Origin of the sequence: Oculatella sp. FACHB-28, assembly GCF_014696015.1 — a bacterium.
Classification (GTDB): Bacteria; Cyanobacteriota; Cyanobacteriia; order Elainellales; family Elainellaceae; genus JAAUTN01.
Window position 1 is genome coordinate 1 of the sequence record NZ_JACJPJ010000035.1, and the last position, 114,676, is coordinate 114,676.

Genomic DNA, 114,676 nt, shown 5'->3' on the forward strand with positions numbered 1-114,676 from the left:
TCATCGACATGACAGAACAGGGATTCTAGACTAAGCATGGGGCGGTTAGATGAGTTAAAAATTAGGTACTTTCAACTCTATCTATTTCGCCCCTCCTTATCCCGAACTCACGTTAAGTAGGATTTTCACGCTCTATCAAATCAAGCTTCTGAAAACCTAACGCCTTCATATCACCAAGAAGAATTGGCTCCGTTGAACTTACTTCAGGGGGCAAACCTTTACGAGCTTTTTTCCAAGGAAGTTCCTCATGAGCCATGTCACTTAGCAGCGCCAAATAAATTTTTTATGTTAACAGAGTTGTGGCGATCGACCTTAGAACCCAAACAGTTCCAACATCTCGCTCTCGCAGTTCCATCCCTCAAAATTGCCTCCTACCATTAAAATATTCTTGAGTGAAGCAAAAAAAGGTCGCAATTCCTATTCAGAGGAATTGCGACCTAAGAGTATTCTTAGATTTTGCTTTTAGATTTTGGCTTCTTCGCGCACGAGTTTATCCCAGCCTAAGTCTTTGAGGTTAGTGTTGCGGCGGAGGGGGCGGGTGACGAGTTCTAGTGCATCACGAGCATTAGTGAAGCCGTGAATTTGGGCGAAGGTGAACTCAACTGACCATTTGGTGTTGATACCGCGTGCTTCCAGTGGGTTGGCGTGAGCCATGCCAGTGATCACCAGGTCGGGTTGGATCGCCTGGATACGCTGAAGCTGGTTGTAGTTGTCCGGCTTTTCAATGATTGTGGGAGTGGGAACGCCCATTTCGTGACAGGTCTTTTCTAGCAAGCTTAGTTCTGCTGCTTGGTAGCGCTTGTCCATGTAGGGAATGCCGATTTCGGGGACGGTCATGCCGCAGCGTACCAAGAATCTTGCCAGCGAGATTTCTAGCAGGTTATCGCCCATGAAGAAGACGGACTTGCCGCGAATCAGCTTCAGGTAGTCCTCCAGGCTTTCCCAGATTTGGGCTTCGCGTTCGTCTAAACCTTTTGGTTCAATGCCGAAGACGGAGCAAATTTTCTCAATCCAAGCGCGAGTGCCATCGGGACCAATGGGGAAGGGTGCGCCAATCAGTTTGCATTTACGGCGGCGCATTAGGGTAGTGGCGGTGCGCGAGAGGAAGGGGTTTACGCCGCTGACATAATAGCCTTCTTCAAGGACGGGTAGCTCGGTGTAGCGTTTGGAGGGGAGCCAGCCGGAGACTTTGATGCCCTGTCGCTTGAGTTCTAAGGTGAGTTGAGTAACAACGGGGTCGGGCAGAGAGCCAAACAGGACGAGGGGTGGATGATCGACATACTCAGATTCTTCGGCGGCAACGTCTTCTTTTTTGCGCCCAAAGTTGAGCAGTTTGGCGATCGCATTCCGCTCTTCCTTCTCAGACTCTAGCTTCGGAGCCTTCTCAGGACAGCGATGTGCCATTGCTGCCAAGACGGTATCTTCGCCCTGAGTGAAGGCATAGTCTAAGCCATTTGCACGGGCGGTCACAATGGGAATGCCGATCTCAGCTTCGAGCTTGGGGGCCAATCCTTCCAAGTCCATCTTGATGATTTCGGTGGTGCAGGTGCCGATCCAGACAATCACACTGGGGTTGCGATCGCGCTTAATCTGCAAGCACAACCGCTTTAGCTCCTCGTAGTCATTCAGCTGGGCTGAGATGTCGCCTTCCTCCAGTTCAGCCATAGCGTAGCGCGGCTCAGCAAAGATCATCACGCCCATCGCGTTTTGGAGGAAATAGCCGCAGGTCTTGGTGCCAATTACCAGGAAAAAGCTGTCTTCAATTTTTTGGTAGAGCCACGCGACGCAGCTGATTGGACAAAAGGTATGATAATTTCCGGTTTCGCACTCAAAATTGAGAGTTTGAGGCTCAGAGTTTGCCAGGGTCATAGTATAGGTTCCTCTTAAAGATCGGGGGCTAGGGGCTGGGGATTAGGGGGATTATTCGCGGAGGGGTTCAGTGGGGGCGGAGCGGCGGATACCTCGGCAGTCTTCATCGATCATGGCGGAGCGGCGACTGGGAGAAGGGGCGATCGCCGGATTAACAGCATCGGTTGCGCCACTGGGCAACATTCGTAGCGGTTCATCGGCTGGATCATCCTCTGCTTGATTTAACGCTTCTAGCTCGGATAGCTCAGAATCGGGGTTAAAGTTCAGCCCTAAAGCTGCCACAATGCGATCGGGGTTGGTGCTGAGATCTACGACCAGCGGCATCATTTGGGTTAAATGGGGTTCCAGAATGGATAGGGTTGCCAAAATGAAACTGGATGAGGGACGGCGCTGCCCCTCACAGTTCACCCAAACGCCTAAACGAATCAGCCATGAGCGGTTTTCGCGATAGTAGCCCAACCACTTAGCCTTAACAGACTGACGTAATTGCTCAACGTTCACAGTCAACCTCAAAACAATGTAGAGCGTCCCAACTTAGCTCACCCCCATACCAACGGGAACTATGCCAACGGGTCATATTGCTCTTGCTCCTGAGAGTCGGGCAGCAACCGAGACAGGTCATTCTCTGGATTGCTAGACCGCACATTAACTGTTGTGCCGCTTTCCTTGGAAAGTTCCATATCCGGATCAAAATTTAAGCCCAACACTTCAACTAGGGCATCTTCGTTGGCATTAAGTCGATAGAAAGGCACCATCAGGTTGCCTAACTTTGGCTCTATTGCGTTGACGACACCCAAAATCAGATAAGAAGACGGTCTACGACCTCCATCTGGCGTACGGACAGAATGGTTTTCCATTTGCAGGCTTAACCAGCCCCGATTAGTTTGGAAATAATCCAGCCACTTCTGCTTAATGGAAGTCGTAAAGTTCTCAAAAAATGCCATGTTCTTGATGCTCTTAAGCTTGCTGAAGGTATAAGTTTGAATGCCTTAAGACCAGTAGTCAAGACCCGTCAGTCTGTACAGCATCATACTGTGGAATCTACCCATGCAATCAGCAACGCTAACAGGTTTAATGCGAAAGAGTAAAGTTTTAAATTCTGAATTTTACACTTGTAGTTTGTATCAAAAATTCAAAATCTAAAACTTTAAAGCTTTCTACTTAAACCATCATCAGGTCTAGCTCTCCCTCTGCTCTCCCTTGGGGTTCTGCGGGGTTGAGATAGAAATCAGACAGCAACGAGAACAGTTCGCGATCAGGTGAATCGTTGGGAACAACACCTTCGGGCTGAGCCAAAATTTGGTCAGCAATGTTGAGATAGTAGTCGCAGACATAGCTAAGTGAAGGATCGGTTTCTGCCATCTCAAATAGCGTTTTGCCTTTGACACGAGAGACGCGAATGTCTTCGATTAGCGGCAAGATTTCTAGCACGGGCATAGGTACGGAATCAATGTATTTGTCGATTAGGTCACGCTTAGAGGTGCGGTTGCCAATCAGTCCAGCTAGACGCAACGGGTGAGTCCGGGCCTTCTCACGCACTGAAGCGGCAATCCGGTTAGCGGCAAATAGGGCATCGAAGCCGTTGTCAGTGACGATCATGCAGTAGTCGGCGTAGTTCAAAGGAGCCGCAAAGCCACCGCAAACCACGTCACCCAGCACATCAAACAGAATTACATCGTATTCGTCAAAGGCGTTGAGTTCTTTGAGGAGTTTGACAGTTTCTCCGACGACGTAGCCGCCGCAGCCTGCGCCTGCTGGAGGACCACCTGCCTCGACGCAATCAACGCCGCCATAGCCCTTGTAAATTACGTCTTCGGGCCAGACATCCTCGTAGTGATAGTCCTTTTCCTGGAGCGTGTCGATGATGGTAGGAATCAAAAAGCCAGTCAAGGTGAAAGTGCTGTCGTGTTTGGGGTCACACCCAATTTGCAGCACTTTCTTCCCGCGACGGGCAAGGGCAACAGAGATGTTACAGCTTGTTGTGGATTTGCCGATTCCACCTTTTCCATAAACTGCTAATTTCACGCTGGTAATCTCCTGGTGATCTTGTTAAACGGGCTGGGATGTGACTTGTTTAGCGCTAACGTCTTGCGCCTCAGCCTCAAACTTATCTTGGGGTTGATTGCATTATGTCGAAGCCACTTAGCAAAAGAAAGGGCCCCTGAGAATGGAACGGGGTGCTAAACAGGGCCAAGCTAAGCAAAGAATAATAAGCTCTATGAGGATTACCCTAGTCCACTCTGGAAGCTTTTGAAACCCATTTGAGAGAATTTGTAACTTTGTTTTCATAGAAATTGGAACAAAAGACAAATTTTTGTTTTTCTTTAGGATTCATACAAGCACAAGATAAATTTAGGTAATTCTTACATCGCCAATGGTCTACGCTAAATGGCACTGATTGAAGAGTGTTGCGTAGTACCCAATCTGCGGCTTAGCGGGACTTCTGGCGATCGCCAAGAGTCAGGGCAGATTTTGCCGAGTCAGGTTGAATTTTGCCGTTAAACCTTTGTTTGGTAAGGGTTTTGCCTACTAAGCTAACCCCTGTCGCATTGTGGCTATCTAAGGGATTTTCCCTGGCTTCAACCCTATAGTTGTTTCGTTCACGCTGCTAATTGTCCAGGGTAAAGCTGAGCGATCGCCTCAAAAACTACCCTGTTTTCCCCAAATTCCAATCTTGTTAAAAATAATAAATTTTGCAATTTTCTGCTAACTCTTGAGCCGTCAGGGCAATAGATCAATCCTTCCAACAGAAGTATTTCCAGGATCAACAGTGGCAGACTAGAATCTCAACTAAATTAGTTGTGGATTCGGTTAATCCTACAAGTTCTACGACCGACTCATCTCATAGCTGATTTTGAACTGTTATAGAGATATAAAAAATTAGCGATCGCCCCCGTTCAACATGGTTTACGCAATCGATTTTGGCACCAGCAACACCGTCACTGCTCGTTGGAATGCAGCTACTCAGCAACCAGAAACTTTAGCTTTAGCAGATTTATCCTTTCGACTGGGACAAAACCCGCCCCTGATTCCCAGCTTGGTATACGTTGAGGATGCTGCTAGCGGCAAGGTGTTGGCGGGTCAAACAGTGCGCGATCGCGGACTGGATCTGAGCAGCGATTCTCGCTTTTTTCGCAACTTTAAACGGGGAATTGGGGCTGAGGTTCAGGGGTTTCTGCCAGAGTTAGATGGGCAAACGGTGACGCTGGAGCAAACCGGACAGTGGTTTTTAACCCAGGTGATTCAACAGCTTCAGAGTCTTGACCCGGACTTTGACTCCCTGGTCTTTACGGTTCCAGTAGACAGCTTTGAGGCATATCGCAACTGGCTGTCAGGCGTTTGTCAATCGCTGCAAGTTGAACAGGTGCGAATGCTGGATGAGCCAACTGCTGCTGCTCTGGGCTATGGCTTGACCGCAGGGGAAACGCTGCTGGTGATTGACTTTGGTGGTGGCACTCTAGATCTGTCGCTGGTGCAGCTTCAAGGCGATCGCCAATCCCAATCAAAACCAATGGGTTTCATCCTTAAATGGGGACAAAAAACGCTGACAGAATCCGGTCAGCGTCCCAAAACTGCCCGTGTTCTCGCCAAAGCCGGACAAAATTTGGGCGGCTCGGACATTGATAACTGGCTAGTCGATCACTTTGCAACCACTCAAGGCTTAGCCGTCACACCCCTGACCCTGCGACTGGCAGAACGGCTCAAAGTGCAGTTATCAGAGCAAACTACAGCAACCGAAGCCTACTTTAATGACGAAACCTTTGAAAGCTACGAGTTGCAGCTAGACCGCGATCGCTTCACCGCTATTCTTCAAGAACACCAGTTTTTTGAACGATTAGACGAGTCGATGACGCAAGTGCTGCGGCAGGCAAGACGACAGGGGCTAGAAGTGGCTGATATTAATGCCGTTTTGCTAGTCGGGGGTACTGCCCAAATTCCTGCTGTGCAGGACTGGGTGAAACAGTATTTTGAGCCAGAAAAAATCCGCTCAGAACGTCCATTTGAAGCGATCGCCCAAGGCGCTCTGCAAATTCATCAGGGAATTGACCTGAAAGATTTTCTTTATCACAGCTACGGCATCCGCTATTGGGATCGGCGCAACAATCGCCACAGTTGGCATCCCCTAATTAAAGAAGGACAGCCTTACCCCATGCCTGATCCGGTTGAACTGGTGTTGGGTGCATCCACTGAAAACCAGCCCAGCATCGAACTCATAATTGGTGAATTGGGGACTGAATCGGGCGGCACTGAGGTCTTTTTTGAGGGCGATCGCCTCGTCACCCGCAGCCTCGGCAGCGGCAAAACCCAGGTGCAACCGCTCAACGATCAGGCAAGCACGATTGCAAAACTCACCCCTCCCGGGTTTCCAGGTAGCGATCGGATCAAAGTGCTGTTTTGGGTAGATGGCGATCGCTTCCTCAGAATCACCGTTGAAGACTTATTTTCTGCTGAAACGCTGTTAGAAAATCGAGCAGTAGTGCAGTTGAGTTAGAGAATCGAGACTTACCTATCCCAGGGATGTATGAATAACTGTTCATAGGCTGGCATTATGGGGAAGTCAATTAAAGTCAATTCTGGTAAAAAGCTATGGCAACTGTGACTCAAATGAAATGTGCTTGTGATGCTTGCGTCTGTGTAGTGGCAATTGAAGACGCGATCAAAAAAGACGGAAAGAATTATTGCAGCGAGGCTTGTGCCAATGGGCATCCCAGTGGTGAGAGCTGTGAGCATCAAGGTTGTGATTGTTAGATGAGGGCGATCGCTAAACAGCTTGATAGAGCTAAGCAGGACGGGAAATGTGAAAGGCAGAAACATAAGCCAGTTGAACCGTATCACCGTTCTGCTCTAACACTTGCCGTAATTCTGCAAACAAGGACTGCTTCTGCTGAGCTTCTAGCTTCAAGTAGGGCGAATAGGTATTTAACAGCAGCAAGTACTGATCAACGGTGTAAGTAACTTCTACTTCTATGTGCCCAGCTACCAGATCTTGGAAATAGCCGGATGCGATGGCCATTTGTCCCATTTCATTCAAAATTGCCATCTGGGTAGCACTATCTTCATAGGAGCGGTTGAGGGTCGGCTCATGGGTTTGATAAATCTCAGATAGCTGCTGATAAACCTCATATTGAGGCTGGAGTTCTTTATTCCACAGCAAAATCAGATGTCCTTCTGGGCGCAATGCTGCCGCCGCTTTCGGATAACCAATCTCTGGTGGAATCCAGTGAAATGAACTCGCTGCCAATACTGCATCAAATGATTGGGGTGCTAACTCCCATTCTTCAAATGAGCAATTTTGCAGTTCTACTTGGGAATAAGCTGTACAAGTTTGTTGCGCTAGGTGATAGAAATCCGAATTAGGTTCTACACAGACCATGTGACAACCTAGAGCCGCAAATGCAGGAGTGGCGATCGCGGGCCCACATCCAATTTCCAGCAGCGATGAGTTAGCGGAGAGTTGGGCAATATCTACAACGCGATCGATCAGCGCTTGAGGATAGCGGGGTCTGACCTGTTGATATGCCTCAGCAGCAGGCGAATACCAGTGCTTGCGTTGTTCTAAATCTCTGCCATAACACTCATTTTGAAGAGTCTGCTTCAAATCTTTCATCACATCGTAAATTATTCAGACTTAATAATAGATCTCCTGCCTGAGTTGGGTGCGGCGAAGCCGCGCTCCCATTCACGCTTCAAAGATGATTCATGCAGAGAGCTTATGTTCAGGTTAGCCCGAAGTTTGCCATAAAAAAACTTTGGATGCACCAAACATTGTTTAGTACATCCAAAGTTTTTACAGAAAAGGAATTGTTTCCTTAACGAGGCAAATAGGCCATCGGGTTGACCGTTCCCTGGTTAGGTAGGTGAACCTCAAAGTGGAGGTGTGGACCCGTGCTGTAGCCCGTGCTGCCAACCTCAGCGATTTGCTGTCCCTGTTCGACTTCCTGTCCAGCGCGAACTAGGTTGCGGCTGTGGTGAGCGTAGCGGGTCAAGCTGCCATCAGCATGGCGAATTTCAACCATGTTGCCGTAGCCACCAGAGTTCCAGCCAGAGGACTCAACCACACCAGGTGCTGCTGCCACAACAGGCGTACCTGTTGGTGCACCAATGTCAATTCCCCGGTGCATTCTACCCCAGCGCCAGCCATAGCCAGAGGTCAATGTGCCTCTTGCAGGCCAGAGATAGCCGTTGAAGGAAGCCGCTCCATCAGGTAGGTAAGCTTCTGCTCCCGGCAGGGGTGGCAGGTCAGGAGAAACCATCCGTCCCGTAATAGGTTGGGTAAGCGGCTGGTAGTTCTGAGAACCCAAGGGTGCAACAGCAACGAGTTCCTCTTCTGTTTGCGGCTCTGTTTCAGAGGAGGGCAGAGTCGCTACTTCAGTAGGCTGAGTACTAACTGAATTGCTTACCGGAACCTGAGCAACTTGATTGCGTCTTTCTTCCTGTAACCTGCGAATTTCTGCTTGGAACGCTTCTGTATATCGATCTGGGCTAAATTCTGGATTGATATCACTAGAAGGGTTAGGCAGTTCGGTCAGTGAATCTGGAGCGCCGGTTGGGGCGGTAGCAACCAGTGTAGATTGTTCAACTTCAACTTCAGCCGTTTCAGTTTGATAGCGATCGCGCAAGTCTCTGATTTCGGTCATCAGGTTTTGCACGTAGGGACTTGCTCCCGACGGAGCGCTAGCTACTTCGGTTCCGACTGCTGCTTCAGCGGGTGCAGCATCAGTAGGTACAGCTGCAACTTGTTCAGATTGTTCAAGCTGCTTATCGGCTGAATCATCCGAAGGTAGGCTTCCTCCGACCGCAGGCAATGCAGTAGGTTCAGAAGAGGCAATCAAAACGGGGGTTGGTACCGTTGGAACGGAAACAATAGATGCAGAGGTTGACTCTGGAGCAAATTGCTCAGGTAGTACATTCGTAGGAGCGGTTACCGTAGGCACTGAAACTGTTGCACCAGGTACAGCAATCTCCTCGGCGTTAGCTTCCACCCCTGAGTTTGTGGGGATATTAAGTTCTTGACCCACAAAAATCAGGTTTGGATCGCTCAAATGGTTAGCACTAACTAGCTCTGATCTGGAGATGCCATAGGTGCGGGCAATCTCACTTAAAGTTTCACCTGAACCTACCTGGTGAACCGTCAGCGCAGTTTCTAGCGGAGCTTCCGGCTTGATCTGTACCTCGGGTTGAACTGTTGTCGATTCGGGTTGAGCTAATGTTGCGGACAAGTCAGATGCACCTGAGTTCACCGTTGGGATAGAACTCGGAACCGGACTTGCTAATGCGATCGGCTCGGATTGAGGAATCGCCAGGGACTGATTGACTCGCAGCCAGTTAGGGTCAACCAGTTGATTAACTTCTGCTAGCTCTTGCCGAGTAATGCCATGAGCGTTGGCAATCCTGTCAAGCGTATCCCCAGGCTTAACCTGATAGGTTGACAACCCAGTCGGAAGAAGAGGCTCAGCCTGTGTCAACTCGGTGGGGTCCATCAAAGGCAACTCAGCAGGTTCGACAGCAACCGAAGAGGGATTTGAAACCGCAGTTTCTGCCGCCGATGGTTGAATGGAAGACTCAACCTCTACCTCTGAAGCAACTGAATTCTGTAACTCCTCAGACCTCAACTCCGCCAGACTGTTACGCAATCTTTCTCGCTGCTGATGTAATCGCTCAAGTGCAATATCCTGCTCAGCCTTGAGTGAATCGTCGAGCGCTGCATCGGGAGTTTCTACCTGACGCAGCTGACTAAAATCGGGCGAAGAAGCGGACCGAAGCGCAGTAATTGCTTCTGGCGCAACGGGCTCAGGCACAATCGCTTCAGAAACATCACCACTATTGTTTCTGATACCGGAACCAGGAACCCAAAGCGTTTGACCTACTCGCAGGGTAGAATCGGTAGTAATACCGTTGGAAGCGGCGATCGCTTCAGCGCTAACCCCATATCTCTGAGCAATTTGCCAGAGAGTTTGCCCTTGCTGTACTACATGCTCCACTGAAGTAGCAACTACAGCAGATTCTGTTGTTCTGGGCTCTGCTGCTGCCGCTCCATCATCTTGACGGGGCAGTAGCAAGCTGGATGCGCCCATCGAAAGGGCGAGTCCAATCATTGCAGCAGAGGTACGGGCTCTGCGATTGACTCCTGGAAGAGTCCGTCTAGCTTGACCCACCACGGCCTCTATTACGAATGGGTGGCAGGAAGCAGACCTAACCTTCTGCGGAAATGCTCGTTTCAAAGAACGACCTCCTAATGACCAGCGTTATAACTGTCCTCAAGTCACTCAACCTTTTTCACCAGTCAATGACGTAAATCACAACGGGAAGAGAGCAAGATCACCGACAACGTCCGTATGCATAGGCAAGATTACCTTGCTTTTTTGGTTTAGACAAGCTTACACCAGCCGACAAAAAATTCAATACCGAGCCTCTAAGTAGAACTAATCTGTCGCAAAGTTTTTGCTCATCTGAGGCTACATTGGCGTAGCGAGTGAGATTGATGACAGTCAAGGGGTTAGTGTACACCACTCTTGCTTGAAAGCCATCAGGTAACAGCAACCAGATTATTTTTTTGTCAAAAGAAAAGTTGGCTATAAGCGAATTTATGTCTTCCGACCTTGATCTTGCGATCGCCAAAATACTTCTCCTGAGAGGATTCTACGGATTGAAGAGCTTTCTTGATTACGACTTGGTGAAGTACAAAAGATCTGCTCTATTGGGCTTCGTGATGCTTGAGGGTAAGACTTGAATTGGAGACTCAATTCAACACTCTGAAGGACAATAACACCCTTAACTGCTGTCTAAAAGCTTGTCATCAGGACTGATAAGAATACTTCGCTGATTTTCTTGTCTCTACTAAACTCAAAACCCAATTTTTCTATATGAATTTCTTATCGAACAGAATTGGGTTTAGTAGTGTAGAAGACTGAACAACTAGAAGTTTTTTCCGGATAGATAGCTGTGCCTAATCTCTTAATCGCTAGATAGCTTTTAAGAGAATCATTCATCTTTCAGCCTGACCAGCAAGGTTGAAACACCCAAATGAACCTTATGCACGTTGTTGTGAGCAGTAATCAGATTGTTGCTCACGCCGACTCCCCCCTCTGGTTTGGCAGGAAGCTAAGCGTACTTAAAGAAACAGGTAGATGAATGTAGATGTATCCATATAGATGCAGTTTCACATTGGTCAGGAAAACCAATGAACAGCTTTACTGAGCCTTGAAAATGGCTTGAGGTCAGGGGTTGGAGCCTATTCAAGATAACCAAGCTGCCGACGCGCCTCAAACAAACCGATTGCAGCGCTCACCGAAAGATTTAAGCTGCGAACCTGGGATTGTGCCATGGGAATATAGACCGTTTGCTGACAGGCAGACAAAACTTCTCGAGGCAATCCTGCTGTCTCGCACCCAAACAACAGCCAGTCATCAGGCTCAAACCTAAACTTAATATAACTACACACCCCTGAAGTGCTGAAGCCAATCCATCGCCCACGGCGCTGCTGGTGGTAGATCTGAAAGGCTTCAAAAGAAGCGTGGTAGTGCAAGTCAACCCATTGCCAGTAGTCCAATCCGGCGCGCTTTAGATAGCGATCGCTAATTTCAAATCCCAACGGACCAACGAGATGCAATTCTGTCCCGGTAGCGGCACAGGTTCGAGCAATGTTGCCCGTATTTGGAGGAATTTGAGGATTTACGAGAACAACTTGAGGCATGGAGCCTTTTCCTGACCCTGAATAAGCTGCTTACCAGCAAAAGGCTTAGAGGTTAAAGCTTTTGGCAACCTCATCCTATTCTTGCAAGGTATCTATATCCTGATCCGGGTAGAACCTAGATGAAAGTGGCACATCTACCCACAGAGAGACGAAGAATATAGATTTTTTTAATAAGCAGCAACAACAAATGACCAATTAGAAATTGTAAAGCTTTTGAGCGCTACTGATAGCCTAAATTAAGCAACTGATTAGGCAACTAAGGGCTGACACAGTTCTTGTTCGAGCGCTTGCTCTTGTTGAGCAGCTGTCTGAATCGCCTGCTGAATCACGCTGCGGCTGTTTTGAGTTTGCTGATATAGCTCTAGCCAGCGCTGCGCTTCGTTGCCTTCTCGCAAAATTTTCTTGAGCGGCAGCAGAAAACAGCTAAAGCCCTGTTTTCTGGCGATCGCCCATACTTCCTGGTACAGTTCCGCAATCCAATCTCGCGCTAGCAGAACCCTGCCATCTTGCCAGTGCCTTAGCTCTGCGTCCAGGCTGTTTGCTGCCGCTGCCGCTTCGTTTGCGTCCGTAAGTGCAACCAGGTCTTCTGCCCGATTTGCTGCTGGAAGTGTACTACTTTCCAATGGATCAAGCGATGGGTCAAGAATAAGCTGTTGCAGTCGGGCTTCTAACAGGGCCGTGATGGCGAGTAAGGCAATCGGGTCAATTACCAGGTCGCAAATTCGGAGTTCCAATCGATTCAGGTTGTAGGGGCGGCGATCGCCATTTGGTCGCACTGATGACCAAAGATGCCTGACGTTTTGCATTGTGCCTGCGACGAGCTGCTCCTCGGTCCAGCGGACGAAGTGAGCGTGGCTTTCAAATAGCGGCACATGAGCCGGAGTTTTTGGAAAAACGCCCCAACGGGTAGAATGGTAGCCCGTCGCTTCACCATCCAAAAATGGAGAAGACGCACTTAACGCCAAATACAGAGGCGCTTCTAGCCGAACTAGGCGGCAAGCCCGCATTAGTACTTCGGGGTCGCTGATGCCGACGTTAATGTGAATGCTGGCGGTGACAACTTTGGTGCCGTAAGTATTCTCGATGTAAGCGTGATAGAGATTGGCAGGGTCAGAGCGGTAGAAGCGATCGCTCTCTCCCAACGCTAATGTGCTGCCGGGAATCAGTGTATAGTCGCCCAACTGCTTCAGGTAAGCTCTGAGCTGTCGGCGGGGACGCACCAAGTCACACAGCAGTCGTTCATAGCGGCAAAGCGGAGCCGTTGTATACTCCACATTGCGGCTATCCGGTTCGCGCACAAATCCATCCAGTGCCGCTACAATCCGGTCAGACAGCCCGACGATTTTTCCGTCTGGCGTACCTGTGTACATTTCCACTTCAAACCCTTTGGTTAGCAGCACTGTCGTTTTCTCGCTTACAACACCTTCTCTTTAAGTATCAGGGAAAACAGGTGACTGCATCCGTCGATTGGTTTAGCTCAATTGCTCATTGTTTAGAACCGATGACTCAACTTACCGCCGCTGAAGCCCATCAGATTTTGAAACCGTTTGACTGTCTCAGGCGAGATGATGCTCTCTCTCGTGCTAACAAACCTCGCATTCGTGAGGCCCTGCTGACGGTCGTGCAGCTTTCGGATTATCAAATTCTGGGCATCTGTGCAGACAATTTAACTGAAGGACAGCAAGCTCTCAAAGCTTACTCGGCCGCTTTGGGATACGCGCCTGAGTTGAAGGGAGGGGCGATCGCAGACGCGGTCTACATCAAATTCAACCCTAAATCTGGCTTGTGCTACGCCGAGGCTTACACAGGTGAGCATCGTGGTGTTTTGGTCTCCTGCCAATCTGCCTATGAGTCAGGCGTTAATGAGATGTATGGGCACCTACCGCTTGATCTGTTTGAAAACTAGATGATTCCTTAGACCTTCTGCATGAATGGGGCGCAGCGAAGCCACGCCTCCATATCACGCTTCAAAAAATGGTTCGTGCAAGGCATCTATTTTCTTGAAGCTAGAAATAGCCCTACCAGACAAAGCAGAATGCCGACTAGGTTAACCCTAGAAACATTCTCTTTGAGGAAAAATATCCCAATGGGAACCAGGAAAATGGTTGCAGCGACCGTTGCAAATACCCCTGCGATGCTGGTGTCCCATCCGGCTCGGTAGACCAGTAGAAAACCCAGTTCAACAACAACAATCACGACCCCAAAGCAGGATGCTGATAGCAGGGAATCTTTGATTGCAGTCGTGCCAAATGGTGTCACCAAATAAATCACAGTGCTTAGCAGAGCAGCTACGCAGTAAGCCATTGCCAGAATTAGGAATGGGCTAACGGAGTGTGGTTGCAACTTGACCGCCAGATGGTAAAGCACCACGCCCACGATTGCTAAGCTCATTGAGCCGATAAATCCAAGCAATTTTTGTCTCCTGCTCTTTGAACTGGCCTGAGCATAGGGTGAGAGCGATCGCCCTGTCTTCCCAATTCCTCCCAGAAATGTCGAAATTCTCCGATTTGCTTAAAGAGAATTTCTGTAAGCTTTGGGTGTTACCTTCACATATTTACGGAAGACGCTAGTGAAATGGCTTTGGTTTTGGAAGCCGACTTGTTGAGAGATGTCGGCGATCGCCAATTCTCGCTGAGCTAACAAATGCTTTGCCCTCTCGATTCGGCAACTCAGTACGTATTGGTGGGGAGTTTGTCCGGTGGATTGCTTGAATAAGCTGGCAAAGTAGTGGGGACTCATCTGAACGACGGCAGCAATCTCAGAGAGGCTCAAGTTTTGGTCAAGATGAGCTTGAATGTGGGCGATTGTCACCTTTAACTTGAATAAAGATAATCCGCCTGCATAGGACTGAATTGCTGCCTTTTGGGTTGTGTAATGCTTGAGCAAATGAACAACTAACGCATTAACCATTGTCTCTACATAAAGACGGTTTGCCTCAAGCAAGGCACCCCCTCCCCCAACAGCAATCGATGATTCTAAGGATGTTCTCAGCGCTAATCCAATGTGCTGAATCAAGGGGTCTTGAGCAGTGCGGTAAGGCAGGATTTCAAGGCGATCGGGGTTAATCGATTCATAAACAGCCTGACTGAACAAAGTAGGGTCAAGATTCAGCTCAAGAAACTCAAAATCTTTCCTCCAGCGCTGTTTCTGAGGGCAGCCCGCAGGATAAATACAGATATCGCCGTAGACAAAATGCTCTTGCCGAAAACGTCCTTCCCACCACTGCTCTTCTATCCCTGACGAGCCAAGGTGAATACTGATGGTATGTTGAGCGGGACAATATTCCGGCGTTTCATGAGCAGGCTGCTGATAATGCCCCAAGTGAATTCTTTCCCAAGCTGCTTGTCGGCTGGAAAGAATAGGCAGGCGAGAAAAGACCTGTAGAATACCGTCGTCCTGCGTGAAATCAATTTTTAAGGACTGCGTTGGAGAGGGCTGCATCGCGATTGAGTCCCAATTAAGGATGTTTGAAGCTTAGCGAATGTCCTCTGTAAAGGTGCAGCATTATTCGTTGACCTGGTTCTCATACTGCAACAGCAAAGGAACTACTGATAGCCTCAGTAGCGCAACGGGAACATTTAAAGCGTCACCTAATACTTAAGGAGCTTGAAAATGCTAAAGAGACTTACCGTAGTTGGAATAACTGTCGTAGCTTCAGCTTTGACGATTCCAGCCCCCGCACAGGCTGAGGTGAATCTTGCTTATGTAGATACCAATGAAGATGGAATTAACTACTACATTGATCTCGATAGCATTACTCGAAGTGGTGACTATGTAGAGTACATTCAGTCCGCTAACGATCAAACTCAATCTTGGTTTACAGTTGATGTGATGCGAGGAAACTGTGCTACTGGGGCAATGCAATTTCAACTTGGTAGAGAATACAACGCAGATGGAACTCAAACTAGTGCTTATGATACCCCTGGAGAGATCACGATTGTCCCTTTAGGTTCAGTCGGTGAGACAATGTTAAACACGGCTTGCAACAACTAAAAATGATGCTCATGTTAATAGAAACCCCTTGCCTAACAGGCAAGGGGTTTCTTGTCTTTGGGCTCGTCATGTACTAAAAACAAAAAGTGGGGTAGGACAACGCCCACCCCGCTTTTTCACTCTAGTCGAGCTAATTAGTACTAACCTAGTGCGTTCGCGCCGCCGACAACTTCCAGAATTTCCTGGGTAATTGCGGCTTGACGAGCTTTGTTGTAGGACAGAGACAAACCTTTGATTAGCTCTTTAGCGTTGTCACTGGCGTTGTTCATTGCTGTCATTCGGGCAGCTAGTTCACTCGCTGCAGATTCTTGCAGGGCCCGCAACAACTGGTTGTTAAGATACAGCGGCAACAGTGCATCCAAAATTTGGATAGGATCTTGCTCAAAAATCATGTCTTGAGGCAAGGGTGCTTGAGCTGCGGCTTCGACTCGTTGTCGCTCAACCTGGAATTCACCGCCCCGACTGGTCAACCTGAAAATTTCGTCATCCTGTGGCTCTAACCCTTGTGGGTCGAGTGGCAACAGCGTCTGAACGACGGGACGAGAGCTAACCAGCGAGACAAACTTGGTGTAAATCAGTTCAACTCGATCTACTTCTTCTGCTAAAAACAGAGACAGCAGTTCGTCAGCGATTTGAGAAGCTTCAGATGAGGTAGGAATCTGTTCTAGTCCAGAGAAGGAAGCGCTGATAGGACGCTCCCGACGCTGAAAGTACTGGTTGGCTTTGCGACCAACGAGAACCAGCTTGTAGTTAACGCCTTCAGCCTGTAGCTCTTTGATGCGTGCTTCGGCTCTTTTGATCACGTTGCTGTTGTAGCCACCGCAGAGTCCGCGATCGCCCGATACAACTAGCAGACCAACGGTTTGCACATCCCGCTTCCGCAACAGCGGCAGGTCAGCATCTTCAAACCGAAGGCGCATTTGCAAGCCATAAAGTACCTGAGCCAAGCGATCGGCAAAAGGACGGGTTGCAATCACCTGCTCCTGGGCACGACGCACCTTAGCCGCCGCCACCAGTCGCATCGCTTCTGTAATTTTTTGAGTATTCTTGACCGACTTGATGCGATCGCGAATTGCTTTGAGGTTTGCCATAGGTAGGAAAGGGGGGGTAGGGGCTAGGGGCTAGAAGCTAGGGGCTAGCCCCTAGCTCCTCTCCTCTACGCCGTTGCCAGGAAAGTTTTCTTTTGTTCAGCGATCGCCTCTTTCAGCAAGGTTTCGGCTTCGTCGCTCAGCTTCTTCTCGGAGCGGACGATTTCGCCAAAACGGGGCTTACTGTTTCTCAAGTACTCACGCAGAGAAGCGGTGAAGCCTGTCACCTTATCAACGGGTAGGTCATCCAGGTAGCCGTTGATACCTGCGTAGATGATGGCGATTTGCTCAGCTACGGGCAGCGGTGAGTTTTGTGGCTGCTTTAGAATTTCGCGCAAACGCTGACCGCGTGCAAGCTGGTTCTGAGTAGACTTGTCCAGGTCAGAAGCAAACTGTGAGAAAGCTTCCAGTTCAGCAAACTGAGCCAATTCCAGCTTCACCTTGCCGGCAACCTGCTTCATCGCCTTGATCTGAGCCGCGGAACCTACACGGGATACGGAGATACCCGCGTTTACCGCTGGACGTAGACCAGAGTTAAACAGGTCAGAAGACAAGAAGATCTGACCATCCGTAATCGAAATTACATTGGTAGGAATGTAGGCAGATACGTCACCCGCTTGGGTCTCTACGATGGGCAGAGCAGTCATGCTGCCTTCACCCAATTCAGGGCTGAGCTTCGCCGCGCGCTCCAGCAAACGAGAGTGGAGGTAGAAAACGTCGCCGGGGTAAGCTTCACGTCCGGGTGGACGACGTAGCAGCAGTGACATCTGGCGGTAAGCCTGTGCCTGCTTTGACAAGTCATCGTAAACCACCAATGTCGCTTTGCCCTTGTACATGAAGTACTCAGCCAAGGTTGCGCCGGTGTAGGGAGCCAGGTATTGCAGGGTAGCTGGGTCGTTGGCGTTTGCAGCGACGACAATGGTGTAGTCCATTGCACCGCGCTCTGCCAAGGTGTCTACCACCTGAGCAACAGTGGATGCCTTTTGCCCGATCGCCACGTAGACGCAGATTACATCTTCACCCTTCTGGTTGAGGATGGTGTCTACAGCAACGGCAGTTTTTCCGGTCTGGCGGTCACCAATGATTAATTCGCGCTGTCCCCGACCGATGGGAATCATTGCGTCGATTGCGGTGATTCCTGTTTGCAGAGGCTCATACACTGACTTCCGGGCAATGATGCCGGGAGCGGGAGACTCAATCAAGCGGGTTTCACCTGTATTGATGTCGCCTTTGCCATCAAGAGGACGCGCCAATGCATCGACCACACGGCCAATCATCGCATCGCCCACTGGAACTTCGGCAATTCTACCGGTTGAGTTGACAGAGCTGCCTTCCTGGATGCCGCGACCGTCACCCATCAAAACCGCGCCAACGTTGTCTTCTTCCAGGTTGAGGGCGATACCAACGGTGCCGTCTTCAAACTCCAGCAGTTCTCCCGCCATTGCCTGATCTAGACCATAGATCCGGGCAATGCCGTCGCCTACTTGCAGGACGGTTCCTACATTGGAAACCTTGACATCCTGGTCATACTGTTCAATCTGCTGCCGAATAATGCTGCTAATTTCGTCTGGTCTAATCGCTACCATGATTGCTTCTCTCTAACAAGATGATAAACACAAGATGATGAAAGGAGTCGATTTGCGCGCTTACGTTGCGCTACTCAAGCGAAGCCCAATTCTTCTTAATTGCCCGCGCAGGCTAGCATCAATCACCTGGGAGCCAACTTTAATGATGACACCGCCAATTAGATCAGGGTCGATATTTTTTTCTAGCTCAACCTGCTGTGCGCCGACCAAGGTCAAAACTTTTTGACGAACGGACTCTTCCTGAGCTTCTGATAAATCTACCGCCGAGATGACTTCTGCCAAAACGGTTTGCTTCAGTTCGCGCAGGAGTACCTGGTATTGCTTACAGATTCCCTCCAGGAAAAGAACACGACCGCGATCGACCAGAATTCTGAGGAAGTTCAGCATAAAAGGATGAACCTGCTCTCCAGCAAGCTGTTCTAGTACCCCTTTTTTGGCTTCTGGCTTGGTTAGTGGGCTAGACAAAAACTGGCGTAACTCTTCTGATTCGTTTAGCAGACTGAGCAAGTAGGCAACGTCTTCACCAAAGCGGTCGGTTAAGTCATTTGATTGAGCTACCGCCATGAGTGCTTTGGCATACGGCTCCAGGATTCCTCCCATCACTAGCGTATCTTTCACGACTCTCCTCCTAGCATAGCGATGCTGCGGTCAATCAACTGCTGCTGCGTATTTTCATTCAAGTCAGACTTGAGACGAGATTCAGTCTGCGTTAAGGCCAGTGCTACGACCCGTTGACGCAGTTCAGCGATGATCCGCTCTTGCTGCGAGTTGAGGTCTTGCGCGGCAGCGGCTTTGATACGCTGAATGTCTTGCTCAGTCTGGACTAAGACCGCTTCTTTTGCCTTCTTGGCGCTTTCTTCAGCAGCAGCACGAATGCGGGTGGCTTCAGTCTGCGCTTGAGCTAGCTTTTGCTGCTGATCTGCTAGGGCTGAGGCTGCATCTTTCTTCCGCTTTTCTGCATCTCGAATGGCAGTCTCAATTTTTTCGCGGCGTTCTGACAGGATCTTTCCTATAAATCCGCGACCAAAGTAAAACAACACTCCCAGGATAATCGCCAGGTTAATTAGGTTGGTATCCAGAATGTTGAAATTTAACCCGAATCCACCTTCTTCGGCCGCTTCCGAGAAATCGTTGGCGATCGCCCCAGCCTCGGCTGCTAAAAATAACAAAGTCCCCATGATTCCTTCTCTAATCTGCTCGACCTTACACCGAACCTAGCCCACTGCCGATGAGCCTAAAAGCTTTTCTAAAATTTGGCGGCTAAGTGCATCTACCTGCTGTTCAAGCGATTGCATCGCCGCTTGCTTTTGCTGGTCTAGCTCCTGCTGCACCTGTTCACGCTGTGCCTGAGCTTCCTGCTGGGCTTCGGCGATCTTGGTAGCAGCAATCTTTTGAGCATCCGCTTGAGCCGCTGCGATTACCGCTTGAGACTGTCTGCGGGTTTCTGCCAACTCCTGCTCATATTGCTTCGCTAAATGCTCTGCCTTTGCCAACCGCTCACGAGCATCGGTCAAGTTAGTACGGATGTAGCTGTCACGTCCATCAATGGCCTGCCCAAGCGGCTTATAAAAAATGGCATTGAGAATGGCAACCAGAATGAGGAACTGTACCGCCATCAGCGGCAAGGTTGCATCTATGTCAAACAGTCCGCCTCCTCCCTCTTCAGCGGCAGCCTCGACAGCAAGCAGAATCGTCCAATAACTCATATTCAGTGCCCCAGTTTCCTAAAACTCCAAGTGGGGGTCAGACAACAAATTGGCTGTCATGTCTACCAATTACTTTTGAGAAAAGCTTCTCTAAGCAAAGCGAATGGGTAGAGACGTGTGCCTCTACCCAGAGCCCCAAGCTTAGGAGAAGGGGTTAGCAAACAACAGCACGAGAGCAACGACTAGACCGTAAATCGTCAACGCTTCCATGAACGCCAAACTGAGCAGCAGCGTACCGCGAATTTTGCCCTCTGCTTCGGGCTGACGAGCAATACCTTCTACAGCTTGACCGGCTGCATTACCTTGACCAATACCAGGACCGATCGCAGCCAGACCAACAGCCAGAGCAGCAGCTATAACAGAAGCAGCGGCAATTAATGGATCCATGATGTTTTCCTTACCTTGAGTACAAATTAAACAGATGTGCGTCAACGAACGAGCAGCGCATTTCACGCTGGATGCAGGTTGCTAAGCGTTGGGTTACCCAACTGCTACAGCAGAGCCTTACAAGCAACTGAGGAGACTAGTGTTCCTCATGACCCTCACCATGATGATCCTCCATCGCTTCTCCGATGTAGGCTGCCGCCAGGGTCGCAAAGATGAGTGCCTGAATTGCACTGGTAAAGAGACCCAAGGCCATTACTGGCAGCGGTACAAACAAAGGCACGAGGAGAACCAGCACTCCAACCACTAGTTCATCTGCCAGGATGTTGCCAAACAGACGGAAACTAAGGGAAAGAGGCTTGGTAAAATCTTCAATGATTTTAAAGGGCAGCATGAAAGGTACAGGCTGCACGTAGTTACCGAAATAGCCCAACCCTTTCTTACTGAACCCAGCATAGAAATAAGCCAGGGAAGTTAGCAGCGCAAAGGCGATCGTCGTATTGATGTCGCTTGTCGGCGCAGCCAGTTCACCTTCGGGTAGCTCAATCAATTTCCAGGGCACCAGAGCGCCTGACCAGTTTGAGACGAAGATAAACAAAAACAGCGTGCCAACAAAGGGAACCCAAGGGCGATACTCCTTTTCACCAATCTGATCTTTTGCCAGCCCTCGAATAAATTCCAACGCATATTCCATCAAGTTCTGGGTTCCTGATGGAACTCGTTGAAGATTTCGCGTTGCGAGGAGTGAAACAATGACCAGAACGCCAATCACAAACCAGGAGGTAAGAAATACCTGCCCGTGTACTTTGAGATTGCCGATATGCCAGTAAAGATGCTGACCAACTTCTAGCTCAGCCAGGGGAAAAGAGGTGAAGGCACTTAGAGAATTCAGCATTTCCATTCGCAAGGTTTCCCCAGAGAATTGTGGAGTACCAGACTCGCCTGACCTAGTTTGGATCAGGCACAACCGATGTTCGCAGAACGTAAATGATGAGCCCAGCTTTATAAGTCAGAAATCCTAAAAAAATAGGCATGATTTGAAGCTGATCCCAGCGCGATGCCACTAGAATCAGCAGAATCAGAAGGGCAAGCCGGGTGTTACTCAGGCGCTGCTTCTCTCTGCCAAGCTGCTCAACGTTTTTAGCCAACATCCTCAAGTAAACCACACCCGTACACGCTCCGATCAGATAATTCAGAGCAATGTTTAGGGAATAGAAAATCCATACAGAGATAAAAATTATCCCAGTGAGAACGAGGATCACTTTCAACAAATCTTGTTGAAGCTTGATGTATTCCTGCATTGAGGAATTTGGATCTGGCGGCAAACCACCAGATGGGGTGTCTCCTTGATCAGGAGCGGTTTCTAGGGATCTTTCTGGCGAGTTCACAGGTTAGAACTTAGCTCAGAGAACTGGCTTTACGAGTGCGGAACACGATCGATCATATCACTCGCTGGTAACAATACTTAAGGAATTATTTAGGGGATTGAGAATTGGGGATCGGGGGTTGGGTGATGGGGCGATCGCTCCACAACCTCTCCACCATCTGGCCCTACTGAGCTCCGCCTAGGCTTGCTGTTCTGCGATTTCCAGCTATATTTGGGCAAGCTGTTGCTCAATTGTCTTGGTTAACGGAGTTTCGATATCTCCCGTGTGCTGAGTTGTTACGGTTTCAATTAGGACAATCCAGCATTCGTCCTCAGCGACCGGATTGTGCATCATCCCTTTGGGAACCACACAGAAATCGCCTTCTTCAAGTTCGACTACACCATCTTCAAACTGAATCACTAAATGCCCTTTGACCACGTGGAACATTTCGTCCTCGTGGTCATGCTTGTGCCAAGCCAGTTCACCTTTAAGCTTCGCGACCTTAATGTACTGGTCGTTAACCTGACCAACAATTTTAGGTGACCAAAATTCAGTAATACTCTGAAGTTCCTTCTCAAAATTTTTGCTGAGCTGCATTTTGGTTTCCTTGGGACTTTCGTTCAACTCGGAATTTTCACTCAAATTGACTGGACAACCAGTTGAGAATCTAAGAGTTCAAATAGGGCTTCAAACTAAAACTGAATTAAGCGTTGCTGCTAAAGGTGCGGCGGTAACAGGTAAAAGCACCTGTGATGGGTGGTTGCTGCCACTATATATAGATAGCGTGATGATTTGAGCGTCTATGAGCTGGCTGTCACCGGGTGGCGTGCCTGTACCGGGATTGACAGCGTAAGCAGGAAAGCAGGCGGCACTGAAGCTGAGTCGTAGAGCGTTTCCTTTAGCAATTTGAGCGCAGATAGGTTGCAAGATGATCTGGAATGGCCTGGTGAAATTTGGAGTGGCATCATCTGGGCTTGAGTCGATTCGCAGGTAGCCTTGAGCCAGGTTGAAGGCGCTACCGTTGGGATGAACTTCGGATAGGACGGCACAGAGGTCGAAGCTGGGAGCATCAGCAGTGCAGTAGAGTTGGGCGATCGCCTCCCCCATTAAATACAAATCCTCATCCAAAGGCTTCGTTGTATAGGTCACAACATCAGTCCGGCAATCGACTGCTGAGCGATCGAATGAGCCTGCTGGAAATGCAGCGTGTCCCCCGACAGACGGTACGGGTCGCCAGGGGTCATGAACAAAGACATCCTGTGAATCGGCTGTAGGGGGTGCTTTGTCCAGACTGCCTTCCTGGTCGCTCATGCTGGCAAGTCCGGTGCTGTGGAGGAAGTAGGGCTGTTGGCTAGCAGCGGAAAATTTTGGGAGCGCTCGCCACTGATGACTCCCCAGTTCAAACAGGTGAACAGGTTTCTCGTTTAACAGCCCCGTATCGATGCTTTTGAGAAACTGGTCAAACCAGCGAATTTGTAGGCGATCGATTGGATTCGCTGCCTCTGCGCCATAGTCAACTGCTCCGACTTTTCGACCCCAGGGGAGGTGTGCCCAAGGACCAACCCAAAGATGCTGCGGAAACTGACTGCGAGCAGCCATTTCCCGGTAAAACCTGAGCGTTCCGCGCATGTAGGTGTCAAACCAGCCACCGATGTGCAGCATTGGCATGTCTACATCACTCAAATAACGTCCAGGTGAAAGGTTTTCCCAATATTCATCTCGCTGGGGATGATCTAGCCAGGTGTGGTAATAGGAATCTGGAGCAAGTTGCTTGAGCAATTCAGAGCGAACGTCAACCGGATCGGGTAATGGAGGATTTCGGGCGGCTCCGTAAAGGGTCAGGTACGCTTCCTCATTGCCCTTGAGTCGAGCAGTTTCAGCCGCAAGCTGAATTGCCCAGCCTAAATTTGTTTGGAGGCAAAAGGCTCCTCCTTCATAAGCCCAATCTGTGTAGAGGTCGTAGCCAATCATCGCAGGGCAGATGGTTTTTAGGGCGGGGGGACAACTACCAGCCGCATAAAGCTGAGTCATTCCCTGATAGGAAAAGCCGTACATTCCCACTTGCCCGGTGCTGCCTGGGAGTGTCGCTGCCCAGTTGACCGTGTCGCCTCCGTCCTCGACCTCGCAGGCAAATAGGTCAAACACTCCTTCTGAAGTGCCTCGTCCCCGCACATCCTGAATCACAACGATGTAGCCGTGAGCGGCATACCAGGTGGGATGAGCATAGACCACTGTGGAGGCGATCGCCCGTCCATAGGGCTGTCGCATTAGCAGCACGGGAAACTCCCCCTCAGCATCGGGGTAGTAAACATCTGCATCTAGCTGCACGCCATCGCGGGTCAGCATGGATGCAGTTTGTTTTTGTCGAACTAGGAGCATGAATTCAATAGGGTACAGCACTTAGGCTAGGGGCTTGGCACTGCCAAGCCCGTACAGCAGGCTAATTGATTTACGTTTTTTAGCGCGGCACCAATGCATCAGAGCGACTTAAAACTGCCATGTCTTCTGCGTCTAGCTCAACTGGAGTGCCGCTGCGAATCAGTTCAGCAAAGTCTTCATTCGGCACCATAATGCATAGAGTGTACAAGCGATCGGAACCTGTGTTTTCCAGCACATGGGTTCCGGTAGGCGGCACTAAGACGCTGTCTCCTGCTCGAATCGATACTGTTTTGCCATCACAGGTTGCGAGCCCTTCGCCCTTGAGGACAAAGAACATTTCAACTGCAAGCTGATGTCGGTTGGGAGGTGTTTTGCCGCCTACGTCAAAGATTTCTACGCAATAGGTTAAAGACATGTTGGCGATCGTGGGGTCAAATACGATCGCCAATCGATTGCTGTCGTGAGGGCTGATCCGAAAGGCCTGGTAGTCTTTGGGAGATTTATAAACCGGAATAACACAAGCAGAATCCATGAGATTCCTCCGGGAGTAGTGAGTGTTTCTAACCGATCGCTTTTAGTAAAGTTTCAGAATCGCTGACGAATCCAAAGCACTGATTGACGTTATAAATGGTCGCTTTGAAACAGTAGTCGGGAGAGGTGGTGGCGGTGCAATCGCGTAGCAAAATGCAGTCATAGCCGAGGAAATTGGCATCCTGTAAGGTTGCCATGACGCACTGGTCAGCATTGACTCCGGCAAAGAAAATTGTGGTTCGACCCAGGTTTCGCAGAATGCTATCTAGCGGCGTGTCCCAAAAGCCGCTCATACGGTACTTATCGACGTACACATCGGTAGGCTTTTGCTCTAGCTCGTCTACCACAGCCGCTGCCCAACTGTCTTTCATTAGAACAGGTGCCGAATTTGTGGGAAGCGGGTCGCCTAGACCAACACCTTCTCCCGTTGGGTTGTAAACGTGACGCAGTCCGGCACTGATATTGAGCAAATCAGGGCGGTTGCCCCAGTTAATCCAGAGAATTGGTACACTAACCTGCCGAAGTTCTGGCACCAGAGTTTTGAGCGGAACGATCGGGTCACGCGCGGGAGCGACATCGACACCAATATGCGCTAGCCAACCGTCAGGGTGACAGAAGTCGTTTTGCATATCGATGATAGCGATTGCCGCCTTTGCTAAATCTAGCCGCAGGGTCTTCGTATCAGTCGCCAATGTGATCGGTCTAGGTGGCAGGGGCGGACGGGTAATGTCTGCGGTTGCAGCATCCACCGACCAAGCATTAGGCGCGACACCCAGAGTCCGGAGTTGAGTCATAGGTCGTTCGAGTCAAGAGCTATGAAGATTGCAAAATGGGCAAAATTAAGAGTGAAATCTGTAAGCCGTTGAGAATCAGAACTGAGCCTTTGAACCTTCTGTGGTAAACCAAAACCGGGCTGGCTTCAGTATTGAGGGGCACTTCTTGACCTACCTCTGCCTAAAGAGTTAAACCGTGAATTCTTGAGCGAGGTCACGAGGTTTGGGACAATCTCCACCAGTAGCCAAGCCTGCTACATCGAAATCAGGTTTACGAATGTACAATCTATCCTGAAATAGGGAGTTAGCAACGCATTGTTATTGCTCCTTAAGATTGTTCCTCCCTGAAAGAATTTCCCCCTGAAACTCTTTTCAAAATTTGCTGCAAAGGATAGAAATCGTGAGTTTTACAATTCAAAATGTTCTGATTCCAACTGAGCAGGGTTATGAAACGGTTGACGTGCAGATTAAGGGCGATCGCATCACTCAAATTGGCCCGAACCTGGAACCAACTGGAACCCTGATCGACGGACGCAACAAACTGCTGCTTCCTGGATTTGTCAACGCTCACACCCACTCCTCAGAAATGTGGCAGCGGGGCATCATTCCACCCCGACCGCTAGAACTTTGGATTGCCGAACTCTACGACTTCACGCCGCTAAACCCCGAACAAATTTACCTTAGCGCCCTCGGCACAGCAGTTGAAACGCTGCTCTCTGGCGGCACCAGCGTCGTCGATCATCTGGTGCTAATTCCTGGACAGGAGGCGGAAACAATTGCCGCTGCGGTACGAGCTTACCGAGAAGTCGGCATTCGAGCCTTTGTTGGTCCGCTGATTCAGGATGAATCGTTGGGGGCAAGCGTTCCCACGGGTGGCGAAGAAGTCAAACATGAACCCTACCTTCGCACCACCCAAGCCACGCTCGATCTAGTTCAAGATGCGGTGGAGAAATTTCACCGTCCCGCTGAAGGCATCAGCATTATGGTTGCGCCAACGGGAATTCAACTCTGCTCAGATGCGCTGTTTGAAGGCTGTGCTGAGTTGAGCGATCGCCACGACCTTTGCCGCCACGCCCACCTACTTGAGACAAAAGCCCAGCAAATTCTGGCGCAAGAAAAATATGGTTGCACTGCTGTCGAACACCTGAAGCACATTGGCTACCTCAGCCCTCGCACCTCTTTAGCACACTGCGTTTGGCTCGATGACAGAGATATCAGCATCCTGGCAGAGACTCAATCCACCGTCGTCCACAACCCTCTCAGCAACTTGCGTCTGGGCAGCGGCATTGCTCCCATTCCCAAATATCGGCAGGCAGATGTGAATGTCGCCTTTGGCTGTGATGGTTCAGCCAGCAACGACTCGCAAGATTTGCTCGAAGCCATCAAAATCGGCTCCATCCTGCACAACATCACCGACATGGACTACCGCCACTGGATTTCACCCCGCGAGTCGGTCGAAATTGCCTCCCTCGGTGGCGCAACCGGACTCAATATGGGCGACCAACTAGGAACGCTCACGGTCGGCAAAAAAGCAGACCTGGTGCTGTACGACCTGACCAATCTTTCCCTACTGCCCCGCACCGACCCAATTGGACTGCTGGTTTTGGGGCGTCCCGTGCAAGCAGTCAGTAGCGCTTGGGTAGATGGCAAACAGATTATCGCTGACGGTAAAGTTACGACTATCGATGTCAATCAGCTTAGACAAGCTCTCTTTGACCACAGTGAATGGCGCACTAACCGCAAATCTAAAACAATGGAAGAGATGGAGATTCGCTATCGTGCCGTGATGGGACTGCCGGAAGGAGTGGCTAGGGGCTATAGCTAAGGTTTCTCGTTTCAAACTCAGCCTGCTAACTGGTCGAGATGGTTACTCCCATTCCTAGCCTTTGTTGTTCTCTAGCCCCTATTATTTCTCCTTCAGAGAATTTTCTGATCCCATCCTATTTGACTGATTAAGGATATCAGGGGGTGCCTTTGACCCCGCGAATTTGCTGCACAGGTTCCCTATCGGCTTGGGCAGGTTGTTTACCGCGATCGCACCTCATGAAAAATCCAAGATTCAGCGCATGATTCGGATCTTGCTAGTCGATGACCAAACTATCATCTGCCAGGCGTTGAAAGCTTTACTTGACCGTCAACAAGACTTTCAGGTCGTTGGCATTGCCGCAGATGGGTACACCGCAATCGAGCAAGTTGCAGCTCTGCGACCCGATGTGGTGTTGATTGACATTCAAATGCCAGGACTGGACGGCGTTGCCGCAACGCGATTGATCAGCCAGAGATTTTCGGGCGTTAAGGTTTTGGTGCTAAGTGGCCATGACGATGGCGCATATCTCAAAGCGGCTCTCAGTGCAGGTGCACAGGGCTACTTGCTTAAAGATACGGGCGCAGAAGACTTAGCGGCTGCGATTCGATCTGCTCATCGGGGCTATGGTCAGATGAGTCCGGGGCTGTTTGAGAAGATGATGTCCCGGAAGGAAGAGGAAGACGTTGCCATTCCCCCTCCTGCACCTGAGTCAACTCAAGCTGTCTTATCAGAGACGGAGTTGCTGCTGCTGCTGCAAAGTTTTGACCCGCCTGCACTGTCAGATGTGGTCGAGCGGACAAAGGAGCAGGGGGCAGCCACCGAACTGCTCAACACCCTAAGCCATCACTTGAGAAGTTCCCCAACTAACTTGGCGACGCTTTACCTATCTGGAGCGTTAGCCGGAAGTCGGGCGGCTCAAGACCCAGAACAGCGGTCTTCTGCAATGCAGTATCTGCGGTTTGGCTTTAAAGAAGGAATTCGCCAAGGGCTACCTGCTGAACATTTGCTGCTGTTTTACCGGGAGGGGGCAAAACTGGAGTCCGAGGAGGCATTTGGCTGGCTATCGCAAGCCGGAAGTCCCTGGAACAACGAGGCAGGGATGGTATTTCTCAGCCAAGAAGCTGCCCAAACCTTTGGTCAAGACTCCGTTCAGTATCGAACCCTATCGGCGCTAAGGCAGATCAGGAGCCTAAGAACCTTAAGCGAAACCTGTAGATCACTCACTCCCAAGCTGCAAGTTCTACGCCAGGGACTCACCAAGCTTGAGCCAATGGTTCCCGCGATCGCCCATGCAGGTGGTCGCACCCAGCAAAACGGCAGAAGATAGCCCCGTTGGTGCTGCTACCCGCAGTGTCCGATTCGCAAGTGCCCCCTTGCCAGTAAGCCTGTTCCTAACCTGCCATTCCCCTACCCACCCACCCGTCAACCTACAAGGCGCTGATCTGCGAGGAATTTAATATGATTATGGCAAATCAAAAAAACGAGCTAGAGCAAGTCGAGTTAGAGCTTTCAGAACTGCGAAGCCATCTCGAGCAATCCTTTGGCGTACTGGACGGGCTAGCCCAAGTACAGGCACGATTTGAAGAACTGGCACGCACCTATCAAGATTTCAAAGCGCGGGTGGGTGAAGCCGGGGCCGTGTTGGGTACTGTCACTCAGCAACAGCAAAAACTAGAACAGCGCTTTTCTAGCCTGGAGCAGGAGATTGGGTCAGGCTGGAGCGAAATTCGCAAAGAACTGTCTCAGATTAGGGGTGAAGTAGGAGAGGGCGATCGCCAGCTCAACCAATCCATCACAGAGCAGGTGATCCATCTTCAGCGGTTAGAAGAACGGTTTGGTGACGTTTCACGCAACTTGACCAATCAGCGAGACGAAATCTCTACAGAACTGTCTCGTGCCCATGAAGCACTCAGAAACCAGGTCGAAGAAGCCAAAGCCAACCTGGAAGCCTTCGTTCAAACTCAGGGCGGTTCTGACCAACGAGTGGCAGAGCTAGAGAAACTCATCGAAGCAAGCTGGAAACAAGCCCGTAACGAGCTATTGCAGGCCCAGGAAGAACTCAGCACCGCCGATCGCACCCTGGGCTCTGAAGTGTCTAAGCAGATTAACGGGCTAAAGCGAGAAGTTGAAGGGCGGCTAGGCACCATCCTGCAAGAATGGATGAACCAGCGGGAAGCGATGCGCGCCCCGATGGAAGAATTTGAGGCGCGGCTCAGAACCGAACTGCGGGCCAACCTTACTCGCTTGCGCGAAGCAGGGCTAAATCCAGCCAGCTTTGAGAAACTCGACAAACTCGAAACCCAACTGCGCGGCGTTCAGTCCTCTTCTCAGGAGACAAACAAACAGCTTCGCCAGATGAGCAAGCGGTTGACCCTCACCACCGTGATTGCTTGCGTTGCTCTCGCCCTGCCCGTTGCCCTCGTTGCACTCAACCCAGATTTGCTTCCCTTGGGCAACGCGCCCGCCCAACCGGACGCTCAACCAGGCGCTCAACCGGACAATTAGGGAAGTCCAAACAATCAAGATCAAGGATGAGGGATAGGAAATGAAGTCAGGTGGACAAGGTTCACCTGATACCAATTTGATTTGAAGATGTTGCAGATGTGGGTAGGGGCGCACCGCAGTGCGCCCTTACAGAAATTGACGTGTCGCTTCCTCAATACCCCTCAGGCATGAAACTTAACAGGAGCATGGGCTGTGTTGGGTTTCGCTTTGCTCCACCCAACCTACAAGTTAGGGTGCTGTGGTTGTTTAGAGGTACCGCTTCATCCGTCATTCTTCCTCTACGGCAGCCAGGGATATTGGCGAAAGTCGGGCTTGCGTTTTTCCAGAAATGCCTGCTTCCCTTCTGCTCCCTCTTCAGTCATGTAGTAAAGTAGCGTGGCGTTGCCTGCTAGCTCTTGTAGCCCTGCCTGCCCGTCACAATCGGCGTTAAAAGCAGCTTTGAGACAGCGGATGGCGATCGGGCTTTTTTCCAGAATTTCTTCTGCCCATTGAATGCCCTCTGCTTCCAGTTGCTCAATTGGAACGACGCAATTCACCAGTCCCATTTCCACAGCTTGAGGGGCGCTGTATTGGCGACAGAGATACCAGATTTCCCTGGCTCTTTTCTGACCAACGATGCGGGCCAGATAGCTTGCCCCAAAGCCACCGTCAAAGCTGCCGACTTTTGGTCCAGTTTGACCAAAAATGGCGTTATCAGCAGCGATCGTCAGGTCACAGAGCAGATGCAGCACGTGTCCGCCACCGATCGCATATCCCGCGACGAGAGCAATCACGACTTTGGGCATCGAGCGAATCAACCGCTGCAAATCCAGCACGTTGAGACGTGGAACGCCTGTCTCATCCAGGTAGCCCCCCTCACCCCGGACGCTCTGGTCGCCGCCAGAGCAGAAGGCGTATTTGCCATCGGTATGGGGCCCTGCGCCCGTAAACAGGACAACCCCAATGCGGCTGTCTTCGCGGGCGTTGCTAAACGCGTCGTAGAGTTCAAATACCGTTTTGGGGCGAAAGGCGTTACGTTTATGGGGACGGTTGATGGTGATTTTGGCGATGCCGTCAGTTTTGTGATAAAGGATGTCTTCGTAGGTCTTGGCGACCTGCCATTCAACTTGCATTAATTGCGTTTGCCAAAAAGTTTACGTATCCATTGTGCTGGGAAGGGTGGGCAACGCAGCAAGTAGATTGTTGGCAACTTGCGATAAGCCCAATTCCACAGTTTTAAAGAAACTGGGATTGAGCAAGGCTCTGATTTGGATCAGGGCTTCAGGGTCAGAAATTTCCTGGTGGCTAAATCCGTTTTCTAATGCGCTGATGTGGCGGACATGGACATCAAGACGATGGGCGATCGCTCTCAGATACATTGTCTCTCGTGCATCCACTTCACCATCAGAAGCAGCCATTTCATAGCCCAGTGCGATCAGCAGCAACCGTTCTGGTTCTGAAAGGGGGGTTGCCAGGTTCAAGACCTGCTGAGGGTTGAGATAAACTTGCTGCCGCTCAATCCCGTGGATCATCTCCTGAATGAGCGGATAAAGGCTGTGGTCTGGCGTAACAAAAGACTCCAGCAACACTTGCAGCCGCTGCTGTTCGGCGCTGTCTATTTTGCGATCGATGACAATCACGCCTAACATCACCGTGACCAGTGCTGCCAAAAACAGCAGTGTGGGGCTGAGATCTTGTGGTTTGAGATCACGCCCGGTCACTTGTGAGAGTAGCGTTATCGCCTCCGGATTAACCAGGGATACATCCATACGCCAATATTGTGGGTTTCATAGTCTACTCTTAGCCCAGAACTCTACTGTAAGGCAGAAATTTTAGGCAAAGTCATAATCTTTCAGGCTTAACCCCTTACCTTAGTAGGTGACTATATTCTCGTTGTGCCGAAGGTTGAACTGTGAACGCGACTTTAGAACAAGCTCAGACTTTAAAGCAAGCGTTGGTGGATTTTGTGCTGGATGCCGAAGGCGATCTGGCGGAAGCGCTAGAAACCTATGCGGCAGAACAGGCACGGCGAAAAGGCGTTTCGCAAGATCTGATTATCGATATGTTTTTGACCGAGGGCAGAGTTGGCGACAAAACGCCGATCGCCCTCTTTATCGAAGATCAGCCTGACTTAGGTGAAGCCGATCGCCAGCTTGTACTGGGCTGGGAAAAAACATTCACTGGCTTATTTGCCGTCGAACAGGTGATGCCAGATGGCTTTGAGCTAGTGAACTGGCTAACTGAAAAGCATTATCCGGTTAAACCAACGGGCGATCGCCCTACCACTGAACTAGCCCGTCTCAAGCCTGGGGAAATTGTGCTGACCCGGATTTCGCCCCTAAATGAAACAGACTGGATTTTCTCCGGGCCGTTGTCACTTCTGGGAAAGCTAGGCAAACCCAAACTGGCAGTGGCGATCGGCAACTTCAAAGACAACCACAAACAGTCCCTCTATGGCGATGCGCCAGACTTGCTAGAAGAAGCATGGCAGTCAGTCGAAAAATATCACCTGGCATTCCTGGACTTTTTTGGCAGCGAGGAAATTACCCTACCTGGCTATCAGCTCAACAAGCAAATGGGCGAATTTCGGGAAGTCCTTTCCAAGCGCTTCCTGGCAGATGCTGGTATTGACGACTCAAAATCGTTAGCCGAACTCGCTGCCGAAGCCGGAATTGACGAAGAGGAAATGGCTGCTGTCGCCGAGGAATCCGGAGCCGATGCAGAAACAATTTCCAAAGTGCTAGCCAGCAAAGGCGGCAAAATGGCAGCACCCCAGGTGCAACTACCCGACGAATTGAAAAAAGCAGAACAGGTCACGGTACTAGCCCATCCTAAATGGGGACAAATGTTCCTACCGCATCACACTCAATTCAAAGCCATTCTGGAATCGGAGGACTGGCAAACGAACGAACGAACTGGCAAGCTGGTTCGCCAATACTTACAGGCTCCCGAAGCAAACTTTTTTGTCTGGCAGCAATTGGCAGAACAGTATCCCCAGCGGCTTGAGGAAGTTTTGCAAACCGTACTAGCCCGTCCTGACTTTCAGTTAAAGGATTTAGCAGCCCTGCTAAGAGAAAACGGTAAGCCTACCGAACCAGAACTTCCCGAAATCGCCAGCGTCCCAATTCACCTGCACAACCTATTTGAAGCTGCGATGATCGAGGTGAATAAGTCCAGTAAATCGAAGGGCAAAAAGGCGAAAAAGAGTGGATTTGGGAAAGGGTAATGAGTAGGACTTAAACCCCTACCTCAAAGTCGCTCGACTGCGACCTCGGCGGTTTTTGCTGGTGACAGGGGGACGAATCAAGGCTTTGGTGTCGGGTGCGACTTCAGAATTATCTTTAGCGATCGGGATGGTGAAATGAAACTGACTGCCCTGATCTCGTCCTGCTGACTCTGCCCAGATTTTCCCGCCTAATCCCAAAATAATTTGGCGACAGATAGCAAGTCCTAACCCGGTGCCACCAGCGGTGCGGCGTAAAGCTCCTTCTTCCTGATAGAAGCGATCGAAGACGACTTCCAAGCGATTGGGTTCGATGCCGCGTCCGGTGTCGGTGATGGTGACTTCTAACATGTCACCGCCATTCGGCTTTGCTTGAATTAACACCTGTCCTTCTGGCTCAGTGAACTTGCAGGCATTGTCAAGCAGTTTCGAGAGGACTTCTACCAGCCATTCGCCATCTGCTCGAACGAGCGGCAGTTCTACAGGCACTTGAGCTTCGATGTCGGGCAGATGTTCTTTAGTTTTGCGGGTGCGAATGCTGCTTAACGCTAAGTCCACACATTCGTCCAGGGCAAGGGGTTCCAAGTGCCATTCCACCCGACCGCTCTCTAGGCGAGATAGGGTGAGGAAGTCTTGCACCAGCTTTCGCATCCGTTCTGCGTCGGTGAGGGCGGAGCTAAGCATGACCTGCCGCAACTCCAAGGGCATGTCGGGTTCGCTAGCGAGGCTTTCGAGGCAAACCTGAATGGTTGAAAGAGGCGTTCGCAGTTCGTGTCCGGTGATGGCGATCAGGTTGCTGCGGGTGCGTTCTAGTGCTTCTAGCTGTTGGTTGAGGTCTTCCAGGTTGGCGTAAGATTCAGCTTGAATCAGGGCAACTCCAAGCTGGGTGGCGATCGCCTCCACCATGGCAATGTCGTCTTCTTCCCAGAGATGCGGCTCCGGCGCACAACCCTGTAGCTCGACCATGCCCATCAATCGCCCCTGATAGACAATGGGCACCATCACCCACGAGCGAATTTGCCAGCGATCGATCCAGTCTTTGAGCGGCGTCAGGTCGTAGTTTGTTTCTTGTTGAGTGTCGGTAATGGACACCGGTTCTCGCTTTTGAGCTACTACTTGAAACAGCGGATTGTTTTGCAAGGACAGCGTTTGATTGGACAGAGATCTAAGGGTCGGAGCCGCCAAAAATTCATGCTGCACGATAACGGACGTATCTGCTGGCTTACAGCGGTAGAGAATGCAGCGGCACACGTCCATTGCCTGCCCCAGTTCTTGGACGGCGACGGTAAAAATCTCTTCAGGGTCAAGCGATCGCCGAATCGCCGCAGTGATTGAGTTGACCAATCGCTCTTTGCGTTCCTGTGCTGAAATCGAACGGTAGGCCTTGAGCAGCTTGTATTGCCCCGCCTGCAAATACGTGACTAATCGTTGCACAAAGGGATCGGGGTCAACGCCCTGCAAACCCGATGAAACCTCTTCGGTCAGATATTCTTGTTTTGCCTGTTGAACTTTGGCTGCTAACTCAGGCCGATATTCTAAAACTCGGTCAAGCAAGAGGCTTGCTGCGGTACAGCTTACCTGTCGGTCAAATGTCCAAATTCCTTCAAACCGGCGAGTTTGATCCATCGGCATTGGCTCAGCCGACTCAGCGTCTACGACGGCTACCTTACGCTCGCGGCAGATCAGGCAGGTTGCATACTGTTGTCCAATTACGACCAGGTGCCACTCTTGACTAAGCTGATCGTCTGGCTCGAAGGCGATCGTTTCATATCCTTTCGAGGCATTGGTAAAACTGGTTTCAGGAGCCGCTAATACATAAACTTGCGGTGTGAGTTCGGCAATTCGCAGGTAGCGGTGAGACTCCTGACGATAAAATCGCTCGCGCTGAAAACTAGCAATGACCAAGGGCCGATTTAACCCAGCCAACACTTGATCTTCCATTGCGTGCGAGAGCGCCGTTAGGGATGACTTAAAGTAAAGCTGCGATCGCAAACGCGGAATTCTTTGCAGTAATTCTTCCAGCACAGAAATAGCGATGCTCATTGATGGTCTTCTCTATCAATCCAAACTCTGGGCAAAATCCAAGTCATAGGGTGCTAGGCGGCTTGCTGCATAACGGCTTCTCTGCCTTGCTGCACTTAAGCGGGGTCTGGTATTGTCAATCAATTGAAGCCGCACCGAGTGTTAGCTGGAAGATGATCACTGGGGAGAGGCATTGAGAGATAGTTCCTCCTACGTCCAATATACGACTCTAACCCCCAGTCTTGGCAGCTAAAATCTGTCGTAAAGGTTCATTAAGGTCTACAACCTAATCAAATATCCTCTTGGTTTAAGCAATACCGCTTTGCGGTAAAGTTGACAGTATGTATGACGACGATGAGCTAGCCGTGTTTGACACTGAGATCGAGCTAGAAAGCCCATTAGACAAAATGGGTTCGGTCGATGATCAAACAGAGGCAGAAAAACCCAACCCAGAAGCGATGTTAGCGCTGCTAGAGGCTCCGCAAAATCAGCAGCGAATGTTGGCTGCGCGAGCTTTTTGTGAACTGGAAGATGCGCGGGCAATTCCGCTGTTGGTGAAGCTGTTGACAGATGCGTGTCCGCTAATTCGAGTCAGTGCAGCCTATGGCTTGGGAAGAAACCCCAGTCCGGATGCGGTTGAGCCGTTGATTACTCAACTTCAGCAAGATTGGAATGGTTACGTCAGAAAGGGAATCGTTTGGGCACTCGGAAACTGTCGCGATCGCCGTTCTCTAGAACCTTTAATTGACGCACTCAAGACCGATATTTCGGCAGTAAGGCTCTGGGCTGCAAGCTCTCTGGCGCAAATGGCAAATGTTAGCTATGAGGCGATGATCACGTCCATTCCGCCGCTGATTGAAGCCCTGCGGCGTGATCCCGTAGCTGCCGTGCGGAGCAATTGTGCCTGGTCAGTCGGTCAGCTTTGCCGGGAATTGCCCTCCAACGTGGTTTACGCGACGGCAATCGATGCGCTGCTTGAAGCATTTGCCGAAGACGAGGAACTGGGTGTGCAGGAAGATGCCAAACTTGCGCTGTTGAAAGTGGGCGACCCTCGCGGCTTGCAGGTGATTGAAGAAATCGAGCAAGACGGCTTGCTATAAGATTCCTAGTTCCCAATCTGGAAGGGGTCTGGCATTGCCAAGCCCGTACAGGAATTGCTGCGTCTTCAATTCAAACTGGTATTACATTAGCCAATCCCGAAGTAGCCAGAGAATCAACAAATGTAGCGGATAAAAGCTGTAGAACCACTTTGCCTTAGCTCCCTGCTCGTAGTTCGCGAGTTGAAAAATCATTGGAGTGGCAACCGCCGGAAACTGAAAAACGCCAAAGTTAAAGTCCGCGATTAGCAAAATCAAATGCGGCAGCAGCCACAGACCCCACCAAGCGAGATAAGGAATGGTAGGAGACTGAGGTTTGGGTCTGAACGGAGACTGAAATTGGGCAATGATCCAGGTAATCGCAATGCCATATATGCCGTAGTTGAAGTGAGCAAACTCGGCGATCGCCCCACCCGTCATCCAAATCGGGAAAGCTAAATCAGGCGCAAGCTTTGCACCTCTAAGGCAAGCTAAACCAACCAACAGGGTCAGCAAAATATTGATATCCGGGCTGTTGTCCTGCTGGTTAAATACCAGCCAGTACAGCGGTTGAGAAATGATTCCCGCAATGAGCAGTCTGACTCCGTAGCGCCAGATATTGCGGGTGTACTGCTCACCCTGCACCAGCAGCCAGACAAACAGCGGAAAGCTGAGGCGACCCACCATCCGAAAGAGTGGCTCTTCTGGAAAGAAAACGTACCCCACATGGTCAATCACCATGAAAATGGCTGCCAGGAGCTTAATTTGATAGTTTGTTAGCCCCATTTCAGCCTTCCAATCCGGCAACAAGCCAACTATAGCGAAACGACCTAGACCTCAGCAGATATGTCCGCTCAGATCTGCGACTTCTCTAAGAAGTCGCACTGAATCTCTGAATTGAGACAGGGATTACTTCAAGCCCATTTGTACCCGCCAAAGGCTTGCGTAGATGCCCTGCCGCTCTAGCAGTTCCTCGTGCCGCCCTTGCTCAATTAAGCGCCCGTATTCCATCACATAAATGCAGTCGGCATTGCGAATGGTGGAGAGGCGATGGGCGATCGCAATCGTTGTGCGGTTTTGAGTGATGCGCTCTAGCGATCGCTGAATTGCGGCTTCCGTCTCGTTATCGACTGCAGAGGTAGCTTCGTCCAGGATCAAGATTGGCGGATTTTTGAGAACGGCACGGGCGATCGCCAATCGTTGCCGCTGCCCACCGGATAGTTTTTGTCCCCGTTCGCCCACGACCGTATCGTATCCCTGCGGCAGCCGTTGAATGAAGTCGTGCGCCTCAGCAATTTCCGCCGCTGCAATTACATCGGTATGGCTAGCATTAGGTGTGCCGTAGGTGATGTTCTCCCAGACGGTGCCGTGAAACAAAAACACATCCTGGCTGACTAGCCCAATCGCCTGTCGCAAATCGCGCAGTTGCAGCTCGCGTAACTCAATGCTATCTAGGGTAATTGAGCCAGACTGAATTTCGTAAAGCCTGAGCAAGAGTTTTACTAGGGTGCTTTTGCCCGACCCCGTCGAGCCCACAATGGCGATCGTTTTGCCTGCCGGAATGTGCAGCGATAGATGTTTGATGACGGGAACCTGATCGCTGTAAGCAAAGCTCACATCCTGCAAAATCAACTCACCTTTAACAGAATCAGTCGGTAGAGCAATGTGTCCAGGTGGCGCGGCAATTTTTGTGTCGAGCAAATTCATTACCCGCGCGGTGGAAGCCATTGCTCGCTGGTATTGATCCAAAGTTTCGCCCAGACGGGTCAACGGCCACAGCAAGCGTTGGGTGAGGAAGACTAAAACACTATAGGTACCCACGGAAATTACGCCTCTGGAGGCTTCTAAACCACCGTAGAGCAACGTTGCTGTGAATCCGACCAGAATGATGATCCGAATTAGCGGTACAAAGGCCGCGCTAAGGGCGATCGCCCGTCGGTTGCTCTGCCGATACGACTCACTTTCGAGGGACAAGCGTTGAATCTCAAATTCTTCCGTCGTAAAACTCTTGATCGTCGTGATGCCGCTGAGGTTGTTAGAAAGCCGACCGTTAAGCAGACTCACCTTCTCCCGCACATCGGCATATCGGGGTGCGAGGAGACGCTGAAACGCAACCGACCCCCACAAAATGAACGGCATTGGCAGCATCGACATCCATGCCACACTGGGCGCGAGGATAAAGAAGGCGGCTCCAATAATCACTACCGTTGTCGTGACCTGAAGAATTTCGTTTGCCCCAAAGTCTAGAAATCGCTCCAGCTGGTTAACGTCATCATTCAGAATCGACATCAAGCCGCCCGTACTGCGCGACTCAAAATAGGAAAGCTCCAAGTTTTGCACATGGCGATAAGCATCAAGCCGCAGGTCGTGCTGAATCGTCTGGGCTAGATTACGCCAGAGTCGAGCGTAAGCATACTCAAAGATCGACTCTAGCCCCCAGATCACCATGCTCAACAGCGTCAGTGCCAAAAGCTGACTAAATACAGACTCCAGCCCCAATCGAGCAAGCATAGAGTCCTGTTGTTCAACCACAACATCCACCGCTATCCCGATCAGAGCAGGAGGAGCCAGGTCAAACAACTTGTTGAGTACAGAGCAAATCGAAGCCTGCCAGATCTGCCGTCGGTAGGCGTGCCCATAGTGAATCAGGCGCTTTAGAGGAGAAGTTGAGGCGACCTGCGCCTGATTTAAAGGCTGGAAGTGTGGCTCTTTCCGAGGTTTGCCTGCTGCTGTTAAGTCTTTCCAATACTTAGTTTTAGCCAATCTCAACCCTCCGCAAATAACGCACCCTAACTATTTTCGCTATTTCTAAAATTTTTTACCGATGTTGTGACAGCTGCATTCGAGTGTTCCTGGAGAGGCGATCGCATCAACAATGACCCGCTGACGTACTTCAATAAGCATCTCACGAGCATGAGAAGGAATGTCTTTAGCTGGAAACCGTTGATTCAATAAAGAAGGCGGTTCTCTTGGATTGATTCGGTAATCACTTTCCTACTGCCATCTGACTCAAATCTGTAAACCTTGCCCCGCTCGGTGTCAAGAAAAACCGAATTTCTTAAGCAGTTGTTGTCAGGATTTCTGGCAATTTTAACAATTGACGAATTTAACTAGTAATTGGGTGAAGCAACTGCTCCTGGTTAAGTGTTTCTCGTATCATTTTAATTCTCTTAAAGCGACTTAATCAGCTAATCAGGGAATGCTAATTGACTCACTACAACTTATTTTTCCTGGCATGAAGGAAACAACTTAAGTTTGAACGTAATAATTGACGTGGGCTGAGAAATATCACATAGCTTTGACGTATCATTCGGCACTCCACCCACATGGGTTTTCCTTTTCTACAAACCTTGCTTATTTAGAGCAGAGGGATACGTGCTTCAAAATCCTTTGGTCTTCTCTAACCCACTTTGAAGAGAAACCCAAACCGCTCAAAAACTCCCGCTGGAAGGGCAACTAGAGCGAGCTTTGAGGATGTTTGCTCCGATTGGAGCACCTAAAATGCGCCTAAGTCTCGTGTGGGCGTAAAGATGCTCGGCTTCACCTTCTGTTTAGATAAGTCCTGTCTCTACTAGATGCCTACTCAGTAGGAGAAAATGGACATACCCAACTTTACTTCTAAGCAGCTTCTATCAAGATATAGAGGCGTTTCTAGAGATCAGCATCTATGGTGACTTCTAAAGGGATAGAAATTAACGAAAACCTGAGTTTAATTTTGTCTAGTTACTTAAGTGGCTCATAGAAGCACCAGGAGTTAATCAAATATGTCAAACGATCCAAGCCTTGAAGAACAGGCAGTTTCACAACTAGTAGAGAGAGGTCTGTCAAGTCAGCTTAATGCAGCAGAAACTTTAGATGTAAACATTCAAACTAGCATTCTCCAAATCCTTCAAGGCAAAGTAGATTCCGTCTCAATTGAAGGACGGGGTTTGGTGTTGCAAGAAGGGATCCGTGTGCAAAAGTTGGAACTGCAAACAGACAATGTTGCAGTCGATTTACTCGATGCGCTGTTGGGGCAAGTCAAGCTGAACCAACCGGTCAACACGACGGTTCAGCTAGAGTTAAATGAGGCAGATATTAATCAGGCTATCAACTCAGATTTTGTGCAACGCCAATTTCCCCGAATAGAGCTAAAGCTGCCCGACCGGCTCGTGATCTTGGAGATCAAGTTACCGATGCAAATTCATCTTTTAGAAGGGGGGAAGCTAGGAATAGACGGGAATATGCAAATCAACGATAAAAATACTAGTCATCAGATTGGCTTTTGCTCGATTGCTAGCCCTCGTACAGATGAGCAGCCTATTCGGTTAGATGAGTTTCGCTGTACTGCTGGAGAAGGGATTGCTTTAGATGTAACGATCGCCATGATGCAAAAAATGCAGGAGTGGGCAAGCTTGCCGTATTTCGACTTGGAGGGAACTGCCCTCCGCTTGGCTGAGATGAATGTGCAAAAAGGCAGACTAACGCTCAAGGTTGAGGCACAGGTGCGGCAGGTTCCTGCATAAAAATTGGCTCGGACATGCTCGGTTTAGGGCGTGCTTAATGCCATTTCAAAAGCTAATTTCTTTCCTTTATCGCAAAAGCCCACCTTTCGAAATGGAGCCTAATACCCATTGGGAACATCCATGCTTTCGTTGAGTCACGGAGTGCAATTCAACTTTTCTGGGTCGTTATACCAATGTTGCCCTCTATGTGCCTCACTTCCCATCCCGTGTTTTTGCAATGCCTAGTTGGTTTCGTCGCATTGGGTGCGATCGCTCATCCTGCTATTGCCCAAACTTTAGCCCAACCCATCTCTGATGAACTGGGGATCACTTTGCAGTCTGATGTGCAGCAGATTGACCCTGACACTGGTACTTTAACTGCCACTGGCAATGTGCGCCTAAGCTATCCCGAACGGCAATTAGAAGGATTTGCAGAACAGGTTCAATATCTCGAAAGCCAAGGGCTGCTGATTCTATTAGGTGAGGCTCGTCTCATACAGCAGGGCGACGTGCTAGAGGGAGAGCAAATCACCTGTCGAACCGATGTTTGGCAATGTACGACTGATTCATCTACCCTCAGTGCTGCTGACTCAGCCTTGTCTATTAGTCTCTCTTTGCTGGATGAGGCTTGGGTCAGAGTAACGGTAGACGGCGTGATCGAGCATGAAGGTGTGATGCAAGCGGGCGATCGCCACTTTTGGCAGGCAACTGAGCAAATCACGATTCGGACAGGGGATGCGGGTGCCGTCTTGGTGTCTCGGAATGGAGAACAACCTCAACCTATGGGCGACCCCGGAGAGGTTGAAGAAATCACCTTCTCCACCCCTGAATTGCCCTGAAAAAATCCATCAAATAAATCACAAAAGGGAAGAGGGAGGCAGCGTTGGCGTTACCTCCCTCTTCCCTTTTGTGATTTCTGATGCACGCGCTGCCCAGTTCTAAACGGGGATCGCTTCTGGGGCTGCAAGAGCCAAGATGTGGTAACAAGACGGAGTGTCTGCCCCTAACACTTCATTAATTCGATGTCTAATCAGCACATGTAGGGTTTGAATGGAATCACTAAAGTCATGCTTGACATTTAGGACGGCCGTTTGCTTATGAAAGTCCTTACCGTAGTGAGCAACAAAGTAAGTGTAGCGGTTTTCGTTTGGGGCATCGAGGACGAAATCTTTCATGTGACTCTCCTAGAGATGGAGGCTAATCAGTGGATATGTTTGTAGCGTAGAGCGAGAAATTGGGGGGAACGTTCAAAGCGGTAGAAAAACCTGGCAGAAGTGAGTTAGATGGATTACTTATCTCAAACCAGCTCTTGCCAACCCGTTTAATCTCTTAACTATCTTGAGATTAAAGCCATTAACTGTGGTTCTCCACAGTGTTTCTACTTGACTAAACGACAAACAGAAATTTCCCTTCTAGGGAACTCAGTGATCTTACGTCCCTTAGGGCGCTTTGAAAAGCGAAAGGAGTAAATTGCCTTTGCTTTCAGGCTTACTAATTCTAGGTTCTCTAATTTGGGCTCCTATTGCCATCCTGCTATGGAATGGCCTTGCTGAGTGAAAGAGGTGTGCCACAACAGTAAACGACACATCGTGATGAAATCATGGCGCAAATCTCCCATCGGTTGTTCCCATTAAACACTTGTTATGAAAACTCCTTCCATTCTTGTTGACTGCCAATGTGAAAATGCTGAAGGTCCGCTTTGGCACCCGATCGAGCAGTGCCTTTATTGGACAGATATTCCTGCGGGTCACCTGTATCGCTATGATCCCATAACTAACACCAGTGAACAGATTTATGAGGGTGAGCCTGTTGGTGGTCTCACCATCCAAGTGGATGGTTCGCTGTTGTTGTTTAAGGCACGGGGGGCGATCGCCCGCTGGCACAACGGTAAAATCACAACGATAATCGAGCAGCTAGAGGAAGAACGAGAAACCCGCTTCAACGACGTGATTGCTGACCCGGCCGGGCGCGTCTTTTGTGGAACAATGCCAACGCCCGATCGCTTAGGACGGCTTTATCGGCTCGATCCAGATGGTTCTTTAACAAAACTGTTAGAGGGTATCGGCGTTTCTAACGGAATGGGCTTTACCCTAGACCGAAAACAGCTTTATTACACCGACTCACCCACCCGAAAAATCTATCTGTTTGACTACGACCAGGCGACTGGTGCAATCAGCAACCAGCGAGTTCACATTGAAACACCAGAATCAGAAGGGGTTCCCGACGGAATGACTATAGATGCGGCAGGCTATTTGTGGTCAGCGCGCTGGGATGGTGGACATTTATTTCGCTATGCACCTGATGGCACCGAAGTTCTCCGAATTCCGTTTCCCGCCAAAAAGATCACGAGCGTCACGTTTGGTGGCACTGACTACATCACCATTTATGTCACAACTGCAGGAGGTGACAACCGCGCCGAGGAGGGATCAGGTGCTGGAGCTGTGTTTCATTTCAACTCTGGCATCCAGGGTGTACCCGAATTTTTCTCTAACATTGCTGTTCCTGCTGGAGCTTAGTTATGTAGCAGCCCTAAACCATTTGCGCCTTTAAAATTGGGTTGGAGAGGAACTGAGGGCGGAAAGTGGAGTGAGATAATTGAAGTTGTTTAGCATCTCCAGCAAAAGCTTTTTAGAACGCAAAACTTGCTTCAAATGATCACAGGTACAATATTTACCCTAATTCTTTTAGGTGGTCTATACTACTTCGTCTTCTACCCTAATCAGAAGCTAAAGCGAATTAGGAGTAGTCCTATTTTAGAAGTAGATGGAGCAAGTACTCGCTACCCCAACTTACCGTTAGGTGATTTAGGTGTCTTTTTTGAGTCCAATGCAAATCGCAGAATTCGAGTTGTTTTTCCGAAACTGACACCCGATGGTGATGTGCAGTACATTTACTCCTGGCATGATCTACGATTCATTCGTATTCCTACTTCACGGGGGGCAGGGCAGGGCAGAATAAATCTCAAAATAGCTCAAGAACTTGCTTTCTTGATGAAGGAGCATATTCAATTTGTTGAGCCAGAAATTCTGAATTTAAGAAGACAATGGCACAAGATTAACGAACTGCTTGAGCTAGTAGCTACGTCAGATTTTTATGCTAGTCAGCAGGAAATTTATGAAAGAGCTCTGCTTCAGGTAGAAAATTTGCTAGATAAGGCAGAAGAACTACAGCAGGTTTATGTTCGTTTTATTCGAGAAGTTCTGATTGGTAGGCAAGTTGCTGGCTATGACCCAACTCTGCTTTTGAGTGACAGTGTGACCATTGATCACCAATACAAGAGAATTCGGGAAGAGTATCAGGATATGAAGGAGACAGCAACAGCCTATGCTGAGCTGCTACGCACACGTCAGTTTTAGTTAGGACAGCCATCAGTTTTGAGATGATAGGCGCTGTTAATTTGTGCTAGTTGATATCAATAAAAATGCCCAGTCGTAGACTGGGCAATGTATTAGACAGCAACTCTAGTGCGCTAACGAAGCTGTAGAGTTATCAGCATTGGAAGTTGATGAGTTAACTATCTGTCCAAGTTTTCGCGGCGGGCTTCATCGAAGCGATCGGTAAGGCTAACTTCGGTAGAAACGCCTTTGTCTAGATTTTCGCGGCGAGCTTCATCGAAGCGATCGGTAAGGCTGACTTCGGTAGAAATGCCTTTGTCCAGATTTTCACGGCGGGCTTCGTCAAAGCGATCGGTAAGGCTGACTTCGTTGGAAATGCCTTTGTCCAGATTTTCACGGCGGGCTTCGTCGAAGCGATCGGTGAGGCTGACTTCAGCAGAAATGCCTTTGTCTAGGTTTTCGCGGCGGGCTTCATCAAAGCGATCGCTTAAAGCAAAACCAGGAGTAGCATAGGCAGAGAGAGCCAAAACAGAAAGGCTGGTGAGGATGTAGCGTTTCATGGTGTTGTCTCCTAAATAATCGATAAGACTGGCTGTCTCTAAATCTGATTGGCTGTCGCAAAGGTAAGTACAGCAGCAAGTAGATTTTCGAGAGTTGAACGGCTCACAGAAGCTTCTAGTTGTTATTGTTTGGGCTAGAACTATCTGTTACCTATTATGTTTGCATAGTTTTTGTTTTAATGCAAATAGTTTTCGTAAAGACATTCTCTGGAAATACTATCCAGTCATGACAAAGCGCAGGAGAGCTTAGCTCTCCTGCGCTTTGTCGCAGCTCTTATGGTGTCTATAAGCCACAGAACCAGAGGCTGGATTGCAAGGCACTGGCTCTCGAAATCACCCGAACTCTCTAGATGCTGTATCCTCTGGCGAGCAAGCAACCCTTTGCAGATCAAACATTAGATGTCTGAAGCTCTGTAGTGTAGCCAACTTCTTGTAGCTTAGCCAGAACCTGGGCGACACATTCTTCTAGGCTATGTAGATGAGTTTGGCACTCTACCTCGGCATTGAGCGGCGGTTCGTAGGGATCGTCAATTCCGGTGAAATGTTTGATCTGACCAGCACGGGCCTTTTCGTAGAGTCCTTTTACATCCCTCTGCTCACAAACCTCTAGTGGCGCATTGACGTAAACTTCAATGAAATCGCTAATTTTATGTCTCACTTCGTCTCTGATATCGCGGTAGGGCGAGATGGCGGAAACGAGGACAATAACACCATTTCGAGTCAGCAAGTGAGAGACAAAGCCGATGCGACGGATGTTTTCGTCCCGATCAGCTTTGCTAAAGCCTAAGCCTTTGGTCAGATTTTGCCGGACGATGTCGCCGTCTAGCACCTCGACTTTACAACCTTGCGATCGCAGTTCTTTCTCGACTGCCATCCGAATCGTTGTCTTGCCTGCACCGCTTAACCCAGTAAACCAAACTGTTACCCCACGATGGCTCGCGCCCATGCCTTACTCCTATCCCCTAACTTCGCTACTGAAACTTTAGTTAATCTTTATCAACCTATCATGGAGTTGGCTCCAGGCTTACACTTGAACATTCAATCAAGCCGTGTATAATGATGCTACTTGAAGGGGAGTAGCTGCTGGTACGAGTTGCCAGCCCATCTGAGTCAACATGCTGGCGATGAGCCTGGTTCAGATGACGATTTAGCGATTTACAGCTTTTCGCAAGCGAGACCTTCACTGAGTTCACATCTGAGGTGAACTTGGTGAAGCATTATGCCCATCAGGTTCCTTCAGACTGCTACACCTATCTGAGGGAATACAGGAGCATGTTAGCTGCTTTTACAGCCGGTCTTTTACTGATTACAGTTCAGGAGTTGGGCGATAAGACTTTCTTTATCGCTGTAATTTTGGCAATGCGCCATTCGCGGCGATTTGTCTTTGTGGGAGCTATCACCGCTCTAGCCGTCATGACGGTTTTATCAGTGCTGGTTGGACAAGCAGTTTCCTTTTTGCCTGCGATTTATGTCAGGTATGCTGAAATTCTTTTATTCATCGGGTTTGGCTTAAAGCTACTGTACGACGCGAGCCAGATGACCACAGCGTGTAGCTTGGCTGAACAGCAGGAAGCGGTGGAAGTGGTAAACCAGGCGGAGTCTAAATTGCCCAAACACTATACTGACCTGGCTATTGTGCTAGAGGCATTTACGCTAACTTTTTTAGCAGAATGGGGCGATCGCACTCAGATTGCGACGATTGCATTAGCGGCGGCTAAACCTCCCGTTGGGGTAGCACTTGGGGCGATATTGGGGCACGCCATTTGCGCGGCGATCGCCGTCCTGGGCGGCAAATTTATTGCCAATCGCATCTCAGAACGAACGATTACGAGTTTAGGAGGGCTGTTATTTTTGGTTTTTGCTGCCCTATCAACTGCTGATTTGCTCTGGGGCAAAGCCGGGTAAAGACGTAGTAGTATCTCTGCCACTGTAATAATTGTCACACAATATCCTCACTTCACCAGGAAGCTAGCTAGGATCTAACTAGTAGTCTTCTATACAGTTCCGCAGAATCCAGATTCTTATTGTTTGCCAATCTCATTGCTTGTCAAATTGCTTATCAAACAGACGGTGGTAGATGGGGGGGTAAACCGGTTTCCCCCTACTTGCCACCTGCCATCTATTTCCTACTCTTCATCCTTCATCCTTTCGAGGTGGAGGTGCATCATGCAAACAGCAAAATTCAAACCGGGCGATCGCGTCAGAATTCAAGTCAACCGACTTATGCCGCCTTATCATCTCAACGGCAGAACAGGAACCATTGTCAGCGAACCGAAGATGACTTCCCTTTGGGGGGTTGCTTACACGGTTGAGCTAGACGGTGATGAGCTGCATCCTAAAATTCATGAGATTGATTTGATGCCTCTCAGGCTGCGATAGGCTTGGTCCTCTTAGTTTTCTAGGATGCCTGACGTGGCACGTAGCCCGACAGCTCAGGGACATAAGTGCCAAATAGGGAACCGTCAGCATTGTAAAGTTCGAGTGGCACTTGTGTACTCTCGCTAATATCTGCCAACGCTCGCAGTAGTGCATTGCTATGGGCTGCTGCTTCTGCCTGAACGTTGGGGTTGCCTGCCGCTTGTCCGTTGGCGATCGCCTGTTCGATGGCCTGATCGTAGTCGGGTGTAATGTTTACCTGAATTTCTTTGCCCGTCAGCGTAAAGGTGCAAACTCGGACTGCTCCAGCGCAGGTTTGCTCTAGTTGAGCTTGAGCATTTCCCCGGGCGACAGCAGACCTGAGCGTTTCCTGCGCCTGCGATAGGGAAGTTGTGTATGAGTTGACCAGAGGCTGTACCTGACCGTGATAGCTCGTTCCCGTTGGGATCTGTTCAGCGTTGGCAAGGGCGCTGCGCCATTGGCTGACTGCCTGTGACCACTGGTTTTGCTGTTCTAGCTGACGGGCTGCTTCTGCCATAGATAGCGCCTGGTTGTAGGCTTTGGCTGAGATTTCTTCTTGCAGTCGGCGATCGCCTGCCTCGTCCAGTCTGGGTTGATAGATTGCTAAAAGCTGTTCAGCTTCGGCGTGAGCCATCGTGCCACTGGGAATCTGCTGCAATAGGTTGACGACGACCTGCCAGGTGACATGAGCTAACTGCCAGCTTTCAGGGGAGTCAGCTACACCTTCCCGCGCTTCAGCCAGACGAGCGGTATCTCTAGCAAGCTTGATTTTGTCTTGTGCTTGCTGTTCGATCACAATCCGCTGATTAATCATGCTCAGGCTAGCCTGATATTCTGTCAGCTTTTGCTGGGCTAATGGGTAAATGGGATGGTTTGGCGAAACCTGCTCGAGGGGGGCGATCGCCCCTTCCCACATTCCCCGAATTTCCTCCCACCTGCTTAACGGATGAGGTGGATTTTGACTCGCATGGGCCGCTTCATTCGCAGTTTGCAGCGCTGTGACGACCTGCCCCAATGCCTCAGATTGCCTTCCATAAACTTGTAGCAAAGCTTGTGCTTCGGCATATTCCCCTGACCATTGCGGAATTGTGCCTAGTAGATAGCTCCCTTCTGCCAGCTTTTGATAAGCCTCACTCACATCCATTGCTGACGAGTTAGCCTGCGCCAATTGAGCCGCTTCCTGACTGAGCCGTTGAGCCGTTTGCAGTGGCACACACGCGCCAATGACACAAGGACGAGTCAGCATGTACAAGCTGCCAGCCAAGGCAAATAGTCCTGCCGCAGCTCCCAATCCCACCATTGACACGGGCAAGCGAGAGAGGAAAGTTGACCTGGAATGAGCCGTAGGTACAGCTACATCAGTACTTAGCTCAGAATCAGATTCGGAGTTTGACTCAGCCTCATACAGCACCGCAAGCTCGGTAGCATCTGAACTGCTCGTTTCTAAATGGCTGCTTGTCTCTAGATGATTAGCTTCTAAAGGCTCTGCCTTTAGAGAGTCAGCTTCTACAGGGTCAGCCTTCAGGGAGTCAGCTTCTAAATTGGCAGCTAAATTGGCAGCTTCAGTTGCTTCACCTGGAACCTCATTCTCTTGGGTTGCTGCAATTGCATCAATTGCAGCAATCTCATCAACCGCCAATTCTTCCTCTGCTGCCGCAGTGCTCCCATCGGACAAATCTAAATCGTCTGCTTGAGTGCTAACTGCTTTGCTGCTAACTGCTTTTGCGTCAGTTGCTTGCACGCTAGTTGCTGGAACAGCAGGTAAGCTCAGTATGACAGCATTCTGATGTTGAGGACTGCCAGCAATTCCTGCTTGCTGCACACCATCCAGCGCTCTATCCGCTGGGAATGGATCTAGCTCAAATCCATCTGCCGCATAGGGTTCGTGTTCCCCCGCAATGCGGAGATAAAATCGGACTACTAGAGTTCCAGGAGAGGCGATCGCCGATCGAATAAGATCAGGATAAGCTTGCCGGACAGTCTGCTCAAAAACCTCAAACGTTCTCCAGGGATTGGGCGAAACCTCATAAGCGTGTTGAGCCAAAATAATCAGCGTTTGCTGCTTGATCGCGCATTTCACCTGAAGCGGAATCCTTAGGGGAAACTGCATTTGCACTTCTGCTTGCAGTCGATGTCCCAAAACTTCCATCTCATCCCGGCGTATTGCTGTTTTCATGCCACACCCAAGTGTTGGATTTTGTTTGAGTTCAATAGTCTATGCCAGTAGTCTGTACCAGTGGATAATCAGGACTCATAGCCACACTCCAGACCAATTTACACAATCTGGTTTAATCTGTCCTACGGTTGAGCAATTTTTCTAGAAAATTACGCTATCTAGCATGGATATTCTCATTGTTGAAGACGAAGCTGAGATCGCTCAGCTCATCCAACTTTATCTAGAGAAGGAAGGATTTTCCTGCCGCACCTGTCGAGATGGCATTACGGCGATCGAGATTTTTCAGGAGCAAAAACCCGACCTGATCATCCTCGACCTGATGATTCCTGGGCTGGATGGCTTAGAAGTGTGCGCCCGGATTCGCCAAAAGCCAGGGAGCAAAGACCCCTACATTCTGATGCTGACTGCCAAGGGCGAAGAACTTGACCGCATCATTGGTCTTTCTACTGGGGCAGATGACTACATGGTGAAGCCCTTTAGCCCTAGAGAACTGGTTGCCCGTGTGCGGGCATTGCTGCGGCGCACCTTGCGCCAGGGTGGGCAGAGCCAAACTTACCACACCCAGCACTTTTCCATCGATATGGATCAGCGGCTCGCGCATCGTCAACTTGACAACCAGGAATTAGAACCACTCGACCTGACTGCGCTGGAGTTTGAGTTGCTAACTACGTTCATGAGCTACCCTGGTCGTGTCTGGAACCGGACTCAGCTGATCGAAAAACTGTGGGGCAGCGACTTTTTTGGGGATGAGCGGGTTGTGGATACTCATGTTGCCCGCCTGCGCAAAAAAATTGAACCTGACCCTGCCAATCCTACGTTCGTCAAAACGGTCATCGGAGTAGGCTACAAATTTGAAGACACACCAGCAGGCTAAGCTGGTAGCTGGTCACTGCTCCAACCCCGTTCCTACATTCTTCACCTGCATCCATGCCCTCCACCCCCGCCCCCACCAATGGCAAAGCTTGGACTGCGATCGCGCCTATTTCTTTCCCACGTCATTGTGATGATTGTGGGACTGTTGACGCTGACTACCATCGGCAAATTCTCCTCACCCCGGTTCTTTGTGGTCTACCTGGAGCGCATCGAAGGAGAAGGCTATAGCGTTCGGCAGGTGCGAACTCAACTGATTCAAGGGTTTGAGTCAGCTTGGAGCCGTGGCGCAGTCTGGTCAGTCGTGTTGGGAGCGACTGCGGCGGGTGGCTTGAGCTATTTGGTATCTAAGCGAATTGTGCAACCGTTGATTCAAATGGAGGAGATTACTAAGAAGTTTTCTACCGGAAATTTAGAAGAACGGGTTCCCGCTTACGAAATTCCAGAGCTAAACCAACTAGCCTCCAGCTTTAACCGGATGGCGGCTGAGCTAGAAGGCGTGGAGCAGCGACGACGAGAATTGGTTAGCGACCTGACCCACGAACTGCGAACGCCGCTGACCGTCCTGGAAGGCTACCTGGAAGGGTTGGCGGACGGCACAATTGACCCAACCGAAGATGTTTATCACCTGCTGGCAAGGGAAACCAGCCGAATGCGGCGGCTAGTCAACGACCTACAAGAGCTTTCCAAGATGGAAGCAGGTTACTTGCCCATTGACGTGCAGCCCGTCGATTTAAAGCCGATGCTGACTTCGCTAGTGCAGAAGTTTTCCGACCAGCTTTTGGAAGAAAATAGCCCCAAAATTCAGTTGTACTACCCGCCCGATACGCCTCTGGTGCTAGCAGATCCAGGGCGCGTCGAGCAGGTTTTAGTCAATTTGCTCAGTAATGCTTTGCGCTATACGCCATCAGGTGCAATTCAAATTCAGGTCTACCAGGGCACAAATAAGCTCTGGATTGCCATCGTGGACACAGGTTTGGGCATTGCTCCTGAGGATTTGCCACATGTGTTTGAGCGATTTTGGCGGGCAGACCGATCGCGCGATCGCCACTCTGGCGGCACAGGCATTGGTCTAGCTATCTCTCGCCGACTGGTTGAGCTTCAGGGCGGCACCATCGAAGTCGAAAGCGAACTAAACAAAGGCAGCACCTTCCGCTTCTCGTTACCCCTTGCACCTGTGAAAGCTTTGAGATAACTTACTCAGGCTGTAGAGGTCTATATGCTGTAAATTGTCTATCTAATGCTGGCTGTTAGACATGAGGCAGCTTGAGCAACCGCAGTAGGCATAGGCATAGGTTGAAGCCGCTGCGGGCACACCCGCGACAATGTCCAAGCTAGAGCGCTGGCTGGCAACACGTCGGGGGGCAGGGTTTCTAAACGTAGCGTTGTAGTTAATCTGATAGCCAATGTCATCCAGGATAGCGGCATCCAGAGCAGTTGGGCGCGATCGCACTCCCTGACCGAACCTGGCTTCCATCAAGGTTTTGCCTGAACCGCCATGCTGATAGCCCTCTTTGACGTGGCTACTTCCAAAAAACTCTAGAGGAATTGGTCTACCACCATTTCTAGCTCTGGCGTTACGGCCAATGAAGTTCTCTTCATCTGTTAAGTTGAAAAATGCATTGATGCCACCTGCGCCATTGGAGAAGCCCAAGACATGACCCAATTCGTGTGCTGCGACGGAGATGAAGTCGTAGCGATCGCCAGGAATATCAGTGTCAGTGTTGGGGGTGCGGTCAAAAAAAGTTGGTTGTAGAGTCAAACGTCATTGAACCTATCCAGGGCTGAAAATCGCCTCCTGTGTTAGGTCTGGAAGTTACGTTAATGGGGTGGCTCAACTTAGCGTTGCTTCAGTTAGTCTAGACATTAACAAAGATCCCTGTTTGATTTCTTCCTAGTGCGGGAAAGATCCCTGTCTAGAGTAAAGTACAGACCAAATAGGGTTGAATAGTGATTAGTTTTTTTGATTAATGAGTAGACTTCTTGCACGAATCAGCAAGCGAGAGCCAACTCAAAGTTGAGGATGCCTGCGAGCAAATGCACTCTGCGCGTGAAGTGCCGTCGCCGATTGCGATAGCGCCCCGATAAGATGCGGAAACGCTTCAGCCGACGAATGCTATGCTCCACCTTGACCCGCAGCCGGGCTAAAGCCCGATTCGCCTGTTTGTTCGCATCACTCAAGCGTTGTTTCCGAGGCTTTTTCTGCGGCGTAATACTGTTAGGGTGGAGTTTAGCAATGCCTTGGTAACCCTTGTCCGCTAAACACAGCACCTCCTTGCTCAAGTGCACGTCACTGTGCTCGAACAAGCGCAAGTCGTGGGTACGTCCTTTGCCCGTGGCAACGGCGAGAAACTGCCCCCGCTCCAGGTCAATCACGACTTGGGCTTTCAGCGTGTGCCGTTTGTGCTTGCTGCTGTAGTAGGCACGCTGTTTTTTTGGGGACGCTCAATTGCCACCTCTGTGACATCTACGACGACCGCCTCCCACTCGCTCTCGCCTTGGCGCAGTTGCCGTTTGCCAGGCAGCCGAAATTGCCCTGACTTCACCAACAATGCTTCTACTTTATCGATGGTGCGGCACACCGTCGCTTCCGACACCCCAAACTCTAAGCCAATGTCAAACTGGGTGCGGTAGTGTCGCCAGTAATACAACGTTATCAGCAACTGGTCTTCCACCCTCAGGCGATTTTGTCCGCCGCGCTTTCCCTGTCGGTTTAACTCCGGGCTGAGCACAGCACTCATCGCTTGGAACGTTTCTCGCTTCACTCCACATGCCCGGCGAAAAACAACTGGGTTCAGGGTTTGGATTTGCTGGTAGAGCATGAGTCATTCATTTCAGTAGGGCTAATCTACTTTCAGCTCTTCTCTTGATTCATGCAAGAGGTCTAGTTAATTAGCGATCGCAAATGACTCGATCAAACACAATCGCTTCACTCCAGTCAGATTCTGTTAACCCAGTGCCTCTTAAATCTGCTCCGTTCAAATAAGTTCCAGCAAAATTTACTCCTGCTAGCTTCGCACCGATGAGTTGTGCTTTGGTCAGGTCAGCATTCGATAGGTTTACTTCACCCAAGTCTGCGGCATTCAAGTTCGCGCCTCTTAACTTTGCCTCACTCAGATTAGCTCCCCATAGGTTCGCGCCACTTAGGTCAGCTTCCGTCAAGATTGCTTGGCTCAGATCTGTTCCTGATAAAATTGCCCAACTCAGGTTGGCACTCGTTAGGTTGGCACTCGTTAGGTCACTTCCCAAAATCGCTCGATACAGGTTAGCTCCCTTGAAATTGACTCGCTTCAATTTAGTGCTGTGAAGGTTCAGCCCACTCAAGTTTGCGCCCCACAGGTTTGCGCCGGTCAAGTCAGCATTTGTTAAATCAGCGTCAATCAGGATGACCTGATTCAAGATGGCATCCTGCAAATTAGCACCTGTCAAATTCGCGCCGCTCAAGCTGGAGCCTCGAAGGTTTGCGCCTGCCAGGTCTGCCTCAGATAAGTCTGCTCCAGACAAGTCTACGCCGCTTAAGCTAATCCCCCTTAACACCGCTCGATGGAGGTCAATTTTGGCAAAATTGCGCTCTTTCATCTCGTAGCGCGCTAACAGTTCTTTAACGTCCATCGGGTTAAATCTCTTCTTTAAATTGGTAGTGCCAGAGAGTGGGTGCGGTTGGGAATCGCTTTATTTCTCAAAATCAGTTTGGAAAAAATCAGATGATCTTCAGCAAGGTTGGCATTAATGCGGCAAAATGATCCTACGATTTGCCAAATTCGGGAAGACTTTATGACCATTCATCCCTCTCTTCAGAGTTCCCTCAGTCGAGGCAATGCCCTCAAAGTCATTAGTGGTTTAACCAATTTCAACTCCGACCGAGTTGCAGCGATTGTCAAGGCAGCAGATTGCGGTGGTGCAACGTTCGTTGACTTGGCCGCTGACCCAGATCTGGTACGGCTGGCAAAACAGCTTACTGGACTACCGATTTGCGTTTCAGCAGTCGAGCCAGAGCAATTTGTGACTGCTGTAGAAGCGGGAGCCGATTTGATTGAAATCGGGAATTTTGATGCGTTTTATGCTCAGGGGCGGCGATTTGAAGCAGCAGAAGTGCTGGAACTCACTCATCGGACGCGATCGCTCCTCCCTCACATCACCCTCTCAGTCACCGTGCCCCATATCCTGGAGCTAGACCAGCAGGTACAGCTTGCCGAGGAATTGGTTAACGCCGGAGCCGACATTATTCAAACAGAAGGTGGCACCAGCAGCAGCCCCAACCACTCTGGCACACTGGGATTGATCGAAAAAGCAGCGCCTACTTTAGCGGCGGCTTATGAAATCTCCCGTGCGGTTTCTGTGCCCGTGCTGTGCGCTTCTGGTTTGTCAAACGTGACAGTGCCAATGGCGATCGCCGCTGGTGCATCGGGTGTAGGCGTAGGCTCTGCAATTAATCAACTGAACAGCGAAGTGGCAATGATTGCTGCTGTTCGCAGCTTGGTTGAAGCGCTAGCAACGGTGCAGCGGAGCCGAGTAACGGTTTAACAGAGTAACGGTTTAATTCAGTAGTGAAAAAGTGCCCAGCGCAATGCTGGGCACTTTTACTTTTCTCATTATTTCCTTGTTGCCAACCTAGAGCTTGCAAACTAGATACGCTTCTAATACGGAATTCGTTTCGTAAAGAAGCATATTGGGTGTACGACGAAGCATTCGGCAAAAGAATTGTGCTTCAGTTGCAAGGATTGTGACCGAATGGTTCACCCCTACCGATACCGCTACTCTACGGACGGATTTGGTATAAAGCAGCAGTTTGTAGGAGAGTTAACGATCAGACAAAACTACAGAGGCAACTTGTGTAGAGTTAACGATTGCTTGAGATTCGCTCACGGTATTTCGCATAATGACAGCCGCAATTCCACTTGAAATTAGCAGTCCCAAAAATATTCCTAAAGCCATCGGATAAGCCTGTTGCATAGTTAATCTCGCAGATACTAGTAAAACTTCTTGGTTACAAATTTAACTAGCAATCGCCAGGGCAACTAGCGAACGATCACGGAGACTTAGCCCGGTGTTTATCCGCAGTCGAGTACAAATACTTAAAACTGCTGAGCCTGATCCTGTACACAGCGAAACCCCGCCAGAATTTGGCGTACACCGGGGTGATACCAGTTCCGAAAGGTGGAGCGGAGTGCCCAGGGACGGGTTGCCCAACTGCCGCCCCGCAAAACTTTGTGCTGTCCGTCAAAGTAAATCTGCGAGTAGCCTGAATACAGGAAAGGCTTAAAACCGGAATAACCTGTAAACCAATCCGCTGTCCATTCCCACACGTTGCCCAGCATATCTTCACAGCCGTAAGCGCTTCGTCCCGCAGGATAGGCATCGACGGGTGTGGTGTGTCCGATCCAGTGATCGTGGTTGCAGTGTCGGGAGGTTGGTAAAGCTTCACCCCAGGCATAGGTACATCGCTGTTCTAGCTCTGGATTCCAACTGGCAGCCTTTTCCCATTCGGCTTCTGTGGGCAATCGCTTGCCGACAGAGTTGGCGTAGGCTTCTGCTTCATACCAACTTACGCCACACACGGGATGGTCTTCCCACTCCGGATTGTCTGACCAGTAAAGCGGCTTGCTGACTGGATGCTGCTGCAACCATTGCCAACCTGCTTCTGACCACCATTTTGATTCTTCATAGCCGCCTGCCTGGATGAACTGGCGATATTGTCCGCAGGTGACAGGATACCGATCGATCCAGTAGTCATCCAGGTAAACGGGATGCACCATGCGTTCGTTGTCCAGGGCATTGAGGGAGTTGCTGCCTTGCTCGAAGTGTCCGGCGGGGATGAGGATGGGGGGGTAGGAGTTGGGAGTTGGGGGTTGGGAGTCGAGGGCTGAGGGTTGGGGGCGATCGCCAATTCCTGATACTTTTGCTTGCTGAAGTTGAAGTACCAAGGTAATGGTCTCGTTGTGCTGGCTTTCGTGCTGGAGGAGCCAGCGCCAGAGGCGTTCTTGCTGATCGACGGGAGCAGTTTTAAGGTAAGTCAGGACTTGGACCCGAATGGCATCCAGGTAAGTGCAAAGCTCGGGCAGAGTGGGCAGGTTAGCTCGCTCTGCTTTGGGTAAGCCGTCTGCGGCAAATAGCCGATGGTATTGCGGAAACTGAGGCGGCTGTCCGGCGCACTTTTCTAGAATCCAGAAAGCTTCGGTATAGGCGATGTGTCCCAAATGCCACCCAATCGGGCTGAAGTCGGGGTGCGCCTGACGGGAAAGACTACTGTAGTCTACGCCTTCAAAAAGTCCCAATGTTGCTTCGCGACACGCCTGAAGCTGCTGCCGAAGCTGTGCTCGGCGATCGCCCAGATCTCCTCTTGTAGAGACGCGATTGCTTGAATCTTGACCCAGAAATCGGGTAGACACCTGCTTGCTCCTGCTTTCGTTTAGGAAATTGGAAACGCGATCGGACGCATTCCCATCAAACTTTGATTCAGAACTGTTGGATTTGAACATCAAGATCTTCTCCCACACTGAGAATGCTGCGTTCTGGGCAAGCAACCCAATTACCAGCAAATAACGGCTCGGAAGCAATCACAACTGCCTCAGGGAAGAAGGCATCGTCCCTGAGCCAGTAGAGGGAAGGGGCGGGCGATCGGTTAGAAAACCGAGAAGCGACCAGACGGTGCCCATCCGCCAGAATCAAATTAGCGCCTGCTGAAACCTGATAAAGCTGGGCCAGGTCAAAGACGGTTACCAGCGTGTTGTGTAGTGCTGCTTCCAGGCTAATTCCGGGGGAATTGTGCCATTCGTTGAGCAGCAGGGCAAACAAATGCTCGGAGTCCGTCATTCCTTGGATCGACTCATACAGCGCATCACTCAGGCGATCGCGCATGGGTCGATATAGCGTTTGTCGAAAGTTTTCGATGTAGCCATTATGAATCGCCAAGATAGGATCTTGCTGAAAAGGCTGACAATTGCTCAAGTCAACTGCCAGTCCTGGCGTTGCACTGCGGACGCTAGCCAAAACACAGCCTGATTCTACATAGCGACTTAATGGAGGTAGGTTTACGTCATTCCAAATTGGCAGCACACTGCGATATCGAAAAGGTGGCACCTGCTGATTGGTGTGATACCAACCCACGCCAAAGCCATCTGCATTGAGCAGCCCTGCCGTCATCTCACGCGGCTGATAGCTCTGCACGATTAAGGAATGTTCTGGTTTGTAGAGCAGTCGATCTAGAGGAATAGGCGGCCCTAAATATCCGAGTAGACGGCACATGTTTTGATTACGACAGTTCAGTTAGGATTGTAGCCCCCCTGTCTGCAAAATCCTTTTGGAGAGAAGGGAGTAACCCTCACTCTGGTTGTCCTATGAAACCGGGCGCTCAAAGGACAAAATGCAGCACTTTAAGTTAAGTCCTTGCCCTGAAGGAACCCGAACACCAGGAGCAAGGGAATAGAGGACTGCTTTGCCCTCTCGCTGCGATTTGACGAGCTCGTGTTGCCGCAAAATCCTCAGGTGGTGAGAGAGCAAACTCTGTTCCAGAGCCAGTTCTGCATTTAACTCCCAAACGTGTTTAGGGCCGTCGAGCAGAATCTTGAGAATAGCGAAGCGATTTGGATCAGCAAGAATTTTGAGCTGCTGGGCGCAGAACGAGGGTGAGTATTGCTTGTCCGACGTAGGGCTGGCTTCAACAGCTTTATTATTAAAATCGCTATTCATATGAAAAATAATTCATGCCACGAGGAAACGGTTTATCATTGAGCCTGTTGCTCGAATTCACCGTCCGATGTTCACTAGACCTCTTGATTTGAAGGTTTTGAAGCAACAATTAGAGGCGCATCTAAACCGATCGCACGGTCACTTAGAGTTAGAGTTTCTGGCCCACGGAGAAGCCAATGTCATTTTTAGATTAAACCAGACCGATTTAGTTCGGGTGGCAGTTAATACACCAAATCAGCGGTTTGAAGGAGATGTGAGGCGCGTTACCCAGTTTGAGCGTGTCATCTTAGATTATCTCCAGCAAACCGACATTGGGCATCAGCTACAGACAGCCAAACTAGACTCAACTAACGACTTTCCCTACACATTTTTAATTACAAATTATCTAGAAGGCGGTTCACTCGATTACTGCCGCACTCATTTACAAAAATGCGCCGAAACTCTAGCGCGGCTTCACCGTTTACCGACGATCGCAGGCTATGAGGTCGATCGCCTTTTGCCAACGGTGCCAGTGGTCGAGCAGCCCTTAACGCTGTTTTACCACGAAGCAAAAAGCTATGCTCAGCCTTACCTGGACTCACCGAATGCAGAACCAGAAATTGTCGAAATGCTGCACGCAGTGTTAGATAAGGCGCGATCGCGATTGTCAGCAGAGCGACTGTTAGAAGCCTATCCCTATCGCTGCTTAGTCCACAGTGACCACACTTATGAGAACTGGGTCATCAACGATCGCCAAGCTTATTTAATTGATTGGGAATGGGCTGAAATTGGTTCGCCTGCTGGAGATTTGGGGCATTTCCTTTCCCCTGTAACCGTTCGGCGACGGCAAGACTATCGCTTACCGGCTGAGGATCGTGCCTTCTTTTTGCAGTGTTATTACAATGCGTTGGGAGAGCCGTTAGCTACTCGAATTGAGCGTCATTTTGCTGCATTTGGGGTTTACCCAGCGGTGCGATCGCTCTGTTGGACGGCTGGATATTGGATCACCGCTAACCGCTGGTACGCAGATGCAGAAGATAGCCCCAATGCGACTGAGCGAATGGCGCGATGGCAGCGAAGCCGTCAGCAATTTTCAGAACTGTGGCAGGAGGTTATGTCCTGGTTAGATGAGGAAATTTAGAAGCTAATCTAACTCTCAGGGAGAATCCAGCCAACTTTTATATGAATTACTTTTCATATCATCCTGTGCTGTATTGGTGAGTGTTCCGTGTCCCCTAATTCATCCAGAACTCAGTCATGACTCTTAAGCTCCAATCTCCTCGACATCAGACCTCTCCGAATCTGGCACAGCCTTTTCCCTGGCAGGCTTATCTGCTGATGCTTCCGGCAGTGGGAATCGTTGGATTGCTGTTTGGTGGTGGGTTGGTGTTGGCATTGCTTCAAAGTATTGGGGCGATCGGGCTGTTGGGAAGTCAGATTTCGTTAACGGCATATCAAGCAGCGTTGACGAATCCAGAATTTTTGCGATCGCTGACACTTAGCCTTTACATCGCAGTAGTTGCCACAGGACTATCAACCGTTTTGAGTGTTGGCTTAGCCCTGCTCCTAAGAACCGCCGGACGCTGGGCTAGTTTTGCTTGTCAAATCACGCTGCCCATTCCACATTTAGTCGGAATTGCGGGCGTTTTGCTGTTGCTATCACCGAGTGGATTTATCTCGCGATCGCTCTATGTGCTGGGCTGGATTCAATCCGATCAGGACTTTCCACTGTTGGTCAACGATGCTGGCAATATTGGCGTGTTATTACATTTTCTTTGGAAAGAGATTCCTTTTATCACATTAATCTTGCTGGCAGTCCTGCGGAGTATTAATCCTGCCTACGAAATGCAGGCACAGATACTTGGTGCAACTCCCTGGCAGCGTTTTTGGAATGTGACTCTGCCCATGATGAGAACCGGAATTTTGTCATCCAGTTTGATTGTGTTTGGCTATATTTTTGCTTCGTTTGAAGTTCCCTTTTTGCTAGGGTCAACTCGCCCACGCACATTGCCAGTATTGGTTTATCGCGCTTTTACGGATAGTGATATTGCTCGTCGTGCAGAGGCGATCGCTCTGGGAATTATCCTGTCGATTCTCTCGCTGTTGATCATTGTGGCGTACTCGTGGCTGGTGTCGCGCGGTCGTCAGAACCGTCAGCCTATAAAAGGAGCGTAGGGAATCAGGATGTTGCGAAAGGGACTCATTGTTCTCGTTATTGTGGTGTTGTTTCTACCGTTTTTGCCGTTGGTGATCTGGTCCTTTGCACAAGGATGGTTTTTTCCGCAACTCATTCCTGACCAGTGGACACTTCAGCACTGGTCGCAGCTTGTATCACCCGCTTCTAGAGTGATCGAAGGGCTATTGCAGAGTTTGGCGATCGCCTTGATCACCACAATTCTCTCACTGTTGGTTGGGCTTCCCGCAGGACGGGCGATCGGAGTGATGGAGTTTCCAGGAAAGGAGGCTCTAAAGTTATTTCTGTTAACCCCTATCATTGTTTCACCATTAGCAACCCTCATGGGTATTCAGTTTGTGCTGATTCGGCTAGGGCTAAACGGTACGCTTCTGGGTGTGATTTTGGTACATCTGATGCCGACCATTCCCTACATGACGCTGGTGTTAACCAGTGTGTTTGCCAACTTTGACACCAGGTATGAAACGCAGGCGCGATCGCTCGGTGCTTCTCCAGTTCAGGTGCTTTCACAAGTCACTTTGCCGCTAATTGCTCCTGGCATTGTGGTGGGTGCATTATTTGCCTTCCTCATTTCCTGGAATGAGTTTCTCCTGACGTTCTTTGTGGGTGCAGGACGGGTATTTACTTTGCCAATGGTGCTGTTTACCTTACTGCAAGGAGGAAACAATGGACTGGTTGCGGCGGTGGCAATTACATCCGTTGTACCGGGATTGTTGTTTTTACTGTTGGCAAGCAAGGCATTGGAAAATGATACGGCGTTAGGAGGGTTGGGAAATGTATAAGACCGTCCCTCATTCCCAATCTCTTATGCCTCATCTTCACCTCCAAGATCTCACCAAACATTTTCCAGGAGTCACTGCCGTCCAAAGTCTGTGGCTTGAGGTGCAGGCAGGTGAGATTCTAGCGCTATTGGGCCCGTCGGGTTGCGGCAAGTCTACAACGCTTCAGATGATCGCGGGGGTAGTGCAACCTGACAGCGGCACGATTACCTTGGATGGTCAAATTCTCAACCGAGTCCCACCTGAGCGACGAGATATTGCACTGGTGCTACAGCGTGGGTTGCTGTTCCCACACTTAACAGTGGGTGAGAATGTCGCGTTTGGGCTGAAGATGCGCGGAGTCGGTCGGGCTGAGCGAGAAGAAAAGGCGATCGCCATGCTGCTTCAGGTTCAGCTAGAAGGGTTTGCCCAACGTAAGCCATCAGAGCTTTCAGGCGGACAGGCACAGCGGGTGGCATTGGCGCGATCGCTGATCATTCACCCCAAACTGCTGCTGTTAGATGAGCCTCTGTCTGCTCTAGATGCCAATTTGCGAGAAGAAATGCAGGACTTAATCTTACGGTTACAGGCTCAAACGGGAGTGACGATGTTAATTGTGACTCACGACCAGGCAGAGGCAGTGGTGATGTCTCAACGAATTGCCCTGATGTTTGACGGGTGTTTGCGTCAGGTTGACACACCCGAACAAATCTATCAACAGCCCTGTGATGAAACTGTTGCTCGATTTATGGGAGGGGTCAACTTCTTTGCTGCTGAGGCTCACGGTCGGCAATGGACGTTATCCACTGATTTAACGTTGCTCAGTGAGTATGACCATCATGGTTCAATTCAAGTCACCATTCGTCCTGAGCAAATCCAGGTGTTTACAGAAGGGCGATCGCAAGCAAACACCCTACCTGCCACTGTAATTGCCAATCGATTCACCGGAACGCAACGACGCTTAACCCTGGCGATCGCCCCGGAGCTAACCCTACAAGCTTGGGTTACGCCTACTCAAGATTTTCAAATTGGACAATCCGTTTGGGCCTATCTCCCACCTACAGCCCTTTGGTACTTCCCACACAGCATCGTGCCCCATCCCGTCCAAGTTTCCTAACTTCCGTTCAACTATCATTCAAAACTCATCTTCTGCAAACCACTTCAACTCTAAAAAACTAATCCATGAACCTAACCCCCAATCCCCACTTCCCCCTAAACCGTCGGCGTTTCCTCTGGCTATCTACCGGTGCTTGCTTAGCCACATTGGCAAGCAACTGTACCCAACAAAATTCTTCCTCTGAAACAGCTAGCTTTGATCCCACAGCCGCCTCTTGGGATGAGATTGTAGCGGCGGCTGAAGGGACAACTGTAAATTGGGCGATGTGGGGCGGCAGCGATAAAACGAATGCCTATGCTGATCAGTGGGTTGCCGATCGCCTTCAAAGCCAGTACAACGTCACGCTTAATCGAGTTCCCCTTAACGACACGGTAGAAGCGGTCAATAAGGTGTTGGGAGAAGTGCAGGCAGGGCAGACCTCAGGCGGCAGCATTGATCTGATTTGGATCAATGGTGAGAACTTTCGCACGATGAAGCAGGGGGATCTGTTGTTTGGTCCCTTTCGTGACAAGCTGCCCAGCAACCAGTACTACGATGCGGATGATCCGGCGGTGAACTCTGACTTTGGCTTGCCCATCGAAGGATATTCTGCGCCCTACACGGGCAGCTATTACGTCATGGCGACAGACAGCGCGAGAGTTCAGCAGTTTCCCACAACCTTTGAAGAACTGCTGGACTGGACCAGGGCAAACCCCGGACGTTTTGCCTACGTTGCACCTCCTCAATTTGACGGTAGCCGTTTTCTGCTAACAGCCCTGTATGGCGTGACGGGAGGCTATGAGCAATATGCTGGAGCCGAATTTGATGAGAACCTGTGGAACGAAAAGTCGCCTCAAGTGTTTGAATATTTGCAGGAACTGGAACCTTACCTCTGGCGGAGCGGTGAAACTTATCCACCTACGCAAAACCGTCTGCAAGAACTCTTTGCCAATGGTGAGATTTGGATGATGCCTGTATTTATCTCCGAGGTGGCAGAAGGAATCGCGAGTGGAAGGCTTCCCGACACGACGCGAGCCTTTACAATGCCGGGAATTTCATTGAATGATCCCTCTTTCACCGCCATTCCTATTAATTCTGCTAACCCCGCAGGCGCAATGGTGTTGGCAGATATTCTCTCTAGCCCGGAGGGCCAACTGGAAAAATTTAAACCGGACGTTTGGGGTGACCCACCCTTGCTGAGTCCTCAAAAGGTTCCAGCCGAACTGCAGTCCGAATTTACTAAGGTAGAGGGGGAATATGGCATTCCTTTGGATGAACTGACTTCCACTACTGTTCCTGTCGTTAATGCTGAATACACTACGCGACTAGAACAAACCTGGGAAGAGCAAATTGCTTTGTAGAAATGCTTTGTAGAGTAGGGAAGTATGGTTTTTAAAGAGCGACAACCCCGCGATAAAGGTGTGATCACCGACGATCGCCTGATGGAACTTCACCTCTATCCGGGTAATCAGTGCAATCGAGATTGCTCATTCTGTACGGTGTTTGGTAGCCCCAAAGGTTGGTACAGCGAATACACCGTCGAACATCTAGATACAGCCTTGCGGACAGTGATGCTGAATGAGCAAGGCACAATCAAATTCTATGGGGGTGAGCCGACGCTTGATTCTGAGAATGTTATCTGGGCGATCGCCTACCTACGGCAACAGGGCTATCAGGGAGCGATCGTAATTTATTCCAACGGCATTCAGGCGGAGCGGTTGCTGCATATTCTAGAATCTGACCCGCTGGGTCAGACTACCGCATCCTTGAACTATTCCATCGCGACGGGTGATGGTGCGCCCCAAATGCCGAAAAAGGCGCTGGAGCAATTGGAAGGATATGAGACGGAACATGCAGGAGCGATCGCCATTGGTCATCCGGATGTGGTTGACTCAGGGCGAGGCGTAGACCCTTTTACTGGAGAAGCAACCCGTCCTAAAGCCAATTCTCGCTGCCCCCATTGCTATCCGGTTTTGACGACAGAAGGAAAGTTTCACGCTTGCCCCTTTGCCATCGAAAATCGATCGCCCCATTTTCAGCTTGGAGACATTCACAGCGATCCGTCGGAAATTGCCCAAAACTTTCGAGAATTCTTTCACTGGCTAGACACGGTACACGAACCCTATGCGATCGCCCATAACTTGCCCGCCTGTACCGTTTGCTGGAAACATTTAGATCAGCTTCCAGTTCCTCAAGGATTTGCAGAAGCGCGAGCGCAGCAGGATGGCTAAGGCTCCAGTTTCTAAAATGGATCGGATCTATGCCTGAATTCTGAAAAGTCTTTATGCTGGGATTTGGTAGTGTTTGTCACTGATTCCATGATTTCAATGAGTCGGTCAGTCTCTTTATCAGATTTTTGTCGAAGCAATCGTGCCGCTCGGAGCCGAGTCATCTTGTGGAATCGAGCTATCTTTGCGGTGCTAGCAGCGATTTTGCTGTTTTTAGGAACGCCTCAAGCCGCTTTAGCCCAAACCGCTGCTCAGGCTGAGCCAGAAACCGCTGACCTCAGCACCTACATTGATGACGTAATTGATCGCGTTACTGAGTTTACGCTCGACAACGGCATGAAATTTATCGTGCTAGAGCGGCATGTGGCTCCAGTAGTTTCCTTCATGACCTATGTAGATGTGGGTGCTGCCTATGAGGAAGATGGCAAAACGGGAGCAGCCCACTATCTAGAACATCTTGCATTCAAGGGCACCAAGCAGATTGGCACGACTAACTACGAAGCCGAAGCCCCTGTGTTAGAGCGGCTAGATGAACTGTTTGAGCAACTTCAGGCGGCGCGTGAGGCTGGAGATGAGGCGGCGATCGCCCGAATTCAGTCTGAGTTTGAAGCCGCTAAAGCCGAAGCCGCAAGCTATGTTCAACAAAACCTGATGGGTCAAATCGTCGAGCAGGCGGGTGGAGTTGGCTTAAACGCAACTACCTCTGCTGATGCTACGCGTTACTTTTACAGCTTTCCAGCAAACAAGCTAGAACTGTGGATGTCTCTGGAGTCAGAGCGGTTTTTAGACCCCGTCTTTCGTGAGTTTTACGAAGAGAAGGACGTGATCTTAGAAGAGCGGCGGATGCGAACCGATAACTCACCTATTGGTCGAATGATTGAGGTATTCCTAGAAACCGCTTTTCCTGGACATCCCTACGGTCGTCCGATCATTGGTTATGAGGAAGATATTCGCAATCTAACCCGCGAGGATATTCAAAAATTCTTTGAAACTCATTACACGCCTAATCAAATCGTCGCTGCTGTAGTTGGGGATGTTGATCCTGACGAGGTGCGGCAAATGGCAGAAACTTACTTTGGGCGCTACCAGACTAGAGACAGTTCACCTGAAGTCACCGCCGTTGCACCAGCTCAAACTGAAGTTCGAGAAGTAACCCTGGAACTCCCTACAGAACCCTGGTATCTGGAAGGCTATCAGCGTCCTGCAATTAGTGATCCTGATAACGTGACGTACCAAATCATTGATGCGATTCTCACGTCTGGACGCACTGCTCGACTTTATAAGTCCCTGGTCGAAGAACAGCAGCTTGCCCTGAGTGTCCAAAGTGCGAATGGCTTTCCGGGCGATCGCTACCCCACGCTGATGATGATCTACGCCCTGACTGCTCCCGGACATACCGTAGATGAAGTCGCTGCTGCGATGGATGCCGAGCTAGAACGCCTCAAGGCTGAACCTGTATCCGCAGAAGAACTCGATCGCGTCAAAACTCAGGCGAGAGCAGGACTTTTGCGAGTATTGGCTTCCAACCAGGGTATGGCTAGCTTGCTGCCAGAGTATCAGGCAAAAACAGGCGACTGGCGCAATTTGTTTAACGAACTAGAGGCGATCGCTGCCGTCACTGCCGAAGACGTACAGCGTGTGGCTCAGGAAACCTTCCAGCCTCAAAACCTCACCATCGGCAAACTCCTCACCCAATCTGAACCCTAGAATTTTCCAGGTAATTTTGTGTACTGAACTCACAAAATTATCCTCTCTTAATCCCAATTCCCAAAAGGAGTCCCATCGATCATGCAGTGGTTCCAATTCCAGCGCAGCCAGCGCAAAAAGCTAATTCGCTACAGCTTCATTGCGCTGGTCACCATAGCAATGATTTTGCTCGGGCTGGGTCGAGTACCTGCGCTGGCGCAAACAGCCCGTCACTACACCGAGTTAGAATTTGAGCCGCTTCCTGAAATTCAACTGCCTGACTATTCCCGCTTTGAGCTAGACAACGGCATCATCGTGTATCTGATGGAAGATCACGAACTGCCTCTAGTCGGTGGCACTGCCATGTTTCACACGGGTGAACGGCTTGAACCAGGCGATAAAGTGGGGCTAGCCAGCATTACAGGTTCGGTGATGCGGAGTGGTGGCACCGTGCAGCACCCGCCCGATGAACTCAACCTGTTGCTAGAGCAGCGTGCCGCCTCTGTCGAAACTGGAATTGACGAAACCACGGGCAGTGCTAGCTTCAGCGCTCTGACGGAAGACTTATCAGAGGTGTTTGGGCTGTTTGCCGAGGTCATTCGACAGCCAGCCTTTCCTCAAGACCGGATCGATCTGCTGAAGAACCAGATCCGAGGTGGAATTGCCCGTCGTAATGATGATCCCGATGAAGTGGTTGGGCGCGAATTCCAAAAGCTGGTCTACGGCGCACAAAGCCCTTACGCCCGCACTGTAGAGTACTCCACGCTGAATAATATTTCCCGCGACGATATTATTGGCTTTTATGAACAGTATTTCCACCCCAACAACATGATCTTGGGGATCGTGGGCGATTTCGAGAGTGAGGAAATGCGATCGCTGATCGAAGCAGAGTTTGGCGACTGGCAGCCCAACCCCAACCTCGAAGCTCAGTTGGATTTACCCGAAGTCGCTCAGGCACAGACCGGTGTGTTTCTGGTCGATCAGCCCCAGCTAACTCAGAGCTATGTTCAGGTCGGGCATCTGGGTGGACAGTTAGATAACCCTGACCACGCTGCTCTCACGGTCGTGAATGAAGTGCTGAATGGATTTGGCGGCAGGCTGACGAATGAGGTGCGATCGCGCCAGGGGCTAGCTTATGTCGTCTATGCCTACTGGAATCCTCGGTTTGACTTCCCTGGCACCTTTATTGGCGGTGGGCAAACTCGTTCTGACGCAACTGTGCCCTTTATTCGCTCGGTGCTATCAGAAATTGAGCGCATCCGCACGGCTCCGATCACTGAGGAAGAACTGGCACGCGCCAAAGACTCGGTACTCAATGCTTTTATCTTTAACTTTCAAGATCCGGGGCAGACCTTATCGCGACTGATGCGCTACGAGTATTACGGCTACCCTGCCGATTTTATCTTTCAATATCAGCGTGCTGTTCAGGAAACCACAATTGAGGACGTTCAGCGGGCTGCTCAAGAATACCTGAAGCCAGAAAATATTGTCACGCTGGTAGTTGGCAATGCAGCTGCCATTCAGCCCCCGCTTAGCAGTTTGGGTTCTAATATCGAAGTGACTCAGATTGACATCACCATTCCAGAACCGCAGGGTTAGGAGTCGTTTTAGAAGTAGAAACCTCGTAGGGACGGTTCGCGAACTGTCCCTACGCTCACCTCAATTGTTTCGCAGGTTTTGGTGGCGATAAAAGGTAAAAGTATCAAACAAAATACCAACTAGGCTGCAAACCAGCCCAATGACCAGCAACCCGTTGACGGAACTACCGCTACCAAACACAGACAGAAATTGGGTGATTTGTTCTAGCCCAGCCTGACTGATGGAGCTAAATAGCGGAACGTAGCCCACCACAGAGAGGCATAGCAAAACTCCTATGATGAATAGGGTAGGAGTCATGAAGCTAAAGATTCCTGTAATCAGAATTGAACGCAGAAAGCTTGGCAAAGTACTCATAGAGAGGCTTATGCTCTAAGGGTTGAAGATCCTAACAGGCTGAAGGTATGGCTATACCTGCCAGTTCCTACGATAGGGGCGATCGCCTCCATCCAGTCCAGATGTCAGAAATCTTAAATCTCTATTAAAAAGCTTGTTGAAGATCTATGAATCCAACTCATAATCCAAACAGCACTTTCACCGCAAAGGACACGTCAAACTAGCCCCAAGAGCCGCGAAAAGTGGAGATAGACCGCAGTGCATCCCCGGTCAGAACCCCAGGGCAACAATCCGCTATTGTTTACATTGAGGTTCATTTTAGGTAGGCAAACTGCTTATCTGCGTTAACCACGTTTACTTAAACCTTCATCAAAGTTTAGGGGTACAGCACCATTGAGTGAAACCGCTCAGACTTCTGGATTAGGGCTATGGAGTCAGCGATTACTTGCCGCCATGCTATTAGGCGGACAGGTGATCGTTCATCTGATTGCGGGTAAAGTTCATCGCCGCAACACCCTCGATCAAATGGCTGCCGTCGGGCCAGAGTCGCTGTTGATTGCTTTGGTTACAGCCGCTTTTGTGGGCATGGTGTTTACCATTCAGGTCGCCAGAGAATTTATTAACCTGGGCGCGGGTACAGCCGTTGGTGGTGTTTTGGCCCTTTCTCTAGCCCGAGAACTCGCCCCTGTCCTGACTGCGGTGATTTTGGCAGGACGGGTCGGCTCCGCCTTTGCCGCTGAGATTGGCACGATGCAGGTGACTGAGCAAATCGACGCACTGCAAATGCTCAAAACCGACCCGATTGATTACCTGGTCATTCCCAGAGTGGTTGCTTGCTGCTTGATGTTGCCAATTCTCACTATCCTGGCATTTATCACAGGGATGACGGGTGGACTGTTGATTGCCGAAGGGCTTTACGGCATTTCCTCGACCGTATTTCTCAACTCAGCCCGAAACTTCCTCAGCGTTTGGGATCTGGTTAGCGCCCTGGTTAAAGCTTTTGTGTTTGGTGGGTTGATTGCGGTAATCGGCTCAAGCTGGGGTTTGACTACCACCGGAGGAGCAAAAGGAGTGGGGCAATCTACGACTACGGCAGTTGTGACCGCACTTTTGGCAATCTTTATTGTCAATTTCTTTCTCTCCTGGATCATGTTCCAGGGGACAGGCAGTGCTGTTCTGGGTGGCTTCTAGCAGGTCTTGTTCTGCCTGGGTTGAAGCACCAGGAGCATCACCCTTTAGAATGGAGATGGCTGAACTAAGCTGTAACTGAAGGGATTCGCGCTTGTGACTGTCACGCCCTCTCCAACTTCCACTGAAACGACTGTGCTGGCTCCCAGCTATGCGTTGCCGATCGCCCTGATTGCGATCGCATTGCTTTTAACTGCGCTACCCATAGGGCTGGGGCAACCCTGGGTGAATGGAGCGATCGCCCTCTTAGGGCTATTTCTGCTGTTTCAAGCGGCTACCCTGCGGCTTCAGTTTACCTCCACTGCGCTAGACATCACCCGTGGAGACACGCTGATTCGCCGCTTTCCCTACACCGACTGGCAAAACTGGCGTATCTTTTGGACTGGCATCCCGATTTTGTTCTACTTCAAAGAAGTCAAAAGCATTCACTTTTTGCCGATTCTCTTTGACCCTAAAATGCTGAGGCAATGCCTGGAGCAACACTGCCCCATCTCCGACGCTTAAGAGCAACGGCTACTTGACTGTGGAAACCCTTGCTAGTTCACTCTCAATTCAAAACTTAAAACTTACCGTCCCACTTGCCCATGAACTCCAACGACTCGCCAAGCCGTGAATTTATCGCCAAACCCCTAAATGATATCGTTGCCAAAGAACAAGCTATCGAAGACGCTGCTGGTGGTGATGAGATCCTTGCCGAAGAAATGTCCCATGAGGCGTTGGGTGATGAGATAACAGTCCTGACCCAGCGAGTTGCAGATCTGCGGCGGCAAGAAAAAGCCTTACAAAAAGAAATTGCTGCCCTACAAGCCTCCTACGACAGGATGTTGCGAGGGCAGATGGCAGATGTACAGACAACAATTGGGCGCATGGTCAAAGAAGGGCTGAGTGAACTGGAGCAGCGCAAGAAAACTCTGCAAATCTCAGTTGAGCAGCTAGAGCGCCGACAAGAGCGCATTCGCACAGAAATGCGAACCACTTTTGCGGGAGCGTCTCAAGATTTGGCAATTCGAGTTCAGGGCTTTAAAGATTATCTAGTGGGCAGCTTGCAAGACTTGGCGACAGCAGCCGAGCAGTTAGAGCTCGTTGCCCCTGCCAGAGAGCCGGAAGTGCGAGAAGCCCCTCGTGATCTACGAGGCTCCCGGGACTTTCGAGACGCTGATGAATTTGAAGATGATCAGGTTCTCACCCCTCGATTTGCCGAGCAAAATTTTGAAGACCAGGCAAGACAAATTCGCAAGATTTTAGACCAATATCGGACCATGCCCGACTACTACGGACCACCCTGGCAGCTGCGCCGTACCTTTGAGCCAATTCACGCAGAACGGGTATCAAACTGGTTCTTTGCTCAGGGTGGACGGGGTGCGCTGCGGACGATGGGGTCACGCTTGCAAAATATTCTGATTGTCTCGGCAACGATCTCGGTTCTGCGGAATTTGTATGGTGATCGCGTCCGTACTCTCATTCTCGCCAACTCTCCCGAACGCTTAGGTGAATGGCGCAGAGGCTTACAGGATTGCCTTGGTATTTCACGGGGTGACTTTGGTGCAGAGCAAGGCATCGTCCTATTTGAAGCACCAGAACCGCTAGCTCAACGGGCCGATCGCCTGGTACGCCAAAAACAACTGCCGCTGATCATCATTGACGAATCCGAGGACATGGTGAACCTGTCGCTGCTGCAATTCCCGCTGTGGCTGGCGTTTGCCTCAGATCCGATGAATCCGACCGTAATTTAGTAGCACGGCAAGTCTAAAGCGTTGGGTTCCGCTCTGCTCCACCCAACCTACGATAGTAGAACCGTAGGTTGGGTAGGTTGGGTGAGGCGCAGCGGAACCCAACATTCTAAGCTTGACGCGCTAATAGTATGGCAAGTTTTTCAAATCTCCTGGTGGAATGGCGCGATCGCCCTCACTCAATCACAGAGGCTCATCAAATTGCAGAGCTTATAGACAATTCTGGCTCCCACATTGCCGTCCCACTCGGCATTGCCAACCTCAACCACATCAAAGCCAATAATTTGCCGTCCGCTGTGAACGACCTCTCGGAACAAGCAAAACGTTTGTTCCAGTTCTAGCCCACCGGGGACAGGAGTTCCTGTGTTGGGGCAGAGTTTTGGATCTAAGCCATCCACATCAAAGCTGATGTAAACCTGCTGGGGAAGCTCTGCCACGATCTGTTTGCAAAGCTCTAACCAGGAAATGCCGCCATACAGCTTTTGCTTTAGCATCGGATCGTAGTAAGCGGACACTCGCCCGTTTGACTGTTGGATTAACTTCACTTCATCGTGAGATAGATCGCGAATACCAACCTGCACCAGTTTGGAAAGTTGTGGCAGCTTCAGTGCATTAAACATGATTGAAGCGTGGGAAAACTCAAACCCCTCATACGCTTCGCGTAGGTCAGCATGAGCATCAATGTGCAAGATGCCGAAATTGGAGTGGTGTTGGGCGATCGCCCTCAAATTTCCCAACGGCACACTGTGATCGCCACCAATCACCGCAACTCGTTTGCCTTGGCTCATGGCCGTTTGTGACTGTTCAAACAACCATTGGTTAACAGCTTCGCTCTCCTGGTTAATGGTTTTCAGCAGTTCAACTAGTTCTGGACTGTCCTCAACCTGCTCGCCCTGCTCCATGTGCTGAATAATCCGGGTTGCATCCTGCCGCAATACATCACTTTTTTGCTGAATTGACTGAGGAATTTCAGCCATAAAGATGCCTTGCTTCCAGCCATCCGGACTGTCAAAGTCAAACAAATCCAGTTGCCGAGATGCATCCAAGACAGCCTGCGGCCCAGCGGCCGTGCCTGCGCCATAAGAAACAGTCACTTCCCAGGGAACGCCAAACACGATGATGCTGGCAGAGTCGTAATCGAAGGGTAATCCCAACAAATTACCGTTATCAACGCCGATGCCACTGGGATCGTAGCTTTGTAGGATTTCTTCTTTAGTAGTCATGGGCAGGTTGGAGTTTTTAATGAGCTAAATCTAAGAACTTATTCCATTCTCTCTAATACTTCTGATTTAGGACGGTAAACGTGATGTACGATCGCCGTTCCCTTTATCAGCCCAAATTACTCACTTTTGCGATCGCCCATTCTTCTGGAGTATTACAGTTAAACAACATTTGCACATTATCCAAAGTGAGTTCTTGGACGGGTTGGAGAGTTAACCACTTTTGGAACGATCGCCCCCCACTTTCTACAAAGTTTGTCAATTCGAATAAACAATTGCTGCGATAAAAGCCGCAGAGGGGTTCCCACCAGCCTTGTGGATTTTTGGGGAGAAGGGCGATCGCTTCCACAGATGCATTCTCCAATTCCGCTACCCAATTCTGTAGAATTTCAAGTTTTAGATAGGGTAAATCGCAAGCTAGTAGCAGAACCCACTCGGTTTGTATATACGTCAAGGCTTGAGCAAAACCGACTAACGGCCCGTGTGGTTTGGCTTCTTCTGGTTTCCAGGTTTCTTGAATAAACTGACAGTTTGCTGGAAGAACGTCACGATATCGTTCTATCCAGGGAGTTACAACATAAACAGGGTTAGCACACTGTTGAGCAATTTGATACGTTCTTTGAATCAGCGGAATGCCGTCCAGTTCAAGCAGTGCTTTGTCTTGACCCATGCGAGAACTTTGTCCACCTGCCAGGGCGATCGCCGCTAAACTAACCATCGTTTATATTCATCCTGGAGTTGGGTTTGACTTTGACTCGCAGCGTTTCCATGTTGGAATACACTCAGGTTTGAGCGGAGCATATTCACATTATTTCAGTCTGCCTAACAGACCGATAACTTTTCCAAAAGGAATCGGGCTGCTTGATCCCAAAACTTAAGAGAAGATAGAGGGGTAGGTATTTTTTCGCATCGCGGGGAGGAAACCGCTCATGGTCGTACTAACCGATCGCACGCAGCGTAGGCTAACGATGCAAACGGCTGAAATTGCGCCAGAAACATTGACAATGCGATCGCTTGACTGGGATCGCGATCGCTTTGACATCGAGTTTGGCTTAAAAAACGGCACGACCTACAACTCGTTCTTGATTCGGGGTGAGCAAATTGCCCTGGTAGACACCTCCCACGCCAAGTTTCGGCAGCTTTACCTGGATTTGCTGAAAGAAACAATTAATCCAGCCGAAATTAATTACCTGATCATTAGCCACACGGAACCTGACCACAGCGGCTTGGTGCCTGACATTCTTGCGCTTGCGCCCGACGTAACGGTGGTTGGCTCAAAGGTGGCGATTCAGTTTCTCGAAAACCTGGTGCATCAGCCCTTCAAGCAGCGGATTGTGAAAAATGGCGATCGCCTCGACCTGGGCAACGGGCATGAACTAGAGTTTGTGATTGCGCCCAACCTGCACTGGCCTGATACCATTTTCACCTACGACCACAAAACGCAAGTTCTCTTCACCTGCGATGCGTTTGGAATGCACTACTGCGACGATCGCACCTTTGATGAGGAACTATCGGAAATTGAAGACGACTTTCGCTATTACTATGACTGCCTCATGGGTCCTAATGCCCGCTCGGTGCTGTCGGCGCTAAAGCGGATGGATCAGCTTGAAGCCGTTAACATCATTGCCACAGGACACGGGCCACTACTGCAACACAACGTGGCGGAATGGACGGGGCGCTACCGCCAGTGGAGCAAAGAGCAGGCGAAGTCTGACAAAACGGTGGCGGTGTTTTACGTGTCCGATTATGGGTACAGCGATCGCCTCTCGCAGTCGATTGCTAAGGGCATTACCAAAGCCGGAGTTGCGGTCGAAATGATGGATCTGAAGTCCGCCGATCCGCAAGAGCTACAGGAAATGGTTAGCCACGCCGCTGGGCTGGTGATTAGTATGCCGCCTGCCTCCGGTGAAATTGCGACTTCAATCCAAGCTGCGCTCAGCACCGTTCTGGCTGCCGCTAAAGCAAAGCAGGCAGTCGGGCTATTTGAATCTTACGGAGGCGATGATGAGCCGGTTGACCCATTGCTCAACCGCTTTCGGAACTTGGGTTTGGTTGAGGCATTTCCAGCAATTCGGGTAAAAGATGTTCCAGGTGAGTCACTTTATCAGCTTTGCGAAGAGGCGGGAGTTGACCTGGGGCAAGCGCTGACTCGCGATCGCACCGTTCAACAAATCAAATCGATTGACGCAGATCTAGAAAAAGCACTGGGACGAATCAGCAGCGGACTTTACATCATTACTGCTCAAAAAGGCGATCTGACAGGTGCAATGCTAGCGTCCTGGGTAATGCAAGCTAGCTTTAAGCCACTGGGCTTCACCATTGCTGTTGCTAAAGACCGAGCAATCGAATCTTTGATGCAGGTGGGCGATCGCTTCGTTCTCAACGTTTTAGAAGAAGGCAACCACGCTGGCTTGATGAAACACTTCCTCAAGCGATTTGCTCCTGGAGCCGATCGCTTTGCTGGAGTCAAAACCTATTCCGCCGAAAACGGCTCTCCTATCCTGGCAGATGCCCTCGCCTATCTGGAATGTGAAGTCACCAGCCGCATGGATCAGAGTGACCACTGGGTTGTTTACAGCACAGCTAACGTCGGACGAGTTTCTAAAGCCGATGCCTTGACTGCGGTTCACCATCGCAAGCTTGGGAACTACTACTAAGGTGCTTTGGGCGGTTTTCAAGGAATTTCGTCGTGGTACATCAAGCTGGAGGCGTTGGGTTCCGCTGTGCTTCACCCAACCTACTAAATTACGGATGGTAGAACTGTAGAACCGTAGGTTGGGTGGAGCAGCGTGGAACCCAACGCTTTAAATTTGCTGCGCGACTACAACTTCAGAAGCGATTTATGTGCAAGGTTTAGGCTTTTGCCGCTTTAAGATATCGAGAAAGGCAAAGACGGCCGGGGTGTGTAGCTCATTGGATAAGACGGCTACACCAATGATTCGCATCAGGGGAACGGGTAAGCTGTAAACCTGAATTCCGGTTGGGATGGGTTCTGCTGCTAAGCGGGGCAAAACGGTTGCTCCTAATCCTTGAGCGACCAGGTTGACGATGGTGGCGTCGGTTTCTACTTCGTAGGTGACTTTTAAGAAACAGTCAAACTGTTTAGCGTGGGCATATACCATCTGCATCATCACGTTATCCACGGGGGGCATGATCAGCGGAAATGTGGACAACTCTGCCCAGCTTAGCTGCTCTGCCTGAGCTTGAAAGGTAGGAGGAAACAGGGCCACAAATTCGTCGCGTAAGACTTCGCAGGTTTCCATGTCTTCGCTAGCGGGTAAAAAGGTAAAGCCGATGTCGGCTCTTCCTTCGCGCAGGGCTTGCTCGACGCGGGGGTAATCGTCGTGTTCGGTGAGGCTGACGGCGATCGCCGGAAAGCGTTGGTGAAATTGGGTAATCACCAGCGGCAAGATATGAGTGGCAACGCTGCGAAAGGAAGCAATTCTCACTTGCCCGCCTTCTAGCCCTTTTGCCAGTTCTGCTTCTTTAGTAATTTCCTCGGACCGATGCACGATTTCACGGGCGTGTTCGGCAATTCGCTGTCCGACGGAAGTGAGGCGAGCCCCGTGCCGCCCGCGCAAAAATAGCACCACGCCTAAGTGTTCTTCTAGGGTGGCGATCGCGTGACTCACTGCGGACTGAGACATTTCCAGTTGCAGGGCCGCTTCGCTAAAGTTTTCGCGATCGGCAACGGCAACTAAGATCCTGAGCTGAGACAGCTTCATCTGTCTGTGATGACTCTCTTTCATGATGCAACCTCAGCCCCTGCTTACTAAGCCTAAGCGAGATCTATCATTTGTTCTCAAAAGCTGAAGCTGCCAAATTGACATTACTCAAGGTAGATTTCCAGGATGCAAATCCTACTCAAGAAATCTTCCCTCAGAATTATGGCACTCCTCCCAAGACGCTGACACACTGATCAAGGTCAGCAGTTAAAGAAACTTAATCACTTTAATTGCTAGTAATTATATTTTGGCAAGCTTATATGGTTCAGACTTGGCTTTGGATAGGCGTAACGGGCATGGCAGTCGGAGCCGTTTTCTTTGGCTTTGGAGCGCATAACGCCCGAACAGAACGTTGGAAAATTCTATACACGCTCAATTTTTTCATTTGTCTCATCGCCAGTGTGCTTTATCTAACGTGAGTTCGGGTTAAGCTAAACGCTGCAAGGTTTGGTATAAAAGGCTTTAGGCAAAGGGTATTGCTGTAGGCTCTTCTCAATAAGGTTGTTTATTGAGAAAAATTGCATCTGTGGACCTTGCTGACAATAGCTTGATTCACTGCAACGAAATGAGGTACGAAAAATCAGGGGTTCTGACGATTTCTTATCCCGAACTCACGTTATCTAGCAATGGCATTGGGGCAAGGGTTTAACGTGATACAGGGTCGTCCTACTTTTTGGGTTCGCTATGTCACCTGGTTCCTATCAACGCCACTTTTGTTGCTTGATCTCACATTTTTAGGTCGAACCAGTTTACCGATTGCCGGAAGTTTGTTGGGAGCCAATGCACTCATGATTGCAACCGGATTGGTTGCTGCCCTCTCACCCGATCCGATCAATTACATCTGGTATTTAGTGAGTTGTGGTGCCTTTGTAGCTGTTTTTTATCTACTGGTGTCACCCTATCGCTTAGAAGCGGAGCAACAGCATCCTAGAAGCAAAAAAGCATTCCGCAAACTGCTCACGGTTCATCTGGTGTTGTGGACTGGATACCCAATTGTGTGGTTGCTTGCAGCAAGTGGTTTTGATGTTTTGACTCAAGGGTTAGAAACCATGTCCTATACCCTACTAGATTTGGTGGCAAAGGTTGGTTTTGGTATCCTTTCACTCAATACATTAGGACAATTAGAACGGGCGGGTGAAGTTGAAAAGGTGTTACAGACAGAGCTGTCTGCTCGATAGAAGCGATCGCCCTTTCCACCTAATTCACAGCACTTTCGGATAGGGAAACTTCTAGTAGATAAAACACTCATAGAACCAGGTTTAGCCACAACGTCATCAGACAAACGCAAAGACGCTGACAAAAACTGCCTATTGCCTGTGGTAGGGGCACGGCATTGCCGTGCCCCCTCGAAAATCATTCGTCAAATGTGTAAAGCCTGCAACGGCGAAGGGATCTTATAGGGGCGATCGCTCCGCTCAATTATCCAAATTAAGACACTGTCATCTCGGAAAAGTACTTTGAGCTCCCGGAAAAGGGTTCTGGGATCTCAGAACAGTGTCTTGGGATCTCGGAAAGAGATTCTGGGATCTCGGAAAGAGGTTCTGCCGTCCTGGAAAAGGGTTTTGTCGTGCCGGAAAGAGGTTTTGCCACGCCGAAATCCCTTTTCAACGTGCTGGGAAGAGGTTTCGTCTCATTTAGTGCAAAAGTGCCTCAAAAATGGGAACTATTAGCTCTTAACGATCAATAGCTGATCGCTTGCGGAAACTTTTTGCCTAGGGCCGTCAAGACTGGACAGGGCGTTTTATCTTCCAGGTTGTCGGGTTTGCTCCAGGTGAAGGGAGCTTTTTGAGCGGCGGACATCCACAGCAGGCGTTTGGCTCTAGTCATCGCTACATAGAGCAGGCGAAATTCTTCGGCGACTTTCAGGTATTCGGCGCGTTCCCAAGCGGCGGCGAGTCCGGGCATTGGATATTCTTCATGCACACGGGCGCGAATTTGCGCTCTGGCGACCTCTGGCAAACTAAAGTCGCCAATAAACTGTGCCTGGGGCGGAACTCTCAGGCTGCCAGGGATCAACTGCTCATGCAGGAAGGGGATAAACACAAAGTCCCAGTCCAATCCTTTGGCTTTGTGCATGGTGATGATGGTGAGTTGACCTTTGCGAGTGTAGCGCTCTTCACTATCGCCAATTTCAACGGGTTCAAATCGCTCGGAGTTAACGATTTCAATCAATACATCAATAGGGGAAAGTCCAGGATTGGTAGCTATGCGTTGGGAAATCTGCTCGCTCAGTTTGTCGGCGGTCGCCAGTTCGGTTTGCTCGTACTTCAACGTGAGCGCCAGGAAGGGAATTAGTTGATATTGGGGCAACTCTAGCCGCGCCCGTAGCAGTCCGGTGCAGTAGCGCTGTGCCTGAAGGACGGGGTCGGGCTGAAGCGGGTCGAGCGGTCCGGGGTAAAGGAACTGTTCGGGCAGACTGGTCAACAGGTTGAGATCCTGAGTAGGAATCAGCTTGCGATCGACCAAAACTTTGAGGGCAGCTTTGAGGTTGTCGGGCGAATGGGGGCGATCGAGAAACTGCATCAGTGCCAGGATCTCAGCGGGAATGTGAGACTGGCGATCGCGCTGTCCCACGTCGTAAACTTCAATTCCCAGTTCCTTCAGATTCACCTTTAGCCCGTGCTGTTCTGGGTTTTGCAGCAGATCCGCGACAAATCGCCCCTGCCGATTTTCCCGCACCAAAACTGCCATGCGTCCATCGGGATGCTGAGCAAAAAGTTCTGCGACTCGTTGCCCAATTTGATCGACCGTCTCAAATACATCTTCCGGGATGACGATTTCTAGCCCCCGTCCAACGGGAGCGGGGTTTGCGTCCACCTGAGGATCATCTGCCCCAACAGGATGAATTGCCTGAGAGCGGAATGGATTCTTGAAAGAGGCGATCGCCCCCTCTCCATCTGAGTCGCCGCTACTCCCTCTGCCATATCGACGATTGACCCAATCGAGCATGAAGTTTGCCGCATCCATAATGATGGCGGCGCTGCGTCCTGCCTGATCCATCTCTGCCAATCTGTCCTGAGCTTCGCAGGTTTCGCAAAACTGCCGGAAGAACACAGGGTCAGCCGGAGTAAAGGTAGAGTTAATCGCCTGGTTCGGGTCACCCACGCGCACCAAATTGGCTGGTCGATTGCCATCAGGGTCAGACGCAAGGATTTCTAGAAGACGAGTTTGCAGCGGAGACGAGTCTTGCGCTTCGTCTTCGAATACAGCAAACACCTGCTGTTGCCAAAGCTGACGGGCATTGTCGTCTTCTAGCACTCGCAGCGCTGCCAAAATCATGTCGTCGTAGTCAATCAGTCCGCGATTTTTGAGAAGTAACTGATAGCGTTCATAAAGTCCAGCAGCGATCGCCAGCACATCATAGTTAACCTCACCTACATCCTGGTGCATCACTTCCTGACTTAACTGCCGCAAATCGGCGGGCAACAGTCCCGAACTCTTTGCCTCATGAATGACGGTAAGTGCAAGCTCAGGCAACACTTCTGTTCGCAATACCGACTGTCGCCTGAGCCGTTCGGTTTCTTCGCCGTCAAACTGCCGCCCCTCTAGCAACCGCTGATAAAGCTGAGGGTTAGAGCTAATCCACTGCTCGACACAGGTGCGAACCAGGCGATTGCTCTGGTTGGGCAACACTAATGTCACGCGGTCAAGGCTCAACCCAGACAGATCGGGATAACGGGTGGCGATGTTTAGCGCCAGTCCATGCAGGGTATAGACAACGAATCCGCTTGGCGTGAGCGAAAGCTCTCGCAAATATTGACGAATTTTGGCTTTAAGATTGGCGACCGCAGAGCGAGTAAAGGTCACAACAACCAGTTGTCCGCTATTGGAATTGCCATCTGGTGCAGTCGGTTGCATTCCCCGATAGCGTTTGGCGAGAAGAATGGCGGAGGCGATCGCCATCCCAGTTGATTTGCCCGAACCTGGCACGGCTGACACCGCTAGCGCCCCGCTCTGCCAATCTGCCATTCGCTGTTGCCCTGGACGCAGGCGCGATCGAAGCTGTTGCAGCGTTTCTTCCCAGGTAGGAGTGGGGTTTTGCGGATTTGCTGAAGTCACCATGCTGCTGTTATGCCGTTAGTGCGTCTGATCTTCATCATATTCGGGGGATTGAGGGTTGAGGTTGAGGGCACATCTTTCTAAGCGATCCACAGCACTGCTACTGTGTGTCGGCGATCGCTTGCTCTAAGCAGAGGCATGAGGGCTTAAGTTCTAACGTCAAAATTTAAGCGAACATTCCGCAAATTTGTGAAGCGCAATACTGAGCTTCAGTAACGGATCGAAGACACTCTTTAGCAGATGGAAGCAGACGTATTTGATTCGAGCTTGGGTACTCATAAACTAAGTGGCAAACTTGATAGTCTTCAGTCTTGTTCTTGCGGCTATGACTGTCGTATCGTTTTCTCAATTGAGCAAAATATTGAATCCGAACCGGGCGTGGCATTCGGTCAGAAATCAACGGTGAATGGCGCAATGAATTTGCCGAATGCCGCGCCCCTACCCCATGCGTTGTCTGCTGCTGCCCGTCATGCCAACGCAAATAGGCTGATACACGTATGATTAAACTGGCGTAATGTTTTGATGTCCTGGCATGAAGGGATTGCGGTTTCAGATTCAGCAGTTAAGCCAGCGCTGCAACTGGCATTACGTCGGACTGGCAGCAGTGCTGCTGCTGGGAGCGGTTTTACGATTTTGGCAGCTTGACGCGAAACCACTGTGGCTGGATGAAATCATCACGGCAATCTTTAGCCTCGGTCACAAGCAAGCCGATTTGCCGCTGGGTGTGGCATTTTCAGTGACTCAGCTCAAGCAAATTTTTACGCTCAATCCAGGGGTGAGCTGTGCTCAAATTGCCCAAACGGTGTCTACAGAATCGGTACATCCGCCGCTGTTCTTCTGTTTGCTCTACCGCTGGATTAGCTGGCTCAACCCCAATTCGGAGAACTGGATTTGGGCATTGCGATCGCTCTCCGCCTCGATGGGAGTGGGGGCGATCGCCTCCATTTACTGGCTGAGTCGACTTGCTTTTTCTAAGAGGGCAGGGCTGATGGCAGCAGCCGTGATGGCGGTTTCTCCCTTTGCTGTTTACTTGTCTCAAGAAGCCCGCCAATATACCCTGCCGATGTTGCTAATTTCGTTAGCGCTGGTAGGACTGGTGCAAATGCAGCAAGACCTGCATCCCGGTCGGCGGTTGCGTCCGGCGGTATGGCTGGGCTGGGTGGCGGTGAATTCCTTAGGGCTTTACATCCACTACTTTTTTGCCCTGGTACTGGTGGCTCAAATCATGGCGCTGGGCGGCTGGATGCTATGGCAGCGGCGCAGCATTGCGCCTCGCGGCTGGATGGCATTGGGGTTGGCGATCGCGGGCATTACTTTAAGCTACTTGCCCTGGCTCACCGTCCTGCTAGGGCACATCAGTCGTCCTGAAACTACCTGGCTCAGTTCTCGGGAAATCGATTGGGAAAGCCGAATTGCGCCGATTTATCAGGCGATCGCCGGATGGGTCGTGATGGTGATTACCCTCCCGGTCGAAGACCAGCAAGAGTACATTGTGATTCTCTCAGCCACACTGATGCTGATTTTTGGGGGGTGGCTGGTGTGGCAAGTGAGCCGAGGCTTGAGAAAAGCCTGGAGTCGGCTTGAGATTCGCCCATCGCTGTTGTTGCTGACAGGTTTTGTCCTCAGCGTTTTGGTTCAGTTCTTTGCGATCGTCTATATTCTCAACAAAGACATTACCGTTGTGCCTCGCTACAACTTTGTCTATTACCCAGGCGTTTGTGCGCTGCTGGGCGTGGCGCTGGTGCATCTACCTGTTCGCAAAGTCGTTCTGCCTTTCTTACTGGTCGGCATCCTCAGCAGTGTGCTTGTTGTGAATAACCTGGCATTTCACAAAGCCTACTACCCCAGCCGCATTGCCAGAGATATGTATGTTGACCCAGAAACACCGCTGATACTGGTGGGCAGCTATACCTCAATTCAGGAAATTGCCCTGGGGTTAAGCTTTGGGCTGGAACTGAGCGAATACTTCCCCGATCGCCCCGATGAATCTTTGGGCTTTGCTTTTATCGATCGCACGGATGGATTTGAGCAGGCATGGAGGCAACTTTCGCAGGTCACTCCTGATTTTCCGTTGCCTTTGAACATGTGGGTAATTGCCGCACCAGGAATGAAAACCAGGGATTATCCCCCGAGGCTTCAGATTACTCATGCTGGAGAGGGCGATCGCCCCTCTAGAGTCTTCTGCACCCTTGACCCTGAGGAGTTTGGGAGAATTGGATTCCCCTACCAGTTTTATCGATGTCGGTAAGGGACGATGTTTAAGCAGGTGTAGGTTGGGTGAAACAGCGTGAAACCCAACGCTTGTTTAGATACTGTTGGGTTCCGCTTTGCTTCACCCAACCTACTGGATACTGGCTTACACGAACACTTGCCCCTTCTCAAAATCCTTCAAGAAGGGACAGCACTTACTCATCCACCTGCCACGGATCTTTAGTGAAATCCTCATCCAAAATCTTTTTCGGACGAACAATTACAATCACCCGCCCTAACAGTGGCACTTCTGGTGTTTCCTCAAACCACTGAATCTGCAATTGCCCAGACTGGTCGATTATAAAGAAATTGTCTGGATTCCACTGTCGCTGGGCACGATCGATCACAACTAAGACCTGTTCGCGCTTTCCTTCCAGCGGTTCAGGAAACTGGTCAGTATCTGCTAGCAGTACCACTGGGTCTTCTGCCCCCAGCACCACCTGCCATCCCGGAACGGGCACCCACGCTCCTGTTCCTGAAAAACGCACCAGCCCAAACGGAGCCTCTTCCTCGATCAGTGGGACGGCTTGCAAATCAGCCGTCGTTAGGGGAAGCTTACCTGCAACGGGTAAAACCCTTGCCAGTTCTTCTTCTGAGTCGAGCCGATAAAGCGGCAGACGGGGTGCAGGACGCTTACGAGTAACAGTGAAATCGGTCAACAGTTTCTCGGCTTGTTGGCGGGCTGACTCACTCTGAGCAAACCGCAATGCCAGAGCAATTAGGCGCGATCGCAACTGCAAGTCTGACTGCTGCCGTGCTAGTCGCCAGTAGTGCAGCGCCACTGCATCACTGGGATATTTCGAAAATTCTTCAGGTGGAGTCGCGAGCCGTGAAAAGTCTTTGAGCGCTTTGGCTACCTCACGAGCGCCTTCAGAGTCGATGCCTTTTTCAACGACCAGTTCTGCTGCTGCTGCTCGTTCTGGCTGAGTCAAGATGCGAAATTCGTAAAGCGTATCGCTGCCTGTGCGCTCAAACCGCGATCGCACCTGCTCTGACACTCCGCTGCTCACAATTGAGCTGTAAACCTGTGAGGCAACGGTAATTTGATTCTGGTGAACTGGCTCAAATCCGGTTTCCTCAAAAATTTGCTGAGGGCTATAGCCAGCCTTTTGAAGCTGCTGACAGGCTTGCCCCCAGGCAACCCAATTTTCCTGCTTGCGGCGCAGAAGAAGGATTAAGTCTTCGATCTGGCGATCGCCCGACGCAGCATCAGGCTGCTCAGAATTGACTTGTTCAGGATTGGACTCAGATGATTCGGTCATAACAAACGACGGTGCTCTGGTCTATTGGAACCACACAGCAAATGTACCGCGATTCTAGGTCAAAGCGATCGCGCTGCAAACCAAGCTTGCAAATCAGCCAACTCGCTGAAATCTAGCAGCGCTTCACTCAACTCTTCTAAAACGGGGAGTGGCAAATCAGAAATAGTGGAACGAACCTCTTGGGGAAGTGACCCAAATCGTTTAGTCAACAGTCGAACTATCAGGTTGATAGTTGCTTCTTCACGTCCCTCTTCACGTCCTTCTTCTTTAATTTCTCGATAAACTCTTGTCTCCTTCAGGCTGATATCCAGCATTGCCTCTACCTCCCTACGACTCAAGCGTTCAAAACGGTACACCATGATCGTTGTGATTATTTCTATTATGGGCTGTCTGGTAGATGAGGGTACTTCCTGCCAAGTTCTATCTAACAAATATCGAGCTGTTTCTGGAGCCTGCTCTTCATCTACCGTGGTCAACACCATCAGTGCTACCCAGAGAGGAAGTTGTTGAATGTCCCCCAACTCGTCTAGATACACCCGATGCACCTGCTCGCCATTCAGCAATGATCGATAAGGGTAATTCTCACTTTGTTCAACTCGACGCGAAGGATAAATAATTACAGCCTGCCAGTCGCTAAATCGGGTGCGGTTGCGGTAAAAGTACAGCAGAGATTCGGCGAATACCCTTTCGTAAAGCTGCTCATCTTTCTGAAACTGCACCTCACAAAAATAGATAACTCCATTCCCTTCCTCTTCGGGAGGTATAAATATGCCATCGATTTCAAACTTTGGTTCTTTGATTGCGACCGAATCAAAGCGATACTGCGCTGCGTTGGCAGGAGGATTAGTCAAAAGTTCAAATAGGAGTGTTGGGGATTGCTGAAATAGTTTGTAGAAGATTGAGTCACGACGCGTGACTGTTTTCTGAAGGGTTAGCTGAATTCTTCGTTTCGTCAAAACGACTGGTAACTTGCGCCGGCAAAAGCAAGAGGCAGAGCTTAGCTCTGCCTCTTGCCAAATCTTATCTTGTATCGCTACAGCTACAGAGCCGTATAACGCTCTAGCCACTGTTGATATTCGTGCTGAAGCTTAGGATCGCTAAGAAGCAAGGTGATCTGTACCTTCTCGCACCCAGAGTGAGATTGGTCGGCGATCGCCTGCAAAAACTGGCTAGCTGCCCTTACCGAAGTAAACTCACCGCTGAGGACAGATGGCACACTCGCGTGGGCAGCTTCCCTAATCTCAACGCTATCGTGTGTTTCACCCAGATCAATTGAGGCAAGCTGTTTGGCTTCTGTACCAACTTGCTCAACAATTAGCTTTTCGCGTCGAACAGGAACTTCAACAATTCGAGTCTCGATTTCTTTACGAACAATGACTTCACCGAGCTTGCGTTTTTCACGATTGACGGTCAATTGCTCTTCTAAGAGGCGAACTGTTTCTGTTGCTCCGCCTTGCCCATTTGGTTCAGGTGTGACGAAGCTGTTAGTTTTGTTACCGTAAGCAGGATCGTAGGCTGGCAAACTGGCAACTTGAGCAGAGCTGAGTCCATTAAGATATAGCTTGCCCGCATTTGAGTCGACCCGAAATCGCTCTATTGGTAAAAGAACCTGCTTGGGGGCGATCGCAGAATCTAACTCAACGACTAGATAACGAAGATGTCCTGCTTCGTCCGCCAACCCATCAATGACTCTGCCAACTAACTCATCTCGGTCAGTGCAAACGACAAACTGGTGAATATCATGATTGCCAAAAGCTTCACGATAGCGAGGATCAAAGTTATCAAGTCTTGAAAGTACCATATTGTTCTCCAGGGTGTCAGGTGGAACCACTCCTGGTTCCACCTGCATTAGTTCAGGTTCGAAGCTTGCTAGAGTTGTCTCTAGAGACGTTCATCAGATAGCGGGTCAAGTCTTTTATCCACATTTGGATGTCCCGTCGTAGTTACGTCCAGTTTTTCTCGACGAATTTGCTCTTCCGCATCAACAGTTTCCCGATTTACTTCTTTCCTGAGATTCACTTCTTCCCGTACTACAGCTTCTTTGTGTACATCAGGAGTTTCTTCGTAAACTTCTACCCTGGCAACCTCACCTTCTCGGAAAGCATCTTCTCCAGGTGTTACTACGGTTCCTGCGTCAGTTGGAACTGTTCCTTGGATGATGACACGCTCTTTCTCAATAGGAACTGTTGCCGTCGCAACTTCAGTTTCAACTCGCTTGCTAACGGCAACCTCTCCTACTTTTTGACGAGTTTTATCAGCAACCAGACGCTCTTCATAAAGCCTGAGTTCTTTATGGTTTTGCTCATCCAGGTTATAAAGTGCTGCATCTTGTTGATAGCTATAACTATTACGGTCATAGCCTGAAGCTGCTACATCGGCTGAACTAACGGCTGTACCCGTTGTAGAAGCCGTTGGACGGTAAACATTTCTGACGTTCTCCTCATAGTCATAATCGACTAAGTCAGACTCGTTGTATTCTGGGAGATTCTCGACCTGAGCCCGAGTGAGGTTGTCCGCATAAACTCGATTCTCATTGAAAGCAATCCGAGTACGACCAACAGGCAGCAGTACTTTCTTGCCAGCAACCCAAAAGCCAGTATTGATCACAAGATAACGAAATCGTCCCTCATCATCTACTAGCAAATTGTCTATGGAACCAACTTTTTCACTGCCGCTGTAGAGATCAAAATCTAGAATATCTTGCTTGTTAAATGAGTCTCGATAATTAGGATCAAAATCTTTAATCTTATGGAGTGCCATGTTTTCGTCTCCTTTTCAGTGCTAAGTCAAAGTTAAAAAAGCCTGTAGTTCACCTCATCCATCTGTTGGCTGAGTTGTTTGTGCCTAGCCAAGTTGTTGTGAGGAATGGAGATTGTGTTGAATACAGGTATGTTTGGCAGTTGGGGCGTTTCATAAAACGCCCCAATTCATCTCTCTTGTTGCTCAAGCTAATCGTTATTAAATGGCCAGGTTTTGCAGGATGCGATCAATGTTTTCTGCCTCTCTTGTGCGTCCTTCGGATTGACAGATTGTTCTCGATTGCTCAATGTGAGTAATACCTTGCTCTGTCAGACCGTACTTACACAAAACAACACCTAAGTTGTAGTGTGCTTCTGCATAGTTGGGGTCTTGTGCAACGACAGACTGGAAGGCGGCGATCGCCCCTGCCAAATCACCCTGTTTACCTAATGCAATTCCCAGGTCATATTGTTCCTCGGCCGATATTAAACTAGAATCTGTGTCGGTTGAGGAATAGGCTGTATCGGTTGCATACCCTGGCGAGGACATGGATTCAGTTGCATATCCTGTTGAGGACATGGATTCATAGTTTGGGGACTGGTCTTCGATGTAAGCTGAGCCAGAATTAATGGGCTCAGGTGAATAAACATCATCCGCAATATATCCTGATGAGCTCTCAGTGTAATAGCCCGTAGAGCTATCTGCGTAGCCTGAAGAGACGTTCATGGTGTCAGCAGCACTACTCATCAAAGCTGAGTCATCAACATAAGATGTATCTTCAACATAGGCTGAAGTTGCATCAAGATTGCCTGCTGAGTAGATGTCGTCTGCAGTTGAGGTGGGTGCAATATCAGCATCTTGGATCACCGTTTGGTCATCCATGTAGGTATTAGCAAGGTTGCTGGATGTGTAGGCAGTCTCAGCAGTGTACCCAGATGTGTATGCTGGAGAATCTATTTCGGGTGCAGAGAGACTTTGCTGCGGAGTAAAATTCTGTGCGTTAAAGTCTGCATTGCTAGAGCTAGGGTCACTGTCAGCACTAGAAGTTGCGTCATCAACTTTAGTTTTGAGGGTGTTAATAGCTTTGGCTGCACTCGGGTTGATGGTGCTGGCTTTGCTTTCTGCTTGGTCTAAGGTACCCATCACGGAAGGCTTAATTTCCTGAGCCTTCTCTTTTGCTGTCTCTACTGCGTTGTCTACAGCGTGGCTAATCTCTTCCCCTTTCTCATTGCTGATTGCGGCTCCAGCAACTCCACCAACTACGGCACCAATGGCTGCGCCTAATCTTCCAGCTACCATGTTGCCAAGGACTGCTCCAGCTAAACCGCCGCTCACAGCCCCGATTCCAACAGATGTTGGGTGGTCAATTGGTAAGTCAATACTGGGTTCAGCAGCTTCATTGTGCTGAGCCATAATGCGATCGCTATCTGTCATCTGATTATCCCCCGTTTACTTAAAGCGGCATAAAGCCTGGTTTGTTAAAGCCTTATGGCCAAATTTAACAACCCAAGCAAAGCCTTACACTTGGCTAGAGGGGGACATTGCCAACCTGGAGATCAGTCTATAGTTGTAATAATTGCCCAGTAGGGAAGATAAACGCTTTCGGTACTGGATATCGAAGCCTCTACCTCAGCTTATTCAGATACTTCTCCGGCTGATGGTTGTGAGTTTTGTTGAGCCTCGTTATTTCCAGTGTTTGTCATTTCACTATAGACATTAAGCAACACTGCTAGAGTTAAAACCCCGCCGATCGCGGCCGCGACACCTCCTAAGTTAAAGGCAACTGATTCCACAGGATTTCCAGCGTTTCTTTGATCCTTAGACATGGCAATGGGGCAAATGAAAGACTGCTAACCCCGTTTTCATGCAGCAAAACTTTTTCCCGCCAAATTCTTATCAAGTTGCTGTAATCGTTTGTAAAGAAGAATTTAAGTTTGCTAGAACCCTATGGAGCGATCGCTTGATAGCCACGGATATATCAGATTAAAAACTTTCTGGGTTAAGAACTTCGGATAAATATCCTGTACTTAGACAGATGCCAATTTCAGCCCGTTCTACTGAAATTGAAGGGATAGACAAAAAATCTTAGATGTTGGATGAGGATGGTGCCCATGAATGAGAAAGTTAAAGAAACAAAAGTGACTCGTGAGGAATACGAAGATCAAAACGTAGGTGAAGATCCGGAAGTGGATCAATCCCCTGCTGAGGCTGTGACTGACCCCAGCAAGATTACAGGTGAAACAGAGGAAGACAATCCTACGGATGCAAGCGATATGCCGACAGAAAGCTCTCCTGCAGACGCACCTGGAGTCAAGTTGGATAAACCCATCAACAGTAAATAATTGGAAGGGTTCTAGACACAGCTCAAGCCTTTTGTGCGAATCAGCTTTACAAAGGTTTAGTACCAGTCATGCGTTTTTCAGAGGAGTTAACCCTGAGTAGAGGCGAACTGGTGTTTGCCTTTGAGGGACTTACAACAATTTCTACTTGTATAAACCACAAACCTTTGTAGGGGCGGTTCGCGAACCGCCCCTACGTTATAGCTCCCCCATTTAGAAATGGCTGTGTGGTTCATACAAATGAAAATTGCTGTGAGTTAAAACTAGAGAAGGGAAGCAAAACTCTTTGCTTCCCTTCTCTAGTTTTAGTTTGTATAGCTGCGGTCATAAAGAAATCAGGAGTCCGTCAAAGTCTATGACACTCCAGGAACTGGTGAGGATGTTGAGCACCTAGATTGTTGATGTGCGATAAATAGGGACGAGCTATGAGAAATTATGTAGCAGGTACTACATAGTTGCATTGGCTTTGTAAGGCGAAGGGTTAGAGAGATGTGAAGTCTCTTTTTACCTAGGTTTGAGCCTTGCTATTAATCTCGCTTCATCCTACCTCGCTTTGTCAGGAGTTCTTTCAGTGAAACGGTTGGTTTTGCCGCTAGCTATCGCTTTAGTCGGAGTACTTTCTTGGGTCGAAACTGCGTCTGCGACCCAGCAGGCTTTAGGAGAGACATCGCAAGATGCATCGATCGCTCAGGTGATGAGTGATTCTGCAAACGATTCAGGTAGTGCGGTTGATCGGTCCTGGCAACTAATCGAGACGGGACAGCGGTATGCAGCAACGGGGCTGCGTGAACAGGCGATCGGCGTGTTGCTCGAAGCTGAGCAAGCAACCAGAAGCGTTACAGACCCAGTAACGCAAGATCAGCTTTTAGTCAGGATTGTGGCAGAGCAGGCAAAGCTGGGCAATGCTGATTTGGCGATCGCCATCACTTCCACGATGGGCTACGGAACCTATGCCCCTGAATATTGCTGCATTCCCCTCAGAACAGAAGCGGAGAGGGCGATCGCCCAAGCCTATTTAAACGCTGGTCAACTTGAGCAGGCAGTCCAGTTTGCCCAAAGCATCGAGTCGGCGGATTCAAAGTATCAGGTTTTAACTTGGGCGATTAATGAGTTAGCCAGTCAGGAACGCTTTGACCAGGCGATCGCCCTTACAAATAGCATCGTGTATGATACCTATCAGAAAGTGTCAGCTCAACATACTGTTGTCAGAGCCTACGCTCGGGCTAATCGCTATGACGAAGGACTCGCATTTACCAACACGATTCCCCAAGAGAACAATGAGCGATCAACCGCTCAATATACGCTGGCGCAAATGGCTATCCGCAATGGGCAGTACGACCAGGCGCGTCAGATTGCCCAACAGCTTACAGACGTTAGCTCTAAAATTCAGGCTTTTACCGAGATTGCGTTTGCCTATGCAGGCATTGGTGAGTCACAGCAAGCCGTTGAGCTTATTTCTCAAGCTTACGAATTGGCTCAAGCCAATGCCCAGATACAGCTTTATTCACAATGGGTCTATAACTTTGCTCAGGTTGGGGCGTTTGATCGGGCTTTGCAAGTTGCCAATAGTGCGGAGAATGAGTACGACCAAGCTGATTCTAAAATCAGCCTTGCCCGGGCTTACCTGAACAATGGGGAGTATGAGCGTGCATTTGAGATTGCTCAAACAGTTCAAGATGGCGAGTTGCAGCCGTTTGCAGATATTCCAGATCCAAAAGTTGAGATCTTTAATCAAATAGTCGAGCGATCGCTTGCTATCGAGCAAGATGGTTTCGCGTTGCGGGTTGCTCGAACCTATGGCAGCCCTGTCAATCAGACGAGAGCGCTGCGATTAATTGCTCAACACTATACGAAAACAAATCAGCCTGAGTCTACCGTCGCAGTTTTGGCGGAAGCGCTGGAAGTTGCTAAAACGATTGATTCAATTCCTGTTGCGATCGACCGCAACACGGTTTACAACACGCCGAATTCTAGTTTGCTACTTGATATTGCCACCGATTATGCTCGTCTAGGCGAAACGGAGCAAGCGATCGCAACGGTTGATTTAGCCTTGCAATCCGTCCAAACCTATAATTACGCAACCAGCGGCTACTACAGCAGTATTGCAGGATTAAGAACTTCGGCGTTAACTGCGATCGCTGCCGCTTATGCAGACCTAGAACAGGACCGTCAGGCAGTTGAGACATTAAGTGCGGCTGTTTCTACGGCTGCAACTATTGAAAATACAGCTTTACGAGTTCGGGAATTAAGTCAAATTGCCAAGACGTATGGTGCAGCAGGTCAGGAAGATCGGGTTCGCGAGACTTTGACAGAAGCCTTGCAACTGAGTGAAAGCATTGCAGACACTCAGCAAAAACTTGGGCTATGGAATGCGATCGCCGAAGCCTACGCCGCAACGGAGCAACAGGCAACTAGAGAACTGATCAACACCGCCCTACAAACCATTCAAACATTAGATGAAAGTCAACAAGACGGACTGATTGGGCAGTTGGCGATCGCAGTTGCTTCATCCACTTCACCGACGCTCTCCTTGGAACTGGTTAACCGGATTTCTGATCCCATTGTGAAAACCACAATTCTGGTTGAGATTGGAGCAAAATATGCAGCCACCAACCCCCAACCTCAAGCTGAAGTTATTGCTGCAATTGTGCAAGCGGCTGACAGCATCCCCGACAGAAATCAGCGCAATAATCTTTTGAACGACCTGATCCGCAACCAGTATGCGCCTTCTTGGTCTGGAAGCAGCCTTTGGCAGTACGATTTTGCATCTCAACTCAATACCATGCTGCAAGCGCCTAACTTAAAAGCTTACAACTGGGCGTTGATTGCTTGGGGCTATGCCAATTATGGGCAATCAGAACGGGCGAGTGAAGTGCTAGAAATGGGACTTGAACTGGCTGATGCGATTGCCGACCCCATTGAACAAGAGGAAATGCATTGGCAAATGCTGAATGATGCGATCGGACTGCGGCATTACGACCTGGCAACACAAGTTGCCAATAGACTAAAGCAACCTGCTCAGCAAGCTGCGGCTCTTCGTCAAATTTCTCACCTTCAGTAAGGTCCCTTTAATTAAGGCTACAGATGGAAGGGCACCCCGCGTCGCGGGGTGCCCTTCCATCTGTAGCTTGTTTTTGTAGAAACGGTATTAGTTAACTTTCAATTCATCCCGGTGCTTCTTTGAGCGAGAAATGAGTCCAAGTGTGCCAACGGTTAGTATTCCCAAAACCATAGCGGGTTCTGGAACAGATTCAGCTGCTTCAAAAGATTCGATTTGACCGCGAATTTCGCCGCCAGGGAAGGCTGCGGAATGAACGTTGAAATAGTAGCCACCCGCTAAGAAACTGTTGAAAACTACGTCGGGAGTCACTACACCTGCGGCAAGTACATCGTTGGAAGTATAGTCTCCGACGATGGTACCTGATGTGGTGCCTCTAAAACTGTCGATGCTGTCCAGAAAGTGAACCACAGGACCATTGGTGCCGCGCTCGCCAAGGTGAATATGTCCGTCTGCAAGCGGCCCTTCCAATCCAGCGTATTCGACCGTGTAGTTAAATACCCAACTTGTTACGTCTCCAACTAGTGTTCCTGTTGCAGTACCCTGAGCTGAACTGGTGCTAATGTTAGGCGCGACTTCTTGCTCAGCTTCTAGCGGAACGGAATAGGAGAAGGTTGCTGCTTGTGCAACTTGGGGGGCGATCGCTAAACCTGCACCCAAAAGACCAATCATCCACAATTGCTTCATAAGAAATTTCCTCACAGTTAGAAAGTTAACGGGTCGGCTACTCAGAGAAACCACTGTCTTTATCTACGAGCTCAACTTTCAATTGGATTGATTTTTCTTTTTTTGACTGGAACTTAAAAATTGCTTGACTTTCCAGTCAACTGGAGGCTCTAAAACAAGAATTAGACCTGAACTAGATCTGATGGATAGTCTTAGATCCAAAAGATGTGTTCTTGTCTGTAAAGAGTTAGGAGTATGAAGCAGAAAACTATGAAACTCAGAAGCACTCTACTAGCACTAACCCTTAGCGGTTCATTAACCGTTCTGTCATTTGGACTTGCTGCCTGTTCTCCTTCCGAATCTTCGACCCAACCTGAGGTCAGCCAAGAATCCGGTACCGCAATGGAAGGGATGAACCACGGTGCACATGCCATGAATATGGATTTAGGCCCTGCCGATGAAAGCTTTGACCTGCGGTTTATTGACGCGATGATTTTGCATCATCAGGGGGCTGTCGAAATGGCACAAACGGCGTTGGAGCAATCCAGTCGAGATGAAATTAAGCAATTATCCCAGACGATTATCGCCGCCCAAGAGCAAGAAATTCAGCAAATGCAGGAATGGCGACAAACCTGGTATCCTGATGCAGCAAATGAACCAATGATGTATCACGCTGAAGCAGATCACATGATGCCAATGACTGAAGAGATGAAGGCAAGCATGGCGATGAATGTCGATTTAGGATCTGCTGATGAAGAGTTTGACTTGCGCTTTATTGACGCGATGATTCCTCACCACGAGGGGGCAGTGACGATGGCTGAAGAGGCGCTAGAAAAGAGCGATCGCCCCGAAATTCAGCAGCTAGCTCAGGAGATTATTGACAGTCAGCAGCCTGAAATTGATCAGATGAATCAGTGGAAGCAAAGCTGGTATGGGCAGTAGTTTGGCGTAGCTAATAGCCATTGCGGTGTCGCTTCATTCCTGCCTCAAATAGGGAGCGATGCCGCTTCTTTAAGTTTGACTTCAGTTTGGGGTTTGGCGAGGAGGAAGGATTGAATGTACCCGATCTAGTAATTCTTCATACTCGATTGGTTTACGTAAAAAGCCATCGGCACCTACCTCAAACCCTTCTGCTGCCTTGGGTTGGTCATACGCTGTAATCAGTAAGATGGGAATAAACGGAAGCTGGCGATTTTGACGGATTTGTCGAGTTACCTCAAAACCGCTCATGTCTGGCATCATGACATCGAGTAACACTAAATCTGGCGGTTCTTCTGCAATTTTAGCCAGAGCTGCATAGCCGCTATCTGCGACTTCGACCCGATACCCTTCCTCCTCTAAAAGAACCTTGAGTAGAAATGAATTATCTGGAAGATCATCTACAACCAAAATTCTGTCAGCGGTGACAGCTACCTCATTCAACAGAGCAACCATAGGACAACAACCAGGTATCAAGTCTTAAAAGACTATTTAAACTAGATTGTCGTCGTTTGAAGACTCATTGTCCTCACTCATTAGAAGCATTGTTGCCATTTGTTAGCCGCTTGCCCACTGCTGGCAGCCTACCGGAGTTTCACATCGTTGTTCCGAGGGGGGGAATGGCTTGAATCTTCTGTTTGCTTAGAGTCAAAGTCAGAGCAGGCGATCGCCCGTTCCGTAGCTGCGTCTAGCGGATTCACTGCACACTTAAGGTATGCGCTGCTAGTGTAAAAGCGACAGTTTTTACAGGGAATTTGGCTAGCAGGTTGAAGCTTCTTAAGTCTGCTCTGGGTAAATCGAAAGCCTTCCGAGAAGGCAAAAAACAGTACAACCCAAACGATGGCAAACCAAAGCGGCAGCAACAACCAGGCAGCATCCGTAGCTTTAAATTCTGATCGAGTAGATTCAGAGGTAGACTGAGCGATCGCGGTTTCAGTCCAGACTGCGTTTGTCAAAGGTTGAGAAGCTGGCTCGTCAGTCGTTGCGTGCATCAACTGTGTGGTTTCAATGCTCTCGCTTGGGCGACTTCCTGCCGTTAGGTCACTCACGTTTCTGGTCAATCCCTGTTCAGACGATGTATCAACACTCATGTTGCTTATAACCCTACCAGAAGCACACGCCTGTACAAACTTGTCAAACAACCTACCCCAAAGTCAGAGTAGCTCTAGTCCTTTGGATATCTTTATAACTAATTTGTGCTGGGCAGCGTCTCTGTCAAAGGTTCGGGTTTTATTGGTTCAAGGCATTCAAGATCTGCTTTAGTTACACTCTCGTGAATTAATTTGTGAATTAATGAGTTAAGTTGGCGATCGCTGCGACTACTTCTGCGGGCTGAACGGGCCTTGTAAGGCAAAGCTGAACGTTTTGCAAAAAGTCATCTTCAAGTTTGGAGGCAGTTAGAGTGATCGTCAAGATTTCTCTACTCTGAGCGTTCTCGACTGCTTTAATTTGATTCATCAAAGCAGGTCCGTCTGTTGCGACAAAACTAGTATCGATGATCACAACATTTGGCTGAAGCTGATCAAGTTTGACGATCGCCACTTTGGGAGTAACTACAATTGCCCAAAATCCGTGGTCCTCCAAAGATTCTAGAAGGCGATCGCCTTCTGCCAGTGGTGAAACCACCAGGACGCACAAACTGCCAAGCGGCATGAAGCTAGATCGATATTCGGGCCGGTGTGCTTTGCCCCAGTTACACATCAGTTCCATGATGGGGCGAATTGTCTCACCATAAGGCGTGAGCGAATATTCAATGCGAGACGCAGTTGCACGATGGGCTTGGCGACGAATCAAGCCATCTGCCTCCAGTTCTCGCAACTGTTGCGTCAGCACCTTGTGAGTGATGTCGGGCATTAGCTGTTTCAACTCGCTAAAATGCTTTGTTTCCTGCCTCAACCACCATAGGATGACACACTTCCATTTACCCCCAATCACTTTAAGCGTGATTTCTACCGGCGAGTTGTACTTTGGCTCAGACCTTCTCATTGCCCTTTTGGTATCATCCTTGTCTCTATTGGGTGGCTCTTGTCATCTTGTAATGCCTCCGCCGGTGGTTGAATCATCAGGTGGAAACCCATGAAAATCCTTGATGATAAGTCCCGACAGCAATCACAGTTTTCAGTTAGCTAATTAAGTGAGCTAGTTAGACTTAGTTGAATAGAGTCAACCCTAATGGCAATGGTGAAAGTGAGATTTATTCCTAGCTTATGATGTAGAACTCCTGCCTTGTGAAGAGGCTCTAACCTCCAGATAGACACACGGACAAACGCAAACAGTAGATGCTAGATGAATAGATGCTAGATGAATGAATTTGGGATCATGCTGTCAGTGTAAACCCTATTGCCCAGAAGATCTGTAGCGATCGCTCTGGGAAACTTCACACTTGATCACAATGTTCCTTAATGAACTGTATCGCTGGCGTGAGATTGTCTAACTCTTAAGGTAGAAGTTAACCATAAGGGGAGGCAGTATTCTAAGTCCAACAGTGAGTTAAAAGCGATACGAAATACTCAAAGTTAAAGATCCTTCCTTTAATCCAGCTATGACGTTCACACCTAAACTGTGAACAAGAGAATGCAGGGCTTAGCCTCTAACTAGAGGTTTCATTCCTGCACCGTTTCCATCTCAATTGAGGTTGAGATGGACTGTATCCGTTTTATCGCTTCCGATCTCGTTGCTTACCTCACTGGTTGATTGCTGGTGAAGGATAGATCTGGGCATAAAAGACAGTGTTGATGCTCAAACTTGTCTTGAACCAAGCACCCTCAAATCTTGGCTTAAGGGAAGTCCCCTGGGATGTAGGGGTCCAAACCTCAAATTCCAGGTTCATCAGTTGAGATCTTCAACTTGAGTGAGTTTGATCAACGTCTCTTGTAGGCAAATTACCTTCTGACTCTTCAACAGTTGCGTTGAGGGGCAGCTTTTAGTGTGGTGGAAAAAATGTATAACCTTCTACGGCTCTCTCAATCCTTCCTACTCGTTAGTTCTCTCGTAGCAGCAGGCAGTTTGATCGGGTCTTCTCCTGTGAAGGCCGATTCGGTAGTGGTAGATGACAATGGGGCAACGAATGCAGCGATTGCACCCGAAACCGAGTTTGAAATAGCTGATTTTGAAAGTGTTAGTCAGAATCATAATTCAGCTATTGAACAAGCTGCTGAGCCAATAGCATCTGTTAACAGTACCGCCGTCAATCCAAACAGCAATTCAATTTCTCAAAGTCTATTTAGTTTAGAGACTGATTCTCAACCCGATTTACAAACTAATCCTCAAGCGAGTTTGCAAGATAGCTCTCAAGCTAGTTCTGAGGCTTTTGCTGAAGACTCTACAGCTGCATCGCTCCCAGCATTAACTGAACCAGTATCAACTGAGTCGGTTGTAGCTCAATCGGTTGATCAGCCAGTCGCTCAGTCAGTTGCCCAGTCAACGGTGGCTCCAAGTGATACTCAAGTTGAAGTACTTGCTAATCCACTTGAAGACTCTCAGGGGATGGCTCAACTAACTTCCGTTTCTCAACTTTCTGATGTGCAACCCACCGATTGGGCGTTTCAAGCGTTGCAGTCTTTGGTTGAGCGATACGGTGTCATTGCGGGCTATCCCGATGGCACGTTTCGGGGCAATCGTGCCCTGACTCGATATGAATTTGCGGCTGGACTCAATGCTGCCCTCGACCGAGTCAATGAATTAATTGCGGCTGGCTTGGCAGAAACGGTCACGCGAGAAGACCTGGCAACGTTGCAACGCTTGCAAGAAGAGTTTGCGGCTGAATTGGCAACCCTTCGCGGTCGAGTCGATGTGCTGGAAGCACGAACAGCTGAACTGGAAGCCAACCAATTTTCTACCACTACAGTATTGAATGGTGAGGTGATTTTTGGACTAGTTAGCGTCATAGATGGCAACAACGCTAATGATGAACCAATCGATCGCAATCCTACCTTTGGTTATCGGGTGCGGCTAAACTTGGAAACTAGCTTTACGGGTGAAGACCTGTTGACTACTCGTTTCCAGGCAAATAACATCACTCCTCTAGGTGGCACTAATGAGGGTGTGCTGCAAACCAATGAAGGACGAGTCGAATTTGACGGCGACAGTGACAATGAGTTCCAACTAGGGCTATTGCGTTATCGCTTCCCGCTGGGCGATCGCACCAACATTTATCTTGCCGCCACGGGCAACGGGTTTGTTGACTTAGACGCATCTGCCCAACTCACCCCCTACCTCGACGGCAGTGCTGTTTCCCTGTTTGCCTTGCGTAACCCGATTTACAACTATTCCTCAGGGGCAGGTTTCGGCATCAGGCACTTCTTGACCGACGATATTGAAATTAACTTGGGCTATCTCGTACCCGATGCAGGCAACCCTGACCCCGGTAGTGGTTTGTTTAACGGTAAGTACGGCGCACTCGCTCAGGCAATCTTTTATGGATTTGATCAACGCTTACGGATTGGCTTGAGCTACATCAACAGCTACACCCCTTCCGATGAGTTTTTTGGACCTGCCACAGGCAGTAACCTGGCAAACGAAACGTTCGATCGCCCTGTTTCTGTCAATTCCTACGGTGTTTCTGGTACGTTCACCCTGACTCCTGGTCTTGCTGTCGGTGGATGGGTTGGCTATTCTAACCACCGCTACATCGGTAGAGGGGATGGAAATGTATGGACTTGGGCAGCTAGCGTCGCCTTCCCTGACCTGGGTGGTGAAGGCAATCTGGGAGGTATTCTTGTGGGGATGGAACCTCGACTCACGGAGATCGACGACTCAGTCAACGGTGGAGAAACTGACCCCGACACTTCACTACACTTAGAGGCGTATTACAAGTATCGGCTGTCAGACAACATTGAAATTACCCCTGGCGTGATTTGGCTAACTGCGCCTAACCACGACGCTGATAATGATGATGCGATCATTGGTGTTCTGAGAACCGTGTTCCGCTTCTAACGGAGTCGGATTGTGTTGAGGGTGAGTGTCGAACCATTTGCCAGTCCTCCCGATCGTCACCTATCGTTCACTGTAGCAAACCTTGAATTGTCCATTAGTTAATGGTGAAACGCCGAGACCTGCGACTTCTTTAAGAAGTCGCAGGTCTTAGCCTTTAGGTGACCGTCTGGTTAGCGATCGCCACTATGCTGCCATATCGAACAACAGCACTTCTGCATCTTCAGCGGCTCCTTGAAGCGTGATCTCAGATTCCTCCGAGATAGCCGCTCCATCCCCTGCGGTGAGGGTTTGACCGTTGAGCTGAACGGCACCCCGTGCCACTTGCACCCAGGCAACCCGTCCGTCTGCCAGCGTGTGGTTTGCAGTATCTCCTTCGCTCAAAACACTGGCATATAGATCGACGTTTTGGTGAATCGTAATTGAGCCGTCTCGACCATCACGAGAACCAACTAGCCGCAGTGTGCCGCGCTTCTCTGCATCAGAGAAGGTTTTTTGCTCATAGCCTGGTTCAATTCCTTTTTTCTCGGGCAGAAGCCAGATTTGCAGGAAATGCACCGGGTCAGTGTTGGAAGCATTAAACTCACTGTGCTGAATTCCACTGCCAGCAGACATCCGTTGCACGTCTCCAGGACGAATCACTGAGCCAGTGCCAATGCTGTCTTTATGTTCTAATGCACCTTCAAGCACATAGGAAATGATTTCCATATCACGGTGTCCGTGAGTGCCAAAACCCTTTCCAGGAGTTACTTTGTCTTCATTAATCACGCGCAAATCAGCAAAACCCATGTAGCTGGGGTCGTAGTAGTTGCCAAAGGAGAAAGTGTGACGACTATCGAGCCAACCAAAGTTTGCAGCGCCACGTTCTTGAGCGGGTCGAATGGTAATCATCTGGATTCCTCCTGATTCAGCGGTTGAATTGCTTTTGGAATACTTTTATTATGGATTGAATCTCCTGAAAAGACAATATACTAAACTAAAGACATATTGTATCTAAAAAATCTACAATCTCTACGCTATGGACAAGTTTGATGGGATTCGCGCTTTTACTCAGGTCGTGGTTTCAGGCGGGTTTGCGGCGGCTGCACGAGACATGGGACTGTCACGATCGGCGGTCAATAAACTGGTAATTGCTCTAGAAAATGATCTGGGGGTGCAGTTGCTGCACCGCAGTACGCGAGTCGTGACTCCAACTGAAACCGGTCTAGCCTTTTATGAACGGTGTGTAGAAATTTTGGCCAGTCTAGAAGAGGCAGAGCGATCGCTCACTCAGCTTCAAAAGGAACCCAAAGGAAGACTGCGCATCAATGCACCGATGTCGTTTGGCATAATGCATCTGTCTCCTGCTCTGGCTAACTTTTTGGTGCAGTATCCCGATCTTCAGGTGGAGTTGACGTTGAGCGATCGCTTTGTTGACCCAATCGAAGAAGGCTTTGATATCACCGTGCGAATTGCCAAACCCCAAGCGAGTGCCAGCCTAATCGTTCACACCCTTGCTCCAGCTCAACGGGTACTCTGTGCCTCGTCCACCTACCTTGAAGCTCACAACATTCCAACCCATCCTAATGAACTGCGGCATCACTCCTGTTTGCATTACGGACAGCTTGCTTTCGAAAATCAATGGACACTCATCGGACCCGATGGAGAACATACTTTCTCCGTCAAAGGCACATTATGCTCTAACAATGGTGAAGTGCTGAGAGATGCCGCAGTTCGAGGGCTAGGCATTACACTTCTGCCTCGATTTATCGTAGAGCCAGAACTCCAGCAGGGCAAACTTCAGGTTGTGCTGCCAGACTACCACCCGACTGAACTCTCAATTTACGTGATTTATCCCGTCAATCGTCACCTTTCTACCAAGGTTCGGCTACTCGTTGACTTCCTCCAACAGCAATTTGGTTCTCACTAGGCGATTTCAGAATCACTTACTGCTTCTCAAATTGACGATCTACGTTTGACTCCCTCCAAGATGAGTGGGATGTTTCGTCGGAGCTTTCAAGCCCAAATGACGGTGAAGTATGGTGACGGTAACGCTCGTTAAGCGGAGCGGGTATTCGGGTGGGGCAGATTTTTAAAGAAATGTTATTACTACAGTAGGAGAAATGTATCAAAAAAATTATTAATCTAAGGTGCCAACTTGTCATAGCTGTAGTTATCTTAGTTCTAGTCAACCTTAGAGCGAGCAGTGCAAAATGCTATCCCAGCCTTCAAGTAAGTCAAAATGCTTAAGTGACGCCCCTGTCCGAAGTATCAATAGAAACGCAGCCAACATTGATTCCATTAACTCTCCTATTTAGAGAGGGAAATAATGGTTTTTATACCAATTCTCCTCAAGGCTGCTATAGAAACGGTATTAGCTGATAGTTATTGGTTTCATGGGTCAAAAATAGCTACATCAATCTTCTAACTAACGTGAGTTCGGGATAAGAAATCGTCAGAACCCCTGATTTTTCGTACCTCATTTCGTTGCAGTGAATCAAGCTATTGTCAGCAAGGTCCACAGATGCAATTTTTCTCAATAAACAACCTTATTGAGAAGAGCCTACAGCAATACCCTTTGCCTAAAGCCTTTTATACCAAACCTTGCAGCGTTTAGCTTAACCCGAACTCACGTTAACTAGGAACTTCAGGACCGATAAATGACAAGCCAAAAATCTCCGCAGAGGCGAAGCTTCTACCGCTTTGACCCAGTTGCAACTTTGCTAATCAAGAAATTTAATCTTATTCCCGTTAGCTTTGGATTGTTGTCAATTCCAATCGTTTCTATCTTTTATCTATTGGTTGCCTGGATCAGCAATACGCTGTGGACTCAAGGAGAACAAGTCGGACTATTACAAGACTGGTTTCCCTGGTTCTGGACACTACTCATTAATCCAGTCGTTTTAGGGTATTACTTATGGAGCTTTGAGGCAATCAGTGATGTCATCGAAGATCTCGAAGAGTCTGATGTTGTGACGACTCAACAAGCGGAGATTGATGCAATTGTTTTGAATCCCTATTATCAAAAGCTGCATAAGTACATAGCTCTGGGTTGTGCAGTTGCTTACAGTGTTTTCGTTTTTATTAGCCAACCCAGCTTGAAGAATAACTGGTATGGTGCTGGGGTACTACCAAACTTAGCCGTCACGATCGCCACTTTTGTGGGTGTGTACGTCGGTAGTATGTTGGTACTTACTCTCATTACCAATATCAGAATTCTTCATCGCATTTTTGAAGAAAAAGACCTTAATATTAATCCTTTGCATCCTGACCGCTGTGGTGGGCTTCACTCGCTCAGCAACTATTCCTTGAAAACTGCTTATCTTGCTGCTGTTTTAGGCATCATGGTTGGTTTAATCGAATATCAGTTTGTGACTCAGGGTGTTGGAAAAGTTTATTGGTTTGTTCATCTGATTATTCCAATACACATCGTTTTATCAACAGCCTGTTTTTACAGTCCGCTGTTGGCTGCCCATAGGGGCATGAAGAAGGCTAAGGAAGAGCTTCTCCACAAAATTGCTCGACAGTTTCACGCTGATTATTCCCGAATTCACGAAAGCTTAGCTGGAGACGCAGAAATCTTGAAGCAGGGAACCGAGAAAATTCAAGGATTACGCGATTTCTACAAGTTTACTGATGAGTTTCCTGTATGGCCCTTCGACGTTCAAACCTTTCGGCAGTTCTTGCTCACTGTTCCGGCTCCTCTGCTGCCTATTTTCCTTGGTTTGCTGCAAGAGGCTGCTGGAATGCTGCTCAAGAACTTAGGTATTAATCTTGGCTAAAAGCTAAAAGAGGGGATAGTTCTTGGAACTATTTGCTAACCCTTTATCCGACCTCGTAGGTGTGCCAAACTTGTAACTCACAATTGCTGACCCAAAGCTGTTTTAGGCTTTGCTGAACTTGCTGTAGTCATTTGCGGCACAAAGTTGACCGCAAGATTTTACAAGTAGAACAGAAACCAGATAGCTGAATGTTTGTGGGTTTCTCTAAGCTAAAGAAGTATCGTTCAAGGCTCGTATCCAAGTTGCTTAGTTAATCAAGGGATGAGGTGCTAGATATGGTAACTGTTTATCACTGGTCTTTTGCAGTCAAGCTATTTTCAGCGTTGGGTTGTGGGCTCATAGCGGGTGTCTTTTTTGCCTTCTCCACTTTTGTGATGAAAGCGCTGGCTCAACTTCAGCCCGCTCAAGGTATTGCTGCCATGCAGTCGATTAATATTACGGTAATTAATCCCTGGTTTTTTCTTGCCTTCTTTGGCACGGCGATATGTTGCCTGTTTCTAGCTATCTCCTCGTTGAGATGGCATCCGCCGGGAACTGTGTTTTTGCTGGTCGGCAGCTCACTTTACCTAATCGGCACTGTTTTGGTAACCATTGCATTTAATGTGCCGTTGAATGATGCATTGGCGATCGCCAGACCTGATAGCCCTGAAGGGGCTGACCTGTGGGCAAGTTACCTCACTAACTGGACAATCTGGAATCATGTTCGAACCATTGCGGCATTGGCGGCAGCAGTATTACTCACAATCGCCCTTTGTTATCCGGCAGCGAAGTGAGAGGTGAGCGGCAGCGTTTAATCAGCATTGTTTCAGCTTAGCGACGGCTTTCCATCTCTAAAACTCGTCTGGAAAAGTCACTGTCATGGTCAAACATCCTCAAATTCTTTAGAATCACTACAAATAGGTGTCCCCTCTAGAAAATTTCTAAAGGGGAACTCAACGAGCGCATTTTCTGAAGTGGTTAGTTACTCAGTGTCGTCATGGGCAAATCGGTTGTAGAGGAAGTCTAGCGCGTGGTTTCGGAGGTCATAATATTCCGGGTCTTCCATAATTTGGGTGCGATCGCGCGGACGCGGAAAGGGAATCTCCATCACTTCGCCAATCGTAGCTGCGGGACCGTTGGTCATCATGACCAGGCGATCGGCTAGAAACAGCGCTTCATCAATGTCGTGAGTAATCATCAACACGGTGCAGCGGTGATCATTCCAAATTTTCAACAGTTCTTCTTGAAGTTCCTCTTTGGTGATTGCATCGAGTGCGCCAAAGGGTTCATCCAGGATCAGAACTTCGGGACGAATGGCTAGAGCACGGGCGATCGCCACCCGCTGTTTCATTCCACCTGAGAGCTGGGGCGGCTTTTTGTCTGCGGCATCTGCCAAGCCAACCATCGCCAAATGTTCCCGCACAATTGCTCGCTTCTCGGCTTCTAGCTTCTTGGGATGGACTGAATCCACTGCCAGGTAAACATTCTCAAATGCAGTCAACCAGGGTAGAAGTGCGTATCCTTGAAACACCACCATCCGGTCTGGACCTGGCTTCGTGATTGACTTGCCGCGTAGCTGCACACTTCCTTGACTCGGTTGGTTGAATCCAGAAACCATGTTGAGCAATGTGGTTTTACCGCAGCCAGAGTGTCCGATTAAACAAATAAACTCACCTTGCTTAATAGAGAGGTTGACATCTTGTAGAACTGGATAAGGCCCCTTTGGGGTGGGATAAACTTTTGAGACGTTAGCGATTTCCAAGAAAGACTTAGCCTGAGGCTGCTGAGAGATTACTACGGACTTGGTTTCAACTTGTTTTAGCATTTGCATTGTTGGTAGTTGTGGTTCGTGTGGAGCAAACCCCTGTAGAGATTTTGTTTGCCTATCTACAGGGGTGTAATTAAGATTTACCGTTGGTCAGTTAGTACCGGATTCGTTGAAATCATCATGCTGTGAAACTATGTGCTCTTTAGGCGGCAGTCCTACGAGAATCAAGCATGACTTCTGCCACGCTAAAGTCACGTTTGACCGAAAGAGCGTTCAAGTAACTGATTGGATCTTCAGCATCAAACTTAGCACCATCAAATAGTTGGATAGGGCCTCGATGATATTTGATATCCACCATTCCTAACTCTCGTGCCGCTGTGCTAAACGCACCGACCCGGCAAACTCGCTCCAAGATTTCTAACCAGTTGCGCGGGAAAGGAATATCTCCCCAACGAGCCATTTGCGTCATCATCCACAGATGCTCGGTGCGGCTGGGACGGTTAACTCCTTCTCCATAAAACAGGTGGTGAGCATACTCACGCATGGGTTGCTCCAAACTACAAGTTTGAGTATTAGGATCACCCAGTTTGATGTAATCAATTGATGTGCCGACATAAGCCTTGGCAGAGAGAATTTGCTGGATTTCCTGGTGATTCGCTTCATTTGCACAATATTGGCAGGCTTCCAGCAAGGCTTTGATCAGGGCAATGTGAGTATTAGGATAAGCGATCGCCCAATCCTCCCTTACGCCCAACACCTTTCCAGGATGTCCCAGCCAGATCTCCAAATCTGTTGCAACGGTGAAACCAGTACCCTCAACCGCAGCCCGAAGATTCCAAGGTTCGCCCACACAGTACCCATCAATGGTTCCAGCTTTCAGGTCAGCAACCATTTGAGCTGGCGGAATCGTAGTGAGTGAAACATCGTGATCGGGGTCAATTCCACTGGTAGCAAGCCAGTAACGCAGCAGCAGATTGTGCATCGAAGAAGGATGTACCATTCCCAGTGTATGGCGCTGACCAGGTGTTTCGAGAATCAAGCGCTTGAAGTCGGTAGCGCTATATACACCCTGTTCATAGAACTTTCTTGCGAGTGTCACGGCGTTACCGTTGCGAGTCATCGTGAGTGCACTCACCATAGGCAATGGCTGGTCTTGATGCCCGCCTGCTGTTAGCCAAACTGGCATTCCTGCTGGCATTTGAGCTGCATCTAGATATCCACCTGCAATCCCATCGACAACGCCGCGCCAACTTGTTTCACGTACCAGGCTAACCTCATCTAGACCATGTTTGGCAAAGAAGCCTTTTTCCTTGGCAACTGCGATCGGGGCACAGGCTGTGAGTGGTACAAAACCGAGTTCGAGATTCACTTTTTCTAGCCCATGACGGGCGATCGCCGTTGTCTTCTTAGCCCGCAGTTTCTTAATTCGCTTCTGTTGGTTGAGAAAATAGATTAGCTCAGACCGCAGGCTGTAGTAGCTAGGATGACTCACTACATCCATGCGCTTGCGAGGACGAGGAATATCCACATCCAGAATGCCACCAATCTTAGAGGCAGGGCCATTGGTGAGCATCACAATTCGGTCAGAGAGGAGAACTGCCTCATCTACATCGTGAGTCACCATCACGGCAGTTACTTCGTTTTCCTCACAAATTTTCATCAACTGCTCTTGCAGATTGCCCCGCGTCAAAGCATCTAATGCGCCAAAGGGTTCATCTAATAGCAGGAGTTTAGGACGGGTTGCTAGGGCACGGGCGATCGCCACCCTCTGCTTCATTCCACCAGAAAGCTGACCCGGCGGTTTATCTGCGGCATGTTGCAGCCCAACCATTTGAATGTGCTGTTCTACGATCTGCCGACGTTCTTGTTTGGGTAAGGCTGCCAAGACTTCATCGACCGCTAGCGCGATGTTTTCGCGTACTGACATCCAGGGCAGCAGTGAGTAATTTTGAAACACCACCATCCGGTCCGGCCCTGGGCGCTTTACCAGCTTTCCCTCCAGAGTCACAATGCCCTCGGTTGGTAAGTCTAATCCAGCAATCATATTGAGCAATGTAGATTTACCGCAACCCGAGTGACCAATCAGGGAAATAAACTCCCCTTTTTTGATGTGGAGGTCGATTCCTTTGAGGGCAACATAACTGCCCCCGCCGCTCAGGGGAAATACTTTATCGATTTGATCGACAGCAACAAAGGTAGACATAGGTTTAGGGATAAAGGATGAGGAATGAAGGATGAGGGTTAATACAATTCAGAAGAACGTAGGGGCGCAGCATTCAGACAAAAAATCTTGGTTGATTTCGGAGGCTATCTGCCGGATGCTACGCCCTAGCAGGAGTTCATCGCTGTTCTTCAGGAAGGATCATCCGTTGGAGATATGCCATTGCTCTATCTAAAAGCAAACCTACCGCACCGATATAAAACACCGCTAGAATCACTTCGCTGACGTAGTTGTTCTGGTAAGCGTTCCAGATGAAGAAACCAATTCCGATTACACCAGACATCACAATTTCAGCCGCGATAATTGCCAACCAAGCTAGACCAATCGCAATCCGTAGACCTGTGAAGATGTAAGGTAAAGCAGAAGGAATCAGGACTTTGAAGAAGTATTTGCGTGGAGAGATTTGGAGTACTCTAGCCACATTCTTGTAGTCCTGAGGGATTTGCTGCACACCTACTGTCGTGTTGATTAGGATGGGCCAAACCGCAGTAATGAAAATTACGAAGATCGCTGCTTGCTGCACATTCTGTAAAGCGATCAAACTGATGGGAACCCATGCTAGAGGCGCAATCATTCGCAAAAATTGGAAGATCGGATCAACTGCTTTGTTGATGGTTTGATTGGTTCCAACCAAAATTCCTAGACCAATGCCCACAACCGCTGCCGCTGTGTATCCTTTAGCGACTCTGCCCAGGCTATACATGGTTTGCCAAAACAGTCCCTTATCCAGTCCGCCTAAATCATAAAAGGGGTAGAGCAACAACTCCCGTGTTCGCTGTTCAGTCACCAGGCTGAGTGGTCCAGGTAGTCTAGTTAGCCCGGTTGAGGAAAGCAACTGCCAGACGACCAGAAAAACGAGTACTCCGATGAGGGGGAGCATGATGTTCTGACCCTGTTTCTTCCAAAAAGTCCGAGCAAAATCTGCAAAATTAGAGCCTGTAGGGCGAGTTCCTGGATTAGCAACCATTTTTTCTCCTTGAGTTGTTTATGCGAAATAGTCCAAGCTTGAGCGCGAGTAGGAAATGACTGAGCGGTGAGCGTTATCCCTTGTCCCTTAGGGGTTAAATCCGCTTAATCTGTAAACTGTTGAGGTATGCTTCTGGGTTTTCTGGATCAAACTTTGTGCCGTCAAAGAAGGTTTCAACCCCTCTCGAAGTACTGGTCGGAATGCCAGAGAAACCTGCTTCTTGCGCTGCTTCTTTCCAGAGGTCTTCACGGTTGACTCGATCGATGATTTGACGGGCTGTGTCGAAGTCGGCGATCGCCCCATTATGAAAATTCCAGCGCATCGTTTCCGTCAAGAACCACAAATCATGACTCTTGTAAGGATAGGAAACGCTACCGATGTCATCCGACCAATACAATGGACTCTTCTTAAAGTCATCAATAGCCGCTTTGCCATCAGCCATCTCGTACTTTCCTTCATATGGAGGAGTTAACACATTGGCTGGCACGTCAAAGAAGTTACGTCCTGAAACAATCTGAATGAGTTCTGCCCGGTTTGCAGGATCATCACACCATTGCTGAGCCTCCATAATGCCTTTCAGAATGGCTTTTGTTGCTTTAGGGTTGGCATCTACCCAATCAGCTCGAATTGCCAAATATTCTTCTGGATGGAATGGCCACATCTCAGCAGTCAGAGTTGCCATGAAGCCAATATCATCTGACACAATTCGATAGGGCCAGGGGTCGCCTGTGCTGAAAGCGTCCATTGATCCAGTCCGCATTCCCTGTACCGTTTCAGCCGAAGGTACCGCTAGCAAATCAATATCGGTATCCGGGTCAACTCCACCCGCAGCAAACCAATAGCGAATCCAGAAATCCTGATTCACATTAGGAAAAGTGTGTGCTGCCTTAAACTTTCTGCCTTGAGTGGCTTGAAAGCCTTTAACGTATTCAGCTGCATTTGAAATATCTAGCCCTATTCCTTTACCTGTATGAATTCCAGAAATGGCAATTCCATTTCCTTGGGTGTTGAGTTGCGCCAGAACATACATTGGCAACTTCTGACCATTGGTAATCAGTCCTTCAGAAATTAAGTGAGGCATGGGCATTTGCCACTGCCCACCGTCAATTCCACCATTCCCAGAACCAATAACCACGTTGTCACGCGCAGACGCCCAGTTTGATTGCTTAGATACGGTCACTTCGGTCATCCCGTACTTGGCAAAGAAGCCCTTTTGTTGGGCAATCACAATCGGTGCAGATTCCACAATAGGAATGTAACCCAAGGTAATGCGTGTGGTTTCAGGAGCCTGAGCTGGGTCGATCGCCGCTACAGGAGTTTGCTGTGCTGTTGCACTATTAATGGTTGCAGAAGGGGGATTTCCCAAGCATCCTTTGAGCAATATAGAGCTAGCTGCGCTTACTCCAGCGGTAAATAAAAATTTGCGTCGAGAATAGTTAGAAAAATTGGTCATAAAGCTCCTCCACAGCGCCTAAAGCTGCTAAAACGGCTGAATTCTTGATCTGGAAAAACTTAGCTAAAGTATTCCACTATGACGATTCACACCTGGCTCCTGCGTCCGTTCCCCTCAGACAGAGCGCCAGATATGTAATCTAAACTTCAAATCAATGAACAAAATTCCCTTAGCAGATAGCTTATCGCCTTTTTAATAGAAACAGTCGACTGAAACTGATAATTTGGAAATAATTATTAAATGTTTCTTATAAAATCTCTTGATTAAACACTGTTAAATCCCAATACCTTTAAGTAGTTTTATGAAGTCTATCGAAATTTACTTATGTTTTTTCCCTATTTTTATAAACAGTTCTATGAAAACCATTGGTGTTTATTTATATTTTTCTCTGTTTCCATAGACTGCTTTATGAAAACCATCAGTATTCGTCGATATCCCTCTTTACCTCTTATGAGAGGGGATGAATTTCCGTTCCTTCAAAGTGCCGTTTAATTGCACTTGTTTAGTCCAAACAAAACGAAATTGAGGTATTTCAGTCACTCCTAGTTTCTAATAACGTAGGTTAATGTCCTATTTCGTAGAAATGTAAAGTATCTTGTAGAAATGTAAGTTTTAGCAGTCGTCGGATTAATGGAACTGCTAAAGCGATTGATAACAGGAATTAATCAGTCAATTAAAATTTCCATAGTTAGTGTCTCTGGAACAAATATTGGCCGACTGGTCTACCCATCCTGTACTACAGGCATGAGTCGAGAACCAAGCAAGCAATTTGATCTTGAAGTTGCCTTATCTCAAGCAACAAAAGTATTTTGGGCGCGAGGATATGGAGCCGCTAGCCTGTCTGAACTACTGAGTCAGATGGGCATTAAAAAAAGCCTCTACGATACGTTGAGCAATATGCGATCGCTCTTTCTCAAAGCGCTAGACCATGATGCTTAGACGGAGAGCAAGTCCATTTGAAGTCAGCTATTGGCTCCAGGTTCACCGCTCGCAAACTTGGAAAAGTTCTGTAAAACCTACAGCAAATTCCTCAATGCCTGAAAGCAAAGGATGCATGATTGGTACAAACATTGCAGATTTTGGCACCAGTGATGTAGAGGTTGCAGCCGCGTTGCGTGGACATTTGCGTGGACTGGAAGACGCTTATTCAACAAAACTGCTGTAATCACAGGTGGAACAACAGGAATTGGCTATGAAACGGCTAGACGGTTTGTTGCAGAATTGCGGAGCAAAGGTAATGTGCTACGTGGGGTAAAACCAAAATTCAATTTCAGAAGTCGTCTGATCAAACCGAGCGGCGTGGACGGTTTGTGCCGATACGTGATACCAGTCTCCTGCTTGGTAATGTGTTTCCTGACCATCCACGATTAAAATTAATTCTCCCTGGGTAATCACGCCGACGTTGTCAGTGTCGTGAGTGTGAGGTGGGATGTTTGTTCCTGCTGGATAGGAGGCAAACAACACATCGCAATTTTTAGCTTCTAGCTTAAAGGCGTCGAACGGTCCCTCAAACTTAGGTAGCGATCGCAATTGCCGGGGAAAGTGTGTCATATCTTGTCTTCTCCTTAAAAAATCAATGGTTTTTCAATTGAGGATATGACAATTAAGATAAATGGATTGAAGCAGCAAATCTTTCAAATTCTATATTTCAAAATCTTGCAGCACAGGTGCCTGATTGATGGCAATTTCTCCCTCTAACTATCCGGCTTCTTTACCTGTTTTGCCTCCAATTTGGGGACGGCGATTTGAAAGCGATCGCCTATTTGTTGAGCTATGTCCCAGGCAGCCTTACCAGGTTCGATATCAGCCCAACTGGCATGTTTTAGGAATCGCGCTAGAAACCCAATCCGGCTACCATGCGTTTGCCAGCGATCGGATTAGTCCCTATCATGCGCCTGCTAATACCTTTGCTTTTACCCCAGCCCATTGTGAAACGTTTTCAGAATCAAGCCGAGGAGGAGCCTATCTAATCTTCGCTTTGTCAGAGGAACTATTTGAAACTTATGTGAGTGATATTGCACCACACCAATCCCCAACGCTACGACGGCTCTCACATCTCCACAATCAGCACGTCACGGCGATTGGACGAGCAACCCAAACGTTTATTCAAACTAATCCATCAGGTGGTCGTCTTTATTTTGAGGCGCTAGCCGCGCAATTTGCGACCCATGTCATTCTTGCTTTGTTGTCCAAGCCTGAAAGCACACCCCAAGTGAGTAAGCTCTCAGCACGGGCATTTGATCACCTGCTTGAGTTTGTTGAAGCTCATTTGTGCGAAGATCTATCGCTCAGTGCCCTCGCTGAAGTTGTAGAAATGCCTCCATCTCAGTTTGTGCGATGGTTTAAGGCAAAGGTTGGGCAATCTCCTCATGCCTGGGTTATCACCTGCCGCCTCAACCGTGCCAAAACGTTGTTAGCTAAGACAGAACAACCGATCGCCCAGATTGCTTTTGACTGTGGCTTTAGCAGTCAGAGTCACATGACTACATTGTTTTCTAGATACCTTGGTATCACACCTAAGCACTATCGAGAGATAGTTAGCCAGTAGCAGTTCTAGCTAGCTTTCAGACTTTAGATGATTAAGCGGCGATCGCCATACCATTGGCTCAAATCTCGCTCAAGTTGATCAAGGATGGCGATCGCTTCCACTATTGAGTCTGCATCAATGGCTAAAAGAGTAAACACTGACTCAACCCGTTGTTGATAGTTCTGCGGACACAGTGCAAAACCGTTGGCAAATACCACTGCGCCTTTCTCGTTCAATAAGTATTCTTCGTTGAGGGCAAATAGGACCTGATTCATACAGGCTACGCTGCGGAAACAACAACCTGCTGCATAAGCAACATCATTACGCGCGATCGCCTTCTGTGCAACAAACAGTGAAAAACTAATTTCCCAGGCAAACTTATTAACGGTTGCTTGTTTAAGTCCAGTTGGATAAGGAATTGTCTTAGCCTTTAGAGCAGCTAAAATGCCATCTGGATCGTGAAGTGGCAAACCGATCGCAACTTCGCCCATATAAATTGAGGATACAAAGCCATGAGGATGTCCCGGTTGATAATCAATCGTGATTTGCCCAGCATGGCAATCCTCAATCACACGATTAACCTGAGCCAGATCACGATAGAGAAAATCTACAGAGATACCTTCTATTTTTAGCCAACCACCCCCATTAATCCATTTTCCCCATTCACCAATTGGAGTAATTAGGTTTTCGCGATGGTTATCATCAAGTTGAGAAGCGAGTTGATTGAGAGCAATCAGATCAGGTGGGTTCTCCGGTTGGTAATAAATCCCTAGATCCACATCTGACTTCTGGGTGTGACTGCCTCTTGCTCTTGAACCACCGAGGGCGATCGCTGCAATCCCCTCAACTGGTTGCAAGCGATCGACAACACGGTGGATGAACTGAGGCAATTGTTGATTCATGTTCGCTCTACTTTCACCATCTACTCAAACCAATATCTTCAAGGTGACAAAAACGACCGCGATCGCTCTCCTGTTGTTTCTGAATCAAGCTTCTCAGCTAGGAGACGAGCAGCGATCGTATCCTGCTCACCAGCGGGTAAAAACTTTGGTTAGGCGATCGCCCTTCTCTACAAATCGAAGTTTGGGTTTGTTGTGGAGAGCCTTTTCCGCTTCATCTGGCTCAACACAGTGCTTGACAGCTAGCTTCTCGACAATTGCATCAACCAACACTCTCACTGGAGATACTTCTCCACTCGTCGCTCTTCCAACATCGCTGCTACCTGTTCATCGGTTGGTGCAGGTCGCTCTGTTTTTAACAACCCTCTCATCCGTTGAATTGCATCAGAGCGGTCAGGCTGAGCAATGGTTGTATTTTGAAGCGATTCAACGATTGCAGAGATCAGCGCAAGGCGATCGCTAGGCGACAACTTGAAGATTTGTGCCTTCAGTTCTTGCGACAACATAAGCAGATCCTAAATTTCAAGGAACTAATGTCTAGTATGAGCGATCTCACCTTTGATAAACAAGTTGATGTTTACAATATTCTTCCCAGCCACTTGTTTACTTTCCAGAAGGTGCTTGCTGTGACTAATTCTCTTATGCCTGTCCGCATCCTATTTATTCGCAGGTAAAGTTTTGAGCGGGGCGATCGATTGTTCAGGTGATTTCGCTGTACCCATCACTAGGGAGTAGTTCTACTGATTGTCGCTCAAAGCTACTCTTAATTGCTGCTTGGAATGCCTCACAAATTAATTTGAACATGCTTTGCAAATTCCTCAAAACGGGAAGTATGGTATTCTTTCGCTGATTCAACCATATTCTTAAAGTTGTCTATAGCTTCCTTCGCCTCATCAGCGTTGTTTAGGCTCTTCTTAACTGCTGGAAGTAGCTGTTTACAAAATGGTACTGTTGCCTCAACAACTGGCTCCCAAATTTTTTCAGCTTCTTGAGGTGATGTATGTAAGCCAAAAGAAACTCTAAAAGGATTAGGAATAGGTTTTCCTAGAAAAGTGTCAAGGCACTTGGCAATTGCTGAGGTTAATAGAATATGAGGCCCCCGTCTTTGAAAGAAATCTAGCTGTTTTTGCTCAGCTTCAGAAAGGGAGTTTGTTTTATTCTTGTCTACAAGTCGGCGTTTTTTAGCTTCAATACTACGAAGAAGAGAATATACAAATACAATGTGCTTAGCAGAAGTTCGTTCCGAAAAATAATTGGAGTAAATAGTATCCACCGCCCAAATGTCAGACTTGTTATTGTATGCTATGACAGGTTCCTGATGGAACGCTGCAAGAGCTTGGGCAACAGTGTCAGAAGATAATAAATTAGGTTGACGACGAATAATATCTTCGTGCCCGCCTCTTCTTCCTCCGTAATACATTGAATCAGGGATCTCTTCAAATTCTTGACGGAGTCGGCGTTGAATAGGATCGTTACTTCGGAAATCAGAAATCTCAACAGTATTTTGTCTATTGTTATACTCAATGATCTTTCTTATAGTTTTGATGTTACTGCACTTTACAAATCTAACTTGAACCATTGCGATGTCATCGATTAGTTCAACTAAACTTCCTACTGCCCCCGTTGTTTGCGCTCCATTGACAATAGAAATTCCTGTAATTTCTAATTCTTTTGCTTTGTTGATTTCCCCATATTCAGAATTTTCAACTTCCCTCTCCTGGAAGTCAGATACTAGTGCTGTTATACCATTGTTGTAAACCCAGAAGTGGCTAGGATCATTTTTGGCAGTCTCTTTGATTCCATTATTAATGTTATTGCTACTTGCTTTGCTACCTAAATACCCGCGTACATTAGCAGAAAAAAGATTTTCCCGGTGGTTTCTGACAATGTTGCGGAACCAGGCGATAGGAACCGCTGTGACAAAAGACTCCCAATCGCTATTTGATATAGTGTAACCTCCTGATATGGGAATTCTAAATTTTTCGGTGATCAAAATTGGGGCTTCTAAAGCACGGTACCATTCATCGATTGTTTCTCGTCCAACCTCAATAGCACTTACATTTTCAACTTCTATATTAGAAAATCTAGTCCTTAAAGAGTTATTTATTGTTTGCTCTACCATTTGAAGTTCAGCTTTGACATTGGCTGACTCTGGTAGATTATGCACATACCAAAATTGTATAGATTTTACATTTCCACCTTCCAGCGTGGAGCGAACTTCTTCAGCAGAAGGTTGAAGTCCTTGTGGTAAATCATCAATAGGTGAATTGAGCAACCATGCTGCTGCCGCATTAAGGTCCGAAGCTTTACTAGATTTTGCAGCTGGTTTATCGTTTAGAGACATATAGGTCTGTATGACGACGATGTAGCCTCTATCCTTATCAACATAAATTAAATCACACTTCTTATCGTCTCCTCCAGTGAGTTTTCCTGTGAGAGAACTTGTCGCTACTATATCAATATCTTCAATTTGAAATCGAAGTTGAAGTGCAAAGAGAGCGAGAGCATCTTCTTGATACTTCTTCAAATCGCTTCGAGCTTCAAAAGCTGCCTGGAAAGAAAAAGACATTTAGATATCACTCAAAAATAGAAATCTGACAGATAGCATAACTTAAATTTGCTTCATCAATACCTACAAAAAACCTTCCTTTCACTTCTACTAGCAAGGATTGGAAATAGAGGTGATTGGCTAGGGATTTAGACAATGCCAACATAAAGTTCTGTAGATTGAGTTGAGATCATGGGTCAAGATCTCGCTTATGAAAAGCAAAAAAAGAGGATGAGCATTGCTCACCCTCTTTTCAACTCACTTTACCTACACAAATTAACCAATCAACTCTTTCACCTTGCTGATAATGCCATCGGGGTCAATGCCTTGGTGGGGGAACTGTTCCCACAGACCACCACAGCCTTCCTTGTGAGTACCCACGTGAGCAAACTTAGGAGTCAGCCCACGCTCTAGCAGCCAGGAACCAAAGCGGCTGCCCAGTCCGGTGCGACGGTTGAAGGCTTCAGTCACCAATACAAACGGAGACGAACCAACTTTGGCGATCATTTCTTCGTCAACCACGTTTAGTGTGGCTTTGTTGATCAAACCTACGTCAATCCCTTCCTGCTTCAGCTTCTCAACTGCATCGAGGGCGCGATAGAGCGACTCACCAAAGGTGACGATGTAGCCTGCGGTGCCTTCACGCACCACTTCATCTTTACCAGGGACAAAGGTATAGCCTTCGCCATACAGGTCATTCCCATTTGCATCCAAAATGTTTGGTGTTTTGGAACGGGTGGAAAAGATAAACCGCAGACCCGGATCGTTAAACACGGCTTCTACACAAGCGGTCATTTGAGCAGCATCGGCGGGGAAGTAGAGACGCGTTTCGTGACCGTCATCTAGTCCGTTGTCGGCAAACAAGTTGTTGATACCAAAGTGGCAGGTGTTGTCTGCCATGTCGTCGATGCCGGAGTGTGAGAAGTGGCAGAGGACGTTGGCGTAGTTGAGTCGCGCCATTGTGATTTCGGAAATGCACATTTCCAGGAAGGCGCTGAAGGTGGCGAAGATGCCCTGTTTGCCTTGCTCCATGCCAAAGCC

Annotated in this window: 107 protein-coding genes and 4 pseudogenes (1 of these 111 cut by a window edge); 45 read left to right on the plus strand and 66 right to left on the minus strand. The window is 49.1% G+C overall.

The window, feature by feature from the left end:
• Nucleotides 1-112: 112 nt before the first annotated feature.
• The 5 genes from H6F88_RS02475 to bchL all read right to left on the minus strand — a co-directional run bounded on the left by H6F88_RS02475 (nt 113) and on the right by bchL (nt 3,894).
• Nucleotides 113-256, minus strand: a complete 144-nt coding sequence (locus H6F88_RS02475) for a hypothetical protein (RefSeq protein WP_190641447.1) — start codon at nt 254-256, stop codon at nt 113-115.
• A 206-nt stretch (nt 257-462) separates the two neighbouring features.
• Nucleotides 463-1,869, minus strand: a complete 1,407-nt coding sequence (locus H6F88_RS02480; RefSeq protein WP_190641162.1) for a ferredoxin:protochlorophyllide reductase (ATP-dependent) subunit N — start codon at nt 1,867-1,869, stop codon at nt 463-465.
• A 51-nt stretch (nt 1,870-1,920) separates the two neighbouring features.
• Nucleotides 1,921-2,370, minus strand: a complete 450-nt coding sequence (locus H6F88_RS02485; protein ID WP_190641163.1) for a DUF5331 domain-containing protein — start codon at nt 2,368-2,370, stop codon at nt 1,921-1,923.
• A gap of 59 nt (nt 2,371-2,429) precedes the next feature.
• The gene (locus tag H6F88_RS02490; RefSeq protein ID WP_190641164.1) at nt 2,430-2,813 is read right to left on the minus strand and encodes a DUF5331 domain-containing protein; all 384 of its coding nucleotides are present in this window, start codon (nt 2,811-2,813) and stop codon (nt 2,430-2,432) included.
• A gap of 217 nt (nt 2,814-3,030) precedes the next feature.
• A complete protein-coding gene (gene bchL / locus H6F88_RS02495; protein WP_190641165.1) occupies nt 3,031-3,894 on the minus strand; it encodes a ferredoxin:protochlorophyllide reductase (ATP-dependent) iron-sulfur ATP-binding protein in 864 nt (287 codons plus the stop codon).
• Nucleotides 3,895-4,771: 877 nt separating this feature from the next.
• Here bchL and H6F88_RS02500 point away from each other — a divergent pair.
• Together H6F88_RS02500 and H6F88_RS02505 are read left to right on the plus strand one after the other, a co-directional pair.
• Entirely contained in the window at nt 4,772-6,361 is a 1,590-nt protein-coding gene (locus tag H6F88_RS02500; protein WP_190641166.1) for an Hsp70 family protein, read from the plus strand.
• A gap of 95 nt (nt 6,362-6,456) precedes the next feature.
• Nucleotides 6,457-6,618 carry a metallothionein gene (locus H6F88_RS02505; protein ID WP_190641167.1) on the plus strand — a complete coding sequence of 54 codons (162 nt, stop codon included), beginning with the start codon at nt 6,457-6,459 and terminating at the stop codon, nt 6,616-6,618.
• 31 nt (nt 6,619-6,649) lie between these two features.
• Here the strand turns inward: H6F88_RS02505 and H6F88_RS02510 are convergent, their stop codons facing one another.
• The 4 genes from H6F88_RS02510 to gshA form a co-directional block, all read right to left on the minus strand.
• The gene (locus H6F88_RS02510) at nt 6,650-7,477 is read right to left on the minus strand and encodes a class I SAM-dependent methyltransferase (RefSeq protein ID WP_190641168.1); all 828 of its coding nucleotides are present in this window, start codon (nt 7,475-7,477) and stop codon (nt 6,650-6,652) included.
• A gap of 202 nt (nt 7,478-7,679) precedes the next feature.
• Nucleotides 7,680-10,025 (minus strand): LysM peptidoglycan-binding domain-containing protein, encoded by a 2,346-nt coding sequence (locus tag H6F88_RS02515; RefSeq protein ID WP_190641169.1) that lies wholly within the window; start codon nt 10,023-10,025, stop codon nt 7,680-7,682.
• A 1,076-nt stretch (nt 10,026-11,101) separates the two neighbouring features.
• A complete protein-coding gene (locus H6F88_RS02520) occupies nt 11,102-11,563 on the minus strand; it encodes a tRNA (cytidine(34)-2'-O)-methyltransferase (protein ID WP_190641170.1) in 462 nt (153 codons plus the stop codon).
• Nucleotides 11,564-11,811: 248 nt separating this feature from the next.
• Entirely contained in the window at nt 11,812-12,963 is a 1,152-nt protein-coding gene (gene gshA / locus H6F88_RS02525) for a glutamate--cysteine ligase (RefSeq protein WP_190641171.1), read from the minus strand.
• A 101-nt stretch (nt 12,964-13,064) separates the two neighbouring features.
• Here gshA and H6F88_RS02530 point away from each other — a divergent pair, with 101 nt between their 5' ends.
• Nucleotides 13,065-13,469: a DUF1824 family protein gene (locus H6F88_RS02530; protein ID WP_190641419.1), complete on the plus strand. Its 405-nt coding sequence runs from the start codon at nt 13,065-13,067 to the stop codon at nt 13,467-13,469.
• A gap of 86 nt (nt 13,470-13,555) precedes the next feature.
• On the opposite strand, the gene H6F88_RS02535 is transcribed toward H6F88_RS02530, so the two are convergent.
• The gene (locus H6F88_RS02535; protein WP_190641172.1) at nt 13,556-13,954 is read right to left on the minus strand and encodes a hypothetical protein; all 399 of its coding nucleotides are present in this window, start codon (nt 13,952-13,954) and stop codon (nt 13,556-13,558) included.
• Nucleotides 13,955-14,074: 120 nt separating this feature from the next.
• Complete coding sequence (locus H6F88_RS02540) at nt 14,075-15,004, minus strand: AraC family transcriptional regulator (RefSeq protein WP_190641173.1); 930 nt, start codon at nt 15,002-15,004, stop codon at nt 14,075-14,077.
• Nucleotides 15,005-15,175: 171 nt separating this feature from the next.
• Between H6F88_RS02540 and H6F88_RS02545 the strand changes: the two genes are divergently transcribed.
• Nucleotides 15,176-15,556, plus strand: coding sequence for a hypothetical protein (locus H6F88_RS02545; RefSeq protein ID WP_190641174.1), 381 nt, complete (start codon nt 15,176-15,178; stop codon nt 15,554-15,556).
• 140 nt (nt 15,557-15,696) lie between these two features.
• Here the strand turns inward: H6F88_RS02545 and H6F88_RS02550 are convergent, their stop codons facing one another.
• From H6F88_RS02550 to H6F88_RS02605, 12 genes are all read right to left on the minus strand, one after another.
• Entirely contained in the window at nt 15,697-16,647 is a 951-nt protein-coding gene (locus tag H6F88_RS02550; RefSeq protein ID WP_190641175.1) for a F0F1 ATP synthase subunit gamma, read from the minus strand.
• Between the two features lie 65 nt (nt 16,648-16,712).
• Nucleotides 16,713-18,230 carry a F0F1 ATP synthase subunit alpha gene (gene atpA, locus H6F88_RS02555; RefSeq protein WP_190641176.1) on the minus strand — a complete coding sequence of 506 codons (1,518 nt, stop codon included), beginning with the start codon at nt 18,228-18,230 and terminating at the stop codon, nt 16,713-16,715.
• A gap of 60 nt (nt 18,231-18,290) precedes the next feature.
• The gene (atpH, locus tag H6F88_RS02560) at nt 18,291-18,848 is read right to left on the minus strand and encodes an ATP synthase F1 subunit delta (RefSeq protein ID WP_347277333.1); all 558 of its coding nucleotides are present in this window, start codon (nt 18,846-18,848) and stop codon (nt 18,291-18,293) included.
• A complete protein-coding gene (locus tag H6F88_RS02565) occupies nt 18,845-19,408 on the minus strand; it encodes a F0F1 ATP synthase subunit B (protein WP_190641177.1) in 564 nt (187 codons plus the stop codon). Before H6F88_RS02565 ends, atpH begins: the two co-directional genes overlap by 4 nt.
• Nucleotides 19,409-19,444: 36 nt before the next feature.
• The gene (locus H6F88_RS02570; RefSeq protein ID WP_190641178.1) at nt 19,445-19,936 is read right to left on the minus strand and encodes a F0F1 ATP synthase subunit B'; all 492 of its coding nucleotides are present in this window, start codon (nt 19,934-19,936) and stop codon (nt 19,445-19,447) included.
• Between the two features lie 141 nt (nt 19,937-20,077).
• A complete protein-coding gene (atpE, locus tag H6F88_RS02575) occupies nt 20,078-20,323 on the minus strand; it encodes an ATP synthase F0 subunit C (RefSeq protein WP_190641179.1) in 246 nt (81 codons plus the stop codon).
• A gap of 136 nt (nt 20,324-20,459) precedes the next feature.
• Nucleotides 20,460-21,215, minus strand: coding sequence for a F0F1 ATP synthase subunit A (gene atpB, locus H6F88_RS02580; protein ID WP_190641180.1), 756 nt, complete (start codon nt 21,213-21,215; stop codon nt 20,460-20,462).
• Between the two features lie 52 nt (nt 21,216-21,267).
• Nucleotides 21,268-21,708, minus strand: coding sequence for an ATP synthase subunit I (locus tag H6F88_RS02585; RefSeq protein WP_347277332.1), 441 nt, complete (start codon nt 21,706-21,708; stop codon nt 21,268-21,270).
• A gap of 204 nt (nt 21,709-21,912) precedes the next feature.
• Nucleotides 21,913-22,284, minus strand: coding sequence for a cupin domain-containing protein (locus H6F88_RS02590; RefSeq protein ID WP_190641181.1), 372 nt, complete (start codon nt 22,282-22,284; stop codon nt 21,913-21,915).
• 90 nt (nt 22,285-22,374) lie between these two features.
• Nucleotides 22,375-24,066: a CocE/NonD family hydrolase gene (locus H6F88_RS02595; RefSeq protein WP_190641182.1), complete on the minus strand. Its 1,692-nt coding sequence runs from the start codon at nt 24,064-24,066 to the stop codon at nt 22,375-22,377.
• A gap of 79 nt (nt 24,067-24,145) precedes the next feature.
• Nucleotides 24,146-24,598 (minus strand): cupin domain-containing protein, encoded by a 453-nt coding sequence (locus H6F88_RS02600; protein ID WP_190641183.1) that lies wholly within the window; start codon nt 24,596-24,598, stop codon nt 24,146-24,148.
• 28 nt (nt 24,599-24,626) lie between these two features.
• Nucleotides 24,627-25,391, minus strand: a complete 765-nt coding sequence (locus H6F88_RS02605) for an isochorismatase family cysteine hydrolase (protein ID WP_190641184.1) — start codon at nt 25,389-25,391, stop codon at nt 24,627-24,629.
• Between the two features lie 379 nt (nt 25,392-25,770).
• On the opposite strand from H6F88_RS02605, the gene H6F88_RS02610 reads away from it, so the two are divergent.
• From H6F88_RS02610 to H6F88_RS02620, 3 genes are all read left to right on the plus strand, one after another.
• Nucleotides 25,771-27,195 (plus strand): amidohydrolase family protein, encoded by a 1,425-nt coding sequence (locus H6F88_RS02610; RefSeq protein WP_190641185.1) that lies wholly within the window; start codon nt 25,771-25,773, stop codon nt 27,193-27,195.
• A gap of 187 nt (nt 27,196-27,382) precedes the next feature.
• Nucleotides 27,383-28,504: a response regulator transcription factor gene (locus tag H6F88_RS02615; RefSeq protein WP_242043534.1), complete on the plus strand. Its 1,122-nt coding sequence runs from the start codon at nt 27,383-27,385 to the stop codon at nt 28,502-28,504.
• Between the two features lie 137 nt (nt 28,505-28,641).
• Nucleotides 28,642-29,682, plus strand: coding sequence for a hypothetical protein (locus tag H6F88_RS02620; protein ID WP_190641186.1), 1,041 nt, complete (start codon nt 28,642-28,644; stop codon nt 29,680-29,682).
• A 278-nt stretch (nt 29,683-29,960) separates the two neighbouring features.
• Here the strand turns inward: H6F88_RS02620 and menB are convergent, their stop codons facing one another.
• A complete protein-coding gene (gene menB / locus H6F88_RS02625; protein WP_190641187.1) occupies nt 29,961-30,794 on the minus strand; it encodes a 1,4-dihydroxy-2-naphthoyl-CoA synthase in 834 nt (277 codons plus the stop codon).
• Nucleotides 30,795-30,815: 21 nt separating this feature from the next.
• Nucleotides 30,816-31,430, minus strand: a complete 615-nt coding sequence (locus H6F88_RS02630; RefSeq protein WP_190641188.1) for a TerB family tellurite resistance protein — start codon at nt 31,428-31,430, stop codon at nt 30,816-30,818.
• 143 nt (nt 31,431-31,573) lie between these two features.
• Between H6F88_RS02630 and H6F88_RS02635 the strand changes: the two genes are divergently transcribed.
• The gene (locus H6F88_RS02635) at nt 31,574-32,887 is read left to right on the plus strand and encodes a hypothetical protein (protein WP_190641189.1); all 1,314 of its coding nucleotides are present in this window, start codon (nt 31,574-31,576) and stop codon (nt 32,885-32,887) included.
• Between the two features lie 18 nt (nt 32,888-32,905).
• Here H6F88_RS02635 and H6F88_RS02640 read toward each other — a convergent pair whose 3' ends face one another.
• Complete coding sequence (locus tag H6F88_RS02640; RefSeq protein WP_190641190.1) at nt 32,906-34,927, minus strand: DICT sensory domain-containing protein; 2,022 nt, start codon at nt 34,925-34,927, stop codon at nt 32,906-32,908.
• 320 nt (nt 34,928-35,247) lie between these two features.
• On the opposite strand from H6F88_RS02640, the gene H6F88_RS02645 reads away from it, so the two are divergent.
• Nucleotides 35,248-36,006: a HEAT repeat domain-containing protein gene (locus tag H6F88_RS02645; protein WP_190641191.1), complete on the plus strand. Its 759-nt coding sequence runs from the start codon at nt 35,248-35,250 to the stop codon at nt 36,004-36,006.
• A gap of 81 nt (nt 36,007-36,087) precedes the next feature.
• Here the strand turns inward: H6F88_RS02645 and H6F88_RS02650 are convergent, their stop codons facing one another.
• The 3 genes from H6F88_RS02650 to H6F88_RS02660 all read right to left on the minus strand — a co-directional run bounded on the left by H6F88_RS02650 (nt 36,088) and on the right by H6F88_RS02660 (nt 38,934).
• Complete coding sequence (locus H6F88_RS02650) at nt 36,088-36,768, minus strand: TraX family protein (RefSeq protein ID WP_190641192.1); 681 nt, start codon at nt 36,766-36,768, stop codon at nt 36,088-36,090.
• Nucleotides 36,769-36,891: 123 nt separating this feature from the next.
• Entirely contained in the window at nt 36,892-38,631 is a 1,740-nt protein-coding gene (locus H6F88_RS02655; protein ID WP_190641423.1) for an ABC transporter ATP-binding protein, read from the minus strand.
• A 159-nt stretch (nt 38,632-38,790) separates the two neighbouring features.
• Entirely contained in the window at nt 38,791-38,934 is a 144-nt protein-coding gene (locus H6F88_RS02660; RefSeq protein ID WP_190641193.1) for a hypothetical protein, read from the minus strand.
• An 812-nt stretch (nt 38,935-39,746) separates the two neighbouring features.
• On the opposite strand from H6F88_RS02660, the gene H6F88_RS02665 reads away from it, so the two are divergent.
• Together H6F88_RS02665 and H6F88_RS02670 are read left to right on the plus strand one after the other, a co-directional pair.
• Complete coding sequence (locus tag H6F88_RS02665; protein ID WP_190641194.1) at nt 39,747-40,487, plus strand: DUF2993 domain-containing protein; 741 nt, start codon at nt 39,747-39,749, stop codon at nt 40,485-40,487.
• Nucleotides 40,488-40,660: 173 nt separating this feature from the next.
• Nucleotides 40,661-41,305: a RodZ domain-containing protein gene (locus H6F88_RS02670; protein WP_206756420.1), complete on the plus strand. Its 645-nt coding sequence runs from the start codon at nt 40,661-40,663 to the stop codon at nt 41,303-41,305.
• 99 nt (nt 41,306-41,404) lie between these two features.
• Here the strand turns inward: H6F88_RS02670 and H6F88_RS02675 are convergent, their stop codons facing one another.
• A complete protein-coding gene (locus H6F88_RS02675; protein ID WP_190641196.1) occupies nt 41,405-41,641 on the minus strand; it encodes a hypothetical protein in 237 nt (78 codons plus the stop codon).
• Between the two features lie 468 nt (nt 41,642-42,109).
• Here H6F88_RS02675 and H6F88_RS02680 point away from each other — a divergent pair, with 468 nt between their 5' ends.
• Both H6F88_RS02680 and H6F88_RS02685 read left to right on the plus strand, forming a co-directional pair.
• Nucleotides 42,110-42,982, plus strand: a complete 873-nt coding sequence (locus H6F88_RS02680) for an SMP-30/gluconolactonase/LRE family protein (RefSeq protein ID WP_190641197.1) — start codon at nt 42,110-42,112, stop codon at nt 42,980-42,982.
• A 135-nt stretch (nt 42,983-43,117) separates the two neighbouring features.
• Entirely contained in the window at nt 43,118-43,822 is a 705-nt protein-coding gene (locus H6F88_RS02685) for a hypothetical protein (protein ID WP_190641198.1), read from the plus strand.
• A 158-nt stretch (nt 43,823-43,980) separates the two neighbouring features.
• On the opposite strand, the gene H6F88_RS02690 is transcribed toward H6F88_RS02685, so the two are convergent.
• Both H6F88_RS02690 and cysC read right to left on the minus strand, forming a co-directional pair.
• Nucleotides 43,981-44,361, minus strand: a complete 381-nt coding sequence (locus H6F88_RS02690) for a hypothetical protein (RefSeq protein ID WP_190641199.1) — start codon at nt 44,359-44,361, stop codon at nt 43,981-43,983.
• Between the two features lie 388 nt (nt 44,362-44,749).
• Entirely contained in the window at nt 44,750-45,307 is a 558-nt protein-coding gene (gene cysC, locus H6F88_RS02695; RefSeq protein WP_190641200.1) for an adenylyl-sulfate kinase, read from the minus strand.
• Between the two features lie 326 nt (nt 45,308-45,633).
• Here cysC and H6F88_RS02700 point away from each other — a divergent pair, with 326 nt between their 5' ends.
• The gene (locus H6F88_RS02700) at nt 45,634-46,266 is read left to right on the plus strand and encodes a TMEM165/GDT1 family protein (RefSeq protein ID WP_190641424.1); all 633 of its coding nucleotides are present in this window, start codon (nt 45,634-45,636) and stop codon (nt 46,264-46,266) included.
• 261 nt (nt 46,267-46,527) lie between these two features.
• A complete protein-coding gene (locus H6F88_RS02705) occupies nt 46,528-46,740 on the plus strand; it encodes a hypothetical protein (protein WP_190641201.1) in 213 nt (70 codons plus the stop codon).
• Nucleotides 46,741-46,759: 19 nt separating this feature from the next.
• On the opposite strand, the gene H6F88_RS02710 is transcribed toward H6F88_RS02705, so the two are convergent.
• A complete protein-coding gene (locus H6F88_RS02710; RefSeq protein WP_190641202.1) occupies nt 46,760-48,934 on the minus strand; it encodes a hypothetical protein in 2,175 nt (724 codons plus the stop codon).
• A 163-nt stretch (nt 48,935-49,097) separates the two neighbouring features.
• Between H6F88_RS02710 and H6F88_RS02715 the strand changes: the two genes are divergently transcribed.
• Complete coding sequence (locus tag H6F88_RS02715; RefSeq protein ID WP_190641203.1) at nt 49,098-49,808, plus strand: response regulator transcription factor; 711 nt, start codon at nt 49,098-49,100, stop codon at nt 49,806-49,808.
• Between the two features lie 78 nt (nt 49,809-49,886).
• Entirely contained in the window at nt 49,887-50,999 is a 1,113-nt protein-coding gene (locus H6F88_RS02720; protein WP_190641204.1) for a HAMP domain-containing sensor histidine kinase, read from the plus strand.
• A 42-nt stretch (nt 51,000-51,041) separates the two neighbouring features.
• On the opposite strand, the gene H6F88_RS02725 is transcribed toward H6F88_RS02720, so the two are convergent.
• The 3 genes from H6F88_RS02725 to H6F88_RS33840 form a co-directional block, all read right to left on the minus strand.
• Entirely contained in the window at nt 51,042-51,566 is a 525-nt protein-coding gene (locus H6F88_RS02725; RefSeq protein WP_190641205.1) for a hypothetical protein, read from the minus strand.
• Between the two features lie 230 nt (nt 51,567-51,796).
• Nucleotides 51,797-52,626, minus strand: a protein-coding gene (locus H6F88_RS02730; RefSeq protein WP_242050363.1) for an IS5 family transposase whose coding sequence is annotated in 2 segments (ribosomal slippage) — nt 51,797-52,236 and nt 52,236-52,626 — 831 coding nt in all. Because the reading frame shifts where the segments join, the coding sequence is not laid out codon by codon here.
• A 70-nt stretch (nt 52,627-52,696) separates the two neighbouring features.
• Nucleotides 52,697-53,416 carry a pentapeptide repeat-containing protein gene (locus H6F88_RS33840; protein ID WP_190641206.1) on the minus strand — a complete coding sequence of 240 codons (720 nt, stop codon included), beginning with the start codon at nt 53,414-53,416 and terminating at the stop codon, nt 52,697-52,699.
• Nucleotides 53,417-53,578: 162 nt separating this feature from the next.
• Here H6F88_RS33840 and H6F88_RS02740 point away from each other — a divergent pair, with 162 nt between their 5' ends.
• A complete protein-coding gene (locus H6F88_RS02740) occupies nt 53,579-54,328 on the plus strand; it encodes a DUF561 domain-containing protein (RefSeq protein WP_190641425.1) in 750 nt (249 codons plus the stop codon).
• 276 nt (nt 54,329-54,604) lie between these two features.
• On the opposite strand, the gene H6F88_RS02745 is transcribed toward H6F88_RS02740, so the two are convergent.
• The 4 genes from H6F88_RS02745 to H6F88_RS02760 all read right to left on the minus strand — a co-directional run bounded on the left by H6F88_RS02745 (nt 54,605) and on the right by H6F88_RS02760 (nt 57,493).
• Nucleotides 54,605-54,757, minus strand: a complete 153-nt coding sequence (locus tag H6F88_RS02745; protein ID WP_190641207.1) for a hypothetical protein — start codon at nt 54,755-54,757, stop codon at nt 54,605-54,607.
• Between the two features lie 122 nt (nt 54,758-54,879).
• Nucleotides 54,880-56,136, minus strand: a complete 1,257-nt coding sequence (locus H6F88_RS02750; RefSeq protein WP_347277658.1) for an SUMF1/EgtB/PvdO family nonheme iron enzyme — start codon at nt 56,134-56,136, stop codon at nt 54,880-54,882.
• A gap of 124 nt (nt 56,137-56,260) precedes the next feature.
• The gene (gene egtC, locus H6F88_RS02755) at nt 56,261-57,049 is read right to left on the minus strand and encodes an ergothioneine biosynthesis protein EgtC (RefSeq protein ID WP_190641209.1); all 789 of its coding nucleotides are present in this window, start codon (nt 57,047-57,049) and stop codon (nt 56,261-56,263) included.
• Between the two features lie 90 nt (nt 57,050-57,139).
• Nucleotides 57,140-57,493 carry a metalloregulator ArsR/SmtB family transcription factor gene (locus tag H6F88_RS02760; RefSeq protein WP_190641210.1) on the minus strand — a complete coding sequence of 118 codons (354 nt, stop codon included), beginning with the start codon at nt 57,491-57,493 and terminating at the stop codon, nt 57,140-57,142.
• Between the two features lie 67 nt (nt 57,494-57,560).
• Between H6F88_RS02760 and H6F88_RS02765 the strand changes: the two genes are divergently transcribed.
• The 8 genes from H6F88_RS02765 to H6F88_RS02800 all read left to right on the plus strand — a co-directional run bounded on the left by H6F88_RS02765 (nt 57,561) and on the right by H6F88_RS02800 (nt 67,033).
• Nucleotides 57,561-58,613 (plus strand): phosphotransferase, encoded by a 1,053-nt coding sequence (locus H6F88_RS02765; RefSeq protein WP_190641211.1) that lies wholly within the window; start codon nt 57,561-57,563, stop codon nt 58,611-58,613.
• 116 nt (nt 58,614-58,729) lie between these two features.
• A complete protein-coding gene (locus H6F88_RS02770; RefSeq protein ID WP_190641212.1) occupies nt 58,730-59,647 on the plus strand; it encodes an ABC transporter permease subunit in 918 nt (305 codons plus the stop codon).
• A 9-nt stretch (nt 59,648-59,656) separates the two neighbouring features.
• A complete protein-coding gene (locus H6F88_RS02775) occupies nt 59,657-60,448 on the plus strand; it encodes an ABC transporter permease (RefSeq protein WP_190641213.1) in 792 nt (263 codons plus the stop codon).
• Complete coding sequence (locus H6F88_RS02780) at nt 60,441-61,541, plus strand: ABC transporter ATP-binding protein (protein ID WP_190641214.1); 1,101 nt, start codon at nt 60,441-60,443, stop codon at nt 61,539-61,541. Before H6F88_RS02775 ends, H6F88_RS02780 begins: the two co-directional genes overlap by 8 nt.
• A 65-nt stretch (nt 61,542-61,606) precedes the next feature.
• Entirely contained in the window at nt 61,607-62,881 is a 1,275-nt protein-coding gene (locus tag H6F88_RS02785; RefSeq protein ID WP_190641215.1) for an ABC transporter substrate-binding protein, read from the plus strand.
• A 24-nt stretch (nt 62,882-62,905) separates the two neighbouring features.
• A complete protein-coding gene (locus H6F88_RS02790) occupies nt 62,906-63,751 on the plus strand; it encodes a radical SAM protein (protein ID WP_190641216.1) in 846 nt (281 codons plus the stop codon).
• Nucleotides 63,752-63,847: 96 nt separating this feature from the next.
• Nucleotides 63,848-65,455, plus strand: a complete 1,608-nt coding sequence (locus H6F88_RS02795) for a pitrilysin family protein (RefSeq protein WP_190641217.1) — start codon at nt 63,848-63,850, stop codon at nt 65,453-65,455.
• Between the two features lie 81 nt (nt 65,456-65,536).
• Nucleotides 65,537-67,033, plus strand: coding sequence for a pitrilysin family protein (locus H6F88_RS02800; protein WP_190641218.1), 1,497 nt, complete (start codon nt 65,537-65,539; stop codon nt 67,031-67,033).
• A gap of 60 nt (nt 67,034-67,093) precedes the next feature.
• Here the strand turns inward: H6F88_RS02800 and H6F88_RS02805 are convergent, their stop codons facing one another.
• Complete coding sequence (locus tag H6F88_RS02805; protein WP_190641219.1) at nt 67,094-67,387, minus strand: hypothetical protein; 294 nt, start codon at nt 67,385-67,387, stop codon at nt 67,094-67,096.
• Nucleotides 67,388-67,759: 372 nt separating this feature from the next.
• On the opposite strand from H6F88_RS02805, the gene H6F88_RS02810 reads away from it, so the two are divergent.
• The 3 genes from H6F88_RS02810 (at nt 67,760) to H6F88_RS02820 (ending at nt 70,287) form a co-directional block, all read left to right on the plus strand.
• Nucleotides 67,760-68,557, plus strand: a complete 798-nt coding sequence (locus tag H6F88_RS02810) for an MlaE family lipid ABC transporter permease subunit (RefSeq protein WP_190641220.1) — start codon at nt 67,760-67,762, stop codon at nt 68,555-68,557.
• A gap of 93 nt (nt 68,558-68,650) precedes the next feature.
• Complete coding sequence (locus H6F88_RS02815) at nt 68,651-69,058, plus strand: DUF3119 family protein (RefSeq protein WP_347277654.1); 408 nt, start codon at nt 68,651-68,653, stop codon at nt 69,056-69,058.
• Between the two features lie 80 nt (nt 69,059-69,138).
• Nucleotides 69,139-70,287, plus strand: a complete 1,149-nt coding sequence (locus H6F88_RS02820) for a DUF3086 domain-containing protein (protein ID WP_190641221.1) — start codon at nt 69,139-69,141, stop codon at nt 70,285-70,287.
• 176 nt (nt 70,288-70,463) lie between these two features.
• Here H6F88_RS02820 and H6F88_RS02825 read toward each other — a convergent pair whose 3' ends face one another.
• Together H6F88_RS02825 and H6F88_RS02830 are read right to left on the minus strand one after the other, a co-directional pair.
• On the minus strand, nt 70,464-71,507 hold the full coding sequence (locus H6F88_RS02825) for an agmatinase family protein (protein WP_190641222.1): 1,044 nt from the start codon (nt 71,505-71,507) through the stop codon (nt 70,464-70,466).
• Nucleotides 71,508-71,613: 106 nt separating this feature from the next.
• Nucleotides 71,614-72,222 carry a molybdenum cofactor guanylyltransferase gene (locus tag H6F88_RS02830; RefSeq protein WP_190641223.1) on the minus strand — a complete coding sequence of 203 codons (609 nt, stop codon included), beginning with the start codon at nt 72,220-72,222 and terminating at the stop codon, nt 71,614-71,616.
• Between the two features lie 211 nt (nt 72,223-72,433).
• On the opposite strand from H6F88_RS02830, the gene H6F88_RS02835 reads away from it, so the two are divergent.
• A complete protein-coding gene (locus tag H6F88_RS02835) occupies nt 72,434-74,161 on the plus strand; it encodes a diflavin flavoprotein (RefSeq protein WP_190641224.1) in 1,728 nt (575 codons plus the stop codon).
• 183 nt (nt 74,162-74,344) lie between these two features.
• On the opposite strand, the gene H6F88_RS02840 is transcribed toward H6F88_RS02835, so the two are convergent.
• On the minus strand, nt 74,345-75,253 hold the full coding sequence (locus tag H6F88_RS02840; protein ID WP_190641225.1) for a LysR family transcriptional regulator: 909 nt from the start codon (nt 75,251-75,253) through the stop codon (nt 74,345-74,347).
• Nucleotides 75,254-75,489: 236 nt separating this feature from the next.
• Here H6F88_RS02840 and H6F88_RS02845 point away from each other — a divergent pair, with 236 nt between their 5' ends.
• Together H6F88_RS02845 and H6F88_RS02850 are read left to right on the plus strand one after the other, a co-directional pair.
• Nucleotides 75,490-75,648, plus strand: a complete 159-nt coding sequence (locus tag H6F88_RS02845) for a bacteriorhodopsin (protein WP_190641226.1) — start codon at nt 75,490-75,492, stop codon at nt 75,646-75,648.
• Nucleotides 75,649-75,855: 207 nt separating this feature from the next.
• Nucleotides 75,856-76,407 (plus strand): bacteriorhodopsin, encoded by a 552-nt coding sequence (locus tag H6F88_RS02850; protein WP_190641227.1) that lies wholly within the window; start codon nt 75,856-75,858, stop codon nt 76,405-76,407.
• A gap of 502 nt (nt 76,408-76,909) precedes the next feature.
• On the opposite strand, the gene H6F88_RS02855 is transcribed toward H6F88_RS02850, so the two are convergent.
• Entirely contained in the window at nt 76,910-79,291 is a 2,382-nt protein-coding gene (locus H6F88_RS02855; RefSeq protein WP_190641228.1) for an ATP-dependent helicase, read from the minus strand.
• A gap of 186 nt (nt 79,292-79,477) precedes the next feature.
• Between H6F88_RS02855 and H6F88_RS34275 the strand changes: the two are divergent.
• Both H6F88_RS34275 and H6F88_RS02865 read left to right on the plus strand, forming a co-directional pair.
• Nucleotides 79,478-79,657 (plus strand): annotated as a pseudogene (locus H6F88_RS34275) (type II toxin-antitoxin system mRNA interferase toxin, RelE/StbE family); the annotation flags it as partial.
• A 163-nt stretch (nt 79,658-79,820) separates the two neighbouring features.
• Entirely contained in the window at nt 79,821-81,536 is a 1,716-nt protein-coding gene (locus H6F88_RS02865) for a glycosyltransferase family 39 protein (protein ID WP_190641229.1), read from the plus strand.
• Nucleotides 81,537-81,693: 157 nt separating this feature from the next.
• On the opposite strand, the gene H6F88_RS02870 is transcribed toward H6F88_RS02865, so the two are convergent.
• The 6 genes from H6F88_RS02870 to H6F88_RS02895 form a co-directional block, all read right to left on the minus strand.
• Nucleotides 81,694-82,800: a RuBisCO accumulation factor 1 gene (locus tag H6F88_RS02870; RefSeq protein WP_190641230.1), complete on the minus strand. Its 1,107-nt coding sequence runs from the start codon at nt 82,798-82,800 to the stop codon at nt 81,694-81,696.
• A gap of 59 nt (nt 82,801-82,859) precedes the next feature.
• Nucleotides 82,860-83,741 carry an Rpn family recombination-promoting nuclease/putative transposase gene (locus tag H6F88_RS02875; RefSeq protein WP_190641427.1) on the minus strand — a complete coding sequence of 294 codons (882 nt, stop codon included), beginning with the start codon at nt 83,739-83,741 and terminating at the stop codon, nt 82,860-82,862.
• A 98-nt stretch (nt 83,742-83,839) separates the two neighbouring features.
• Nucleotides 83,840-84,601 carry a DUF2382 domain-containing protein gene (locus tag H6F88_RS02880; protein ID WP_190641231.1) on the minus strand — a complete coding sequence of 254 codons (762 nt, stop codon included), beginning with the start codon at nt 84,599-84,601 and terminating at the stop codon, nt 83,840-83,842.
• A gap of 80 nt (nt 84,602-84,681) precedes the next feature.
• Nucleotides 84,682-85,560, minus strand: a complete 879-nt coding sequence (locus H6F88_RS02885; RefSeq protein WP_190641232.1) for a DUF2382 domain-containing protein — start codon at nt 85,558-85,560, stop codon at nt 84,682-84,684.
• Between the two features lie 198 nt (nt 85,561-85,758).
• Nucleotides 85,759-86,973 (minus strand): tetratricopeptide repeat protein, encoded by a 1,215-nt coding sequence (locus H6F88_RS02890; protein ID WP_190641233.1) that lies wholly within the window; start codon nt 86,971-86,973, stop codon nt 85,759-85,761.
• A 200-nt stretch (nt 86,974-87,173) separates the two neighbouring features.
• Nucleotides 87,174-87,365 (minus strand): hypothetical protein, encoded by a 192-nt coding sequence (locus tag H6F88_RS02895; protein ID WP_190641234.1) that lies wholly within the window; start codon nt 87,363-87,365, stop codon nt 87,174-87,176.
• Between the two features lie 285 nt (nt 87,366-87,650).
• Here H6F88_RS02895 and H6F88_RS02900 point away from each other — a divergent pair, with 285 nt between their 5' ends.
• Nucleotides 87,651-87,881, plus strand: coding sequence for a hypothetical protein (locus H6F88_RS02900; protein ID WP_190641235.1), 231 nt, complete (start codon nt 87,651-87,653; stop codon nt 87,879-87,881).
• A gap of 568 nt (nt 87,882-88,449) precedes the next feature.
• On the plus strand, nt 88,450-90,939 hold the full coding sequence (locus H6F88_RS02905; RefSeq protein WP_190641236.1) for a hypothetical protein: 2,490 nt from the start codon (nt 88,450-88,452) through the stop codon (nt 90,937-90,939).
• Between the two features lie 87 nt (nt 90,940-91,026).
• Here H6F88_RS02905 and H6F88_RS02910 read toward each other — a convergent pair whose 3' ends face one another.
• Nucleotides 91,027-91,623 carry a CHRD domain-containing protein gene (locus tag H6F88_RS02910; protein ID WP_190641237.1) on the minus strand — a complete coding sequence of 199 codons (597 nt, stop codon included), beginning with the start codon at nt 91,621-91,623 and terminating at the stop codon, nt 91,027-91,029.
• 249 nt (nt 91,624-91,872) lie between these two features.
• Between H6F88_RS02910 and H6F88_RS02915 the strand changes: the two genes are divergently transcribed.
• Complete coding sequence (locus tag H6F88_RS02915) at nt 91,873-92,544, plus strand: DUF305 domain-containing protein (protein WP_199333419.1); 672 nt, start codon at nt 91,873-91,875, stop codon at nt 92,542-92,544.
• 105 nt (nt 92,545-92,649) lie between these two features.
• On the opposite strand, the pseudogene H6F88_RS02920 reads toward H6F88_RS02915, so the two are convergent.
• The 3 genes and pseudogenes from H6F88_RS02920 to H6F88_RS34280 all read right to left on the minus strand — a co-directional run.
• A pseudogene (locus tag H6F88_RS02920) lies at nt 92,650-93,036 on the minus strand (response regulator); the annotation flags it as partial.
• Between the two features lie 128 nt (nt 93,037-93,164).
• A complete protein-coding gene (locus tag H6F88_RS02925; protein WP_190641240.1) occupies nt 93,165-93,671 on the minus strand; it encodes a hypothetical protein in 507 nt (168 codons plus the stop codon).
• A 586-nt stretch (nt 93,672-94,257) separates the two neighbouring features.
• Nucleotides 94,258-94,566: pseudogene (locus H6F88_RS34280) on the minus strand (helix-turn-helix domain-containing protein); the annotation flags it as partial.
• Nucleotides 94,567-95,520: 954 nt separating this feature from the next.
• On the opposite strand from H6F88_RS34280, the gene H6F88_RS02935 reads away from it, so the two are divergent.
• Nucleotides 95,521-97,515 (plus strand): iron uptake porin, encoded by a 1,995-nt coding sequence (locus H6F88_RS02935; protein ID WP_242050364.1) that lies wholly within the window; start codon nt 95,521-95,523, stop codon nt 97,513-97,515.
• A gap of 183 nt (nt 97,516-97,698) precedes the next feature.
• Here H6F88_RS02935 and H6F88_RS02940 read toward each other — a convergent pair whose 3' ends face one another.
• Entirely contained in the window at nt 97,699-98,403 is a 705-nt protein-coding gene (locus H6F88_RS02940) for a pirin family protein (protein WP_190641242.1), read from the minus strand.
• Between the two features lie 127 nt (nt 98,404-98,530).
• On the opposite strand from H6F88_RS02940, the gene H6F88_RS02945 reads away from it, so the two are divergent.
• From H6F88_RS02945 to H6F88_RS02955, 3 genes are all read left to right on the plus strand, one after another.
• Nucleotides 98,531-99,421: a LysR family transcriptional regulator gene (locus H6F88_RS02945; protein WP_190641243.1), complete on the plus strand. Its 891-nt coding sequence runs from the start codon at nt 98,531-98,533 to the stop codon at nt 99,419-99,421.
• Between the two features lie 730 nt (nt 99,422-100,151).
• The gene (locus H6F88_RS02950; protein WP_190641244.1) at nt 100,152-101,273 is read left to right on the plus strand and encodes a hypothetical protein; all 1,122 of its coding nucleotides are present in this window, start codon (nt 100,152-100,154) and stop codon (nt 101,271-101,273) included.
• A gap of 275 nt (nt 101,274-101,548) precedes the next feature.
• A complete protein-coding gene (locus H6F88_RS02955) occupies nt 101,549-102,046 on the plus strand; it encodes an anthrone oxygenase family protein (protein ID WP_190641245.1) in 498 nt (165 codons plus the stop codon).
• 188 nt (nt 102,047-102,234) lie between these two features.
• On the opposite strand, the gene H6F88_RS02960 is transcribed toward H6F88_RS02955, so the two are convergent.
• From H6F88_RS02960 to H6F88_RS02975, 4 genes are all read right to left on the minus strand, one after another.
• Complete coding sequence (locus tag H6F88_RS02960; protein WP_347277659.1) at nt 102,235-103,077, minus strand: nitrate ABC transporter ATP-binding protein; 843 nt, start codon at nt 103,075-103,077, stop codon at nt 102,235-102,237.
• Between the two features lie 145 nt (nt 103,078-103,222).
• On the minus strand, nt 103,223-105,223 hold the full coding sequence (locus H6F88_RS02965) for a nitrate ABC transporter ATP-binding protein (RefSeq protein ID WP_190641247.1): 2,001 nt from the start codon (nt 105,221-105,223) through the stop codon (nt 103,223-103,225).
• A 136-nt stretch (nt 105,224-105,359) separates the two neighbouring features.
• On the minus strand, nt 105,360-106,121 hold the full coding sequence (ntrB, locus tag H6F88_RS02970) for a nitrate ABC transporter permease (RefSeq protein WP_347277660.1): 762 nt from the start codon (nt 106,119-106,121) through the stop codon (nt 105,360-105,362).
• Between the two features lie 181 nt (nt 106,122-106,302).
• On the minus strand, nt 106,303-107,661 hold the full coding sequence (locus H6F88_RS02975; protein ID WP_190641249.1) for a CmpA/NrtA family ABC transporter substrate-binding protein: 1,359 nt from the start codon (nt 107,659-107,661) through the stop codon (nt 106,303-106,305).
• Nucleotides 107,662-108,405: 744 nt separating this feature from the next.
• Here H6F88_RS02975 and H6F88_RS02980 point away from each other — a divergent pair.
• From H6F88_RS02980 to H6F88_RS34285, 3 genes and pseudogenes are all read left to right on the plus strand, one after another.
• Entirely contained in the window at nt 108,406-108,600 is a 195-nt protein-coding gene (locus H6F88_RS02980; RefSeq protein ID WP_190641250.1) for a TetR family transcriptional regulator, read from the plus strand.
• 94 nt (nt 108,601-108,694) lie between these two features.
• The gene (locus tag H6F88_RS33845; RefSeq protein WP_277882136.1) at nt 108,695-108,826 is read left to right on the plus strand and encodes a hypothetical protein; all 132 of its coding nucleotides are present in this window, start codon (nt 108,695-108,697) and stop codon (nt 108,824-108,826) included.
• Nucleotides 108,802-108,882: pseudogene (locus H6F88_RS34285) on the plus strand (short-chain dehydrogenase); the annotation flags it as partial. The gene H6F88_RS33845 and the pseudogene H6F88_RS34285, both read left to right, overlap by 25 nt.
• A 21-nt stretch (nt 108,883-108,903) precedes the next feature.
• Here the strand turns inward: H6F88_RS34285 and H6F88_RS02985 are convergent.
• Nucleotides 108,904-109,212 carry a cupin domain-containing protein gene (locus H6F88_RS02985; protein ID WP_190641251.1) on the minus strand — a complete coding sequence of 103 codons (309 nt, stop codon included), beginning with the start codon at nt 109,210-109,212 and terminating at the stop codon, nt 108,904-108,906.
• Between the two features lie 127 nt (nt 109,213-109,339).
• On the opposite strand from H6F88_RS02985, the gene H6F88_RS02990 reads away from it, so the two are divergent.
• Nucleotides 109,340-110,209 (plus strand): AraC family transcriptional regulator, encoded by an 870-nt coding sequence (locus H6F88_RS02990; protein ID WP_190641252.1) that lies wholly within the window; start codon nt 109,340-109,342, stop codon nt 110,207-110,209.
• A 23-nt stretch (nt 110,210-110,232) separates the two neighbouring features.
• Here H6F88_RS02990 and H6F88_RS02995 read toward each other — a convergent pair whose 3' ends face one another.
• The 5 genes from H6F88_RS02995 to H6F88_RS03015 form a co-directional block, all read right to left on the minus strand.
• Nucleotides 110,233-111,090 carry a nucleotidyltransferase domain-containing protein gene (locus tag H6F88_RS02995; protein ID WP_190641253.1) on the minus strand — a complete coding sequence of 286 codons (858 nt, stop codon included), beginning with the start codon at nt 111,088-111,090 and terminating at the stop codon, nt 110,233-110,235.
• A 126-nt stretch (nt 111,091-111,216) separates the two neighbouring features.
• Nucleotides 111,217-111,366, minus strand: a complete 150-nt coding sequence (locus H6F88_RS03000; protein WP_190641254.1) for a hypothetical protein — start codon at nt 111,364-111,366, stop codon at nt 111,217-111,219.
• Nucleotides 111,363-111,593: a hypothetical protein gene (locus H6F88_RS03005; protein WP_190641255.1), complete on the minus strand. Its 231-nt coding sequence runs from the start codon at nt 111,591-111,593 to the stop codon at nt 111,363-111,365. The genes H6F88_RS03000 and H6F88_RS03005 overlap by 4 nt, the downstream gene beginning before the upstream one ends.
• A gap of 278 nt (nt 111,594-111,871) precedes the next feature.
• A complete protein-coding gene (locus H6F88_RS03010) occupies nt 111,872-113,656 on the minus strand; it encodes an AIPR family protein (protein ID WP_190641256.1) in 1,785 nt (594 codons plus the stop codon).
• A gap of 255 nt (nt 113,657-113,911) precedes the next feature.
• On the minus strand, nt 113,912-114,676 hold the end of the coding sequence (locus H6F88_RS03015; protein ID WP_190641257.1) for a transketolase C-terminal domain-containing protein. The gene runs 1,155 nt beyond the window's last position; only the last 765 of its 1,920 coding nucleotides appear in the window; its start codon lies off the right edge, out of view; it ends in the stop codon at nt 113,912-113,914.

What these genes read in the sequence shown, in the direction of transcription:
- H6F88_RS02530 (WP_190641419.1), top strand. Translation starts at nt 13,065, where the DNA reads ATGACTCAACTTACCGCCGCTGAAGCCCATCAGATTTTGAAACCGTTT.
- H6F88_RS02780 (WP_190641214.1), top strand. Translation starts at nt 60,441, where the DNA reads ATGTATAAGACCGTCCCTCATTCCCAATCTCTTATGCCTCATCTTCAC.
- H6F88_RS02475 (WP_190641447.1), bottom strand. Translation starts at nt 256, where the DNA reads ATGGCTCATGAGGAACTTCCTTGGAAAAAAGCTCGTAAAGGTTTGCCC.
- H6F88_RS02960 (WP_347277659.1), bottom strand. Translation starts at nt 103,077, where the DNA reads ATGCTAAAACAAGTTGAAACCAAGTCCGTAGTAATCTCTCAGCAGCCT.
- H6F88_RS02915 (WP_199333419.1), top strand. Translation starts at nt 91,873, where the DNA reads ATGAAACTCAGAAGCACTCTACTAGCACTAACCCTTAGCGGTTCATTA.
- H6F88_RS02925 (WP_190641240.1), bottom strand. Translation starts at nt 93,671, where the DNA reads ATGAGTGTTGATACATCGTCTGAACAGGGATTGACCAGAAACGTGAGT.
- H6F88_RS02650 (WP_190641192.1), bottom strand. Translation starts at nt 36,768, where the DNA reads ATGGGGCTAACAAACTATCAAATTAAGCTCCTGGCAGCCATTTTCATG.
- H6F88_RS02885 (WP_190641232.1), bottom strand. Translation starts at nt 85,560, where the DNA reads ATGGCACTCCATAAGATTAAAGATTTTGATCCTAATTATCGAGACTCA.
- H6F88_RS02505 (WP_190641167.1), top strand. Translation starts at nt 6,457, where the DNA reads ATGGCAACTGTGACTCAAATGAAATGTGCTTGTGATGCTTGCGTCTGT.
- H6F88_RS02790 (WP_190641216.1), top strand. Translation starts at nt 62,906, where the DNA reads ATGGTTTTTAAAGAGCGACAACCCCGCGATAAAGGTGTGATCACCGAC.
- H6F88_RS02665 (WP_190641194.1), top strand. Translation starts at nt 39,747, where the DNA reads ATGTCAAACGATCCAAGCCTTGAAGAACAGGCAGTTTCACAACTAGTA.
- ntrB (WP_347277660.1), bottom strand. Translation starts at nt 106,121, where the DNA reads ATGCTCCCCCTCATCGGAGTACTCGTTTTTCTGGTCGTCTGGCAGTTG.
- H6F88_RS02500 (WP_190641166.1), top strand. Translation starts at nt 4,772, where the DNA reads ATGGTTTACGCAATCGATTTTGGCACCAGCAACACCGTCACTGCTCGT.
- H6F88_RS02990 (WP_190641252.1), top strand. Translation starts at nt 109,340, where the DNA reads ATGGCAATTTCTCCCTCTAACTATCCGGCTTCTTTACCTGTTTTGCCT.
- H6F88_RS02705 (WP_190641201.1), top strand. Translation starts at nt 46,528, where the DNA reads ATGCAAACAGCAAAATTCAAACCGGGCGATCGCGTCAGAATTCAAGTC.
- H6F88_RS02630 (WP_190641188.1), bottom strand. Translation starts at nt 31,430, where the DNA reads ATGGATGTATCCCTGGTTAATCCGGAGGCGATAACGCTACTCTCACAA.
- H6F88_RS02640 (WP_190641190.1), bottom strand. Translation starts at nt 34,927, where the DNA reads ATGAGCATCGCTATTTCTGTGCTGGAAGAATTACTGCAAAGAATTCCG.
- H6F88_RS02995 (WP_190641253.1), bottom strand. Translation starts at nt 111,090, where the DNA reads ATGAATCAACAATTGCCTCAGTTCATCCACCGTGTTGTCGATCGCTTG.
- H6F88_RS02880 (WP_190641231.1), bottom strand. Translation starts at nt 84,601, where the DNA reads ATGGTACTTTCAAGACTTGATAACTTTGATCCTCGCTATCGTGAAGCT.
- H6F88_RS02605 (WP_190641184.1), bottom strand. Translation starts at nt 25,391, where the DNA reads ATGACTCAACTCCGGACTCTGGGTGTCGCGCCTAATGCTTGGTCGGTG.
- H6F88_RS02680 (WP_190641197.1), top strand. Translation starts at nt 42,110, where the DNA reads ATGAAAACTCCTTCCATTCTTGTTGACTGCCAATGTGAAAATGCTGAA.
- H6F88_RS02965 (WP_190641247.1), bottom strand. Translation starts at nt 105,223, where the DNA reads ATGTCTACCTTTGTTGCTGTCGATCAAATCGATAAAGTATTTCCCCTG.
- H6F88_RS02900 (WP_190641235.1), top strand. Translation starts at nt 87,651, where the DNA reads ATGAATGAGAAAGTTAAAGAAACAAAAGTGACTCGTGAGGAATACGAA.
- H6F88_RS02800 (WP_190641218.1), top strand. Translation starts at nt 65,537, where the DNA reads ATGCAGTGGTTCCAATTCCAGCGCAGCCAGCGCAAAAAGCTAATTCGC.
- H6F88_RS02830 (WP_190641223.1), bottom strand. Translation starts at nt 72,222, where the DNA reads ATGGTTAGTTTAGCGGCGATCGCCCTGGCAGGTGGACAAAGTTCTCGC.
- H6F88_RS02770 (WP_190641212.1), top strand. Translation starts at nt 58,730, where the DNA reads ATGACTCTTAAGCTCCAATCTCCTCGACATCAGACCTCTCCGAATCTG.
- H6F88_RS02700 (WP_190641424.1), top strand. Translation starts at nt 45,634, where the DNA reads ATGTTAGCTGCTTTTACAGCCGGTCTTTTACTGATTACAGTTCAGGAG.
- H6F88_RS02855 (WP_190641228.1), bottom strand. Translation starts at nt 79,291, where the DNA reads ATGGTGACTTCAGCAAATCCGCAAAACCCCACTCCTACCTGGGAAGAA.
- H6F88_RS02565 (WP_190641177.1), bottom strand. Translation starts at nt 19,408, where the DNA reads ATGGGGACTTTGTTATTTTTAGCAGCCGAGGCTGGGGCGATCGCCAAC.
- H6F88_RS02985 (WP_190641251.1), bottom strand. Translation starts at nt 109,212, where the DNA reads ATGACACACTTTCCCCGGCAATTGCGATCGCTACCTAAGTTTGAGGGA.
- H6F88_RS02760 (WP_190641210.1), bottom strand. Translation starts at nt 57,493, where the DNA reads ATGAATAGCGATTTTAATAATAAAGCTGTTGAAGCCAGCCCTACGTCG.
- H6F88_RS02710 (WP_190641202.1), bottom strand. Translation starts at nt 48,934, where the DNA reads ATGAAAACAGCAATACGCCGGGATGAGATGGAAGTTTTGGGACATCGA.
- H6F88_RS02775 (WP_190641213.1), top strand. Translation starts at nt 59,657, where the DNA reads ATGTTGCGAAAGGGACTCATTGTTCTCGTTATTGTGGTGTTGTTTCTA.
- H6F88_RS02825 (WP_190641222.1), bottom strand. Translation starts at nt 71,507, where the DNA reads ATGACTACTAAAGAAGAAATCCTACAAAGCTACGATCCCAGTGGCATC.
- H6F88_RS02975 (WP_190641249.1), bottom strand. Translation starts at nt 107,661, where the DNA reads ATGACCAATTTTTCTAACTATTCTCGACGCAAATTTTTATTTACCGCT.
- H6F88_RS33845 (WP_277882136.1), top strand. Translation starts at nt 108,695, where the DNA reads ATGCCTGAAAGCAAAGGATGCATGATTGGTACAAACATTGCAGATTTT.
- H6F88_RS02550 (WP_190641175.1), bottom strand. Translation starts at nt 16,647, where the DNA reads ATGGCAAACCTCAAAGCAATTCGCGATCGCATCAAGTCGGTCAAGAAT.
- H6F88_RS02890 (WP_190641233.1), bottom strand. Translation starts at nt 86,973, where the DNA reads ATGACAGATAGCGATCGCATTATGGCTCAGCACAATGAAGCTGCTGAA.
- menB (WP_190641187.1), bottom strand. Translation starts at nt 30,794, where the DNA reads ATGCAAGTTGAATGGCAGGTCGCCAAGACCTACGAAGACATCCTTTAT.
- H6F88_RS02740 (WP_190641425.1), top strand. Translation starts at nt 53,579, where the DNA reads ATGACCATTCATCCCTCTCTTCAGAGTTCCCTCAGTCGAGGCAATGCC.
- H6F88_RS02595 (WP_190641182.1), bottom strand. Translation starts at nt 24,066, where the DNA reads ATGCTCCTAGTTCGACAAAAACAAACTGCATCCATGCTGACCCGCGAT.
- H6F88_RS02845 (WP_190641226.1), top strand. Translation starts at nt 75,490, where the DNA reads ATGGTTCAGACTTGGCTTTGGATAGGCGTAACGGGCATGGCAGTCGGA.
- H6F88_RS02950 (WP_190641244.1), top strand. Translation starts at nt 100,152, where the DNA reads ATGACAAGCCAAAAATCTCCGCAGAGGCGAAGCTTCTACCGCTTTGAC.
- H6F88_RS02765 (WP_190641211.1), top strand. Translation starts at nt 57,561, where the DNA reads ATGTTCACTAGACCTCTTGATTTGAAGGTTTTGAAGCAACAATTAGAG.
- H6F88_RS02685 (WP_190641198.1), top strand. Translation starts at nt 43,118, where the DNA reads ATGATCACAGGTACAATATTTACCCTAATTCTTTTAGGTGGTCTATAC.
- H6F88_RS02935 (WP_242050364.1), top strand. Translation starts at nt 95,521, where the DNA reads ATGTATAACCTTCTACGGCTCTCTCAATCCTTCCTACTCGTTAGTTCT.
- H6F88_RS02785 (WP_190641215.1), top strand. Translation starts at nt 61,607, where the DNA reads ATGAACCTAACCCCCAATCCCCACTTCCCCCTAAACCGTCGGCGTTTC.
- H6F88_RS02745 (WP_190641207.1), bottom strand. Translation starts at nt 54,757, where the DNA reads ATGCAACAGGCTTATCCGATGGCTTTAGGAATATTTTTGGGACTGCTA.
- H6F88_RS02895 (WP_190641234.1), bottom strand. Translation starts at nt 87,365, where the DNA reads ATGTCTAAGGATCAAAGAAACGCTGGAAATCCTGTGGAATCAGTTGCC.
- H6F88_RS02720 (WP_190641204.1), top strand. Translation starts at nt 49,887, where the DNA reads ATGGCAAAGCTTGGACTGCGATCGCGCCTATTTCTTTCCCACGTCATT.
- H6F88_RS02715 (WP_190641203.1), top strand. Translation starts at nt 49,098, where the DNA reads ATGGATATTCTCATTGTTGAAGACGAAGCTGAGATCGCTCAGCTCATC.
- H6F88_RS02480 (WP_190641162.1), bottom strand. Translation starts at nt 1,869, where the DNA reads ATGACCCTGGCAAACTCTGAGCCTCAAACTCTCAATTTTGAGTGCGAA.
- atpE (WP_190641179.1), bottom strand. Translation starts at nt 20,323, where the DNA reads ATGGATCCATTAATTGCCGCTGCTTCTGTTATAGCTGCTGCTCTGGCT.
- H6F88_RS02805 (WP_190641219.1), bottom strand. Translation starts at nt 67,387, where the DNA reads ATGAGTACTTTGCCAAGCTTTCTGCGTTCAATTCTGATTACAGGAATC.
- cysC (WP_190641200.1), bottom strand. Translation starts at nt 45,307, where the DNA reads ATGGGCGCGAGCCATCGTGGGGTAACAGTTTGGTTTACTGGGTTAAGC.
- atpB (WP_190641180.1), bottom strand. Translation starts at nt 21,215, where the DNA reads ATGCTGAATTCTCTAAGTGCCTTCACCTCTTTTCCCCTGGCTGAGCTA.
- atpA (WP_190641176.1), bottom strand. Translation starts at nt 18,230, where the DNA reads ATGGTAGCGATTAGACCAGACGAAATTAGCAGCATTATTCGGCAGCAG.
- H6F88_RS02795 (WP_190641217.1), top strand. Translation starts at nt 63,848, where the DNA reads ATGAGTCGGTCAGTCTCTTTATCAGATTTTTGTCGAAGCAATCGTGCC.
- H6F88_RS03005 (WP_190641255.1), bottom strand. Translation starts at nt 111,593, where the DNA reads ATGTTGTCGCAAGAACTGAAGGCACAAATCTTCAAGTTGTCGCCTAGC.
- H6F88_RS02570 (WP_190641178.1), bottom strand. Translation starts at nt 19,936, where the DNA reads ATGAGTTATTGGACGATTCTGCTTGCTGTCGAGGCTGCCGCTGAAGAG.
- egtC (WP_190641209.1), bottom strand. Translation starts at nt 57,049, where the DNA reads ATGTGCCGTCTACTCGGATATTTAGGGCCGCCTATTCCTCTAGATCGA.
- H6F88_RS02910 (WP_190641237.1), bottom strand. Translation starts at nt 91,623, where the DNA reads ATGAAGCAATTGTGGATGATTGGTCTTTTGGGTGCAGGTTTAGCGATC.
- H6F88_RS02980 (WP_190641250.1), top strand. Translation starts at nt 108,406, where the DNA reads ATGAGTCGAGAACCAAGCAAGCAATTTGATCTTGAAGTTGCCTTATCT.
- H6F88_RS02540 (WP_190641173.1), bottom strand. Translation starts at nt 15,004, where the DNA reads ATGCAGCCCTCTCCAACGCAGTCCTTAAAAATTGATTTCACGCAGGAC.
- H6F88_RS02820 (WP_190641221.1), top strand. Translation starts at nt 69,139, where the DNA reads ATGAACTCCAACGACTCGCCAAGCCGTGAATTTATCGCCAAACCCCTA.
- H6F88_RS02590 (WP_190641181.1), bottom strand. Translation starts at nt 22,284, where the DNA reads ATGCAGCTCAGCAAAAATTTTGAGAAGGAACTTCAGAGTATTACTGAA.
- H6F88_RS02850 (WP_190641227.1), top strand. Translation starts at nt 75,856, where the DNA reads ATGGCATTGGGGCAAGGGTTTAACGTGATACAGGGTCGTCCTACTTTT.
- H6F88_RS02840 (WP_190641225.1), bottom strand. Translation starts at nt 75,253, where the DNA reads ATGAAAGAGAGTCATCACAGACAGATGAAGCTGTCTCAGCTCAGGATC.
- H6F88_RS02835 (WP_190641224.1), top strand. Translation starts at nt 72,434, where the DNA reads ATGGTCGTACTAACCGATCGCACGCAGCGTAGGCTAACGATGCAAACG.
- H6F88_RS02620 (WP_190641186.1), top strand. Translation starts at nt 28,642, where the DNA reads ATGGCAAATCAAAAAAACGAGCTAGAGCAAGTCGAGTTAGAGCTTTCA.
- H6F88_RS02545 (WP_190641174.1), top strand. Translation starts at nt 15,176, where the DNA reads ATGCTAAAGAGACTTACCGTAGTTGGAATAACTGTCGTAGCTTCAGCT.
- H6F88_RS02520 (WP_190641170.1), bottom strand. Translation starts at nt 11,563, where the DNA reads ATGCCTCAAGTTGTTCTCGTAAATCCTCAAATTCCTCCAAATACGGGC.
- H6F88_RS02675 (WP_190641196.1), bottom strand. Translation starts at nt 41,641, where the DNA reads ATGAAAGATTTCGTCCTCGATGCCCCAAACGAAAACCGCTACACTTAC.
- H6F88_RS02940 (WP_190641242.1), bottom strand. Translation starts at nt 98,403, where the DNA reads ATGATTACCATTCGACCCGCTCAAGAACGTGGCGCTGCAAACTTTGGT.
- H6F88_RS02865 (WP_190641229.1), top strand. Translation starts at nt 79,821, where the DNA reads ATGAAGGGATTGCGGTTTCAGATTCAGCAGTTAAGCCAGCGCTGCAAC.
- H6F88_RS02490 (WP_190641164.1), bottom strand. Translation starts at nt 2,813, where the DNA reads ATGGCATTTTTTGAGAACTTTACGACTTCCATTAAGCAGAAGTGGCTG.
- H6F88_RS02945 (WP_190641243.1), top strand. Translation starts at nt 98,531, where the DNA reads ATGGACAAGTTTGATGGGATTCGCGCTTTTACTCAGGTCGTGGTTTCA.
- H6F88_RS02535 (WP_190641172.1), bottom strand. Translation starts at nt 13,954, where the DNA reads ATGAGCTTAGCAATCGTGGGCGTGGTGCTTTACCATCTGGCGGTCAAG.
- H6F88_RS02670 (WP_206756420.1), top strand. Translation starts at nt 40,661, where the DNA reads ATGTTGCCCTCTATGTGCCTCACTTCCCATCCCGTGTTTTTGCAATGC.
- H6F88_RS02870 (WP_190641230.1), bottom strand. Translation starts at nt 82,800, where the DNA reads ATGACCGAATCATCTGAGTCCAATCCTGAACAAGTCAATTCTGAGCAG.
- H6F88_RS02645 (WP_190641191.1), top strand. Translation starts at nt 35,248, where the DNA reads ATGTATGACGACGATGAGCTAGCCGTGTTTGACACTGAGATCGAGCTA.
- H6F88_RS02955 (WP_190641245.1), top strand. Translation starts at nt 101,549, where the DNA reads ATGGTAACTGTTTATCACTGGTCTTTTGCAGTCAAGCTATTTTCAGCG.
- H6F88_RS02690 (WP_190641199.1), bottom strand. Translation starts at nt 44,361, where the DNA reads ATGAAACGCTACATCCTCACCAGCCTTTCTGTTTTGGCTCTCTCTGCC.
- H6F88_RS02600 (WP_190641183.1), bottom strand. Translation starts at nt 24,598, where the DNA reads ATGGATTCTGCTTGTGTTATTCCGGTTTATAAATCTCCCAAAGACTAC.
- H6F88_RS03010 (WP_190641256.1), bottom strand. Translation starts at nt 113,656, where the DNA reads ATGTCTTTTTCTTTCCAGGCAGCTTTTGAAGCTCGAAGCGATTTGAAG.
- H6F88_RS02510 (WP_190641168.1), bottom strand. Translation starts at nt 7,477, where the DNA reads ATGAAAGATTTGAAGCAGACTCTTCAAAATGAGTGTTATGGCAGAGAT.
- H6F88_RS33840 (WP_190641206.1), bottom strand. Translation starts at nt 53,416, where the DNA reads ATGGACGTTAAAGAACTGTTAGCGCGCTACGAGATGAAAGAGCGCAAT.